General features: G+C 56.3%; 103 protein-coding genes and 1 riboswitch. Of the genes, 52 read left to right on the forward strand and 51 right to left on the reverse strand.

Annotation, left to right across the window (positions count from 1 at the left end; translation table 11 throughout):
- Positions 1–99 precede the first annotated feature (99 nt).
- Complete coding sequence (gene mobB, locus V7Q49_RS19790) at positions 100–606, reverse strand: molybdopterin-guanine dinucleotide biosynthesis protein MobB (RefSeq protein ID WP_333854650.1); 507 nt, start codon at positions 604–606, stop codon at positions 100–102.
- On the reverse strand, positions 603–1,187 hold the full coding sequence (gene mobA / locus V7Q49_RS19795; protein WP_333854652.1) for a molybdenum cofactor guanylyltransferase MobA: 585 nt from the start codon (positions 1,185–1,187) through the stop codon (positions 603–605). Before mobA ends, mobB begins: the two co-directional genes overlap by 4 nt.
- Positions 1,188–1,255: 68 nt before the next feature.
- On the opposite strand from mobA, the gene V7Q49_RS19800 reads away from it, so the two are divergent.
- The 3 genes from V7Q49_RS19800 to dsbA all read left to right on the forward strand — a co-directional run bounded on the left by V7Q49_RS19800 (position 1,256) and on the right by dsbA (position 3,238).
- Positions 1,256–1,525 carry a YihD family protein gene (locus V7Q49_RS19800; protein WP_106995726.1) on the forward strand — a complete coding sequence of 90 codons (270 nt, stop codon included), beginning with the start codon at positions 1,256–1,258 and terminating at the stop codon, positions 1,523–1,525.
- Between the two features lie 75 nt (positions 1,526–1,600).
- Positions 1,601–2,587: a serine/threonine protein kinase gene (locus tag V7Q49_RS19805; protein WP_333854654.1), complete on the forward strand. Its 987-nt coding sequence runs from the start codon at positions 1,601–1,603 to the stop codon at positions 2,585–2,587.
- A 27-nt stretch (positions 2,588–2,614) separates the two neighbouring features.
- Entirely contained in the window at positions 2,615–3,238 is a 624-nt protein-coding gene (gene dsbA / locus V7Q49_RS19810) for a thiol:disulfide interchange protein DsbA (RefSeq protein WP_333854655.1), read from the forward strand.
- 15 nt (positions 3,239–3,253) lie between these two features.
- Here dsbA and V7Q49_RS19815 read toward each other — a convergent pair whose 3' ends face one another.
- Positions 3,254–4,162: an acyltransferase gene (locus V7Q49_RS19815; RefSeq protein WP_333854656.1), complete on the reverse strand. Its 909-nt coding sequence runs from the start codon at positions 4,160–4,162 to the stop codon at positions 3,254–3,256.
- A gap of 436 nt (positions 4,163–4,598) precedes the next feature.
- Here V7Q49_RS19815 and polA point away from each other — a divergent pair, with 436 nt between their 5' ends.
- On the forward strand, positions 4,599–7,391 hold the full coding sequence (polA, locus tag V7Q49_RS19820) for a DNA polymerase I (protein ID WP_333854657.1): 2,793 nt from the start codon (positions 4,599–4,601) through the stop codon (positions 7,389–7,391).
- A gap of 165 nt (positions 7,392–7,556) precedes the next feature.
- A complete protein-coding gene (locus tag V7Q49_RS23585) occupies positions 7,557–7,604 on the forward strand; it encodes a spot 42 RNA, inhibition of DNA synthesis (protein ID WP_071892919.1) in 48 nt (15 codons plus the stop codon).
- A 99-nt stretch (positions 7,605–7,703) separates the two neighbouring features.
- On the opposite strand, the gene yihA is transcribed toward V7Q49_RS23585, so the two are convergent.
- Positions 7,704–8,330 carry a ribosome biogenesis GTP-binding protein YihA/YsxC gene (gene yihA, locus V7Q49_RS19825; protein WP_333854658.1) on the reverse strand — a complete coding sequence of 209 codons (627 nt, stop codon included), beginning with the start codon at positions 8,328–8,330 and terminating at the stop codon, positions 7,704–7,706.
- A gap of 581 nt (positions 8,331–8,911) precedes the next feature.
- Here yihA and yihI point away from each other — a divergent pair.
- Positions 8,912–9,427 (forward strand): Der GTPase-activating protein YihI, encoded by a 516-nt coding sequence (gene yihI / locus V7Q49_RS19835; protein WP_333854659.1) that lies wholly within the window; start codon positions 8,912–8,914, stop codon positions 9,425–9,427.
- A 188-nt stretch (positions 9,428–9,615) separates the two neighbouring features.
- A complete protein-coding gene (gene hemN, locus V7Q49_RS19840; protein ID WP_333854660.1) occupies positions 9,616–10,989 on the forward strand; it encodes an oxygen-independent coproporphyrinogen III oxidase in 1,374 nt (457 codons plus the stop codon).
- Between the two features lie 100 nt (positions 10,990–11,089).
- On the opposite strand, the gene V7Q49_RS19845 is transcribed toward hemN, so the two are convergent.
- The 4 genes from V7Q49_RS19845 to glnA form a co-directional block, all read right to left on the reverse strand.
- A complete protein-coding gene (locus tag V7Q49_RS19845; protein ID WP_333854661.1) occupies positions 11,090–11,200 on the reverse strand; it encodes a YshB family small membrane protein in 111 nt (36 codons plus the stop codon).
- Between the two features lie 110 nt (positions 11,201–11,310).
- Positions 11,311–12,723: a nitrogen regulation protein NR(I) gene (gene glnG, locus V7Q49_RS19850; protein WP_032615423.1), complete on the reverse strand. Its 1,413-nt coding sequence runs from the start codon at positions 12,721–12,723 to the stop codon at positions 11,311–11,313.
- Positions 12,724–12,734: 11 nt separating this feature from the next.
- Positions 12,735–13,784, reverse strand: a complete 1,050-nt coding sequence (gene glnL, locus V7Q49_RS19855; protein ID WP_142487613.1) for a nitrogen regulation protein NR(II) — start codon at positions 13,782–13,784, stop codon at positions 12,735–12,737.
- Positions 13,785–13,972: 188 nt separating this feature from the next.
- Positions 13,973–15,382 (reverse strand): glutamate--ammonia ligase, encoded by a 1,410-nt coding sequence (gene glnA / locus V7Q49_RS19860; RefSeq protein ID WP_333854662.1) that lies wholly within the window; start codon positions 15,380–15,382, stop codon positions 13,973–13,975.
- A gap of 389 nt (positions 15,383–15,771) precedes the next feature.
- Between glnA and typA the strand changes: the two genes are divergently transcribed.
- Positions 15,772–17,595, forward strand: coding sequence for a ribosome-dependent GTPase TypA (gene typA, locus V7Q49_RS19865; RefSeq protein ID WP_333854663.1), 1,824 nt, complete (start codon positions 15,772–15,774; stop codon positions 17,593–17,595).
- Positions 17,596–17,650: 55 nt separating this feature from the next.
- Here typA and V7Q49_RS19870 read toward each other — a convergent pair whose 3' ends face one another.
- Positions 17,651–20,539 carry an autotransporter outer membrane beta-barrel domain-containing protein gene (locus V7Q49_RS19870; RefSeq protein WP_333854664.1) on the reverse strand — a complete coding sequence of 963 codons (2,889 nt, stop codon included), beginning with the start codon at positions 20,537–20,539 and terminating at the stop codon, positions 17,651–17,653.
- A 70-nt stretch (positions 20,540–20,609) separates the two neighbouring features.
- Entirely contained in the window at positions 20,610–21,227 is a 618-nt protein-coding gene (locus V7Q49_RS19875; protein ID WP_333854665.1) for a helix-turn-helix transcriptional regulator, read from the reverse strand.
- Positions 21,228–21,775: 548 nt separating this feature from the next.
- Here V7Q49_RS19875 and V7Q49_RS19880 point away from each other — a divergent pair.
- The 6 genes from V7Q49_RS19880 (at position 21,776) to fabY (ending at position 25,969) form a co-directional block, all read left to right on the forward strand.
- The gene (locus tag V7Q49_RS19880) at positions 21,776–22,519 is read left to right on the forward strand and encodes a winged helix-turn-helix domain-containing protein (RefSeq protein ID WP_333854666.1); all 744 of its coding nucleotides are present in this window, start codon (positions 21,776–21,778) and stop codon (positions 22,517–22,519) included.
- Positions 22,516–22,986, forward strand: coding sequence for a hypothetical protein (locus V7Q49_RS19885; protein ID WP_333854667.1), 471 nt, complete (start codon positions 22,516–22,518; stop codon positions 22,984–22,986). Before V7Q49_RS19880 ends, V7Q49_RS19885 begins: the two co-directional genes overlap by 4 nt.
- An 88-nt stretch (positions 22,987–23,074) precedes the next feature.
- Entirely contained in the window at positions 23,075–23,674 is a 600-nt protein-coding gene (gene yihX, locus V7Q49_RS19890; RefSeq protein ID WP_333854668.1) for a glucose-1-phosphatase, read from the forward strand.
- Positions 23,668–24,549, forward strand: coding sequence for a virulence factor BrkB family protein (locus V7Q49_RS19895; protein ID WP_333854669.1), 882 nt, complete (start codon positions 23,668–23,670; stop codon positions 24,547–24,549). Before yihX ends, V7Q49_RS19895 begins: the two co-directional genes overlap by 7 nt.
- Entirely contained in the window at positions 24,546–24,983 is a 438-nt protein-coding gene (gene dtd, locus V7Q49_RS19900; RefSeq protein WP_333854670.1) for a D-aminoacyl-tRNA deacylase, read from the forward strand. Before V7Q49_RS19895 ends, dtd begins: the two co-directional genes overlap by 4 nt.
- A 44-nt stretch (positions 24,984–25,027) precedes the next feature.
- Positions 25,028–25,969: a fatty acid biosynthesis protein FabY gene (gene fabY, locus V7Q49_RS19905; protein ID WP_333854671.1), complete on the forward strand. Its 942-nt coding sequence runs from the start codon at positions 25,028–25,030 to the stop codon at positions 25,967–25,969.
- Between the two features lie 35 nt (positions 25,970–26,004).
- On the opposite strand, the gene V7Q49_RS19910 is transcribed toward fabY, so the two are convergent.
- Complete coding sequence (locus V7Q49_RS19910; RefSeq protein ID WP_333854672.1) at positions 26,005–26,937, reverse strand: alpha/beta hydrolase; 933 nt, start codon at positions 26,935–26,937, stop codon at positions 26,005–26,007.
- Between the two features lie 229 nt (positions 26,938–27,166).
- Between V7Q49_RS19910 and V7Q49_RS19915 the strand changes: the two genes are divergently transcribed.
- Positions 27,167–27,478: a type II toxin-antitoxin system RelE/ParE family toxin gene (locus V7Q49_RS19915; RefSeq protein WP_333854673.1), complete on the forward strand. Its 312-nt coding sequence runs from the start codon at positions 27,167–27,169 to the stop codon at positions 27,476–27,478.
- Positions 27,479–27,769, forward strand: a complete 291-nt coding sequence (gene nadS, locus V7Q49_RS19920; RefSeq protein ID WP_333854674.1) for a NadS family protein — start codon at positions 27,479–27,481, stop codon at positions 27,767–27,769.
- Positions 27,770–27,808: 39 nt separating this feature from the next.
- Here the strand turns inward: nadS and fdhE are convergent, their stop codons facing one another.
- Genes fdhE through fdnG form a run of 4 tightly spaced genes read right to left on the reverse strand, consistent with a single transcriptional unit; the run spans position 27,809 to position 33,332 of the window.
- Positions 27,809–28,738 (reverse strand): formate dehydrogenase accessory protein FdhE, encoded by a 930-nt coding sequence (gene fdhE, locus V7Q49_RS19925; RefSeq protein WP_142487602.1) that lies wholly within the window; start codon positions 28,736–28,738, stop codon positions 27,809–27,811.
- Positions 28,735–29,370 carry a formate dehydrogenase cytochrome b556 subunit gene (fdoI, locus tag V7Q49_RS19930; RefSeq protein WP_333854675.1) on the reverse strand — a complete coding sequence of 212 codons (636 nt, stop codon included), beginning with the start codon at positions 29,368–29,370 and terminating at the stop codon, positions 28,735–28,737. The genes fdhE and fdoI overlap by 4 nt, the downstream gene beginning before the upstream one ends.
- Positions 29,367–30,269, reverse strand: a complete 903-nt coding sequence (fdxH, locus tag V7Q49_RS19935; RefSeq protein ID WP_306684612.1) for a formate dehydrogenase subunit beta — start codon at positions 30,267–30,269, stop codon at positions 29,367–29,369. The genes fdoI and fdxH overlap by 4 nt, the downstream gene beginning before the upstream one ends.
- A gap of 12 nt (positions 30,270–30,281) precedes the next feature.
- Positions 30,282–33,332 (reverse strand): formate dehydrogenase-N subunit alpha, encoded by a 3,051-nt coding sequence (gene fdnG, locus V7Q49_RS19940; RefSeq protein ID WP_333854734.1) that lies wholly within the window; start codon positions 33,330–33,332, stop codon positions 30,282–30,284.
- A gap of 402 nt (positions 33,333–33,734) precedes the next feature.
- On the opposite strand from fdnG, the gene fdhD reads away from it, so the two are divergent.
- Positions 33,735–34,571 carry a formate dehydrogenase accessory sulfurtransferase FdhD gene (fdhD, locus tag V7Q49_RS19945; protein WP_333854676.1) on the forward strand — a complete coding sequence of 279 codons (837 nt, stop codon included), beginning with the start codon at positions 33,735–33,737 and terminating at the stop codon, positions 34,569–34,571.
- 114 nt (positions 34,572–34,685) lie between these two features.
- A complete protein-coding gene (locus V7Q49_RS19950) occupies positions 34,686–34,898 on the forward strand; it encodes a YdgH/BhsA/McbA-like domain containing protein (protein ID WP_039032167.1) in 213 nt (70 codons plus the stop codon).
- A 41-nt stretch (positions 34,899–34,939) separates the two neighbouring features.
- Here V7Q49_RS19950 and V7Q49_RS19955 read toward each other — a convergent pair whose 3' ends face one another.
- Positions 34,940–35,263, reverse strand: coding sequence for an AzlD domain-containing protein (locus V7Q49_RS19955; RefSeq protein WP_103825275.1), 324 nt, complete (start codon positions 35,261–35,263; stop codon positions 34,940–34,942).
- Positions 35,263–35,922, reverse strand: coding sequence for an AzlC family ABC transporter permease (locus V7Q49_RS19960; RefSeq protein ID WP_333854677.1), 660 nt, complete (start codon positions 35,920–35,922; stop codon positions 35,263–35,265). The genes V7Q49_RS19955 and V7Q49_RS19960 overlap by 1 nt, the downstream gene beginning before the upstream one ends.
- Positions 35,923–36,024: 102 nt before the next feature.
- Between V7Q49_RS19960 and V7Q49_RS19965 the strand changes: the two genes are divergently transcribed.
- From V7Q49_RS19965 to V7Q49_RS19980, 4 genes are all read left to right on the forward strand, one after another.
- The gene (locus V7Q49_RS19965) at positions 36,025–36,573 is read left to right on the forward strand and encodes a helix-turn-helix domain-containing protein (RefSeq protein ID WP_333854678.1); all 549 of its coding nucleotides are present in this window, start codon (positions 36,025–36,027) and stop codon (positions 36,571–36,573) included.
- A 21-nt stretch (positions 36,574–36,594) separates the two neighbouring features.
- Complete coding sequence (locus V7Q49_RS19970) at positions 36,595–37,590, forward strand: substrate-binding domain-containing protein (protein WP_333854679.1); 996 nt, start codon at positions 36,595–36,597, stop codon at positions 37,588–37,590.
- A 104-nt stretch (positions 37,591–37,694) separates the two neighbouring features.
- On the forward strand, positions 37,695–39,818 hold the full coding sequence (locus tag V7Q49_RS19975) for an alpha-galactosidase (RefSeq protein WP_333854680.1): 2,124 nt from the start codon (positions 37,695–37,697) through the stop codon (positions 39,816–39,818).
- Positions 39,819–39,862: 44 nt separating this feature from the next.
- On the forward strand, positions 39,863–41,137 hold the full coding sequence (locus tag V7Q49_RS19980; RefSeq protein ID WP_333854681.1) for an MFS transporter: 1,275 nt from the start codon (positions 39,863–39,865) through the stop codon (positions 41,135–41,137).
- On the opposite strand, the gene rhaM is transcribed toward V7Q49_RS19980, so the two are convergent.
- The 9 genes from rhaM to rhaB all read right to left on the reverse strand — a co-directional run bounded on the left by rhaM (position 41,125) and on the right by rhaB (position 51,091).
- The gene (rhaM, locus tag V7Q49_RS19985) at positions 41,125–41,439 is read right to left on the reverse strand and encodes an L-rhamnose mutarotase (RefSeq protein WP_333854682.1); all 315 of its coding nucleotides are present in this window, start codon (positions 41,437–41,439) and stop codon (positions 41,125–41,127) included. The genes V7Q49_RS19980 and rhaM overlap by 13 nt on opposite strands.
- Complete coding sequence (fucO, locus tag V7Q49_RS19990; RefSeq protein WP_333854683.1) at positions 41,436–42,584, reverse strand: lactaldehyde reductase; 1,149 nt, start codon at positions 42,582–42,584, stop codon at positions 41,436–41,438. Before fucO ends, rhaM begins: the two co-directional genes overlap by 4 nt.
- Positions 42,585–42,719: 135 nt before the next feature.
- A complete protein-coding gene (locus V7Q49_RS19995) occupies positions 42,720–43,724 on the reverse strand; it encodes an ABC transporter permease (protein WP_333854684.1) in 1,005 nt (334 codons plus the stop codon).
- Positions 43,721–44,725 (reverse strand): ABC transporter permease, encoded by a 1,005-nt coding sequence (locus tag V7Q49_RS20000; RefSeq protein WP_333854685.1) that lies wholly within the window; start codon positions 44,723–44,725, stop codon positions 43,721–43,723. The genes V7Q49_RS19995 and V7Q49_RS20000 overlap by 4 nt, the downstream gene beginning before the upstream one ends.
- Positions 44,725–46,227: a sugar ABC transporter ATP-binding protein gene (locus V7Q49_RS20005; RefSeq protein ID WP_333854686.1), complete on the reverse strand. Its 1,503-nt coding sequence runs from the start codon at positions 46,225–46,227 to the stop codon at positions 44,725–44,727. Before V7Q49_RS20005 ends, V7Q49_RS20000 begins: the two co-directional genes overlap by 1 nt.
- Positions 46,228–46,344: 117 nt before the next feature.
- Entirely contained in the window at positions 46,345–47,331 is a 987-nt protein-coding gene (gene rhaS, locus V7Q49_RS20010) for a rhamnose ABC transporter substrate-binding protein (RefSeq protein WP_032615332.1), read from the reverse strand.
- 84 nt (positions 47,332–47,415) lie between these two features.
- The gene (gene rhaD / locus V7Q49_RS20015) at positions 47,416–48,246 is read right to left on the reverse strand and encodes a rhamnulose-1-phosphate aldolase (protein WP_333854687.1); all 831 of its coding nucleotides are present in this window, start codon (positions 48,244–48,246) and stop codon (positions 47,416–47,418) included.
- A 119-nt stretch (positions 48,247–48,365) separates the two neighbouring features.
- Complete coding sequence (gene rhaA / locus V7Q49_RS20020; RefSeq protein ID WP_333854688.1) at positions 48,366–49,625, reverse strand: L-rhamnose isomerase; 1,260 nt, start codon at positions 49,623–49,625, stop codon at positions 48,366–48,368.
- Positions 49,622–51,091 (reverse strand): rhamnulokinase, encoded by a 1,470-nt coding sequence (gene rhaB / locus V7Q49_RS20025; RefSeq protein WP_333854689.1) that lies wholly within the window; start codon positions 51,089–51,091, stop codon positions 49,622–49,624. Before rhaB ends, rhaA begins: the two co-directional genes overlap by 4 nt.
- Positions 51,092–51,390: 299 nt before the next feature.
- Between rhaB and rhaS (V7Q49_RS20030) the strand changes: the two genes are divergently transcribed.
- Together rhaS (V7Q49_RS20030) and rhaR are read left to right on the forward strand one after the other, a co-directional pair.
- On the forward strand, positions 51,391–52,227 hold the full coding sequence (gene rhaS / locus V7Q49_RS20030; protein ID WP_333854690.1) for an HTH-type transcriptional activator RhaS: 837 nt from the start codon (positions 51,391–51,393) through the stop codon (positions 52,225–52,227).
- A 73-nt stretch (positions 52,228–52,300) separates the two neighbouring features.
- Positions 52,301–53,149, forward strand: coding sequence for an HTH-type transcriptional activator RhaR (rhaR, locus tag V7Q49_RS20035; RefSeq protein ID WP_333854691.1), 849 nt, complete (start codon positions 52,301–52,303; stop codon positions 53,147–53,149).
- Here the strand turns inward: rhaR and rhaT are convergent, their stop codons facing one another.
- Positions 53,150–54,184, reverse strand: coding sequence for an L-rhamnose/proton symporter RhaT (gene rhaT, locus V7Q49_RS20040; protein ID WP_333854692.1), 1,035 nt, complete (start codon positions 54,182–54,184; stop codon positions 53,150–53,152).
- Between the two features lie 288 nt (positions 54,185–54,472).
- Between rhaT and sodA the strand changes: the two genes are divergently transcribed.
- Both sodA and yiiM read left to right on the forward strand, forming a co-directional pair.
- Positions 54,473–55,093 (forward strand): superoxide dismutase [Mn], encoded by a 621-nt coding sequence (sodA, locus tag V7Q49_RS20045; protein WP_333854693.1) that lies wholly within the window; start codon positions 54,473–54,475, stop codon positions 55,091–55,093.
- 76 nt (positions 55,094–55,169) lie between these two features.
- Positions 55,170–55,844 carry a 6-hydroxyaminopurine reductase gene (gene yiiM / locus V7Q49_RS20050; protein ID WP_333854694.1) on the forward strand — a complete coding sequence of 225 codons (675 nt, stop codon included), beginning with the start codon at positions 55,170–55,172 and terminating at the stop codon, positions 55,842–55,844.
- Between the two features lie 35 nt (positions 55,845–55,879).
- Here the strand turns inward: yiiM and cpxA are convergent, their stop codons facing one another.
- Together cpxA and cpxR are read right to left on the reverse strand one after the other, a co-directional pair.
- Positions 55,880–57,253, reverse strand: coding sequence for an envelope stress sensor histidine kinase CpxA (gene cpxA / locus V7Q49_RS20055; protein WP_333854695.1), 1,374 nt, complete (start codon positions 57,251–57,253; stop codon positions 55,880–55,882).
- Positions 57,250–57,948: an envelope stress response regulator transcription factor CpxR gene (gene cpxR, locus V7Q49_RS20060; RefSeq protein ID WP_106995771.1), complete on the reverse strand. Its 699-nt coding sequence runs from the start codon at positions 57,946–57,948 to the stop codon at positions 57,250–57,252. Before cpxR ends, cpxA begins: the two co-directional genes overlap by 4 nt.
- A 150-nt stretch (positions 57,949–58,098) precedes the next feature.
- On the opposite strand from cpxR, the gene cpxP reads away from it, so the two are divergent.
- From cpxP to V7Q49_RS20090, 6 genes are all read left to right on the forward strand, one after another.
- A complete protein-coding gene (cpxP, locus tag V7Q49_RS20065; protein ID WP_333854696.1) occupies positions 58,099–58,599 on the forward strand; it encodes a cell-envelope stress modulator CpxP in 501 nt (166 codons plus the stop codon).
- Positions 58,600–58,751: 152 nt separating this feature from the next.
- Entirely contained in the window at positions 58,752–59,657 is a 906-nt protein-coding gene (gene fieF, locus V7Q49_RS20070; protein WP_333854697.1) for a CDF family cation-efflux transporter FieF, read from the forward strand.
- Between the two features lie 174 nt (positions 59,658–59,831).
- Positions 59,832–60,794, forward strand: a complete 963-nt coding sequence (gene pfkA / locus V7Q49_RS20075; RefSeq protein WP_333854698.1) for a 6-phosphofructokinase — start codon at positions 59,832–59,834, stop codon at positions 60,792–60,794.
- Positions 60,795–61,064: 270 nt separating this feature from the next.
- Complete coding sequence (locus V7Q49_RS20080; protein ID WP_333854699.1) at positions 61,065–62,054, forward strand: sulfate ABC transporter substrate-binding protein; 990 nt, start codon at positions 61,065–61,067, stop codon at positions 62,052–62,054.
- A gap of 106 nt (positions 62,055–62,160) precedes the next feature.
- The gene (locus tag V7Q49_RS20085) at positions 62,161–62,904 is read left to right on the forward strand and encodes a CDP-diacylglycerol diphosphatase (RefSeq protein ID WP_333854700.1); all 744 of its coding nucleotides are present in this window, start codon (positions 62,161–62,163) and stop codon (positions 62,902–62,904) included.
- Between the two features lie 73 nt (positions 62,905–62,977).
- Positions 62,978–64,282: an SLC13 family permease gene (locus V7Q49_RS20090; RefSeq protein ID WP_333854701.1), complete on the forward strand. Its 1,305-nt coding sequence runs from the start codon at positions 62,978–62,980 to the stop codon at positions 64,280–64,282.
- Positions 64,283–64,362: 80 nt separating this feature from the next.
- Here V7Q49_RS20090 and tpiA read toward each other — a convergent pair whose 3' ends face one another.
- Both tpiA and V7Q49_RS20100 read right to left on the reverse strand, forming a co-directional pair.
- Positions 64,363–65,130, reverse strand: coding sequence for a triose-phosphate isomerase (gene tpiA / locus V7Q49_RS20095; protein WP_032615300.1), 768 nt, complete (start codon positions 65,128–65,130; stop codon positions 64,363–64,365).
- 110 nt (positions 65,131–65,240) lie between these two features.
- Positions 65,241–65,837 (reverse strand): YiiQ family protein, encoded by a 597-nt coding sequence (locus V7Q49_RS20100; protein WP_333854702.1) that lies wholly within the window; start codon positions 65,835–65,837, stop codon positions 65,241–65,243.
- A gap of 113 nt (positions 65,838–65,950) precedes the next feature.
- On the opposite strand from V7Q49_RS20100, the gene V7Q49_RS20105 reads away from it, so the two are divergent.
- On the forward strand, positions 65,951–66,370 hold the full coding sequence (locus tag V7Q49_RS20105; RefSeq protein WP_333854703.1) for a DUF805 domain-containing protein: 420 nt from the start codon (positions 65,951–65,953) through the stop codon (positions 66,368–66,370).
- Here V7Q49_RS20105 and fpr read toward each other — a convergent pair whose 3' ends face one another.
- The 4 genes from fpr to V7Q49_RS20125 all read right to left on the reverse strand — a co-directional run bounded on the left by fpr (position 66,371) and on the right by V7Q49_RS20125 (position 70,728).
- Positions 66,371–67,117 (reverse strand): ferredoxin--NADP(+) reductase, encoded by a 747-nt coding sequence (gene fpr, locus V7Q49_RS20110; protein WP_333854704.1) that lies wholly within the window; start codon positions 67,115–67,117, stop codon positions 66,371–66,373. It abuts the gene before it with no gap.
- Positions 67,118–67,213: 96 nt separating this feature from the next.
- A complete protein-coding gene (gene glpX, locus V7Q49_RS20115) occupies positions 67,214–68,224 on the reverse strand; it encodes a class II fructose-bisphosphatase (protein WP_333854705.1) in 1,011 nt (336 codons plus the stop codon).
- Positions 68,225–68,349: 125 nt separating this feature from the next.
- The gene (gene glpK / locus V7Q49_RS20120; protein ID WP_333854706.1) at positions 68,350–69,861 is read right to left on the reverse strand and encodes a glycerol kinase GlpK; all 1,512 of its coding nucleotides are present in this window, start codon (positions 69,859–69,861) and stop codon (positions 68,350–68,352) included.
- A gap of 21 nt (positions 69,862–69,882) precedes the next feature.
- Entirely contained in the window at positions 69,883–70,728 is an 846-nt protein-coding gene (locus V7Q49_RS20125; protein ID WP_333854707.1) for an MIP/aquaporin family protein, read from the reverse strand.
- Positions 70,729–71,130: 402 nt separating this feature from the next.
- Here V7Q49_RS20125 and zapB point away from each other — a divergent pair, with 402 nt between their 5' ends.
- Positions 71,131–71,370, forward strand: a complete 240-nt coding sequence (gene zapB, locus V7Q49_RS20130) for a septal ring assembly protein ZapB (protein WP_039032130.1) — start codon at positions 71,131–71,133, stop codon at positions 71,368–71,370.
- A gap of 107 nt (positions 71,371–71,477) precedes the next feature.
- On the opposite strand, the gene rraA is transcribed toward zapB, so the two are convergent.
- The 7 genes from rraA to priA all read right to left on the reverse strand — a co-directional run bounded on the left by rraA (position 71,478) and on the right by priA (position 79,443).
- Complete coding sequence (gene rraA / locus V7Q49_RS20135) at positions 71,478–71,963, reverse strand: ribonuclease E activity regulator RraA (RefSeq protein ID WP_333854708.1); 486 nt, start codon at positions 71,961–71,963, stop codon at positions 71,478–71,480.
- A 92-nt stretch (positions 71,964–72,055) separates the two neighbouring features.
- Complete coding sequence (gene menA, locus V7Q49_RS20140) at positions 72,056–72,976, reverse strand: 1,4-dihydroxy-2-naphthoate polyprenyltransferase (RefSeq protein ID WP_333854709.1); 921 nt, start codon at positions 72,974–72,976, stop codon at positions 72,056–72,058.
- A 69-nt stretch (positions 72,977–73,045) separates the two neighbouring features.
- Positions 73,046–74,377 carry an HslU--HslV peptidase ATPase subunit gene (hslU, locus tag V7Q49_RS20145; RefSeq protein ID WP_333854710.1) on the reverse strand — a complete coding sequence of 444 codons (1,332 nt, stop codon included), beginning with the start codon at positions 74,375–74,377 and terminating at the stop codon, positions 73,046–73,048.
- A gap of 9 nt (positions 74,378–74,386) precedes the next feature.
- The gene (hslV, locus tag V7Q49_RS20150) at positions 74,387–74,917 is read right to left on the reverse strand and encodes an ATP-dependent protease subunit HslV (protein WP_032615282.1); all 531 of its coding nucleotides are present in this window, start codon (positions 74,915–74,917) and stop codon (positions 74,387–74,389) included.
- Between the two features lie 94 nt (positions 74,918–75,011).
- Positions 75,012–75,995: a cell division protein FtsN gene (ftsN, locus tag V7Q49_RS20155; protein WP_333854711.1), complete on the reverse strand. Its 984-nt coding sequence runs from the start codon at positions 75,993–75,995 to the stop codon at positions 75,012–75,014.
- 93 nt (positions 75,996–76,088) lie between these two features.
- Positions 76,089–77,114 (reverse strand): DNA-binding transcriptional regulator CytR, encoded by a 1,026-nt coding sequence (gene cytR, locus V7Q49_RS20160; RefSeq protein WP_333854712.1) that lies wholly within the window; start codon positions 77,112–77,114, stop codon positions 76,089–76,091.
- Positions 77,115–77,247: 133 nt separating this feature from the next.
- Positions 77,248–79,443, reverse strand: coding sequence for a primosomal protein N' (priA, locus tag V7Q49_RS20165; protein WP_333854713.1), 2,196 nt, complete (start codon positions 79,441–79,443; stop codon positions 77,248–77,250).
- Between the two features lie 202 nt (positions 79,444–79,645).
- On the opposite strand from priA, the gene rpmE reads away from it, so the two are divergent.
- Positions 79,646–79,861 carry a 50S ribosomal protein L31 gene (gene rpmE / locus V7Q49_RS20170; RefSeq protein ID WP_333854714.1) on the forward strand — a complete coding sequence of 72 codons (216 nt, stop codon included), beginning with the start codon at positions 79,646–79,648 and terminating at the stop codon, positions 79,859–79,861.
- Between the two features lie 51 nt (positions 79,862–79,912).
- Here rpmE and metJ read toward each other — a convergent pair whose 3' ends face one another.
- The gene (gene metJ / locus V7Q49_RS20175) at positions 79,913–80,230 is read right to left on the reverse strand and encodes a met regulon transcriptional regulator MetJ (RefSeq protein WP_007369220.1); all 318 of its coding nucleotides are present in this window, start codon (positions 80,228–80,230) and stop codon (positions 79,913–79,915) included.
- A 278-nt stretch (positions 80,231–80,508) separates the two neighbouring features.
- Here metJ and metB point away from each other — a divergent pair, with 278 nt between their 5' ends.
- From metB to katG, 4 genes are all read left to right on the forward strand, one after another.
- On the forward strand, positions 80,509–81,669 hold the full coding sequence (metB, locus tag V7Q49_RS20180) for a cystathionine gamma-synthase (RefSeq protein WP_333854715.1): 1,161 nt from the start codon (positions 80,509–80,511) through the stop codon (positions 81,667–81,669).
- A 2-nt stretch (positions 81,670–81,671) separates the two neighbouring features.
- The gene (locus V7Q49_RS20185) at positions 81,672–84,104 is read left to right on the forward strand and encodes a bifunctional aspartate kinase/homoserine dehydrogenase II (RefSeq protein WP_333854716.1); all 2,433 of its coding nucleotides are present in this window, start codon (positions 81,672–81,674) and stop codon (positions 84,102–84,104) included.
- A 230-nt stretch (positions 84,105–84,334) separates the two neighbouring features.
- The gene (gene metF, locus V7Q49_RS20190) at positions 84,335–85,225 is read left to right on the forward strand and encodes a methylenetetrahydrofolate reductase (RefSeq protein ID WP_106995794.1); all 891 of its coding nucleotides are present in this window, start codon (positions 84,335–84,337) and stop codon (positions 85,223–85,225) included.
- A gap of 144 nt (positions 85,226–85,369) precedes the next feature.
- Positions 85,370–87,541 carry a catalase/peroxidase HPI gene (gene katG, locus V7Q49_RS20195; RefSeq protein WP_333854717.1) on the forward strand — a complete coding sequence of 724 codons (2,172 nt, stop codon included), beginning with the start codon at positions 85,370–85,372 and terminating at the stop codon, positions 87,539–87,541.
- A 117-nt stretch (positions 87,542–87,658) separates the two neighbouring features.
- Here katG and gldA read toward each other — a convergent pair whose 3' ends face one another.
- From gldA to ptsP, 3 genes are read right to left on the reverse strand one after another with little or no spacing between them, the layout of a single operon-like run.
- Positions 87,659–88,762, reverse strand: coding sequence for a bifunctional L-1,2-propanediol dehydrogenase/glycerol dehydrogenase (gene gldA, locus V7Q49_RS20200; protein ID WP_333854718.1), 1,104 nt, complete (start codon positions 88,760–88,762; stop codon positions 87,659–87,661).
- A gap of 12 nt (positions 88,763–88,774) precedes the next feature.
- Positions 88,775–89,437 (reverse strand): fructose-6-phosphate aldolase, encoded by a 663-nt coding sequence (gene fsa, locus V7Q49_RS20205; protein ID WP_333854719.1) that lies wholly within the window; start codon positions 89,435–89,437, stop codon positions 88,775–88,777.
- A 14-nt stretch (positions 89,438–89,451) separates the two neighbouring features.
- Entirely contained in the window at positions 89,452–91,953 is a 2,502-nt protein-coding gene (ptsP, locus tag V7Q49_RS20210) for a phosphoenolpyruvate--protein phosphotransferase (protein WP_333854720.1), read from the reverse strand.
- 314 nt (positions 91,954–92,267) lie between these two features.
- Here ptsP and V7Q49_RS20215 point away from each other — a divergent pair, with 314 nt between their 5' ends.
- From V7Q49_RS20215 to V7Q49_RS20235, 5 genes are read left to right on the forward strand one after another with little or no spacing between them, the layout of a single operon-like run.
- Complete coding sequence (locus tag V7Q49_RS20215) at positions 92,268–93,347, forward strand: PTS fructose transporter subunit EIIC (RefSeq protein ID WP_333854721.1); 1,080 nt, start codon at positions 92,268–92,270, stop codon at positions 93,345–93,347.
- A gap of 14 nt (positions 93,348–93,361) precedes the next feature.
- The gene (locus V7Q49_RS20220) at positions 93,362–93,682 is read left to right on the forward strand and encodes a PTS fructose-like transporter subunit IIB (RefSeq protein ID WP_333854722.1); all 321 of its coding nucleotides are present in this window, start codon (positions 93,362–93,364) and stop codon (positions 93,680–93,682) included.
- A gap of 51 nt (positions 93,683–93,733) precedes the next feature.
- A complete protein-coding gene (locus tag V7Q49_RS20225; RefSeq protein ID WP_333854723.1) occupies positions 93,734–96,031 on the forward strand; it encodes a formate C-acetyltransferase in 2,298 nt (765 codons plus the stop codon).
- Positions 95,997–96,872, forward strand: coding sequence for a [formate-C-acetyltransferase]-activating enzyme (locus V7Q49_RS20230; RefSeq protein ID WP_333854724.1), 876 nt, complete (start codon positions 95,997–95,999; stop codon positions 96,870–96,872). The genes V7Q49_RS20225 and V7Q49_RS20230 overlap by 35 nt, the downstream gene beginning before the upstream one ends.
- A 14-nt stretch (positions 96,873–96,886) precedes the next feature.
- On the forward strand, positions 96,887–97,231 hold the full coding sequence (locus V7Q49_RS20235; RefSeq protein ID WP_442913084.1) for a PTS fructose-like transporter subunit IIB: 345 nt from the start codon (positions 96,887–96,889) through the stop codon (positions 97,229–97,231).
- On the opposite strand, the gene V7Q49_RS20240 is transcribed toward V7Q49_RS20235, so the two are convergent.
- From V7Q49_RS20240 to argE, 3 genes are all read right to left on the reverse strand, one after another.
- A complete protein-coding gene (locus tag V7Q49_RS20240; RefSeq protein ID WP_333854725.1) occupies positions 97,218–98,066 on the reverse strand; it encodes a helix-turn-helix transcriptional regulator in 849 nt (282 codons plus the stop codon). The two genes, V7Q49_RS20235 and V7Q49_RS20240, sit on opposite strands and share 14 nt — an antisense overlap.
- A 94-nt stretch (positions 98,067–98,160) precedes the next feature.
- Complete coding sequence (gene ppc, locus V7Q49_RS20245) at positions 98,161–100,812, reverse strand: phosphoenolpyruvate carboxylase (RefSeq protein ID WP_333854726.1); 2,652 nt, start codon at positions 100,810–100,812, stop codon at positions 98,161–98,163.
- 247 nt (positions 100,813–101,059) lie between these two features.
- Complete coding sequence (argE, locus tag V7Q49_RS20250; RefSeq protein ID WP_333854727.1) at positions 101,060–102,211, reverse strand: acetylornithine deacetylase; 1,152 nt, start codon at positions 102,209–102,211, stop codon at positions 101,060–101,062.
- A gap of 88 nt (positions 102,212–102,299) precedes the next feature.
- Here argE and argC point away from each other — a divergent pair, with 88 nt between their 5' ends.
- The 4 genes from argC (at position 102,300) to oxyR (ending at position 106,781) form a co-directional block, all read left to right on the forward strand.
- The gene (gene argC, locus V7Q49_RS20255; RefSeq protein ID WP_333854728.1) at positions 102,300–103,304 is read left to right on the forward strand and encodes an N-acetyl-gamma-glutamyl-phosphate reductase; all 1,005 of its coding nucleotides are present in this window, start codon (positions 102,300–102,302) and stop codon (positions 103,302–103,304) included.
- A gap of 6 nt (positions 103,305–103,310) precedes the next feature.
- Positions 103,311–104,087 carry an acetylglutamate kinase gene (gene argB, locus V7Q49_RS20260; RefSeq protein WP_333854729.1) on the forward strand — a complete coding sequence of 259 codons (777 nt, stop codon included), beginning with the start codon at positions 103,311–103,313 and terminating at the stop codon, positions 104,085–104,087.
- A gap of 77 nt (positions 104,088–104,164) precedes the next feature.
- Entirely contained in the window at positions 104,165–105,538 is a 1,374-nt protein-coding gene (argH, locus tag V7Q49_RS20265; RefSeq protein WP_333854730.1) for an argininosuccinate lyase, read from the forward strand.
- A 325-nt stretch (positions 105,539–105,863) separates the two neighbouring features.
- On the forward strand, positions 105,864–106,781 hold the full coding sequence (oxyR, locus tag V7Q49_RS20270) for a DNA-binding transcriptional regulator OxyR (RefSeq protein WP_142487549.1): 918 nt from the start codon (positions 105,864–105,866) through the stop codon (positions 106,779–106,781).
- Here the strand turns inward: oxyR and sthA are convergent.
- A complete protein-coding gene (sthA, locus tag V7Q49_RS20275) occupies positions 106,764–108,164 on the reverse strand; it encodes a Si-specific NAD(P)(+) transhydrogenase (RefSeq protein WP_142487548.1) in 1,401 nt (466 codons plus the stop codon). The two genes, oxyR and sthA, sit on opposite strands and share 18 nt — an antisense overlap.
- Before the next feature lie 196 nt (positions 108,165–108,360).
- On the opposite strand from sthA, the gene fabR reads away from it, so the two are divergent.
- Together fabR and V7Q49_RS20285 are read left to right on the forward strand one after the other, a co-directional pair.
- A complete protein-coding gene (gene fabR, locus V7Q49_RS20280) occupies positions 108,361–108,999 on the forward strand; it encodes an HTH-type transcriptional repressor FabR (protein WP_032615233.1) in 639 nt (212 codons plus the stop codon).
- 10 nt (positions 109,000–109,009) lie between these two features.
- Positions 109,010–109,369, forward strand: a complete 360-nt coding sequence (locus tag V7Q49_RS20285) for a YijD family membrane protein (protein WP_032615232.1) — start codon at positions 109,010–109,012, stop codon at positions 109,367–109,369.
- A 45-nt stretch (positions 109,370–109,414) separates the two neighbouring features.
- On the opposite strand, the gene trmA is transcribed toward V7Q49_RS20285, so the two are convergent.
- Entirely contained in the window at positions 109,415–110,515 is a 1,101-nt protein-coding gene (trmA, locus tag V7Q49_RS20290) for a tRNA (uridine(54)-C5)-methyltransferase TrmA (protein ID WP_333854731.1), read from the reverse strand.
- 104 nt (positions 110,516–110,619) lie between these two features.
- Positions 110,620–110,918, forward strand: a riboswitch (cobalamin riboswitch).
- Positions 110,919–110,984: 66 nt separating this feature from the next.
- Here trmA and btuB point away from each other — a divergent pair.
- Together btuB and murI are read left to right on the forward strand one after the other, a co-directional pair.
- Positions 110,985–112,832, forward strand: coding sequence for a TonB-dependent vitamin B12 receptor BtuB (gene btuB, locus V7Q49_RS20295; protein WP_333854732.1), 1,848 nt, complete (start codon positions 110,985–110,987; stop codon positions 112,830–112,832).
- Positions 112,777–113,628: a glutamate racemase gene (murI, locus tag V7Q49_RS20300; protein ID WP_333854733.1), complete on the forward strand. Its 852-nt coding sequence runs from the start codon at positions 112,777–112,779 to the stop codon at positions 113,626–113,628. The genes btuB and murI overlap by 56 nt, the downstream gene beginning before the upstream one ends.
- Positions 113,629–113,733: the final 105 nt, after the last annotated feature.

The raw sequence follows: 113,733 nt of genomic DNA on the forward strand, positions 1-113,733 counted from the left end.
TGCCAGGCATCAAACAAGTAAAAAGGCCATCCGCAAGGATGGCCTTTTTGCGTTGTGCCTTAAAAAAACGGGCGGCGCTGCGCTTGCCCGGCCTACACGCTACAATGTCTTCATCCATTGCAGGATAAAATCCACGATCGCCTCGTTATTATTGATATCCAACACCGGTATCTGAAGCGACAGTGGAATGTCACTCGCCACCGCGATGATATGCTCATCAAGCGTTAACTCATTAATGTCATGTCCGGCACCGCTTCTGAACAGCAGGATCTTTGCCACCGGCTCATGCTTAAACCCTTCTACCAGAACCAGATCCAGCTTCGAATGATCCATCCGGCTGATGAGATAGGCCAGATCGATCTCCTCTTCGTCGGGGGTTTCAGTCATTAAGGCCCATCGCTGACTACTGGCGACGAGGGTTTGTGCCGCACCCGCTTTGCGAAGCTCATAGCTATCCTTCCCTGGCGTATCAACATCCATGTTGTGGTGGGTATGTTTGATCAGCCCCGGGCGCACACCTCTGGCACAAAGTGCCGGAATGATGGCCTTTAATAGGGTGGTTTTCCCCGTACCGCTCCAGGCGGCAATGGCTAATACCGGTATCATTTGTGCCTCGGGGCTGTCTGCATCTCTTCGAGGGTGTTCATATTAATAAACGCCTGTTTCATATCACTAAAATCAACGTGATGCCCGCTAGCCTGCCGCATAAAGACCATTACCCGTCGCTCGCCTGCGGCTAAATAGTCCTGTAGTTTTGGCATCAACTGGCGGTGCATTAATGCAATGGTGGGATGATCGCGATCGCCATCGTGCGCCCAGACTACAGGGGCCATACCTCTGTTTTTCACCAGCCGCTCAACCAGACAATTCGGGATAAAGGGAGTATCGCAAGGGCAGAAAAGGAACCACTCCGCGTCGCACTGCTGCATGACTGAAAGCATGCCCGCCAGCGGCCCAGGGTAACCAGTCAGGAGATCCGCGTAAACGGGATACCCGCTTTCCTGATAAGTGGCGATATGACGGTTGGCACTGACGGCGAGCGTGTCGACCTGCTTATGCAGCGTTCGCGCAACGTGCTGCCATAACGGCAGGCCGTCCAGTTCCTGCAAACCTTTATCTTTTCCACCCATGCGGGACGCTTTGCCTCCGGCTAATACCACCCCGGTGATGCTGCTTATCTGGCTCAACAATATCGCCTCTTTTCTTGTGGGATTGACCCTGCTAACGTGTCACTCTAAATGAAAGGAGTATTACCATGAAATGTAAACGTCTGAACGAAGTTATTGAACTCCTCCAGCCAGCCTGGCAGAAAGAGCCAGAACTCAACCTGATGCAATTCTTACAGAAACTGGCGCAGGAGTCAGGTTATGACGGTGAGCTGACCGACCTTTCTGATGACATCCTGATCTATCACCTGAAAATGCGTGATTCAGGCAAAGATGCGGTGATCCCGGGTATTCAGAAAGATTACGAAGAAGATTTCAAAACCGCACTGCTGCGCGCGCGTGGCGTAATTAAAGAGTAAAACCTTGTAAGAGGCACCACCGTAAACGCCGTTAAATGATATCCTCAATCATTCGTATAATTTCCGGATGATCGGATGAACGACCAGGCTTTTACTTTCCAGACCTTACACCCGGATACCATTATGGATGCGCTGTTTGAACAGGGCATCCGGGTGGACTCAGGCCTGACTCCTTTAAACAGCTATGAGAACCGTGTCTATCAGTTTCAGGACGAGGATCGCCGGCGCTTTGTGGTGAAATTTTATCGCCCGCAGCGCTGGTCAGCTGAACAAATTCAGGAAGAGCATCAGTTCGCTCTCGACCTGGTGGCCGATGATGTTCCCGTCGCCGCTCCTCTCAAATTCAATAATCAGTCCCTGCTGTCGCACCAGGGTTTTTATTTTGCTGTCTTCCCAAGCCTCGGTGGCCGGCAATTTGAAGCGGATAATATCGATCAGATGGAGTGGGTTGCCCGTTATTTAGGCCGCATTCATCAGACGGGGCAGAAAAGCGCATTTACCGCGCGCCCTGGCATCGGCATTCAGGAATACTTGCTGGAACCACGTCAGGTATTTGAGACCTCCACGCTCATCCCTTCAGGGCTGAAGGCGCAATTCCTTGCCGCAACGGATAACTTAATTAATGCCATCATACCGCGCTGGGATAACAATGTAGCAACGCTGCGTCTGCACGGCGATTGCCATGCCGGAAATATCCTCTGGCGCGATGGGCCGTTATTTGTCGATCTCGATGATGCGCGAATGGGACCTGCCGTTCAGGATCTTTGGATGCTGCTGAATGGCGATAAAGCCGAGCAGCGGATGCAGCTCGAGACGATTATCGAGGCCTATGAAGAATTCAGCTCTTTTGATTCAGACGAAATTGCATTAATCGAACCTTTACGCGCCATGCGTTTTGTTTATTATCTTGCATGGTTAATCAGGCGTTGGGACGACCCCGCTTTTCCCAGAAACTTCCCGTGGCTTACCGGGGAAGATTACTGGCGTAACCAGATATCCACATTTATTGAACAGGTAAAGGTTCTCCAGGAACCCCCTTTGCAATTAACGCCAATGTATTAATCGAACACACCCAGGAGAGAGTTGATTATGAAAAAAATATGGCTGGCGCTGGCAGGTATGATTCTGGCTTTTAGCGCATCGGCTGCACAGTTTACCGATGGCAAGCAGTATATTACCCTCGAAAAACCGGTTGCCGGAGAACCTCAGGTTCTGGAGTTCTTCTCATTCTACTGCCCGCACTGCTATGAGTTCGAGCAGGTTCTGCACGTTTCCGATAGCGTGAAGAAAAAGCTGCCAGAAGGCACCAAAATGACCAAGTATCACGTTGAGTTCCTTGGCCCATTGGGCAAAGACCTGACGCAGGCATGGGCCGTTGCGATGGCGCTGGGTGTGGAAGACAAAATTACTGCGCCGATGTTTGAAGCGGTTCAGAAAACCCAGACCGTCCAGACCACTGCCGATATCCGTAAAGTATTTGTTGATGCCGGTGTTAAAGGTGAAGAATACGACGCAGCCTGGAATAGCTTTGTCGTGAAATCTCTGGTGGCGCAGCAGGAAAAAGCGGCTGCCGATCTGGAGCTGCGCGGCGTGCCAGCCATGTATGTTAACGGCAAATATCAGCTGAATATGCAGGGCATGGATACCAGCAGCATGGACATCTTCGTCCAGCAATATGCCGATACCGTGAAGTATCTGGTTGAGCAGAAGTAATAAAGAAAACGCCGGTCAATGACCGGCGTTGTTGTATTCCGCTTTAATGTTGTTTATCAGCGCGTCTTTCTCACTCCATAGGGTATTCAACCAGAGCTGAAAACGCCGCTTAAAGTTCTTATCGCTGACATAATCCCCATGTAATTCTTCCGCCACAGGCACCAGATTAATACGCACTACGATCCGGGTTAACTTGCCGCTGAGCATATCGTAAAACGGCGTCTTATCATTTTCGGGATAGCAGAGCGTCACATCCAGTAACTTATCGAACTGCTGGCCCAGCACGTTAAGCGCCATGGCGATTCCGGCCGCTTTAGGCGGCAGCAGGTTGGCATACGGCGAGCGAGTTTGCTGCTGCTTCTCGTTGGTAAAGCGAGAGCCTTCAACAAAATTGACGATCGTCGTAGGGTGCGCGCGAAACTTCTCGCACGAGCGGCGGGTTGTTTCAACATCTTTGCCGCGGCGCTCAGGATGGCGAATCAGATAGCTGCGCGAATAGCGTTTCATGAAAGGCATATCCAGCGCCCAGCAGGCCAGACCAATAAAGGGCACCCAGGCGAGCTGCTGCTTAAGAAAATATTTGTTCATCGGGATATGTTTGCGGAACAGCACGCATAACACCACGATATCGGCCCAGCTGTGGTGGTTGCAGATGAGCAAATACCAGTTTTTCTTGTTAAGCCCTTCCAGACCCTGAACATCCCACTTCAGATGCGGGTTAAGGCGCAGAAGCACCGCAAGGCCTTCACACCAGCAGTACATCATGAAGTTGCAGAAAGCAGAGACTGCACGCCAGACGATGGGGATCGGTAAGAGCAGTTTAATGATTCCGGCGATGATGATCGGCACAGAACAGGCGATGGTGACCAGAATAGTTAATGCGATACTTAACAAAAGTATGATCGCAGCCAGCAGTCTCGACATGATGAGTGTTTTCAGGTAGTTAGCTATAATTAGCGCCTGATAAACAGACACCGGGCGCTGATCTTACCAGAAAACGCTCTAAGGATGGCGCTTTTACCCGGCGGGAATTCTGATTTGCATGCTTGTTGGAGAAAAATTCTGTGGCGCGGATCCTGCGTGGCTTATATCCACATGGAGTAAAATGTCATCAATCAGAAATATGAGATCGCGATCAAATAATAATATATTGATTAATAAGAATAAATATTTTATCAGCGGTCGTTGGATAGCACATTTAGTCCAGGGCGCAGAAAATATTCACAAACTTATCCACAGAATTTATTTGCGAGCGATCCTCAGGATCGCAAAATCTTTGGCTGTATTGGCCGCGAAAAACTGATGTTTTCATCCTTCTGTGGCATCCTTTATCCATAAATTACTCAAAGGCACGGACATTATGGTTCAGATCCCCGAAAACCCGCTTATTCTCGTCGACGGTTCGTCTTACCTCTATCGGGCGTATCATGCATTTCCTCCGCTGACTAACAGCGCGGGAGAACCTACGGGCGCAATGTATGGCGTGCTGAACATGCTGCGTAGCTTGATCCTGCAGTATCAGCCGAGCCACGCCGCCGTGGTTTTCGATGCGAAAGGCAAAACTTTCCGGGATGAGCTGTTTGAACATTACAAATCTCATCGCCCGCCGATGCCGGACGATCTGCGCGCGCAGATTGAGCCGCTGCACAAGATGGTGAAAGCGATGGGTCTGCCTTTAATGGCCGTCTCGGGCGTAGAAGCGGACGATGTGATCGGTACGCTGGCGCGGGAAGCCGAGAAGCTGGGCCGTCCGGTATTGATCAGTACCGGTGATAAAGACATGGCGCAGTTGGTTACGCCGGGGATCACCCTGATTAACACCATGACCAATACTATCCTCGGGCCGGAAGAGGTGGTGACCAAGTATGGCGTGCCGCCGGAACTGATCATCGACTTCCTCGCCCTGATGGGCGACTCCTCCGATAACATTCCGGGCGTGCCGGGCGTGGGCGAGAAGACGGCCCAGGCACTGCTGCAGGGGCTGGGTGGGCTGGATACGCTGTATAGCGAGCAGGACAAAATTGCCGGGTTAACCTTCCGCGGCGCCAAAACCATGGCCGCCAAACTCGAGCAAAACAAAGAGGTGGCGTACCTCTCCTATCAGCTGGCAACCATTAAAACCGACGTTGAACTGGATCTGACCTGCGAACAGCTGGAAGTGCAGCAACCTGCCGCCGAAGAGCTATTGGGCCTGTTTAAGCAGTATGAATTCAAACGCTGGATAACCGATCTCGAAGCGGGGAAATGGCTGCAGGCGAAAGGGGCGAAACCGGCCACTAAGCCAAAAGAGACGCTGGTGATTGATGCAGAAGAGGAGCCGGAAGAAGAAGCCAGCGTCCTCTCTTCTGAACATTACGAAACCATCCTCGATGAAGCACAGCTGTTGGGCTGGATTGAAAAATTAAAGCAGGCGCCGGTGTTCGCTTTTGATACCGAAACCGACAGCCTCGATAATGTCTCCGCCAATATGGTGGGTCTCTCCTTTGCCACTGAGCCTGGTGTTGCCGCCTATGTGCCGGTCGCCCACGACTATCTGGATGCGCCTGACCAGATCGCCCGCGAACGCGTACTCGAACTCCTCAAGCCGATCCTCGAAGACGAAAAAGCGCTCAAGGTAGGGCAAAACCTGAAATTCGACCGCGGCATCCTGCAGAACTACGGCATTGAGCTGCGGGGGATCGCTTTTGATACCATGCTGGAGTCCTATATCCTCGACAGCGTCGCCGGTCGTCACGATATGGATTCACTCTCTGATCGCTGGCTGAAGCACAAAACCGTCACCTTTGAAGAGATCGCGGGTAAGGGTAAGAACCAGCTGACGTTTAACCAGATCGCGCTGGAAGAGGCGGGACACTACGCGGCAGAAGATGCCGACGTCACGCTGCAACTGCATTTAAAAATGTGGCCGAAGCTGCAAAAACACGCCGGGCCGCTGAACGTGTTCCAGAATATCGAGATGCCGCTGGTGCCGGTTCTGTCCCGGATTGAGCGCAACGGCGTGAAGATCGACCCGGCTGTGCTGCATAAGCACTCGGAAGAGATCGCGTTGCGCCTGAACGAACTTGAGCAAAAAGCGCATGAGATCGCCGGCGAGCCGTTTAATCTCTCGTCCACCAAGCAGCTACAGACCATCCTGTTTGAAAAGCAGGGCATTAAGCCGCTGAAGAAGACCCCGGGCGGCGCGCCGTCCACCTCGGAAGAGGTGCTGGAGGAACTGGCGCTGGACTATCCATTGCCGAAAGTGATTTTGCAATACCGCGGGCTGGCAAAGCTGAAATCGACCTACACCGATAAGCTGCCGCTGATGATCAACCCGAAAACGGGCCGCGTGCATACCTCTTATCATCAGGCGGTGGCGGCTACCGGGCGACTGTCCTCTACCGATCCTAACCTGCAAAATATTCCGGTGCGTAATGAAGAGGGGCGTCGTATCCGTCAGGCGTTTATTGCGCCGCAGGACTACGTTATTGTCTCTGCCGACTACTCACAGATTGAACTGCGTATTATGGCGCACCTGTCCCGCGATAAAGGCCTGTTGACCGCTTTTGCGGAAGGTCAGGATATCCACCGGGCCACGGCTGCTGAAGTGTTTGGTATGTCGCTGGAGAGCGTGACCGGAGAGCAGCGCCGCAGCGCAAAAGCGATCAACTTTGGCCTCATCTATGGTATGAGCGCCTTCGGCCTCTCCCGTCAGCTCAATATCCCGCGTAAAGAGTCGCAGAAGTACATGGATCTCTATTTCGAACGCTATCCGGGCGTGCTGCAGTACATGGAGAACACCCGTGCCCAGGCGAAAGAAAAAGGCTATGTCGAAACGCTGGAAGGGCGTCGCCTCTATCTGCCGGATATCAAATCCAGCAATGCAGCCCGCCGCGCCGGTGCCGAGCGCGCAGCCATCAACGCCCCGATGCAAGGGACAGCGGCGGATATCATTAAACGTGCCATGATCGCCGTTGATGACTGGCTGGAGAAAGAGCAACCGCGGGTTCGTATGATCATGCAGGTGCACGATGAACTGGTGTTCGAAGTGCATAAAGACGATCTGGAATCCGTCTCGAAAAAGATCCATGAATTGATGGAAAACAGCGTGAAACTGGATGTGCCGTTGCTGGTGGAAGTGGGCAGCGGAGAAAACTGGGATCAGGCTCACTAACGCTTTCTGGGATATGAACAGTTTCTGTAAGTAAGCAACATATCTATGAACGTTTTGTGATGATCATTAGAATTCCCTATGTAAAGAATGAAAAAAAACTACAAAAAGTGCTTTGTCTATAGTCTAAAAAAGGGTAGAGTTATTCGCGTAGGGTACAGAGGTAAGATGTTCTATCTTTCAGACCTTTTACTTCACGTAATCGGATTTGGCTGAATATTTTAGCCGCCCCAGTCAGTAATGACTGGGGCGTTTTTTATTGCGGCAAAGAAAAATTCAGCGCAAAAAAAAGCGCGGACATCGCCGCGCTTATTATCACTCTTCCGCTTCTGTCGCAGGCTCCAGCTCGCTGTACCAGCGATCCAGCTTCTCACGCAGTTTATCCACGCCGAGTTTCTTCAGTGAAGAGAAAGCTTCAACCTGGATATCGCCGTTGAACGCCAGCACCGCTTCACGCACCATATTCACCTGCGCTTTACGCGCGCCGCTTGCCAGCTTGTCGGCTTTGGTCAGCAGCACCAGCACCTCGATCCCGCTTTCGACGGCCCAGTGGATCATCTGCTGATCGAGATCTTTAAGCGGATGGCGAATATCCATCAGCACCACCAGACCCTTCAGGCACAGGCGTTTTTCCAGGTATTCGCCCAGGGCGCGCTGCCACTTGATTTTCATCTCTTCGGGAACTTCGGCGTAGCCATAGCCCGGCAGGTCAACCAGGCGTTTGCCTGGGGCAACTTCAAACAGGTTAATCAGCTGGGTACGGCCAGGCGTTTTAGAGATACGGGCCAGGCTTTTCTGATTGGTCAGGGTATTCAGAGCGCTGGATTTCCCCGCGTTGGACCGGCCAGCAAATGCCACTTCAAGACCCGTATCGGCGGGTAAATGGCGAATATCAGGCGCACTGAGCACAAAATGCGTCTGGTGATAATTCAGGTTGGTCACGTGGTTGTCTCCAGAAATTCGTAACGTTGGGGGGATTATACCTGAACAGAGAGAAAAGGCTTTTCCCATCGGCGACCCGGCTGTAAGTAAAAACCCTGGAGTTTGTAAGAGATCTGCCCTTTTTACTATGGGAGATTTAAGAAAAGTCGCAGAGCGTTAAAAAATCAAAATCATTAAAATCAAATCATTAACGCTTAGTCTTAATCTGAAAGTCGTATAGCTACGGTGCTTGTGGGTTGTAGGTTTAGCCGGACAAGGTAAAGTAGCGTTCAACGGCGAGGATGCCGACAGGAAGCGGACTTAAGGATAAGGGTCAGGAGCGCCAGGAGGCGAAGACAAAGGATAGTCAGGAAGACGCACGCCTGGAGGCGTTGAAAAGGGAAACGGAACATATCACGGACGGTACCTGCTAACGGAAAAACAGGGTTAGTTGTCAGCAAACAGGGATTGTCAGACCCATAACGGGTTGTGAGTCAGGAAAAAAGGCGACAGATTGCTCTGTCGCCTTTTTTCTTTGCTTGCTTTCTGCTAGATTTCGCCGCAATTCTATACTCAAGAAAACGACGTTAAGACAATACACCATGAAAAAACCGACCTCCGCTGCAGGCGATAAACGTCCAGCAAAAGCACGCCGCAAAACGCGCGAAGAACTGAATCAGGAAGCGCGCGATCGCAAACGCGATAAAAAGCATCGTGGCCATGCTGCGGGCAGCCGCGCGAGTGGCGGTGCATCATCAGGCGCGTCTGCGAAAAATAAGCAGCAGAAAGATCCACGTATCGGCAGTAAAACACCTGTTCCATTAGGCGTGACCGATGCCCCGGTCACCAGGCAGCACAAACCCAAGAGCGAGAAACCTATGCTTTCACCGCAGGCTGAGCTGGATTTGCTGGAGAATGATGAGCGCCTGGACGCGCTGCTGGAACGTCTTGAAGAGGGTGAAACCCTGAATGCTGAAGAGCAGTCATGGGTGGATGCCAAACTGGACCGCATCGATGAACTGATGCAGAAGCTTGGCCTCTCTTACGACGATGAAGAGGAAGAGGAAGAAGAAGAGAAGCAGGAAGACATGATGCGCCTGCTGAAAGGTGGAAACTAACATTTGCACCCGGCAGGCTTTATCGTCCTGCTTATAACCCTTCCGGTTATATGTTATCTGGTGTGGTTATTCGTTAAACTACGGCGGTTGTCGCGGCGACAGAAGTGGCTGCGCACCCGATTCGTGGCCCGCACAGGGGCCAGAACGGGCCGCCGTATACGAACGCGACACCAACGGAAGGAGTGAACATGTCTGTACCAACCATCGACTGGGATCTGGCTCTGATCCAAAAATATAACTATTCCGGGCCGCGTTATACCTCTTATCCAACCGCGCTGGAGTTTTCCGACGCCTTCGGTGATAGCCATTTTCAGCAGGCGGTTGCGCGTTACCCTGACCGTCCGCTCTCTCTGTATGTTCACATCCCGTTCTGCCATAAGCTCTGTTACTTCTGCGGCTGCAATAAAATTGTGACCCGCCAGCAGCACAAAGCGGATCAGTATCTGGATGCGCTTGAGCAGGAGATCCTGCATCGCGCGCCGCAGTTTACCGGTCGCCATGTCAGCCAGCTTCACTGGGGCGGCGGTACACCGACCTATCTGAATAAAGCGCAAATCAGCCGCCTGATGAACCTGTTGCGGGATAACTTCCGCTTCGATGCGGATGCGGAAATCTCGATCGAGGTCGATCCGCGCGAAATTGAGCTGGATGTACTGGATCACTTACGCACGGAAGGATTCAACCGCCTGAGTATGGGCGTGCAGGACTTCAACAAAGAGGTCCAGCGCCTGGTCAACCGCGAGCAGGATGAAGAGTTCATCTTCGCTCTGCTGAATCACGCGCGGGAGATTGGCTTCACTTCAACCAATATCGATCTCATTTATGGCCTGCCAAAGCAGACGCCCGAAAGCTTTGCCTTCACGCTGAAGCGCGTGGCGGAGCTTAATCCCGATCGCCTGAGCGTCTTCAACTATGCGCATCTGCCGACGTTGTTTGCTGCCCAACGTAAAATTAAGGATGCCGACCTGCCTTCTGCCCAGCAAAAGCTGGATATCCTGCAGGAAACCATCACCTCTCTGACCGAGACCGGCTACCAGTTTATCGGCATGGATCACTTTGCCCGCCCGGATGACGAGCTGGCCATTGCGCAGCGCGAGGGTGTTCTGCATCGTAACTTCCAGGGTTACACCACCCAGGGCGATACGGATCTGCTGGGGATGGGCGTTTCGGCCATCAGCATGATTGGCGACTGCTATGCGCAGAACCAGAAAGAGCTAAAGCACTATTATCAGCAGGTGGATGAAACCGGCAACGCCCTGTGGCGCGGTATTGCCTTAACCCGCGACGACTGCATCCGCCGGGACGTGATAAAAGCGCTGATCTGCAACTTCCGCCTCGACTATAGCGATGTTGAAGCGCAGTGGGGTTTGCAGTTTAGCGACTACTTTGCTGAAGATATGAAGCTGCTGGCGCCGCTGGCGAAAGATGGGCTGGTGGATGTCACGGAGAGGGAGATTGAGGTCACGCCGAAAGGGCGTCTGTTGATTCGTAATATCTGCATGTGCTTTGACGCCTACCTGCGTCAGAAAGCGCGCCTGCAGCAGTTCTCGCGGGTGATTTAAACTGCAATGCCGGGTGGCGGCTTCGCCTTACCCGGCCTACAAAAGTGCGAAATGTAGGCCGGGTAAGCGAAGCGCCACCCGGCTTTTCATCGCCAACTCGCTAGCTAAACAACCCAACCAGCGCCGCACACAGCACCGCTGCAACTGCCGTTTGCGGCGTATGGCTTTCGACTGCCCCGCCAGACAACATAGTGAAGATTGATTCCAGCATGATGATCCCCCCGTTTTCCCGGGCAAGATGATACTCAACTCATCGGAACAGTAAAGCGCAAAATAACGCCAGTTTGCGCCAGGCTAACTCTCTTTACACAGCAGAAAATATCACTCCATTCCCAGCTCTTTTAACTTACGCGTCAGGGTATTGCGACCCCAGCCGAGCAGGCGTGCTGCCTCCTGTTTATGGCCCTGGGTATGGCGCAGCGCGGTGGTGAGCAGGGTGCGTTCCATCTCGGGCTGTGCCTCGGAGAGGAGATTTTGATGACCGGAACGCAGGGCGCGATCGGCCCATTGCGCCAGCAGCGTGGCCCAGCTGTCGGGCAGGGACTGGCCGGTGCTGCTTTCAGGAACATGGGTTTCGAAAAGCTCCGGCGGAAGATCCTGAATCAGCACCTCCTGGCCTGCTGCCATCACCGTTAACCAGCGGCAGGTATTTTCCAGCTGACGCACGTTGCCCGGCCAGGCCAGACGCGTCAGCGCGGCTTCGGTTTCCGGATGCAGCAGTTTGGCTTCCACTCCCAGCTCGCGGGCCGCATCCTGCAGGAAATGACGTGCCAGACGCGGGATATCTTCCCGGCGCTCGCGCAGCGGCGGCAGGTGAACGCGGATGACGTTCAGGCGGTGGAATAAATCCTCACGGAATTTCCCCTCCTGGACGCGCAGCTCGAGGTTCTGGTGGGTGGCGGCAATAATGCGCACATCGACTTTGACCGGCGCATAGCCGCCCACGCGGTAGAACTGACCGTCCGCCAGCACGCGCAGCAGCCGCGTCTGGACGTCGAGCGGCATATCCCCGATCTCATCCAGAAACAGCGTCCCGCCGTCGGCCTGCTCAAAGCGGCCCTGACGAATGGTGTTAGCGCCGGTAAAGGCCCCTTTTTCGTGACCAAACAGCTCGGACTCAATCAAATCCTTGGGGATCGCCGCCATATTCAGGGCGATAAACGGGGCTTTAGCACGCGGGCTGTGGCGATGCAGGGCATGCGCAACCAGCTCTTTCCCGGTACCCGATTCGCCGTTAATCAGCACGCTGATGGAGGAGCGTGACAGGCGGCCAATGATGCGAAACACATCCTGCATCGCCGGCGCTTCGCCAATGATATCGGTGGTAGGACCGAATACCGGGGCGTTACGCGGCTGCTGCTGTTCCTGATAGTGGCTGATGGCTCGTTCAACCAGCGCCACCGCTTCGTCAATATCGAAGGGTTTTGGCAGATAATCGAACGCACCCTGCTGGTAGGCGCTGACCGCCGCATCCAGGTCGGAGTGCGCGGTCATTATGATGACCGGCAGCATCGGGTGGCGCTGCTTAATCTGTTTTAACAGCGCGAGCCCGTCCATCCCCGGCATACGGATATCGGACAGCAGCACGTCCGGGGTTTTGGTGGTGAGTGCATCCAGCACGTCGGCCCCACTTTCAAAAGCGGTGCAGCTTAATCCTGCTCCGGTAAGCGCACGTTCAAGCACCCAGCGGATGGAGCTATCGTCATCAACTACCCAGACTATCCCTCGTTGCATAACCTAACCCTCTATTTCCTGATTGGCAGGTAAACCGAAAACTCGGTATGACCCGGCCAACTGGTAAATTCAATTTTGCCGGAGTGCTGATCTATCAAATTACGGGCAATCGATAAGCCGAGCCCGGTCCCGCCTTCACGGCCGCTGACCATCGGGTAAAACAGCGTGTCCTGTAAATGGGAGGGGATGCCCGGGCCGTTATCTTCCACGTCGATGCGGGCCGCCAGACGGTAGCGCGTCCCGTGCAGGGTGAGCTGAAACGCGGTGCGGGTACGCAGAATAATTTCTCCGCCATCCGCCCCTAATGCCTGCAGGGCATTGCGCACGATGTTCAGCAGCACCTGTTCAATCTGGTCGGGATCGTGCGGCAGTTCCGGCAGACTCGGATCGTAATCCCGAATCAGCCTGACGTTGTCCGGCAACTCCATCGACACCAGTTTGACGACGCGCTCAGCCACCTTGTGGATGCTTTCGGTGACGTGCATCCCGGGCTGCTGTGGGCCTAGCAGGCGATCCACCAGATTGCGCAGGCGATCGGCCTGTTCAATGATGACGTTGGTATATTCCGCCAGCGCCGGATCGGGCAGAGCTTTGGTTAACAGTTGCGCCGCGCCGCGCAGGCCGCCGAGCGGGTTTTTAATCTCATGGGCGAGACCGCGCACCAGGTCGCGGGCTGCAATCTGCTGGGCATGCTGGAGCTGCTCCTGGCTCAGGCGACGCTGATTATCCATCGGTGCCATCTCCAGCAGGATCAGGCCTTCCGGCAGCCGCTGCGCGGTCAGGGAGAGAATATGCGAGCGTCCGTCGATCACCAGCGTGACTTCATTATCGGTAAAGCCTTGTCCTGCCTGCAGGCTCTCCTGCATCAGGCCGATATTCAGAGAAAAATAACTCAACAGCTCGGGTAGCGGCGCGCCAAACAGTTTGCGCGAACTCTGGGCAAGCAGCTGCTGGGCCGCAGGATTGGCGTAATGCACCGCCAGATCGTCGTCGACCAGTAAAATGCTGTTGATAAGAGAATTGAGGATCTGCCCAGCATCGGGCAGCGTGCCAGTTGCCATTCAGCAGTCTCCTGGAGTTGTTTGCACTATTTTAGTGCAGTATAGCGTTTCTGGTTTTAAAAGCGCGTGAGATCAGCGTGTTGGCGGAGAAAAAAGCCCATCCGAAGATGGGCTGAAAAGTTTCCACGGCAACAAAAAAAACGGCTATCAATCTCGCGCGGAAAAAGCCGCGCGACAGGGATTGAAGATTAAACGCTGTAGTACAGTTCGAACTCAACCGGGTGTGGCGTCATGCGAACACGGTCGTTCTCTTCGATACGCAGCGCGATGTAAGCGTCGATCGCTTCATCAGTGAACACGCCGCCAGCAGTCAGGAACTCACGGTCTGCATCCAGCGCGTTCAGTGCTTCTTCCAGAGAACCTGCAACCTGTGGGATCTCTTTCGCTTCTTCTGGCGGCAGGTCATACAGGTTTTTGTCCATGGCTTCGCCCGGGTGGATCTTGTTCTTGATACCGTCAAGACCCGCCATCAGCAGCGCTGCGAAGCACAGGTATGGGTTAGCCGCTGGATCCGGGAAGCGCACTTCGATACGACGTGCTTTCGGAGACGCAACCACCGGGATACGGATAGAAGCAGAACGGTTACGGGCAGAGTACGCCAGCATTACTGGTGCTTCGTAGCCTGGGACCAGACGCTTGTAGGAGTTGGTGGTTGGGTTCGCCAGGGCGTTGATCGCTTTAGCGTGTTTGATAACACCACCGATGTAGTGCAGCGCCTGCTCGGACAGACCGGCATATTTGTCGCCAGAGAACAGGTTAGTCCCGTTTTTGGACAGAGACATGTGGCAGTGCATACCGGAACCGTTGTCACCAAACATTGGTTTTGGCATAAAGGTCGCGGTTTTACCGAAACGGTGCGCAACGTTGTGAACAACGTATTTGTAGATCTGAATTTCGTCCGCTTTCTTGGTCATGGTGTTGAAACGGGTGGCGATTTCGTTCTGGCCAGCAGTCGCAACTTCATGGTGGTGTGCTTCAACAACCAGGCCCATCTCTTCCATGATCAGACACATGGTAGAACGGATGTCCTGTGAAGAGTCGACCGGTGGAACCGGGAAGTAACCGCCTTTAACAGCAGGACGGTGACCTTTGTTACCGCCTTCGTATTTGGTGGAGGAGTTCCATGCGCCTTCGATATCATCGATAGCAACGTGGGAACCGGAAGTGGTCGCACCAAAACGGATGTCGTCGAACAGGAAGAACTCTGGCTCTGGCCCGAACAGAACGGTGTCTGCGATGCCGGTGGAGCGCAGGTACTCTTCAGCGCGTTTAGCGATAGAGCGCGGGTCGCGGTCGTAGCCCTGCAGGGTGCCTGGCTCGAGGATATCGCAACGGATGATCAGGGTAGACTCTTCGAAGAACGGGTCAATGAGCGCAGTGGATGCGTCTGGCATCAGCACCATGTCGGATTCGTTGATACCTTTCCAGCCACCAATCGAGGAGCCGTCAAACATTTTGCCTTCTTCAAAGAATTCGGCATTCACCTGATGAGCAGGAATAGTGACGTGCTGTTCTTTGCCTTTGGTATCGGTGAAGCGCAGATCAACAAACTTCACTTCATGTTCGTTCAGCATCGTCAAAACGTGTTCAGCGGACATACTTAACTCTCCAGATTGGTCATTGTCGTCGTGGTAACGAGGTCTTCAAATTCTGTGTAAGGCAGGCGATGTTGCCTTTGGTTGCCGTATTTTTTATAAAGCGAAATCTGTGCCAACTTTTAAAACACCCCAAAAAGGCGCTATCATGCGCACCATAGTGCAAAAGGGCTGCACCACGATGGTTTTGTTGCACCAGTATAGTGCTTCAATGTGAACATTGAGCACCATATTGGTGCAATTTACGTTAAAGTGCCCTTTTACCGCTCCGTGAAAGCGATCACAAAGCATCTCTGCGATACTTGTTTGCGGGGGATGTTTGTGATCCTGTTTTGTAGTGCGCTTAATCCGTGTACAATAACGCGCTATTTCTAAATGCCTGAGGCAAAGTTGTGATCGAAAATCTGCGTAATATCGCCATCATCGCGCACGTTGACCATGGTAAAACTACCCTGGTTGATAAGCTGCTGCAGCAATCCGGTACGTTCGATGCACGTGCCGAAACTCAAGAACGCGTGATGGACTCCAACGATTTGGAGAAAGAGCGTGGGATTACCATCCTCGCTAAAAACACCGCTATCAAATGGAATGACTACCGTATCAACATCGTTGATACCCCGGGGCACGCCGACTTCGGTGGTGAAGTTGAACGTGTAATGTCCATGGTCGATTCCGTGCTGCTGGTCGTTGACGCAATGGATGGCCCAATGCCGCAGACGCGCTTCGTAACCAAGAAGGCATTTGCCCATGGTCTGAAGCCAATCGTGGTTATCAACAAAGTTGACCGCCCTGGCGCGCGTCCTGACTGGGTTGTTGATCAGGTCTTCGACCTGTTCGTTAACCTCGACGCAACCGACGAGCAGCTGGACTTCCCTATCGTTTACGCTTCTGCGCTGAACGGTATCGCGGGTCTGGACCACGAAGACATGGCTGAAGACATGACCCCGCTGTACCAGGCGATTGTTGACCGTGTTCCTGCGCCGAACGTTGACGTTGAAGGCACTCTGCAGATGCAGATCTCTCAGCTCGACTACAACAACTATGTTGGCGTTATCGGCATTGGTCGTATCAAGCGCGGTAAAGTGAAGCCTAACCAGCAGGTCACTATCATCGATAGCGAAGGCAAAACCCGTAACGGTAAAGTCGGTAAAGTACTGACTCACCTGGGCCTTGAGCGTATCGAGAGCGACATTGCTGAAGCTGGCGACATCATCGCGATCACCGGTCTGGGCGAGCTGAACATCTCCGACACCATTTGCGATACGCAAGCGGTTGAAGCGCTGCCAGCCCTGTCTGTTGATGAACCGACCGTAACCATGTTCTTCAACGTCAACACCTCTCCGTTCTGTGGTAAAGAAGGTAAGTTCGTTACCTCTCGTCAGATCCTTGACCGCCTGAACAAAGAGCTGGTGCACAACGTTGCGCTGCGCGTTGAAGAAACCCCGGATGCGGATGCGTTCCGTGTATCGGGTCGTGGTGAGCTGCACCTGTCTGTTCTGATCGAGAACATGCGTCGTGAAGGTTTCGAGATGGCGGTTTCCCGTCCGAAAGTAATCTTCCGCGAAATCGACGGCCGTAAACAAGAGCCGTTCGAAAACGTAACGCTGGACGTCGAAGAGCAACACCAGGGTTCTGTCATGCAGGCACTGGGTGAGCGTAAAGGCGACCTGAAAAACATGAATCCAGATGGCAAAGGCCGCGTACGTCTCGACTACGTGATCCCAAGCCGTGGCCTGATCGGCTTCCGTTCAGAGTTCATGACCATGACTTCTGGTACCGGTCTGCTGTACTCCACCTTCAGCCACTACGACGACGTTCGTCCGGGCGAAGTTGGCCAGCGTAACAACGGCGTTCTGATCTCCAACGGTCAGGGTAAAGCGGTTGCGTTCGCCCTGTTCAGCCTGCAGGACCGCGGTAAGCTGTTCCTGGGTCACGGTGCAGAAGTTTACGAAGGCCAGATCATCGGTATTCACAGCCGTTCTAACGACCTGACTGTAAACTGCCTGACCGGTAAGAAACTGACCAACATGCGTGCGTCCGGTACTGACGAAGCAACGGTTCTGGTTCCACCAGTGAAGATGACTCTGGAGCAGGCTCTGGAATTCATCGATGACGACGAGCTGGTAGAAGTGACGCCTACTTCTATCCGTATCCGTAAACGTCACCTGACTGAGAACGATCGTAAACGCGCCATGCGCGGCCCGAAAGAAGATTAATACGGTCTTCTATTCGTAGTAAAAAAAAGCCGCTGATTTCAGCGGCTTTTTGTCATTATTTGAAGCTGTATTTCACCCCCAGCATGCCCTGGGTATCGCTGTAGCCTTTATCGCCTATCTGCTGAGCCACGTTACCCCAGACGCTAAGCTGCGGCGTAATCTGTCCCTCAACACCCGTTTTGAGTTCACCGATATTGCGCGTACCGCGCATTTCATTGCTGACATCATCCATGCGAATGCGTGTGGTCTGGGTATTGTGGATCCAGTTCGCCTCAATAAACGGCTGGAAGGTACGGGATTTACCGTCGTCAATTGCGTTATGCCCGCGGATATAAGCCTTCACGCCAAGACGGGTCATCAGGTTGCCATTGGTTTCGTCTTTCACCCGCGTGCCGTTGCGTTCGCGATGGTCGTCAGCCTGCACATCCATCCACACCACCTGCGCTTTTGGCTGGAGCCAGTAGCTGTTGCGGCCGCTTTCGCCTACCTTGAAGCTATATCCCGCTTCGACAGAGGCGGTTACGCCACTTGAGCGATAATTCTCAGTGGCCTGCTCCTGCCCCATCACCTTGTTATCGAACCAGTTATAGAGCATCCAGCTATCAACGTAGGTGCCACTTTTATCCGCTTCGTTTGCGTACCAGGTGCCGTACAGGCCCAGGCTGTAGCCATTAACGTCGCCACGCGAGTGGTATCCGGTCAGGCTGGAAACGCTCCGGCTCTGACTGTTGCCGTAGCCCGCCATCAGGCCAAGATGCCAGCGATCCAGACCGTCGGAACTCCATTGCGCCACATCTCCTCCTATCTGGAGCACGTAGCGATTGGCTATGGTTTTTAACTGGCCGCTGCCGTCTTTAAAACGCGTGTGGCCGCCGACGTTACGCATCCACAGGCTTGTCACTTTTTGTTCACCCGTGAGGATGTCGGTGTACTGCGTTTCACCCAGACGATCGTGCAGGCGGGTCATAAAGAGCGTATTTGCCGCATAGCTGTTCGCCTGATAGCTGCCAAATTCCGGGCGATACTGGTGCTCGCTTTTCGGCGGCACAGCGGGCGGTACCGGTTCCTGCGGCGGAACAGCCGGATCAACCGGTGGGTCTACGGGGTCGACCGGTGGGTCTACAGGATCGACCGGCGGATCTACCGGGTCAACGGGCGGGTCAACAGGGTCGACAGGTGGATCCACGGGTTCAACCAGGCTGGTCAGGAACCAGTTTTTCCCTTTTTGCACCACGTTATAGTCATAACCCCCCGCCACGATACGGCTGGCCTTCTCAAACGTCCCATCAGAGTTGCCGCCAACGCTAATAATCTCAATCCCTTCTACGGTTTGCGCGCCGGTACCGCCAATGTTATTCACTTCAATCCCGGTATGACCGGAAGTATTTCCTTCGACGATCAGTTTGTCCGTTTCAGAGGTATCGTCAAACAGCACGGTATTGAAAACCAGCTTGCCGCCGTTGCCGATGTAATCATCGCTGATGGTCAGGGTTTGCCACGCTGCATCTTCGGGATGCTGGAAATTAATCGTGCCGCCCGCATTCAGCGTCAGGCTGGTCAGCGTGGAGCTGTCTCGCATATTCCACACGGCATCATTCATCGTAAGTGCGATGGTGCCACTGCCTGCAGCATTGCTCTCAATGAAGGAGGCCCCGTTCCACTGTGAGTTGTCATCCATTGTCAGCGTAATAGTGCTGTTTTGTGCCGGAAGCGTGCTGGTGGCCGCGATGCCTCCTGCGGAGAGAATATCGCCGTTGAGGATGAATTTACCGCCAGCGGATGCATCAATAACCCCACCATTACCCGCGTTCATGACATAGCTGCCGCTGTCGCGCTGGCCTGCGGTGGTAATCTTTGCGCCACCCGCCAGCGTTATCACCCCGCGTGACCAGGCGTAGAGCCCGTGCGGGGCCTGCGCGGAGCTGCTTGTTTTAGCGCTGCTGTTTACCGCAATAGTGAGGTTATCGCCAAGATTCACCGCACCGGTGTAGGCATAGACGCCATGCGCGCTGGCACCGTTGGTGACGATTGTGGCGCCTTCATCCAGGGCGATCGTTGACGAGCCGGTAGAATAAACCCCGGACGCACTGCCTGCATCGGTGGTAAGGGTCGCATTTTTTCCCAGCTCTATTTTTGAGGCTGAACCCGCATACAGGCCGTAGGCCGATGCGCCGAACGTTTCGATGGTTGCTTCATCACCCAGACGGACATATGAGCCGCTCTGGTTGGTGCGGATCCCCTCGGCGTAGGTGCCACGCGTAACAATATGCGCACGATCGCCGACGATAACGTTATTTTTGGCCTTCGACGCGTCATTCAGTGCATAGGCGCTAATCCCGCGGCCGGTGCTGCCGGTGGTTTCGATATAGAGGTCGTCACCTACATAAATATTGGCGGAGCCGAGAGATCCCTGGCTGAAGGAGCTATACCCGGCATTAATGCCGTCGCCGCTTTGGCCATTAACGTAAATGTGGGTGCGATCGCCGGTAATGATAAACACCGGATTGTCCGGCGTGTTCATACCATGGGTACGAATGCCGTCGACATCTTTACCATTATTGGCGGCCACTTTTGACTGGGTGCGAATAGTCAGATCATCACCAAATATTACGCCCGGGCTGCCGGTCGTGGCGTTCTGAATAACGGTTATGGAATGCTCAAAGGCTTCCATCCCTGGCCCTTCGAGCGTGATCCCATCTCCGTAGATCGGGATATTACCCGGGCTGTACTGATAGACATAGTTAGGATCGGTAGTATTTTTGCTAAAGTTCGCATTTGCCGTTGCCGGTATTAGAGCCTGTATATCTGCAGGTAAATCCGTTACCGCTCCGGAGGAAGGTAAATTAGCAAAATCTATTACCGCAGCATTCACCGTGAATAACGCTGACGATAACGCCAGCGAAATCGCAACAGCGACAGGTGAGTGTTTCATTAAATATGGCATAACTGCCCCTTTCTTTCAGGCGTAGAACATCCTCCACATCATTAAATGTGGGTGTGTTAAGGAATTGAAATTACAAAATAGAAACGAGAATTTTATGAATGCGGGTACCTAACTTCCTCTCTAATCGTATTTTATGAACATAAATTTTTTTTACATCAATACTGTTTGTTTCTATAATCCCCTGGAGGCATACTCCTGCCATAAATCGGTTTAGCAACATGAATTCGATAGCATTCAAGCTATTTCCTCGTCTGCTGTTTAAACGTCTTCCGGAGAAAATATTCTTTATTTTTTCCTGTAATACAACGTCATTATCATCCGAATAAATAATTCCCTTTATTTCACTGCGGTGAGTAAATAAATAATTAGCCAGCGCCTCCAGTTTGCGGTCAGTGATAATAACGATGTTCATGTTAGTTATCGACAGACGCTCAATCCATTGCGGATTTGCAAGTATGCGAAGGTGGTACATCGAAAAATCTACAAAAATAAAACCACGGGATAAGTGATTCTTGTTTCTTCGCAATATCTTATCTGCTACTGCAATCTCCAAAAAATGATTACCCATCGGCCAAACCGCGAACGAGGCGCTGTCACAGTATTGTGATCGTACTGTCTTATCTGGAAATAACTGACAGGACAATTCACAGCTTATACAGCGGACAATCTTTTGCGACGATGTTATCATCCAGTCCACTCCTGTCTTATTTTCATGGTCAATATTTCACTGCCGTTCAAATGTGTCAATCTTGAAACATATATGGCGGTCCGGTCTTGTTTGTGAAAAAATGCGCCCGGGAAAATAAATTCCTGGTGGCATCTATTTTTATAGACCCTAGCTATAGCGAAAGAACATCAGTTGACCGAAGTATTCCAGGAATATTCGTCAATCCGTTAAGATTATTCGGCAAAAAAAATCCCGAAAGAATATTTTCGAAATAGCACTAATAGCTAAAAATTTGTTTCTTCAATCAGCCGTAACGTCCGTCTATTCCCTGGTGGTGACTCAATATAAGTAGTTAGCCTGGCGAAGTGTAATAAAATCTCATTATGTCGTTTTAGATGAGATAAACCTAAGAAAAATGCCGGGTAAAAACTTGAAAAATAATGTTTTGTTTTTAATCTTAGATAAGGTGGTGTCGCGGCTTAATCTTCTCTGGCCTATACTGTTGTTAAATATACGTATGTATTTTGAGTGTGTAGGGTTAAATATTGTTATTGCAGAGGAAAGGAAAATTGTATCTCATTAACAAGCTGGTCGAATATGACTCAGAAAACAAAACCCTAGTGAATCATATTACCGGGCGTACGGTACAATTGCAGCTTCCTGCCAATCTCTGTTTTCTGTACCTCGTTACCCATCCTGGCGAAATTATTTCACAAAATCAGTTAATGGTGGTGGGATGGGGTGAGCGCAATGACGTTACCACACCGAATACTTTTTATCAGGCCATTTTGACATTGCGTAATGCACTGGCTGAGGTGGGGTTACCGCGTGATACGGTAAAAACCATTTCGCGCCGCGGGCTGATGCTTTCCGAAACAACACAGGTTGAAATATTTATCCCATCCTCTGAGCCGGTAATCGTGCATAAAGACACGGCAATAGTCGATGGCATCACAACGCAGAGGCCAACCTGGCTGATAATAACCACCGTTGCGCTTTTACTGATCGTGCTTATCAACGGGGCGGTGCTATATAAACATCGCCTGACCATGCCGTTTAACAACTATATTCCACTTTCAACGAGCACCCGAATCGGCACCTGCCAACTTTTCTATGCACCCAACGAGCATATGCAGGACCATTACTTGCGCTTGTTAAACAATTACCCCGGCCTGTGTGCCGAAAAACGATACGTTTTTCTCACCGGCTATAGTAAAACGGAGCGAATCGCGGCGTTTGTCTGTAATAACGATGCGCGACGGGATACGGCAGCGTTTTGTACCACTCATTATTTTTGGGCGCATGAACAATGATAAAGTTCCGCAACCGTATTATTTTGCTGGTGGCATTTCTGGGGGCTGTCGTTACCAGCGGCTGGCTAGCGTATTCGCATTTGTCGAGTACGCCGATACGTTGTACGGGAAATGTGGAATGGACGATTGGCAAAAACCGATTCGTTGGCACGGTTTCCTGGCAAATGCAGCATCGGGAAGGGGCCACTATCATTAACGGTAAATTATTTGGCCATGCGGTTTCTGAAGTAAACCGTACCATCTATTTCCATTACAGCGATCATCAGAACTCGCGCGTTTTAAATAACGTTCGTATTGTTAAAACCTTTGCCGATAAGGCGGATGAGGCTGATATCAATGCAACGTTGCCGGGCTTCTATCGCACGCCGGGAAGAGAGCTAAGCCTGATGATTGATGAGTATCGGGGAGCCTGGCTTTTTGCTGCATCAAACGTCCCCTCGCTTTACTGTCGTAAAAACACGCCGTAAAAATCGATCGCACACCTTAGACTGCGCGCATAGTCAAATCTCTTTATTCCCGCTACAGTTACTTTTCCACGGCGAGCAGGAGATAAACATGCTCTATATCTTTGATTTAGGAAACGTAATCGTCGATATCGACTTCAATCGTGTGCTGGGAACATGGAGTGATTTCAGCCGCGTTCCGCTGGCAACGCTTAAGCAGAGTTTTACCATGGGCGACGCCTTCCATCAGCACGAGCGTGGCGAGATTTCGGATGAACAATTTGCCGAAAAGCTCTGCCATGAGATGGATCTTCCCCTCAGTTACGAACAATTTTCCCACGGCTGGCAGGCGATCTTTGTCGGTATTCGTCCCGAGGTGATTGCCATCATGCACAAGCTGCGCGAGCAGGGGCATCGGGTGGTGGTCCTGTCCAACACCAACCGGCTGCATACTACCTTCTGGCCGGATGAATATCCGGAAGTGAAAGCGGCTGCGGATAAGATCTACCTCTCCCAGGAGATGGGGATGCGTAAACCGGAAGCGCGGATCTACCAGGCCGTTTTGCAGGCCGAAGGATTCTCTGCCGCCGACGCCATCTTTTTTGACGATAACGTCGATAATATAGAGGGAGCTAACCAGTTGGGTATCACGTCAATTCTGGTGACCGGAAAACAGACGATACCCGACTACTTTGCGAAGCAGTTATGCTAAAAACCGTTCATCAAAAAGCCAGCCACCACACCCGACCGCTGCGTGCGTGGCTAAAACTCCTCTGGCACCGCATCGATGAGGACAACATGACCACGCTGGCAGGCAACCTCGCCTATGTGTCGTTGTTGTCCCTGGTGCCGCTGGTTGCAGTCATCTTTGCGCTTTTCGCCGCTTTTCCGATGTTTTCGGATGTCAGCCTGCAGCTCCGCCATTTTGTCTTTGCCAACTTCATGCCTGCTACCGGGGATGTGATTCAGAATTACATCGAGCAGTTTGTCGCCAACTCCAGCAAGATGACAGCGGTTGGGGCATGCGGGCTTATCGTCACCGCACTGTTGTTGATGTATGCCATTGATAGCGCGCTTAACACCATCTGGCGCAGCACCCGCGCACGTCCTAAAGTTTATTCGTTTGCGGTGTACTGGATGATCCTGACCCTGGGGCCGTTACTGGCCGGCGCCAGCCTCGCGATCAGCTCTTATCTGCTCTCGTTACGCTGGGCCAGCGATCTCAACAGCGTGATTGACGACGTGCTGCGCATCTTCCCGCTGCTCTTGTCCTGGCTCGCTTTCTGGTTGCTCTACAGCGTTGTGCCTACCACGCGTGTGCCTAACCGGGATGCGATGGTAGGCGCGCTGGTGGCAGCTCTGCTTTTCGAGTTGGGCAAGAAAGGTTTCGCGCTTTACATCACCATGTTCCCCTCCTACCAGCTGATTTATGGCGTGCTGGCGGTGATCCCCATTTTGTTCCTCTGGGTTTACTGGACGTGGTGTATCGTCTTGCTTGGCGCGGAAATTACTGTCACTCTCGGGGTATACCGCGAGCTAAAAAAAGCAGCAGAAGCCGAAAAACGACGAGAAACAGACCAACCATGATTGCATTAATCCAGCGCGTAACCCGTGCCAGCGTCACCGTGGAGGGAGAGGTGACGGGCGAAATTGGCCAGGGACTTTTAGTCTTGTTAGGTGTCGAAAGGGATGACGACGAGCAGAAAGCCAACCGCTTATGCGAGCGCGTGTTGGGTTACCGTATCTTCAGCGATGCAGAAGGCAAAATGAACCTCAACGTCCAGCAGGCGGGCGGCAGTGTACTGGTGGTGTCGCAGTTTACGCTGGCAGCTGATACCGAGCGCGGCATGCGCCCGGGCTTCTCGAAAGGGGCGGCGCCGGATCGGGCAGAAGCATTATATGAATACTTTGTTGACCGTTGTCGTCAGCAAGAGATGCATACACAGACCGGACGATTCGCTGCAGATATGCAGGTCTCGCTGGTAAATGATGGCCCCGTCACGTTCTGGCTCCAGGTATGAGTGAGCTGACGGTATGGCCGCGGGTAACAAGAGAGAGTACAGCTATGTATCACCTTCGAGTACCGCAAACGGAAGAAGAGTTAGCGCTTTACTACCAGTTCCGCTGGGAGATGCTGCGTAAGCCATTGCATCAGCCGAAAGGGTCGGAGCGCGACGCCTGGGACGCCATGGCGCATCACCAGATGGTGATGGATGAAGAAGGCAACCTTGTGGCCGTAGGAAGGCTGTATATCAATGCCGATAATGAGGCCTCCATTCGCTTTATGGCGGTACACCCCAACGTACAGGACAAAGGCCTCGGCACGCTGATGGCGATGACGCTGGAGTCCGTTGCTCGCCAGGAGGGCGTAAAGCGCGTCACCTGTAGCGCACGTGAAGATGCGGTAGAGTTCTTTGCCAAGCTGGGGTTTATTAACCAGGGCGAAATCACCACCCCGCAAACCACCCCAATTCGTCACTTTTTGATGATCAAACCCATCGCTTCGCTGGATGATATTCTGCACCGCGCCGACTGGTGCGGCCAGCTGCAGCAGGCCTGGTACCAGCACATCCCATTGAGCGAAAAGATGGGGGTACGCATTCAGCAGTACACCGGGCAAAAATTTATCACCACCATGCCGGAGATCGGCAATCAGAATCCGCACCACACCCTGTTTGCCGGCAGCCTGTTTTCGCTGGCGACGCTTACCGGCTGGGGGCTTATCTGGCTGATGCTGCGCGAGCGCCATCTGGGCGGCACCATTATTCTGGCCGATGCCCATATCCGTTACAGCCGTCCCATCACCGGCAAGCCGAGCGCGGTAGCGGATTTAGGCTCGCTGAGCGGCGACCTCGACCGCCTGGCCCGCGGCCGCAAAGCCCGCGTGCAGATGCTGGTGGAGCTGTTCGGGGACGAGACCTCTGGCGCGGTGTTTGAAGGTACCTATATCGTGCTGCCCGCGAAGCCGTTTGGCGCCTATGAAGAGGGTGGGAACGAGGAAGAGTAAAAATGCAGGGGCGTTACCCGCGTTGCGCTCCCGCTTTACTCTTTTGAACAGGGCCCTGCCACAGCACCCGCTCGCCATGCAACATCACGCATAACATCCCTCGCCGCCTGGCTTATGCCACCAAGCTGAAAGAAACCGTGAATGACGCCGGACCAGCGCTGGCAGGTGCAGTTCACGCTCTGTTCGGTCATGCGGTGATACAAGGCTTCGCCTTCGTCACATAAAGGATCGTACTCGGCGGTGATGATATGGATTCGCGGCAGTCCATGAAAGTCATCCCGCCATAATGGGCTGACATCAGGATGCTGGCGTTCGGTATGGGGAAGGTACATGTCGTATCCGCTGAGGAGCGTATCGCGGGTAATAACATAATCCAGTCCATTGCGGGTGTAGCTTTCAAAATACGCCGTTGCGTCGAGCATAGGATAGATAAGGATCAGCTGCGCGGGTTGCCACAGACCTGTGGCCTTGAGTCGTAGCGCCGTGACCAGCGCCAGATGGCCTCCTGCGCTGTCTCCGCAAAGGGTGATGCGGTTTTTATCCACCCCAAGCGTATTTGCATACTTCCAGACCAGATTCGCGCCTCGTTCAGCATCGTCATGCGCGGCAGGGAAGGTGAATTCTGGAGCAAGTCTGTACTGAACGGCAATCACCCGGCAGTTGCCGTAATACGCCAGCTGACGCAGCTGGTTATCGTGAGTATCAAAACCGCCACTGACAAAACACCCGCCATGATAGTAGATAACGGTGGGCAGCGTTTCAGGTGCGTTGAGCGGAGAGACGATCCGAAACGTTATTCCGTCGAGTTCCTGCGTGGCTACATGCACGCGTATTTCCTTCTCCCCGGCCAGCACCGTACTGGCAACATAGCCTGCCCTCCGTTCATCAATATTCTGGCTGAGCGGCGAGGGCCGCCCTGCGGCGATAAAGTCCTGAACCAGCTTATCAATACCCTTTTCCAGTGCCATCGTTTAATCCTTGGGTCTGTATGGATATACAGCGTTATAGCCTGGTTTTCTGCAGAATAAAACAGCGGATTTGGGTGGGGATAGGAATCTGGAAAGCGACTCGCAGAAACGAAATGTACTGAGCGGAACGAGTGGATTTGTCCACTTCATCTCAATAACGTAACAGGAGAGGAGTACGTCATTGACGTACATTTAACTTTCGATACTATAAGCCAATGGCGTATATTTTATGCTATTCATTGAAACGGATATCTTCACCGAAGACGTCAAAAAATTACTGGATGACGACGAGTACCATAAACTGCAGGTCTTTCTGGCAATGCAGCCGGAATATGGCGATTTGATTCAGAACGCGGGAGGCTTACGCAAGATTCGCTGGCTTGCCGGAGGTAAGGGAAAGCGTAGTGGTGTAAGAGTCATTTATTTTCATCGCTCGCGTGAAAATGAAATTCGATTGCTGCTCATCTATCGCAAAGGGATCAAAGATGACCTGTCAGCAAACGAGAAGGCCGTACTGAAAATGATTATTGAGAGGTGGTAAATGGATAAGGCGCTATTTGAGCGGTTAACCCAAAGCGTGGCTCAGATGAACGAAATTGCCGGGGGCAAACGCGAGCCATCGCGCACCTTTCAAATCGATGCCATGAAAATTAAAGAAATCCGTCAGGCGTCAGGGCTGTCGCAAAGTAAATTCGCGAATCTAATCTCGGTCAGTGTTGATACGCTACGCAACTGGGAGCAAGGCAGACGTTCACCTACAGGCCCGGCTAAGGCGCTACTTCGTGCTATTGCCAACGATCCACAGCATGTTATTCCTGCGCTATCCCAGTAATTTAGCCCGGCAGCAAAACCTACCGGGCTAAAAGAGAGATTACTCCCCTTCACCCGGGAACAGGAACGGGTTGATAGAGCTGCGGGCAAAGCCCTCCTGCTCCATTTTGGCGTCCAGTATCAGCGTGGCGAGATCGTCAGCGACGGCTTCCACTTTCGGGTCTTTTTCCTGGTACAGAATCTTCAGGTAGGTGCCGCAGTCGCCGCAGCTTTCGGCTTTCACCGCGGACTGCTCGTTCTCCAGCGACCAGTAGTGCAGATCGCGGGTCTGCTCGCAGTTGCTGCATTTGATGCGCACCACGTGCCACTCGGTTTCGCACAGGTTGCAGTGCAGGTAGCGCAGCCCCTGTGTGGTCCCGATTTGCACCATGCTGGAGACCGGCATCGAACCGCACACCGGGCAGAACTGGCGTGCTTCACCGTATTCGGCACGGGCTTTACCTGGGATCAGGCTGGCCATTTGCGCCCAGTAGAGCGACAGGGCGGCCCAGATAAACGGCGCTTTATCGCTGCTGACCGAGGCAAAATCAGAGGCAAACAGCGCGCTCGCCATCTGCTCCAGCTCCTGCTCGGAGGCCTTCTCGAGATTCTCGATCACCGCCAGCGCAGGGCCGCTCATCTCGGGCTTCAGTTCCGCAATCAGCGAATGCAGCAGTTTGTGCCAGTGCTTGTCGCGCGGCAGCACGTGGATATCCAGCGGCGGCTTGCCCTGAACGTTCGCCTCTTTAATGCGCGCGGTCAGATCCATTTGCAGCGGGTGGTCGTACAGCACCACTTCCTGAGCATGGGCGATCAGCCCGGCAAAGCGCAGATAGTCGCCAAGCGGGTTGTTCTCTGCCAGCTCACGCAGGCGTTCCGCACGGCGGTTGTAGAGGTTTTTCAGTCTGGGGAACAGTAGCGGCGGAATCACTTCCGCCGTGCGTTTCTCGCTCGAACCCAGCTCATCTTGCGGGATTATGCGAATACTCATTCAGATGACTTTTCCTGTTTCTGGCGGACTTCACGGTACCAGCGCGGGTGATGTTTCTTCGCCCACGTCTTAGTAACCCAGCCTTCCACCATCGCGGTAATGGTGCCTTTCACCCAGAGGGCGGCGTAGATATGCACCATGATAACCACAATTAACGCCACTGCGGCAAATGAATGCAGCATTAACGCAAATCGGATCACCGGGATTGAGAAAGCAGGCGCAAAGTACGGACGCCAGATGATCACGCCACTTGCCAGCAACAGGACCAGGAAGATAATCGCCGCCCAGAATACGCATTTCTGGCCGAAGTTATAGCGTCCGGTATCACCCACTTCCTCGTTGACGACGATCTTACGAATATTCTTCGCCCAAAAGATATCATCCCGATTGATTAGGTTATGGTGCCAGTAGCGGAAAAACATGATGATGAACGAGGCGAACATCACCACCCCGACGAACGGGTGCAGGATGCGCGCCAGCTGCGGCGTACCGAGGATCTGCATCAGCCAGTTAAAGGAGGGGAAGAAGAACCCCAGCCCGCTTATCGCCGCCAGCATGAAGCAGAAGGCGGTGACCCAGTGGTTGATACGTTCCGGCGCCGTGTAGCGCACGATGGTGTCACGTCTTTTCATTTGCGCACCTCGTCTTTCTCTTCATGCAGGTTGTCGTCTTCCTCTTCCGCGCGGTTCGGACCGACGCCGACGTAGTGGAAGATGCTCGCGGCAAAGGTCGCGGCAAAACCGACGGCGGCCAGTGGTTTCCAGATGCCTTTCCAGAATTTCACCGTAGCGCTGATCTCCGGGTTCTCCGGCAGGCCGTGATACAGATTCGGCTTGTCGGCGTGGTGCAGCACGTACATCACGTGCGTACCGCCAACCCCGGCCGGATCGTACAGGCCCGCATTGTCGTAACCACGGGTTTTCAGCTCGCCCACGCGCTCTGCCGCCAGCGTTTTCATATCCTCTTTAGAGCCAAAGTGGATAGCACCGGTTGGACAGGTTTTTACGCAGGCTGGCTCCTGGCCGACATTCACACGGTCTACGCACAGCGTACATTTGTAGACGCGGTTGTCTTCCGGGTTGAGGCGCGGTACGTCGAACGGGCAGCCCGCGATGCAGTAGCCGCAGCCAATGCACTGCTCTGACTGGAAGTCGACGATGCCGTTGGCGTACTGAATGATCGCCCCTTCAGACGGGCAGGCCTTCAGGCAGCCCGGATCCGCACAGTGCATACAGCCATCTTTGCGGATCAGCCACTCCAGTTTGTCGTTCTGCTCCACTTCCGAGAAGCGCATCACCGTCCAGGATTTGGCGGTCAGATCGGCGGGGTTGTCATACACCCCGACGTTGTGACCCACTTCATCACGGATGTCGTTCCACTCAGAACAGGCCACCTGACAGGCTTTACAGCCGATACAGGTGGTCACGTCGATAAGCTTCGCCACTTCCTGCTGGTGGTCCCGCGCCTGTGGCGCGGGGGTGAAACTGTTAGTCGCGGAACGACGGATAATGTCTTGCGATTGATAAGCCATAAGTCGTCTCCGTTACACCTTTTCCACGTTCACGAGGAAGGCCTTAAACTCCGGCGTCTGCGTATTCGCATCACCGACGAACGGCGTCAGGGTGTTAGCAATAAACCCTTTCTTCGCCACGCCTTCATAACCCCAGTGAATCGGAATACCGATGGTATCCACTTCCTGACCGTGAACGTTCAGCGTGCGAATACGCTTGGTCACCACCGCTTTGGCTTTGATATAGCCACGGTTGGAGGAGACTTTAACGGTATCGCCGTGGGCGATGCCGAGCTTGTTCGCCAGCTTCTCGCCGATCTCCACAAACTGTTCCGGCTGCGCGATGGCATTAAGCAGCGCGTGCTTGGTCCAGTAGTGGAAGTGCTCGGTCAGACGGTAGGTGGTACCCACGTACGGGAACTTGTCTTTTTTACCCAGCGCGTCGAAATCGCCCTTAAAGATACGGGCTGCCGGGTTAGAGACCACGTTCGGGTGCAGCGGGTTGGTGCCCAGCGGCGTTTCAAACGGCTCGTAGTGTTCCGGGAACGGACCTTCCGCCATCTTATCGATCGCGAACAGACGTCCCATCCCTTCAGGCTGCATGATAAACGGCCCGACATCGCTGCCCGGAGGCGCGGTGCTGTAGTCCGGAATATCCACGCCGCCCCATTTTGCGCCGTCCCATTTCAGCAGCTGACGCTTCGGATCCCACGGCTTGCCCTGCGGGTCAGCGGAGGCACGGTTATAGAGAATACGGCGGTTGAGCGGCCATGCCCATGCCCAGCCCAGCGTATTGCCGAGACCCGACGGGTCAGCGTTATCGCGGTTGGCCATCTGGTTGCCTTTCGGCGTCCAGCTCCCGGCAAAGATCCAGCAGCCGCTGGAGGTGGTACCGTCATCGCGCAGATGCGCGAAGGTGCTGAGCTGATCGCCTTTCTTCGCCAGCACGGTGCCGGTGGCCGGGTCGATAACATCCGCCAGCGCCTTACCGTTGCTCTCCATCGCCACTTCTTCCGGGGATGGGTTCTCCGGCGTCAGGTAGTTCCAGGTCATGTTCAGCACCTGTTCCGGATTCGCACCGCCCTCTGCCGCGTACATCTTACGCAGGCGTAAGAAGATACCGGCCAGGATCTCGCCGTCGTTCATGGCGATACCCGGGGCGTCCGCGCCTTTCCAGTGCCACTGCAGCCAGCGGCCGGAGTTGACGATAGAACCGTTCTCTTCCGCGAAGCAGGTGGACGGCAGACGGAACACTTCGGTCTGAATCGTCGACGGATCGACGTCGTTCGACTCACCGTGGTTCTGCCAGAAGGTCGAGGTCTCGGTATTGAGCGGGTCAATGGTGACCAGGAACTTCAGCTTCGACAGCGACGCCACAACCTTGTTCTTGTTCGGGAACGACGCCACCGGGTTAAAGCCCTGGCACAGATAGCCGTTGACCTGGCCCTGATTCATCATCTCGAAGTACTGCAGAACGTCGTAGCCCTTGTCCCACTTCGGCAGCCAGTCAAAGCCCCAGCTGTTTTCAGCCGTCGCTTTATCACCATAGAAGGCCTTCATCATCGAGACGAAGAACTTCGGATAGTTGCCCCAGTAGTTCACCTGGCCTTCGAGCAGCGGCTTAGGCGTGCTGGCCGTCAGGTAGGTTTGCAGGTCGGTCTGTTTTTCGCTTGGCAGGTTCATATAACCCGGCAGGCTTTGCGACAGCAGGCCGAGGTCGGTCAGACCCTGAATGTTGGAGTGACCGCGCAGGGCGTTCACGCCGCCACCAGCCATCCCCATGTTGCCGAGCAGCAGCTGCACCATCGCCATAGTACGGATGTTCTGCGCGCCGACGGAGTGCTGTGTCCAGCCGAGGGCATACAGGAACGAGGCGGTTTTATCGTGTGCGCTGGTTTCAGCGATCATCTCGCACACCTTCAGGAAGTCGGCTTTCGGCGTCCCACAGATGTTTTCGACCACGTCCGGCGTATAGCGGGAAACGTGCTCTTTCAGCAGGTTCCACACGCAGCGCGGGTGTTGCAGGGTGGTGTCGCGCTTCGCAAAGCCTTTCTCATCCAGCTCGTAGTTCCAGCTGGTTTTATCGTACTTGCGTTTTTCGGCGTCGTAACCGCTGAACAGGCCATCGTCGAAGCTGTAGTCCTCACGCACAATCAGACTGGCGTTGGTATAGGCTTCGGTGTATTCGCGGTTATATTTTTCGTTGGTCAGCAGGTACAGCAGTACGCCTGACAGGAAAGTGATGTCAGTACCTGAACGAATAGGGGTGTAGAAATCCGCCACTGACGCTGTACGCGTGAAGCGGGGATCGATCACAATCAGTTTCGCACCGTTGTGGATTTTGGCTTCCATCGCCCAGCGGAACCCGACAGGGTGCGCTTCAGCGGCGTTACCGCCCATCACCACGATAAGGTTGGCGTTCTTGATGTCGACCCAGTGGTTGGTCATCGCACCGCGACCAAATGTTGGAGCAAGACTTGCTACCGTTGGTCCGTGTCAGACACGCGCCTGGTTGTCGACCGCGAGCATACCGAGTGCACGCGTGAATTTCTGGGTTAAATAGCCGGTTTCGTTACTGGAGGCAGACGCACACAGCATCCCGGTGGAGAGCCAGCGGTTAACGGTGGTGCCTTCGGCGTTCTGCGCGATGTAGTTGGCATCGCGGTCTTCTTTCATCAGCTTAGCAATGCGATCGAACGCTTCTTCCCAGCCAATTTGCTGCCATTTGTCGGAGCCTGGCGCGCGATACTCAGGGAACTTCAGGCGACTGTCTGAGTGGATGAAGTCCACCAGACCTGCCCCTTTCGGGCAGAGCGCACCGCGGTTGACCGGATGATCCGGGTCACCTTCGATATGGAAAATAGATGCTTTGGCGTTTTTTGCACCGTCACCGAGGCTATACATCAACAGCCCACAGCCGACAGAGCAGTACGTACAGGTGTTACGGGTTTCGCGGGTGCGCAGCAGTTTGTACTGCCGAGTTTCCGCCAGCGCTACGCCGGGCGCAAAGCCCAGTGCCGCCGCCGTGGTGCCTGCCATACCGCCAGCGCAGATCTTAAAGAACTGCCTTCTGCTGACCTGCATGGTCACTCCTTGTTTCGACATTGCTACCCTTCACTCCTCGCGCCTGCGCGCGAATTATTGGGGGTAATTATTGTTTTACTTCACGGCTGTTTTTTGACCGCAAAGTTGAAAATTTGCGTTAAACCCTCATTTCCACGAGGGGTATGTCAGAATACCACAATGTCGGTACGCTTGTTCCAACGGCGTTAAAACAAAGTGAACGTATTATCACGGTGATGATTATAAAATGTGATATTGATCACATGGTGCCCCAAAACTGTTACAAACCTGTTTCTCCGTCGGGTTTGACTCTCCGGTAAAGTTGCGCGGACAGGGCGGTAAAAATTGATCCATACTATGCGCCAGGCCGGAAAAGTATGGTGCAATAGCAGGCCTCCCCCGTGGTTGCTCAGGATATTCGTTGTGTTGAAACAAAATAGTGATACCCGCATTACGTCGCTGCCTGTCGGCGTGGCAGAGCGCCGGGTACACAGACCCCCTCAGATTAGCCTCCCGACTCCCGATTTCCTGGCGGAAGAGGTGCCCGTCGCGCTGGTTTATAACGGTATTTCCCACGTGGTGATGATGGCCTCGCCGAAAGATCTGGAGCTGTTCGCCATCGGGTTTTCGCTGTCTGAAGGCATCATTGAGCACCCGCGTGAGATCTACGGCATGGAGGTGATATCCGTTTGCAATGGTCTCGAAGTACAGATTGAACTCTCCAGCCGCCGCTTTATGGGATTAAAAGAACGTCGGCGGGCGCTGGCGGGGCGCACCGGCTGTGGCGTCTGCGGCGTGGAGCAGCTTAACGATATCGGCAAGCCCGTGGTGCCGCTGCCCTTCACCCAGCGCTTTAACCTGGCCCATCTCGATCGGGCGCTGGCGCATCTCAACGACGTGCAGCCCATCGGGCAGCTGAGCGGATGTACCCATGCCGCCGCCTGGGTATTACCGAACGGCGAGATTGCCGGCGGGCATGAGGACGTCGGACGCCATGTGGCGCTGGATAAACTGCTGGGCAGGCGCGCAGGAGAGAATGGGACGTGGCAACAGGGGGCTGCGCTGGTCTCCAGCCGGGCCAGCTACGAGATGGTGCAAAAGGCGGCGATGTGCGGGGTCGAGATCCTGTTTGCGGTCTCCGCAGCGACCACCCTGGCGGTGGAGGTCGCCGAGCGCTGCAACCTGACGCTGGTGGGGTTCTGCAAGCCAGGAAGAGCGACGGTTTATACCCATCCGAAACGTCTGATAATTGATCAATAATTTTGAATAATGAGAGCAAATCCTTCCGCTATCAGTTGTCGGTGATGAGGCCTATTATTTATCACATCAAGGCACAGCGCCTTACACCAACAACTCATCGCAAGGATTTATATCATGAAAAGCATCAAAACTTTTGTCGCAGTAATCGCTCTGGCTACCTCTTTCGGTTCTTTCGCTGCTCAGTCTGTTACCGCCTCTGCCAGCACCATTGATGGCGCAGAAGCCAAAATCGCGGCTCAGGCTCAGCAGGCAGGCGCATCCTCTTACACCATTACCCAGGCTTTCACCGGTAACCGTGTACACATGACCGCTGAGCTGAACAAATAAGAGCAAAGTATCTGTCGAAAGAGCGCCCCCGGGGCGCTTTTTTAGTTTATGCCTGCCAGGCGTAACAACGCCGTCACCACCGCCGCGGCGACGATCACGAAAATCAACGGCACCTTGCGCCAGGCGAGGAATACCGCAAAGGCCACGCCCAGCACCCGCGCCATCCCGGCAAAATGTTCTCCTTCATAGAAGGTGGTCGCCAGCGCCACTGAAAACAACAATACCGTTGCCGCATCCGACAGCAGCGCCTGGGAGCGTTCAGACAGCGCTAACCGGCTGCCCAGTTTCGCCCCGCCAAGACGCATCAGGTAGGTGCCCGCCGACAGCAGGGCGATGCCGAGAATAAAGACGGTCATGTTTTCCATTATTTCTTCCTCGTCGCGAGGCCAAGCAGGGAGAGCAAGACCGGCAGGCCCACCGGCGCAAAGGGCACCGCGGCCAGCGATAGCGCCGCGCCGCTACAGGCGCGGATAAGTGTGGTGCGGTTCTTAAAGGCCGGCACGACCAACGCCAGTAAAATAGCCGGGAATACCGCGTCCAGCCCGATGGTTTCCGGGGCGGGCAGCAGTTTGCCGACCATTGCTCCCAGCAGGGTGCCCAGCGGCCAGATAATGGCTACCCCCAGGCCGCAGAGCCAGTAGGCGGCTTTACGCTGTTCGGGCGTTTTTTGCGACAGGCCAAACACCACGCTTTCGTCATTCATAATGTGGCAGCCGAGGAAGCTGGCACCGCGTTTACCGACCAGCTCGCGCACCGTCACGCCGAAAGGAACGTGGCGGGCGTTTACCAGCAGCCCGGCCGCCGCTGCGGCAAGGGGATTGCCCCCGCTGGCGACAATACCGATAAACATAAATTCTGAGGCACCCGCCAGCACAGAAATGGAGAGCACAAACGGCACCCACAGCGGGAAGCCATACGCCATCGCCAGCGAGCCGTAGGACATCCCGACGACGCCCACCGCCAGACACACGAGAATAATCGCCTTGATGGTGTCGCCTTTGAGACATGAGAAAGCGTTTTTCATACAGTTTTAGCCATATCGAACGAGTATCCATTATAATGAACGCATCACATTCGTTTATCAAGATGAACGATTCGTTCGATTTATAGAACAAGAGAACGTTTTATGACGCAGCCAATCAGCGTAATCGCCAAAAGTCTGGTGCGGGAGCGCATGCGGACCGGGCTTTCACTGGCGGAAATCGCCCGCCGGGCCGGGATCGCCAAATCCACCCTCTCCCAGCTGGAGTCCGGCAACGGTAACCCCAGTCTCGAGACCCTGTGGTCGCTCTGCGTGGCGCTGGATATTCCCTTTGCCCGTTTGCTCGAACCGCAGCAGCCCACCACCCAGGTGCTCCGCCTTGGGGAAGGGACCAAAGTGGTTGCTGAGCAGGCTAACTTTGAGGCTATTTTACTGGCGGCCTGTCCGCCAGGGGCGCGACGCGATATCTATATCCTGATGGCGCAGCCCGGGGCCGACCGTATTTCCCATCCGCACCCGCCGGGTTCGGTTGAGCATATTATCGTCATGAAGGGGAGGGCGCTGGTTGGCCTCACCGAAGCACCGGAAGCGCTCGGGGTGGGGGATTATATTTGTTATCCTGCCGACCAGCCGCACATCTTTAAAGCCCTTGAGCCCGATACCTATGCGCTCATGGTGGCGGAACAAAACTAATACCCAAAGACACGGATAATCATGTCGCTTAAAGCCATTGCTAAAGAACTGGGACTGTCGGTAACGACGGTGAGCCGCGCCCTCAACGGCTATTTTGACGTTTCCAGCGAGACGCGCGCCCGCGTGGAAGCCGAAGCGCAGCGCCGCGGCTATCGGCCGAATACCTTTGCCCGCCGTCTGAAGATGGGCAAGATCGACGCCGTAGGGCTGGTCTTCCCGGTGCATCCCGTTCCGCTCAACAACAGCGTTTTTATGGACATGGTCGGCGAAATTAGCCACGAGTTAGCGCAACATGAGATCGATCTGCTGCTGATTGCCGATGACGACCTGGCCGACAAGCACAGCTACATGCGCATGGTGCAGAGCCGTCGCGTGGATGCTTTGATCGTGGCGCATACCCTCGATAACGATCCGCGTCTCGAACAGCTACAGGCCGCCGGGTTCCCCTTCCTGGCGCTCGGCCGCAGCCATTTGCCGAAGCCGTATGCCTGGTTCGACTTTGATAACTATGCGGGCACCTGGACCGCCACCCGGCGGTTGATCGAACGCGGTCATCAGCGCATCGCGCTGTTGGGTGAGAGCAACAATCAGGCGTTTATCACCCAGCGCCGTCAGGGCTATCTCGATGCCCTGAAAGAGGCGGGGCTCTCCAGCGAATGGCTGCGCACCATGCCGCCTTCACGCCGTGCAGGCTATACCACCACTCAAGAGTTGCTGGCGCTGGAGGTCCCCCCCACGGCGATCGTCACCGACTGCAACACCCACGGCGACGGTGCCGCGATGGCGCTGGCGCAGATGGGGCGTTTAACCGGCGAGAACGCCGTGTCGCTGGTGGTCTACGATGGCCTGCCGCAGGACAGCATTGTTGATATCGACGTGGCGGCGGTGATCCAGTCCACCCGCCAGGGCGTGGGCAAACAGATTGCCGACATGGTGCTACAGCTCATTAACGGCGACGACATCAGCCAGCTTCAGGTGCTGTGGCAGCCGGAATTCTCCCCAGGCCAGACGGCATAAATTTCCCCAATTTCTAAACCCGATCACAAATCCGAAACGTTTTGGTTTGTATCCGAAACGTTTCGGATCAACAATCAGGATATCCCGATGACAGGAGATGTCCGATGCAAGAGGCAGTTTTACGACTCACAAGCGAAACGGTCGATGTGGTGATCAAAACCCATCCATTCGCCGAAATTGTTTACTGGGGGCAGCACCTTCGCCACTTTTCGCCGCAGGATGCGGCCACGCTCTCCCGCCCGATCGCCAACGGCAGACTGGACGTTGACTCGCCGGTCACGCTGATGGCCGAGCTTGCTCACGGACTATTCGGCGCGCCGGGCATTGAGGGCCATCGTCAGGGGCTGGATGGTTCGCCGCGGTTCCGTACCGTCGCGGTAGCGCAGCAGGGACAAACCCTGACCCTCACCGCCGAAGATGACACCGCCGGACTGCGTCTCACCAGCGAGATCGCCCTCGATGACAGCGGCGTGCTGGCGGTGCGCCACGGCCTGACCAACCTCAAAAGCCAGCCGTGGCAGGTTGAGCGCCTGGCCGTCACCCTGCCGCTGGCGGAGCGTGCCCGCGAAGTGATGGCGTTTCATGGCCGCTGGATCCGCGAATTCCAGCCGCATCGCCTGCTGCTGGAGCACGACAGCTTCGTGATCGAAAACCGCCGGGGCCGCAGCTCCCACGAGCATTTCCCGGCCCTGATTAGCGGCACGCCGGGCTTCAGTGAAATGCACGGCGACGTCTGGGGCGTGCATCTGGGCTGGAGCGGCAACCATCGCCTGCGCGCGGAGGCCAAAACCGATGGCCGTCGCTACCTGCAGGCCGAAGCGCTCTACTTTCCGGGAGAAATGGCGCTGGAGGAGGGCGAAATCCTCTGGACGCCACATCTCTACGCCAGCTACTCCAGCCAGGGGCTGAACGGCATGAGCCAGCAGTTCCACCGCTATCTGCGCAGCAACATCATCCGCTTCCCGGAGAACAAACCGCGCCCGGTGCATCTCAACACCTGGGAGGGGATCTACTTTAACCACGATCCTGACTACATCATGCGGATGGCAGACGAAGCGGCCTCGCTGGGAGTGGAGCGCTTTATCATTGACGATGGCTGGTTTAAAGGACGCAACGACGACCATGCCGCGCTGGGGGACTGGTATCTCGACGAGCAGAAATACCCCAACGGCTTAACGCCGGTGATCAACCACGTCAAAAGCCTCGGGATGGAGTTCGGTATCTGGGTCGAGCCGGAGATGATCAACCCAAACTCCGATCTGTATCGCGCCCACCCGGACTGGGTATTGGCCTTACCGGGTTATGAGCAGGCCACCGGCCGCCATCAGTGGGTGCTGAACCTCAATATTCCTGCCGCCTTCAACTACCTGCTGGAGCGCATGAGCTGGCTGCTGGGTGAACACGCGGTGGATTATGTGAAGTGGGACATGAACCGCGAGCTAGTGCAGCCGGGCCATAACGGCAGGGCCGCTGCCGACGCCCAGACCCGTCAGTTCTACCGCCTGCTGGACACTCTGGGCGAGCGCTTCCCGCACGTAGAGTTTGAATCCTGTTCCTCCGGCGGCGGGCGTATCGATTATGAAGTGCTGACCCGCTGTCATCGCTTCTGGGCGTCGGATAACAACGACGCGCTGGAACGTAATACTATCCAGCGTGGCATGAGCTACTTCTTCCCGCCGGAGGTGATGGGCGCGCATATCGGTCATCATAAATGCCATGCCACTTTCCGCCAGCACAGCATCGCTTTCCGGGGTCTGACGGCGCTGTTCGGCCATATGGGGCTGGAGCTGGATCCGCTCGCCGTGGATGAGCAGGAGCGCGAAGGCTATCGGCACTATGCGGCCCTGCATAAGCAGTGGCGGGAGGTGATCCATCGCGGCACCCAGTGGCGGGTGGATATGCCCGACCGCACCACGCTGGCGCAGGGGATTGTGAGTCAGGATCAGAGCCAGGGGCTGTTTATTGTCAGCCAGCTTCAGATGCCGGATTACACCCTGATGATGCCGCTGCGCATGCCGGGGCTGGCGGCCAACGCGCAGTACCGCATCACGCTGCTCGACCACCCCAACATCCGCCTGACCGGGGAGGGGGGGCACACCATGCGCAAGCTGCCGGCGTGGATGGAGACCCCGCAAACGGTGAGCGGCGAATGGCTGATGCAGGCGGGGCTTGCTCTGCCGGTGCTGGATCCGGAAACCGCCATTCTGATTGGCGTTGAACGCGTATAAGGGCAATGGGCCGGGCAACCGGCCCTGAGTTGAGGATAAAAATAATGAACACGACTGCCTGTACCCACAAAGACAACCCGAACTTCTGGATCTTCGGTTCGTTTTTCTTTCTCTACTTCTTCATCATGGCCACCTGCTTTCCGTTCCTGCCGATCTGGCTGTCGGATATCATCGGCCTGAATAAAACCCATACCGGGATCGTCTTCTCCTGTATCTCGCTGTTTGCCATCTCGTTCCAGCCGGTGTTGGGGATAGTGTCGGACAAGCTGGGGCTGAAAAAACACCTGCTGTGGATCATCGCGGTCCTGCTGTTTCTCTTCGCCCCCTTTTTCCTCTACGTCTTCGCGCCGCTGCTGAAAACCAACATCTGGCTCGGCGCGCTGAGCGGCGGGATCTATATCGGCTTCGTCTTCTCGGCGGGGTCGGGCGCGATTGAGGCCTATATTGAGCGCGTGAGCCGCAACAGCTTCTTTGAGTACGGCAAGGCGCGCATGTTTGGCTGTCTCGGCTGGGGGCTGTGCGCCTCGACGGGCGGGATCCTGTTCGGCATCGACCCCTCCTATGTGTTCTGGATGGGCTCCGCGGCGGCGCTGGTGCTGATGGTGCTGCTGGTGGTCGCCAAACCGAAGCCCAACCAGACTGCCCAGGTGATGAACGCCCTCGGCGCTAACCAGCCGCAGATCACCGCCAGAACCGTCATTAACCTGTTCCGCCAGCGCAAAATGTGGATGTTCATTTTGTACGTGATTGGCGTGGCCTGCGTGTACGACGTCTTCGATCAGCAGTTCGCCACCTTCTTTAAAACCTTCTTCGCCACGCCGGAGGAGGGCACACGGGCGTTTGGCTTTGCGACCACCGCCGGGGAGATCTGCAACGCCATCATCATGTTCTGCTCGCCGTGGATCATTAACCGTATCGGCGCGAAAAATACGCTGCTGATTGCCGGGGTGATTATGGCGACGCGCATTATTGGTTCGTCCTTTGCGACGACCGCCGTGGAAGTGGTGGCCCTGAAGATGCTCCACGCGCTGGAGGTGCCGTTCCTGCTGGTGGGCGCATTCAAGTACATTACGGGGGTGTTCGATACCCGCCTCTCCGCGACCATCTACCTGATTGGCTTCAACTTTGCCAAGCAGCTGGCGGCGATTTTCCTCTCTGCCTTTGCCGGGAATATGTATGACCGGATCGGCTTCCAGGAGACGTATCTGATGCTGGGCTGTTTTGTGCTGGCGGTGACGGTGCTGTCGGCGTTTACGTTGAGCAACAGGCGGGAGATTGCTGCCGCGAGCGCGGCAGCGTTGACCCATCAGGCCAGGTAAAATACCTCTTGCAGCCCGGCACTCACCGGGCTGTTGTCCGGGTTAGACGGCATCACTTCCCCCATATATTTCCACCAGCGCTGGCAGACATCGGTGTTTGCCACCGCGTTCCAGCGCTCCTCCGATTCGATCTCCACCGTGGCGAACAGCAGGTTGCGGGCTTTATCCAGATAAATGGCGTAGTGGTGGGCGCCGTGGTCTTTCAGCACCGCTTCCAGCTCGGGCCAGATCGGATTGTGGCGACGTTCATACTCCTCGTGTGCGTCAGGGTTCACCTGCATCACAAAGGCTTTGCGGATCATAATGCCTCCAGATAGAGTTCGCGCACCTCGTCGCGGCTGGCGCTGCGCGGGTTGCAGGGGGCGCACGGGTCGGCGAGGGCTTTATCGAGCCAGCCTTCGATGTCGGCTTTGGTCACGCCGAGCTTGCTGAAGCCGGACGGGATCCCAACGCGGGTGCTCAGGTCACGAATCGCCTGAATGGCCGCCATGCTGGCCGCTTCGTCGCTCATTTCGCGGGTATCGACGCCCATCGCCTGCGCCACGCGGGCAAAGCGCGCCACGGCGTTCGGGCGGTTAAAGTTTTCGATGATCGGCAGCAGGATGGCGTTGCACACGCCGTGCGGCAGGTTGTGCGTGGCTCCCGGCTGGTGGGCCAGGGCGTGCACCAGCCCGAGCCCGGCGCTGTTAAAGGCCATCCCGGCCAGGTACTGTCCGAAAGCCATCTGCTCGCGCGCCTCCAGGTTATGCCCGTTGTCCACCGCTTCCGGCAGCCACAGGTTAATCAGGCGAATGGCCTCCAGCGCGTTGGCGTCGGTCAGCGGATGGGCACCCACGGAGACATAGGCTTCGATGGCGTGCGTCAGGGCGTCCATCCCGGTGGCAGCGGTGACGGAGGCCGGAATGTCGAGCATCACGCTGGCGTCATCCACGGCGATATCCGGGATGATGTTCGGGTCGATGATCACCTCTTTAACCTGACGCGCGGAGTCGATAATCACCGCATTGCTGGTCATCTCTGCCGCCGTACCTGCGGTGGTGTTGATCGCCACCAGCGGCACGCCGGCGTTGGTCACCTTGCCAACGCCGGAATAGGCGGTGGACGGACCCGGGTTGGCGGTGAGGATTTTAATCGCTTTCGCGGTGTCGATCGGGCTGCCGCCGCCGAAGGCAATAATGTAATCGCACTGCGCGTCCTGGTACGCGGCATAGCCCTGTTGCACCAGCGCCTCGGTCGGGTTAGGGAACACCGCGTCGAACAGATGATAAGACATCTGCTGCGCGTCGAGGGTGGTAAACAGGCTGTCGAGCAGGCCCATTTTCACCAGCTGGCCATCGGTGACAATCAACGCGGTGCCCCACTGTTTGTTTGCCACCAGCTTAACCATATCGCCAATTGCGCCTGCGCCGTGCAGGCTGATTTTCGGAAGCGCCAACATAAAGCTCATGATAATTCTCCTTAATGATGATTTTGGGTAATCCGTTCCCCTCACCCCGGCCCTCTCCCCATAGGGGAGAGGGTGAAAGGCCGCACCGAGCAGTCCCCTCTCCCCTATGGGGAGTGGGTTAGGGTGAGGGGTAATTTAAATCCGTCTTCGCTGCATAATCCGGCGGGTGATGATCGGCAGGGAGATCACCACAATCAGCATCGCGCCGATAATCACTGACATCACGATGCCCGGCACGTTGAGCAGGCTCAGGCCGAAGGTGACCAGCCCCATCAGGAAGGCGGCGATAATCACGCCCACCATGCTGCCGGAACCGCCGAGAATATTGACTCCGCCGAGCACCGCCATGGTCACCACCGCCAGCTCCCAGCCCATCGCAATGGTCGGGCGGGTACTGCCCAGACGCGAGGTGAGCAGCACCGAGGCCAGTCCGGCCATCAGCCCCACCAGGGCAAACAGAATCAGGTTGTGACGCTTCACGTTGATGCCGGAGTACCAGGCCCCGATCGGGTTATTGCCGATGGCGTAGGTGCGACGCCCGAAGTTGGTCTTGTGCAGCACGAAGGCAAACACGGCCGCCAGCACGATAAACAGCGCGAACTCAAACGACAGCGCGCCCCAGACGTAGCCCTGACCAAACCAGGCGAAGCTCTCCGGGTACGCGTTCAGCGCCTGGTCGCCCAGCAGAATGTAGGTGATGCCGCGATAGAGGCTCATGGTGCCGATGGTGATCACAATCGACGACAGGTTAAAGCGGGTCACCAGCAGGCCGTTGAACAATCCGCACAGCAGGCCAACCCCTAAGCCCACGCAGACCAGCAGCGGCGTATCCAGCCCGGCCGCTGCGCAAAAGCCCATCACCGTAGAACTCAGGGCGATGGTGGAGGCCACCGACAGGTCAATTTCCCGGGCGATGATCAGCATCGCCATCGGCAGCACGATGATCGCCTTCTCGGTGAAGTTGAACGTCGCATCGGACAGATTCCAGATATCGAGGAAGTACGGCGAGGCCAGGGCGTTACCGACAAACACCGCCAGGGTGACCGCCAGCAGAAAACCTTCCCAGCACAGCAGGCGCTGGAAAATGCCCGTCGGGGCCGGGCTGTTTTTGATCTCTTCAGACGTCATTACTTTACTCATGATCTTACCGCCTGTTTCTGACGTGCCAGCGCCGCATCGCGCAGGATCAGCCGTCCTTTGCGTTTGTTGCCGCGTTCATTGAGCAGCACCGCAATCACGATTACCGTCCCGGAAATCGCCATCTGCCAGAACGGCGACACGCCGATGACCGGCAGGGCGTTGTTGATCACCCCGAGGAACAGCGCTCCGCACAGGCAACCTAACACCCGGCCGGTACCGCCCATGGTGCTGATGCCGCCGATCACGCAGGCGGCTACCACCTGCAGCTCAAAGCCGTTTGCCACATCGACATAGGCCACCGCAAAGCGGGAGATCCACAGATAGCCGCAGAACCCGGCCAGCGCCCCGGAGAGGCAGAAGCTGACGAACTGCATTTTGCCGGCGTTGATCCCGGTGTAGTACGCCGCCGTGGCGTTACCGCCCGCGGTGTAGAGCGCCCGCCCGGTGCGGCTGTAGCGCAGGAAATAGCCCACCAGCAGCAGGGCGGCAATGGCGTACCAGCTCAGCACCGGCAGGCCCAGCACCGACGCCCGCGGCAGGCCGAGGAAATCGGCGCCCATCTGATTGGAGTTGACCCAGCCGCCGCCGGAGAGCAAAAAGATAATCCCGCGGTAGATGCTCATGGTGCCCAGCGTCACCACAATCGCCGGGATGCCCATCTTCCACACCAGCAGGCCGTTGATGATCCCCATCAGCAGGCCGAGCGCGGTCGCCAGGATCAGCAGCGCCCAGACCGGCACATCGGGATGATGGAAGTTAATCAGGGCGACAATCATTCCGGTCAGCGCCAGGTTGGCCGCCATCGACAGGTCGATGCCTTTGGTGAGCAGGACCATCATCTGCCCGAGGGCGAGAATGACCAGAATTGAGGTGTCGTTAAACATCTCCACCAGGTTGCCCGGCGCGATAAACGACGGGACGCGGGCACCGATGGCGACAACCATCAGCACGATCACCGCCGCCAGCAGCGCCTCGCGGTGTTTAAGCAGCTGTTGCACCATTATGCGGCCTCCTGTCTGGCACCGCTGGCGGCGCTGACGATGGTTTCAGCCGTCGCGCCCCCCGCCTGATATTCCGCCACCATTAATCCTTCATGCATGACGATAATCCTGTCGGACATGCCCATCACTTCCGGCAGTTCGGAGGAGACCATGATCACCGCCAGCCCCTGACCGACCAGCTCGGACATAAACTGGTGCACCGCCGCTTTGGAGCCGATATCGATCCCCTTGGTCGGTTCATCCAGGATAATCACGTCCGGGTGGGTCGCCAGCCATTTGCCGATCACCACTTTCTGCTGGTTGCCGCCGGAGAGGGTTTCCACCGCCTGCTTCCAGCTAAAGGCTTTCACCTGCAGGCGTTTAGCGTATTCATCCGCCAGCTGCCACTCGCGATCGTCATTCAGCACCCCACTGGCGTTGAGCTTGCTGAGCTGCGGCAGGCTGATGTTCTGCGCAATCGACAGCTCGATAATCGCCCCCTGCTTCTGGCGCTCTTCCGGCACGCAGACGATACCGGCTTTGATAGCGTCCGCCGGCTGGCGGAAATGCTGCGCTTTGCCGTTTAGCACGATGCTGCCGGAGGAGGGACGCGAGACGCCCGAAAGTGCCTGCATCAGCTCGGTACGCCCGGCACCCACCAGCCCGTAGAAGCCAAGGATCTCGCCTTTGCGCAGGGTAAAGGAGATATTGGCGAACTCGGTGGGGTGGCAGAGATCCCGCACCTCCAGCACGGTGTCGCCTTTTTCGCACGCCACTTTCGGGAAGGTCTGGGTAATGGCGCGGCCCACCATCATTGCCACCATCCGCTCTTCGGTGATGTCGTTGATGGCCCCGGCACCGACAAACACCCCGTCGCGCAGAATGGTATAGTGATCCGCCAGCTCAAAAATCTCGTCGAACTTGTGGGAAATAAACAGGATCGCTTTCCCCTCCTGCTTCAGGCGTTCGACAATCTGATAGAACTCCAGAATTTCATGCTGCGACAGGGCGGCGGTGGGTTCATCGAGGATCACCACCTGGGCGTCAAACGACAGCGCCCGGGCAATCGCCACCATATGCCGCTGGGCGATGCTCAGGGTTTTCAGCGTTGCACGCGGGTCGATCTGCACCTCCAGACGGGTGAGGATCGCCTGCGCCCGGCGGTGCATCTCCGGCCAGTCGAGTTTTTTGAAAAGGCCTTTATAGAGGTATTGCCCGACAAAAATGTTTTCGGTGACCGACAGCTCATCGAACAGCACGGTCTCCTGATGAATCGCGGTAATACCCACCTTATGCGCCGAGTCGGGAGTCGGCAGCTGAATGGGAATGGCTTTGTAGAGGATCTCGCCCTCGTCGGGCTGGTAGATGCCGGTCATCACTTTGACCAGCGTCGATTTGCCCGCGCCGTTTTCACCGATCAGGGCGGTGACTTTGCCGGGCCAGAGTTCAAGCTGCACGTTCTCAAGGGCGCGCACACCGGGGAAGACCTTGGTGATGCCGTTGAGCGCCAGTAATGGGGTCATGATAGTTCTCCAGAAATTCCATTACCCCTCACCCCAACCCCTCCCCCCATAGGGGCGAGGGGCTCGATTGGTCCCCTCTCCCCTTTGGGGAGAGGGTTAGGGTGAGGGGTGAAGCTGTTAGAAGATTTTCGAGAACTTATCAATGTTGCTGGCATCGTAAACAAACGGCTCAGCCATCGCGCCGCTGCCGTCGGCATCCAGCTTCACTTTTCCCAGTTTGCCCATGCTGGCTTCCTCTTTGGTCGCCGTACCTTTCACCAGGTCATCCGCTAAGTAGGTCGCGGCATACCCGAGGTCGATCGGGTTCCAGATGGCGAAGCTCTTGCTGGCACCGGATTTCACCGCGCCCGCCATTTCAGACGGCAGACCCAGGCCGGTCACGTACACTTTGCCGATCTTGCCCTGATCTTTCACCGCCTGCGCCGCCGCCACGATGCCCACCGACGACGGAGAGACGATCACTTTAAGATCCGGGTAGGTTTTCAGCAGGCCGACCGCTTCGCGGTAGCTCTTATCCGACAGATCGTCGCCATAGGCCACGGTCACCAGATTGACGGACGGGTACTGCGGCAGCACCTTTTTCATCTCGGCAATCCAGGTGTTCTGGTTGGTGGAGGTTGGAGTCGCGCTTAACACCGCCACGTCGCCCTTCTCCACGTTCAGCGCTTTCAGCGCTTCGGCCGCCAGCTTGACGTTCGTCTCGCCAATCAGCGCGTTATTGGAAGGGTTAAGGTGGATCTGACGACCGGCTTTCGCCACGCCGGAATCCCATGACACCACTTTGATCCCGCGCTGCATCGCTTTTTTCAGCACCGGCACCACGGCATCAGGATCGTTGGCGGAGATGGCGATCGCATCCACCCCCTGGGCGATCAACCCGTTCAGCACTTCGATCTGGGCTTCGGCGGTGGTGGTGGTCGGGCCGGTATAGATCACTTTGACATCACCTAACTCTTTGGCTGCCTCCTGGGCACCCACGTTTGCCGCTTCGAAGAAGCCATTACCTAAGGATTTCGCCACCAGGGCGATTTTTACTTCCGCTAAAGCAGAACCGGACAACGCCAGGGCGGCAACGGTGAGGATCAAGCTTGTCTTTATTTTCATTGCTTTTACTCCACTTAATAAGGTGATTTTTGTAGGGATTGCAGGTGTAGTTCGCCCCGTCTCAATGAGCGGGGCGCGATGTTCTTATTTGTACAAATCTAACGCCGACTGCATCGGATTAACGCCAAAGCGTTTGCCCAGCGCAATCAGCTCTTCCCGGGTGATGGTCTGCTTCATGCCACCCATTGAATAAACCTTTACCAGTACTTCGGCAGACTTCTCGGCGGTGTCGATCAGACCAAAGGTTTCATCGAGCGTCGGGCCGCTGCCGAACACGCCGTGGAACGGCCACAGCACCAGCGAGTGTTTTTGCATCTCAATCGCCGTGGCCGTGCCGATTTCATCAGTACCTGGCACCATCCACGGCAGAATGCCCACGCCATCCGGGAACACCACCAGACACTCGGTACTGCCTTCCCACAGCTGGCGGGTGATGACGTCGGTGTTGTTTTCCAGCACGAAGGTCAGGGCGATAAGGTTGGTGGCGTGGCAGTGCATGATCACGCGATCTTTCCCGTTGGTGGCCTTGATACGCTCGCAGTGGGAGAGGAAGTGGGCCGGCAGCTCAGAGGTTGGTACCGCTTCGTCAGTCAGCCCCCAAAGAATGTGGTAGCCCGCGCCGTCGCTGTCCACTTTTACCACCCCTAAATTGGCGGTGGGATCGAGCTGCACGTTGCGGAAGAACTTGCCGGAACCAGTGACGATAAACGGCGTGTTGGCGAGCAGCGGCATCGGCTGGCTGAGGGCGATATAGCGCGGCTTCTGATGGAAGTCGGCGGCAAAGGGTTCAATATCCGCGTCATCCAGGCGCAGCGTCAGGTTGCCGCCGTTGCGCTCGTCCCAGCCTTTCAGCCAGGCGTCGGAGGTGGCTTTAATCATGCCCTGGACGAACCAGGATTGAGTGATGGTCTGCATAGTCTTTCATTTCCTGTTAAATCGGGGCGGGGTTTCCCCTCACCCTAACCCTCTCCCCAAAGGGGCGAGGGGATGGTTTGCTCCCTCTCCCTCAGGGAGAGGGCAGGGTGAGGGTTGTCTTACCCGCGTTGACTCAAAATCTCTTTCTCATACGCCCGCACGTTATCCAGCCACTGGCTGCCCGCCGGGGCGTCGTGACGCTGGCAGTACATCTCCCATACCGCCTGCCACGGCAGTGATTTTTGCTCTTCGAGCAGCGCCAGACGCGCGGTGTAATCGCCTGCGGCTTCCAGCGCCCGCAGCTCGGCGGTAGGTTCCAGCAGGGCGCGCAGCAGGGCTTTCTTCATATTGCGGGTGCCGATAACCCAGGCCGCGATGCGGTTGATGGAGGCATCGAAGAAGTCGAGGCCGATATGCACCCGGTCAAACAGGTCATGGCGGATAATCTCGCTGGCGATGGCCTGGGTTTCGTCATCCAGCAGCACCACGTGGTCGCTGTCCCAGCGCACCGGACGGCTGACGTGCAGCAGCAGGTGCGGCACGTACAGCATCGCGGCGGAAATTTTGTCAGAGATCACCTCGGTAGGATGGAAGTGACCCGCATCCAGGCACAGCGCGGTCTGGCGGCTGGTGGCGTAACCCATGTAGAACTCGTTGGAGCCGACGGTGTAGCTCTCGGCGCCAATGCCGAACAGCTTGCTTTCCACGGCGTCGATGTGGTGCGCCGGGTTCAGCTTTTCGCTAATCACTTCATCCAGCGCTGCCAGCAGGCGCTGACGCGGGGCGAGGCGGTCGACGGTAATGTCTTTCATGCCGTCCGGGATCCAGATGTTCATTACCGACGGGGTGCCGAGCTGCTCGCCAAAGTACGCAGACACGCGGCGGCTGGCCTTCACGTGGTCGATCCAGAACTGACGGATTTCGTCATCGGCGTGGGCAAGGGTAAAGCCGTCGGCGCTCAGCGGATGCGAGAAGCAGGAGGGGTTAAAATCCAGCCCCAGCTTGTTGGTTTTCGCCCACTCGACCCAGTTCTTAAAATGTTCCGGCTTGATGGCGTTGCGATCGACGGGGGTGTCGGATTCCAGATAGATGGCGTGCAGGTTCAGGCGTTTTGGCCCGGGGATCAGGCTCAGGGCCAGCTCCAGATCGGCCCGCAGTTCAGTCGCGTTACGCGCCTTGCCCGGATAGTTACCGGTGGCCTGGATCCCGCCGGTCAGCGAACCGCCCGGGTTCTCAAAACCGGCGACGTCATCGCCCTGCCAGCAGTGCATAGAGACGGGCAGACGGTCGAGCTGGCGCAGTGCCTCTTCGACATCCACGCCCACGGCGGCAAAACGCTGTTTCGCCAGGTCCCAGGCTTGTTCAAGTTGAGTGGTCATGCGCAAAGCTCCTTAGTCAGTCGTTTTTGCTGAAACTGCACCCGATAGCGGGCAATTTCATGGCAGGGATTGGGGGTGAACGTGGTCAGGCGGTAGTTCGCCGCAATCGCCGAGCGGATTTCATCCACGCTTGTCAGCTCATCCAGCGTCATCAGCTGAATGCCGATATTGCCGAGCGTGGAGGCCTCAACCGGGCCCGCCACAACGGTAATTCCGCAGGCATCGGCACAAAGCTGGTTGAGCAGCGCGTTCTGGCAACCGCCGCCGACGATATGCAGCTGGCTGAACGGTTTACCGCGCAGGTCGGCCAGCTCGCTCAGGATGTCGGCATACAGCAGGGCAAGGCTGTCGAAAATGCAGCGCGCCAGTTCGGCCGGACGGGAGGGTACCGGCTGGCCAGCCTCGAAGCAGGCGGCCTGGATTTCGGCACTCATGTGCGGCGGGTTGATAAAACGGTCGTCGTTTGGGTTGATCAGGAAAGTGCAGGCCGCCAGCTTTTCGGTTTCCGCGATAAGCGCAGGCAGGTCGGTGATGTTCTGCTCTTTCAGCACCCGCTGGAGCAGCCACAAACCCATAATGTTTTTCAGTACCCGGTAGCGGCCTTCCGCACCGCCTTCATTGGTGATATTTGCGGCCAGGGCGGCGTCGCTGGTGTACGGGGTTTTGCTCTCAAAGCCCATCAGGGACCAGGTGCCGGATGAGAGATAGGCCGCGTCTTTATCCGCAAGAGGAGAGGCGATTACCGCGCTGGCGGTATCGTGGCTTGCCACCGCAACGACCGGAATGTGATTGCCCTGCGGGCAAACCCACTGACCGATCACATTACCCGGGTGGGTCGGCGTGCCAAACCAGGAAGGCGAGGCGCCGGTCCAGTTCAGCAGGTTTTCATCCCAGTTATCGGAGTTGATGTTCACCAGTTGGGTGGTGGTGGCGTTGGTATATTCCCAGTTTAGATTGCCGGTCAGGCGGTAGCTGAAATAGTCCGGGATCAGCAGCGCGTGCGCCACGTTGGCGACCAGCTCCGGCTGCTGCTCAACCAACGCACGCAGCTGGTAGAGCGTATTAAAGGGCAGAAATTGAATGCCGCTGCGCCCGTAAATGGTGTCTTTGCCCAGTTGGGCAATGGCATGCGCCATCACGCCGTCGGTACGGTTATCACGATATGAGACAGGCAGGCCAACGCGCTCGCCGTGGCTGTCCAGCAGCACGTAATCCACGCCCCAGGTATCAATGCCAATGCTGTCGATGAGAATGCCGTCATTGCAGACGTTGGTCAGCCCGGTGCGGATCTCGGCTTCCAGGCCATCAATATCCCAGGCGTCAAAGCCCTCCTGCTTTTGCAGGCAGTTAGCAAAACGGTGCATTTCACGAAGTGAAAGCGTGCGCTGGTTACAGTCCCAGGTAGCCAACATAACGCGGCCGCTGGATGCGCCTAAATCGACTGCCACACAATGGCGAAAAGTCATGGTCGGGTCCTTCTCTAAGTCATTAGCGATGAGTGTAAGAAAGGGAAGAAAAAGCCACCTTCTCGCCACTGACAGACGAAATCCGGGGCTGGCAAGAAAGCAAAGATGAACGTGAGGAAGTTCACAGTTTCCAGTAATGGCGGGGATTGTGGGCAGTGTGACGCTTACCGCATTTCCTGATCTTTCAGCCCGTTTCTTAAAAAACGAACAGGTTTTGCGAGGTTTGCTGCCGAAAATTTAAGGTGAGCCCGAAGGGCCTTAATTACTATTTTGAGAACATTTCTCATTGGTGGGCCGTTATGACCGTACTACACAGCGTGGATTTTTTTCCTTCGGGTGGTTCGCCTGTCGCAATTGAGCCACGGCTCCCTCAGGCTGCGTTTCCAGAGCATCATCATGATTTTCATGAAATCGTGATCGTTGAACACGGGACGGGTATTCATGTATTTAACGGCCAGCCGTACACCATCAGCGGCGGCACGGTGTGCTTCGTGCGCGATCACGACAGGCATTTGTATGAACATACCGACAACCTGTGCCTGACCAATGTGCTCTACCGCTCCCCGGACGCGTTCCAGTTTCTCTCCGGGCTGAACCAGCTGCTGCCGCAGGAGAAGGACGGGCACTATCCTTCGCACTGGCGGGTGAATCAGTCCACGCTCCAGCAGGTGCGTCAGCTGGTGAGCCAGATGGAGAAAAGCGAGGACGGGCAGGAAACGCACGCCATTGCCACCCGCGAGCTGTTGTTTATGCAGCTGCTGGTGCTGCTGCGCCGGGGTAGCCTGGTAGAAGGGCTGGAAAATAACGACGCGCGGCTGACCCAACTGATGGCGTGGCTGGAAGATCACTTTGCCGAGGATGTCTGCTGGGAAACGCTGGCGGATGATTTTTCGCTGTCGCTGCGCACCCTCCATCGCCAGCTCAAACAACACACCGGGCTCACGCCGCAGCGTTATCTCAATCGCCTGCGGTTAATCAAAGCCCGTCACCTGCTGCGCCATACCGACGAAAGCGTCACGGATATCGCCTATCGCTGTGGTTTCGGAGACAGTAACCACTTTTCGACGCTGTTTCGCCGCGAATTCAGCTGGTCGCCGCGCGATATTCGCCAGGGTAAAGACGCGTCGCTTCAGTAACGCGAAGGGAGTCACCGTTTTGTTGCCGCAAAAAGGCTAATAATGTCAGGTTATTCGCCGTTGAGGTTGTGGTGTGGCTGCTCAGTTAATCCTTCGCAAAGATGATTTTTTTGCCTCCCCTGCACAAGCCGTTGCGGTGGCCGATCGCTATCCGCAAAACGTCTTTGCAGAGCATACCCATGAGTTCTGCGAGCTGGTGCTGGTGTGGCGAGGCAACGGTTTGCATGTTCTCAACGATCGGCCTTACCGCATCACCCGCGGGGACCTGTTTTACATCCGCGCCGAAGATAAGCATTCCTACGCCTCGGTAAACGACCTGGTGTTGCAGAATGTCATTTACTGCCCGGACAGACTTAAGCTCAACGTCGACTGGGCTGCCAACATTCCCGGTTTTCATGATACGAAGGGCGTGCCGCACTGGCGCTTAAGCAGCAACGGTATGACTCAGGTGCGGCAGGTCATCTCCCAACTTGAGCTGGAGAGTCAGAAGAGCGATCCCGTGGCTAACCAGATGGCGGAGCTGCTGTTCGCCCAACTGGTGATGACGCTGAAGCGCCATCGTTACGCTACCGATAATCCCTCCGCTACCACGCAGGAAGCGTTGCTGGATAAACTGATTACCACCCTGGCCGGCAGCCTGAACAAAAGCTTCGTGCTGGAGAAATTCTGCGAACAGGAGCAGTGCAGCGAGCGCGCGCTGCGCCAGCAGTTCCGTACCCAGACCGGGATGACGGTAAACCACTATCTGCGCCAGCTGCGTATCTGCCACGCCCAGTATCTGCTGCAGCATACGGAGCTGATGGTCAGTGAGGTGGCGATGCGCTGTGGCTTTGAGGACAGTAACTACTTTTCGGTGGTGTTTAATCGCGAGGTGGGGATGACGCCGGTTCAGTGGCGCCATCGTAGTCGAAAGGCCGCGTAATCAGTTTGCCATGCCGAGGCCGACAATGTTGGCCGCGATAATAATTACCACACAGCCCAGGCTCAGCACGCCTACCGGACGACGCCCGGCGTTGTTCCACTCTTTCAGCACCAGCCCAACCAGGCCGCCGCAGAGCACGTAGAAGCTCATGTGCAGCATCCAGCTCATGTAGTCATACTGCGCCGGGATACTGGCGTGGCCCCAGGCGTAGAAGAAGAACTGCAGATACCACATCAGGCCGCCGAGCGCCGAGAGCAGCACGTTGGTGATGATGAGCGATTTTGCCTGCGAGAAGTCGGCTTTTACCGACAGGTTCTTCACTTTTGCCAGACGAACAAAGCAGAACCCGAGGTTAACCAGCGCGCCGCCGCCCATGATCACCACATAGCTTGGCAGCGCGACGTACAGCGGGTCGACGCCCAGCGCAGCAGCGGCTTCATGCATTGGTTTGGCGGCATTCATCGCAAATGACATTCCGGCCGAGAAAATGCCGCACATCACTGCCAGCACCAGACCTTTCTTCAGATTGAAGTCTTCAGCCTTGATGCCCATTTTGCGCTCTTTGAGCTGCCCGGCGCGGGTGACAATCCCCACCCCGATCACGGCGACCAGCACGCCCAGCAGCGTCATGCGCCCGCCTTCGGTGTTGATCAGCACGTCGAAGTTGCCGTTGAGGATCGGCGTCATCAGGGTGCCGACAATCAGCGTAATGCCAATCGCGATACCGATGCCCATCGACATACCGAGGTAGCGCATGGTGAGGCCGTAATTGATGTTACCGATGCCCCACATTGCGCCAAACAGAAATACCGGGAGCAGCGTGGAGGCGTTGAAGGAGGTGAAGTAGCCCCAGAAATCGGGCAGCAGCATGGCGCTAATGGTCCAGGGCAAAATCAGCCACGACACCGTACCGCCAACGGACCACATGGTTTCCCATGACCAGTGTTTCACCTTTTTAAACGGGGCATAGAAACAGGCTGCACTGGCTGCACCTATCAAATGCCAGAAAATACCCATCGTAATCGCATGATTCATTTTTACATCCTCATCGTTTTTATAGCCGGTGGCTTCCCGCCGACTTGATGAGTGTAAAAACCAGGCGGTTTAGGAACCTTCAGGAGGTTGCCGCACTTTTGTTTTGAATGGCAATCAGCACGTTAACCGCGTGAGCAGACTCACAATTCCTTCATTTCTCAAAAACCGAATAACCTTATTAAAACTACGGCATTGATAAACATTTTCAATATCATTTAATTAACTATAATGAACCAACTGCTTACGCGGCATTAACACGTTTGCCGCCCGACAATAATGGAGATGATTATGAGCTATACCCTGCCATCCCTGCCGTACGCTTACGACGCCCTTGAGCCGCATTTCGACAAGCAGACGATGGAAATCCATCACACTAAACACCACCAGACCTACGTGAACAACGCCAACGCGGCGCTGGAAAGCCTGCCAGAGTTCGCTAACCTGCCTGCTGAAGAGCTGATCACCAAACTGGATCAACTGCCAGCTGACAAGAAAACCGTTCTGCGTAACAACGCCGGCGGCCATGCTAACCACAGCTTCTTCTGGAAAGGCCTGAAAACCGGTACCACCCTGCAGGGCGACCTGAAATCCGCTATCGAGCGCGACTTCGGCTCCGTTGAGAACTTCAAAGCTGAGTTTGAAAAAGCCGCTGCTACCCGTTTCGGCTCTGGCTGGGCGTGGCTGGTACTGAAAGGCGACAAACTGGCTGTGGTTTCTACCGCTAACCAGGACTCCCCGCTGATGGGTGAAGCTATCTCTGGCGCATCCGGCTTCCCAATTGTGGGCCTGGACGTGTGGGAACACGCTTACTACCTGAAATTCCAGAACCGTCGCCCGGACTACATCAAAGCCTTCTGGGACGTGGTGAACTGGGACGAAGCAGCAGCACGTTTCGCCGCTAAAAAATAAGGTTGCAAAGCCGCCTGTGAGAAGCGAGTCTGATGACTCGCTTTTTTTATATCCACAATCTGCGTAAGGAGTCGCGATGCACTATCCCGTTAACGTATTTACCGGAAAAGTAAAGGATTACGAAGGCAGTCGCCCGAGCGCGATTGCTAAACTGCAGGTTGACGGCGAGCTCTCCCTCACCGAAAAGGGGCTGGTGGGCGATGAGCAGGCGGAGAAAAAAATCCACGGCGGGCCGGAGCGCGCGCTGTGTCACTATCCGCGCGAGCATTATCAGTACTGGGCGAACGAATATCCCGCCCAGGCCGGGCTTTTTGTCGCGCCGGCGTTTGGTGAAAATCTGTCAACCGAGGGGCTGACGGAGAAGAACGTCTTTATCGGGGATATCTTTCGCTGGGGCGACGCCCTGATCCAGGTGACCCAGCCGCGTTCGCCGTGCTTCAAACTCAACTTCCACTTCGGCATTAACGACATGGCCACGCAGATGCAGAACGCCGCGAAAACCGGCTGGCTGTATCGCGTGGTGTTGGCAGGGCAGGTGTCGGCGGATGCGCCGCTGGAGCTGGCCTCGCGCCTGAGCGAGGTGTCAGTGTATGACGCCTGTGCGATTGCCTGGCATATGCCGTTTGACGACGAACAGTATCATCGCCTGCTATCGGCGGCAGGGTTATCCACCAGTTGGACCCGAACCATGCAGAAGCGGCGAATTAGCAACAGGATCGAAGATAATTCGCGGAGATTATGGGGTAAGTAGGCCGGGTAAGGCGAAGCCGCCACCCGGCACATTAGCTACGATCGTTTATAAAGCGGCAGCCACAGCGTTAACCTTAACCCACCCAGCGGGCTGTCGTCCGCCTTCACCCAGCCGCGATGCTGCTGAATAGCGGTCTCGACAATCGCCAGACCCAGCCCGGTGCCGCCAGATTCCCGGTCACGCGCCTCGTCGGTACGATAGAACGGACGGAAAATCTGCTCGCGATCTTCCGGGCTCACGCCAGGACCATCGTCATCGACGTTAATGGTGATGCCGTCTTTATCCACCGAGAACGCCACCTCGATTTTGGTATGTGAGTAGCGCAGGGCGTTACGCACGATATTCTCCAGCGCGCTCTCCAGCGTGTTGGGGTTACCGTACAGCGGCCACGGACCCGGCGGGAAGTTAACGGTGAAGGATTTCCCCATCTGCTCCGCTTCGAATGCCGCGTTATCCAGCACCTCATGCCACAGATGGTTGGCTTTCACCGTTTCGCTGACCAGCGCGTTTTTCTGCTGATTGCGGGACATCACCAGCAGGTCGTTGATCATGCTGTCCAGACGATGGGCTTCCGTTTCGATACGCTCCAGCTCTTTGCTCTCTCCGCTGCGGCGGCGCAGCAGGGCGGTGCCCAGCTGCAGACGCGTCAGCGGGGTGCGCAGTTCGTGGGAGATATCAGAGAGCAGACGCTGCTGGGTGGTCATCATCCGCTCCAGCGCTGTCACCATCTGGTTGAAGCTGGCACCCGCCGCCAGGAACTCCTGCGGCCCGGCTTCCAGTTCCGGATGCTGCCGCAGGTTGCCCTGCGCCACTTCATCTGCGGCATTTTTCAACTTACGCGCCGGTTTCGCCAGGCTCCACGCCAGCCATAACAGCAGCGGTGAACTCACCAGCATGGTGACAATCAGCAGCAGCAGCGGGCGGTCAAACAGCAGGTTGATAAAGTCGGACTGGGAACTGCTCGCCGGACGAATCAGATAGAGCTGGTAATTATCTTCCCCGTCATTGACGGAAAAAGGCCCCACCATCTCTACCCGACCATATTTTTTCTTTTGCGGATGATCGGCGTTATCCGCCTGGCCAATGAAGTTGCGGATAATCTGCATTTCATTGCGATCTGCCCCGATCACGCGGCCTTCGCTGGTGACCAGCAGCAGGCGTTGCCCCGGGGGTGCCCATTTTTCGATAGCGCGAAATAGCCTGCGCCACCACATCAAATCATTGGGCGGATCGATGGCCAGCTCGGCTTCTACGTGCTGCTCGATCATCACACCCTGACGTTGCTCGCTATCAAGGAGCTCCGTCATCTGGCGTGAGTCGAGTTTGGGTAACATCAAAACCAGCATTAACACCAGTGCCAGCGTCAGCCAGAAGATGGCAAAGATGCGGGCGGTTAAGCTGCCTATCATGAAGCGGACACCATCAGGTAGCCGCGTCCACGCAGGGTTTTAAACCACGGGTGACCATCCTTGCGCTCCGGTAACTTGCGGCGCAGGTTGGAGATGTGCATATCAATCGCACGGTCGAACGGGGTCAGGCGTTTACCCAGCACTTCCTGGCTCAGATGTTCACGCGATACCACCTGGCCCAGATGCTGCGCCAGCAGATAAAGCAGGGTGAATTCGGTGCCGGTCAGCTCCAGCGCCTGGCCGTCAAAGCTGGCTTCCTGGCGGCCTGGATTAAGGCTCAGGGAGTCCACTTCAAGGGTTGGCGAACCGTTGTCGGTGTTCTGCTGCTGCTCGCTCCAGTGCGAACGGCGCAGGATCGCCCGAATACGCGCCACCAGTTCACGGTCGTTAAAGGGTTTAGGCAGATAGTCATCGGCACCCAGCTCAAGGCCAAGTACGCGATCGAGTTCGCTGCCGCGCGCGGTCAGCATAATTACTGGGGTCTGGTGTGTCTGGCGCAGCTCTTTAAGGGTGTCGATACCGTTCTTCTTCGGCATCATGACGTCGAGCAAAAGCAAGTCAATGCTATCGTCAAGTTGACTCAGCGCCTGCTCCCCGTCATGGGCCACCGACACGTCAAAGCCTTCCATGTCGAGCAACTCCTTTAAAAGGGATGTCAGCTCTCGGTCATCATCAACTAACAGGATTTTATTCATTGTTTAAATACCTCCGAGGCAGAAATTACGTCATCAAGGCTCTCTAATCCATGACTTTACGTTGTTTTACACCCCCTGACGCATGTTTGCAGCCTGAATCGTAGACTGTCTCTCGTTGAATCGCGACACGAAAGATTTTGGGAGTAAGTGATGCGCATAGTTACCGCTGCCGTCATGGCCTCAACGCTGGCGTTTAGTGCATTTAGCCAGGCTGCTGGAGCTATCACCGGCGATAACCGCTCCTCAGTGGAGGGCATAGCGCAGCACAGCGGCCAGGGCCATATGTTCGACGGCATAAGTTTAACCGAACATCAGCGTCAACAGATGCGAGATCTGATGCAGCGGGCTCGTCATGACCAGCCCCCTGTTAATGTTAGTGAAATGGAGACAATGCACCGCCTTGTCACCGCAGAAAATTTTGACGAAAACGCTGTACGCGCTCAGGCAGACAAAATGGCGCAGGAGCAGGTTGCCAGACAGGTTGAAATGGCCAAGGTCCGCAACCAGATGTTCCACCTGTTAACGCCTGAGCAGCAAGCGGTTTTGAACCAGAAACACCAGCAACGTATGGATCAGTTGCGTGAGGTTGCACGGATGCAGAAGAACGCTGAATCGACGCTTTTTAGTAGCAATACCCGTAGTAACCAGTAGACCCTGTTTTCCTTGCCATAGACACCATCCCTGTCTTCCCCCTCATGATGAGGGGGTTTTTTTGCCCATCATACAAACGTCGTAACCGTTTATTCATCTTATTGCCTCCTCTGCATCCGTTATACTAGCGGCATAGCATGACAGGAGTGTTTATGAATCAATCCTATGGACGGCTGGTAAGCCGGGCCGCAATCGCTGCGACGATCATGGCGTCGTGTCTGTTAGTGATTAAAATTTTCGCATGGTGGTATACCGGCTCAGTCAGTATTCTGGCGGCGCTGGTCGATTCGCTGGTGGATATCGCCGCCTCGCTCACTAACCTGTTGGTCGTGCGCTACTCGCTACAGCCAGCGGATGAAGAGCATACCTTCGGTCACGGCAAAGCGGAGTCGCTGGCGGCGCTGGCGCAAAGCATGTTTATTTCCGGTTCGGCGCTGTTCCTCTTTTTGACCGGCATTCAGCATCTCTTTACCCCGTCGCCGATGAAAGATCCCGGCGTGGGCGTCGTCGTCACGGTTATTGCACTTATTAGCACAATGATTCTGGTAACGTTCCAGCGCTGGGTAGTGCGTAAAACGCAAAGTCAGGCGGTACGGGCCGATATGCTTCATTATCAGTCTGATGTTATGATGAACGGCGCGATCCTGATTGCGCTCGGTTTGGCCTGGTATGGCTGGCACCGGGCCGATGCGCTGTTTGCGTTAGGGATTGGCTTTTATATTTTATACAGTGCGTTGCGCATGGGTTACGATGCGGTGCAATCGCTTCTCGATCGCGCATTGCCAGACGCAGAACGGCATGAAATCTTCGAAATTGTGACCTCCTGGCCAGGCGTCAGCGGCGCTCACGATCTTCGCACGCGGCAGTCAGGGCCGACCCGCTTTATTCAGATTCATTTAGAAATGGAAGATAACCTGCCGCTGGTTCAGGCACACGTGGTGGCTGAGCAGGTTGAGCAGGCGATTTTGCAGCGTTTCCCGGGGTCAGATGTCATTATTCACCAGGATCCCTGCTCAGTCGTACCTAAGCCAGGCAATGGACATTTTGAGCTTTCGTAATTCGTTGTAAAAAAGTGAACCAGGCCAGCATTTTGTGGAAAAATAACCGCCATATGGCCTGACCTGAATCAATTCAGCTGGAAGTGATTGATATACTATTTGCAGTATTCGTTGGTCGTCAGAAGTCTTCCGGCAACAGATTTCATTTTTGCATTCCTAAGTTCAGAGGTAGTCATGATTAAGAAAATCGGTGTGTTGACAAGCGGCGGTGATGCGCCCGGCATGAACGCGGCAATTCGTGGTGTAGTTCGTGCTGCGTTGACGGAAGGTCTGGAAGTTTTTGGTATCTATGACGGTTATCTGGGCCTGTATGAAGATCGCATGGTGCAGCTCGACCGCTACAGTGTGTCCGACATGATTAACCGCGGCGGTACCTTCCTGGGTTCCGCACGTTTCCCGGAATTCCGCGACGAGCGTATCCGTGAAGTGGCTATCGAGAACATGAAGAAACGCGGCCTGGACGCGCTGGTGGTTATCGGTGGTGACGGTTCCTATATGGGTGCAAAACGCCTGACCGAAATGGGCTTCCCGTGCATCGGCCTGCCTGGCACCATCGACAACGATATCAAAGGCACCGACTACACCATCGGTTTCTTCACTGCTCTGGGCACCGTGGTTGAAGCGATTGACCGTCTGCGCGACACTTCTTCTTCTCACCAGCGTATCTCCATCGTTGAAGTGATGGGCCGCTACTGTGGCGATCTGACCCTGGCGGCGGCGATTGCTGGCGGCTGTGAGTTTATCGTGGTGCCGGAAGTGGAATTCAGCCGTGAAGACCTGGTTAACGAGATCAAAGCCGGGATCGCGAAAGGTAAAAAACACGCCATCGTGGCCATCACCGAGCACATCTGTGACGTTGACGAGCTGGCGAAGTACATCGAAACCGAAACCAAACGCGAGACCCGCGCCACCGTTCTCGGCCACATCCAGCGCGGCGGCTCCCCGGGTCCTTACGACCGTATCCTGGCCTCCCGTATGGGTGCATACGCGATTGAACTGCTGCAGCAGGGCTTCGGCGGTCGTTGCGTCGGCATTCAGAACGAAAAACTGGTTCACCATGACATCATCGACGCTATCGAAAACATGAAGCGTCCGTTCAAAGGTGACTGGCTGGACTGCGCCAAAAAACTGTACTAATCAGTATTTTTTCCGGGTGGCGGCCTACAAGATTTTCGCGGTCTGATGCCCTCACCCCAACCCTCTCCCACGGGAGAGGGAGAAAACACGAAAAACGGTAACTCAGGTTACCGTTTTGCTTTTACCTTGAAGCCGCCACCCGGCTTTTTCACGCCTGCCGCCCATTTTTTTATTCCGCACGGTTATAGCCAATCTTTTTTTATTCTTTAATCATTGGAGTCCTTTCTGGCACGCTGCATTCATCAAACACAACATTAAGAGAGTGGGACGATGAACAATTGGGGCGTAGGCTTAACTTTATTGCTGGCATCGACCAGCGTTCTGGCAAAGGATATCCAGTTACTGAACGTGTCTTACGATCCGACACGTGAACTGTACGAGCAGTACAACAAAGCGTTCGCCGCACACTGGAAACAGGAAACCGGCGATAACGTGGTGGTCCGTCAGTCGCACGGCGGCTCCGGTAAGCAAGCCACCTCGGTCATTAACGGTATCGAAGCCGATGTTGTGACCCTGGCGCTGGCCTACGACGTTGACGCTATCGCGGAACGCGGTCGTATCGATAAAAACTGGATCAAACGTCTGCCAGACAACTCTGCCCCATACACCTCCACCATCGTTTTCCTGGTGCGTAAAGGCAACCCGAAACAGATCCACGACTGGAACGACCTGATTAAGCCGGGCGTTTCCGTGATTACCCCGAACCCAAAAAGCTCTGGCGGCGCTCGCTGGAACTACCTGGCAGCCTGGGGCTACGCCCTGCACCACAACAATGGCGACCAGGCTAAAGCCCAGGAATTCGTGAAGTCGCTGTTTAAAAACGTTGAAGTACTGGACTCCGGCGCGCGCGGCGCGACCAATACCTTCGTTGAACGCGGTATTGGCGATGTGCTGATTGCGTGGGAAAACGAAGCGCTGCTGGCGACCAACGAGCTGGGTAAAGATAAGTTTGAAATCGTGACCCCAAGCGAGTCGATTCTGGCTGAGCCAACCGTCTCTGTGGTCGATAAAGTAGCGGAGAAGAAAGGCACCCAGGCCGTGGCGGAAGCCTATCTGAAGTATCTTTATACCCCGGAAGGCCAGGAGATCGCCGCGAAGAATTTCTACCGTCCACGTGATGCGGCGGTAGCGAAGAAGTATGAGAACGAATTCCCGAAACTGAAGCTGTTCACTATCGATGAAGAGTTCGGCGGCTGGACCAAAGCGCAGAAAGATCACTTCTCGAACGGCGGTACCTTCGATCAGATCAACAAACGTTAATCATCCATAGCGTTTAAAAAGCCCGGCAGAATCATACTGCCGGGCTTTTTTGTTTGTCATCAAAGTGCGTTACGCTTTGGGTTCAAGCGGATACAGGGAACGCGTTGTGAAAAAAATCATTGTGCTGGTACTGATTGTCATCGCGCTCGCCGCGGGTGGCTGGTTGTGGATGAAGTCAGGTAATCCAAACGCATTGCGGCATATCGTTCTCGACCAGTGTGTGCCTAATCAGCTGCAAAACCGTAACCCGGCACCCTGTGCGCAGGTGAAGAGGGATGCGGGCTATGTGGTGTTTAAAGATCGCAATGGCCCTCTGCAATATCTGCTGATGCCAACGTATCGCATCAACGGCACCGAAAGCCCGCTGCTGACTGAGGCCTATACGCCGAATTTCTTCTGGCTGGCGTGGCAGTCGCGCAACTTTATGAGCATGAAGCGGGGTAGTAAAGTGCCTGACAGCGCAATTTCACTGACCATCAACTCCCCGACGGGCCGTACGCAAAATCACTTTCATATCCATATCTCCTGCCTGCGCCCGGACGTGCGCGAGAAGCTCAATGCGCATCAGGGGCAAATCAGCACCCAATGGCTGCCATTCCCCGGTGGGCTGGAGGGGCACGAGTATCTGGCGCGTCGGGTGACGGAAGCGGAGCTGGTAAAACGCAGCCCGTTTATGATGCTGGCAGAAGAGCTGCCGGAAGCGCGCGATCATATGGGGCGCTTTGCGCTGGCGATGGCGCAGCAGGCGGACGGCGCGTTTGTACTGCTGGCGACCGAGCGCAATCTGCTGACGTTTAACCTCGCCTCCGCTGAGGAATTGCAGGATCATCAATGCGATATCCTGAAATGACCCCACCATAAATAGCGTTTACTCCCGCTGCCTGCCGCCGTAGACTTGCTGAAAAATTCTACAGGAGACAGGCATGTCGCTCTGGTTCACTCACCCGCTGTTTCTGCCCTCGCTGATTATCCTCGTCACCATCATCCTGTGGGCGACCTCGCTGCTGCCGGAATTCCTCACCGCGCTGCTGTTCTTTACCGCGGCGATGATTGCCAAAATTGCGCCGCCGGAGGTGATTTTCGGCGGTTTTGCCTCATCGGCATTCTGGTTGGTGTTCAGCGGGTTTGTGCTGGGGGTGGCGATCCGCAAAACCGGGCTGGCGGACAGGGCGGCGCGGGCGCTGTCGTCCAGGCTGACCGACTCCTGGCCGCTGATGGTGGCCAGCGTCGTGCTGCTCACCTATGCGCTGGCGTTTGTGATGCCCTCCAACATGGGGCGCATCGCGCTGCTGATGCCGATTGTGGCGGCGATGGCGAAACGGGCGGGCATTGCCGACGGCTCCCGGGCGTGGTTTGGTCTGGCGCTGGCGGTGGGGTTTGGCACTTTCCAGCTGTCGGCCACCATTCTCCCGGCCAACGTACCCAATCTGGTGATGAGCGGGGCGGCGGAAGGGTCGTACGGTATTCATCTCAACTACGTTCCGTACCTGCTGCTGCATACCCCGGTGCTGGGCATTCTCAAGGGCTTAATTCTGATCGGCCTGATCTGCTGGCTGTTCCCCGGTGCCCCTAAACCGGCGAAGGATCTGACTCCACCGACACCCATGGGCCGCGACGAAAAGCGCCTCGCCTGGCTGCTGGCGGTGGTGCTGGTGATGTGGGTGACGGAGAGCTGGCACGGTATCGGCCCGGCATGGACCGGGCTTGCGGCATCGATTGTGGTGATGCTGCCGCGGATGGGGTTTATCACCGGAGATGAGTTCTCGGCCGGAGTGAACATGCGCACCTGTATTTACGTGGCGGGCATTCTCGGGCTGGCGATCACCGTGACGCAGACCGGGATCGGCAGCGCCGTGGGCGAGGCGCTGATGCAAATAATGCCGCTGGATGCTGACGCGCCGTTCACCAGTTTCCTGGCGCTAACCGGCATCACCACCGCGCTGAACTTCATCATGACCGCTAACGGCGTACCGGCGCTGTACACCACCCTGGCGCAAAGCTTCTCGGATGCCACCGGCTTCCCGTTATTGTCAGTAATTATGATTCAGGTGCTGGGGTACTCCACGCCGCTGCTGCCGTATCAGGCGTCACCGATTGTGGTGGCGATGGGCTTAGGAAAGGTGCCTGCAAAGGCGGGGATACTGCTCTGTCTGGCGCTGGCGGTGGCAACCTATCTGGTGCTGCTGCCGCTGGATTATCTGTGGTTTAGTCTCCTGGGACGGCTGTAAAAAAGCCCGGTGGCGCTGGCGCTTACCGGGCCTACAGAACCGTAGGGCGGGTTAGCGAAGCGCCACCCGCCGCAAAGCAATTACGCCTGTTTAGCTGCTTCTGCTGCTTTAACGATTACCGCGAAAGCGTCTGCTTTCAGGGATGCGCCGCCAACCAGCGCGCCGTCGATGTCCGGCTGGGTGAACAGCTCAGCGGCGTTCGCTGCGTTTACGGAACCGCCGTACTGGATGATCACTTGCTCAGCCACTTTCGCGTCTGCTTTAGCAATGTGGTCACGGATGAATTTGTGAACCGCCTGAGCCTGAGCTGGGGTGGCAGATTTGCCGGTACCGATCGCCCATACTGGCTCGTAAGCAATGACTGCGCCTTCGAATGCTGCCGCGCCCTGAGTGGTCAGCACTGCGTCGATCTGACGTGCGCACACTTCTTCGGTTTTGCCTGCTTCGTTTTCGGCTTCGGTTTCACCGATACACAGAACCGGGATCAGACCCTGCTCTTTCAGCACGGCGAATTTCTTAGCGATGAACTCGTCGGACTCTTTGTGATAGGTACGACGCTCAGAGTGGCCGATGATGATGTATTTCGCGCCGATATCTTTCAGCATTTCAGCGGAGGTTTCACCGGTGAACGCGCCAGACAGGTTAACGTCAACGTTCTGCGCACCCAGAACGATGTGGCTGCCGTCAGCGGCGTGTTTAGCCATATCCAGGTACATGTCCGGCGGAGCGATCGCAACAGCACAGCCAGTCACGCCAGCCAGCTCTTTACGCAGGTTAGCTACCAGCTCGTTTACCATGTGGCGGCTGCCGTTCAGTTTCCAGTTACCCATCACTAAAGGATGTCGCATTTCAATTCTCCACGCTCAAGAGCGAATTAAGGAATATGGCCACCCGGCTGGGCAGCATGGTCTGTGAATCAGTATAGAGATTTTCCCTCGAAAGGCTTTGCTTTTTGTCATTAATTCGACCCACCGAGGCTCTCAGATAACGCCAGCTTAATCGGTTCAACAGCGAAGGTCAGCCCCTTTTCGCCGTTATCTGCCACCACATAGCGAACCGCGCCTTCCGTTTCGGCGTAGTACCGTTTGTTTTTACCGGCAGCCAGCAGCTTTTGCAGCTTTTGCTGGCTTTGTGATTTGGTTAACGCCGGGGTGAACGCCCGTAAAATCGCGCTCATATACTCCAGCGCTTTGGCTTTGGCGGCTTTTTGCTCCGGCCCCTGAATCGGCAGCCAGGTGATCTGCATGCTCTTGATTTTGAGCGTTCCGCGCTCCAGCGCCGTTGAGGCGTACAGATTCTCATTAATCTTGCTGGCGGCACGGGTCAGGTTGGGGGTATCGCGGGCGCTGTCAATGGCGCGAAACTCATTCAGCGACAGGGTAGGGTTATCGCGGTTGAAGGCTTCGCGGAACAGGCTAATGGATTGATCAAACGACGGCGCACCCGGCATCACATACGGGGCGGTAGCCGGTGCGGATGTCTCGGCAGCGTGCAGAGAAACACTCGCGCACGACAGTGTTAAACCCAGCCAAATAAGGTGAAACCACATCTTCATCAATAAAGTCTCTGAATGTTACTGTCACGATTAAAACGATATCTGGCTGGCTTGTCAAAAGGATGCGTCTCCAGGGTAAACTACGCTCCGCAATGATTTTAAGGAACCCCGACATGACCATACAGCAGTGGTTGTTTTCATTCAAAGGGCGTATTGGACGCCGTGATTTCTGGATCTGGATTGGCATATGGATTGTTGCCATGCTGGGTCTGTTTATTTTTGCGAATAACGCGTGGCTGAACACCCAGACGGCGGCATTCGCGCTGGTTTCGCTGCTGTGGCCGACCGCGGCGGTGTTAGTGAAACGTCTGCACGACCGTGGCCGCTCGGGGCTGTGGGCGTTGCTGGTGGTGCTGGCGTGGATGCTGCTGGCAGGCAACTGGTCGATGCTGCCTTCCATGCTGCCGTGGGCGGTTGGCAGGCTGATCCCCACCATTATTTTTGTGATGATTATTGTCGACCTGGGCGCATTCGTCGGCACCCAGGGCGAGAATAAATACGGTAAAGATACGCTCGACGTAAAGTACCGCTAGTTACCAGTAGTGTTCTGCAGTCATATGGCCCGGACGACGGCGTAAATGCTTGGTCATCTGCCGGGTCTCTTTCAGCAGCTGTTGGGTATCGCGCACCATCTGCGGGTTGCCGCACAGCATCACGTGGCTGGTCTCTGCCGTCATCGGCAGGCCAACGGCAGCTTCCAGTTCACCGTTTTCAATCAGCGCCGGCACGCGGCCGGTCAGTGAACCCGCCACCGTTTCACGACTCACCACCGTCTGAATTTTCACTTTCCCTTCATAGCGTTTCTGCAGTTCCAGCATCTGCGGCAGGTAGCTCAGGTCAGCGGCATAGCGCGCGGCATGTACCAGCACGATATTTTTAAAACGTTCCAGGTCTTTCCCGTATTGCAGGATCGACAGGTACGGGCCGATGGCGGTACCGGTCGCCAGCATCCACAGGGTATCGCAGTCCGGGACTTCCTCCAGCACGAAGAAACCTGCGGCTTCGCTGACGATCTGGACCTCATCGCCGGGTTTGAGGGCCGCCAGGCGCGGGCTGAGTTTGCCATCAGGAACGGTGACAAGATAGAACTCGAGATCCGGGTTATCCGGCGCGTTGACATAGGAGTAGGCGCGCTGCACGCGTTCACCGTCGATTTCCAGCCCCAGCTTGGCAAATTGCCCGGCCGTGAAGGGATGGATGGGCGCATTGACGGTGAGACTAAATAGCGCATCGGTCCAGAACTCTACCTTTTTGACTTTACCTGTTACCCAGTCTGCCATGATGTTCTCCTGTACTGATCCCGGGATCTATCTTCCTTTCCTGAGAGGGAGATTTCCAGCCCGTGCGGGCCGGAAAGCTCAATTGATCAAACGGTTTTACAGAATGTGGGTCTGCACGTCCGGATCTTTGCGGTCGAGATAGTGAATCGACTGGATGCGGCGAATGGTGCGTGATTTACCGCGGATCAGCAGCGTTTCGGTGGTGGCCATATTGCCTTTGCGGGTGATGCCGTCCAGCAGATCGCCTTTAGTGATGCCGGTGGCGGAGAAGATGACGTTATCGTTGCGCGCCATATCATCCAGACGCAGCACGGTATTGGCCTCGATACCCATCGCGGCGCAGCGGGCCAGCTCCTGTTCACCGATACGGCGGTTCTCTTCGCTGTCGCCTTTCACTTCATGGCGGGCCAGCAGACGACCCTGCATATCGCCGTCGAGGGCGCGGATCACTGCGGCAGAAACCACCCCTTCCGGTGCACCGCCGATGCCATAGAGCACGTCGACTTCGCTGTCCGGCATGCAGGTGAGGATGGAGGCCGCCACGTCGCCATCCGGGATGGCAAAGACGCGCACGCCCAGCTGCTGCATATGGGCGATGGTGGTATCGTGACGCGGTTTTGCCAGGATGGTGACCGTCAGTTCGCTCAGCGGCTTATTGAGCGCGGCGGCGATGTTGCGCAGGTTGTCCGCCAGCGGCAGGTTGAGGTCTATAACCCCTTTGGCGCCCGGCCCGACAATCAGCTTCTCCATATACATATCCGGCGCGTTGAGGAAGGTGCCTTTGTCGCCCACGGCCAGTACGGCCAGAGCATTGGCCTGCCCCATGGCGGTCATGCGGGTGCCCTCAATCGGGTCGACGGCGATATCCACCGCGTCGCCATGGCCGGTCCCGACTTTCTCGCCGATAAACAGCATCGGTGCTTCGTCGATTTCGCCTTCGCCAATCACGATATTGCCGTCGATATTGACCTGGTTAAGCATAATGCGCATGGCATGGACGGCTGCACCGTCGGCAATGTTTTTGTCGCCACGGCCAAGCCATTTGTAGCCCGCCAGGGCGGCGGCTTCGGTCACGCGGGAGAATTCGATAGCAAGTTCACGTTTCATGGGGTACTCGTGCGGTCAAAAGGAATTGCACGAAGTTTATCACAGAGTGGGGAAGGTGCGGGCTGGAGGCCCGCGAGGGTGTTGCAGTTCCCTCTCCCCAAAGGGGAGAGGGTTAGGGGCAAGTATTACGACTCGTCGTGATCTTCCCACGCCAGGGCGCGTTTCACGGCTTTCTTCCAGCCGCTGTAGCGGAAGTTGCGCTCGGTGGTTTCGATGCCCGGGCGGAATTCGCGTTCGATGACCGCTTTCTCCTGCAGCTCGTCCAGGTTCTGCCAGAAGCCAACCGCCAGACCGGCAAGATAAGCAGCACCCAGCGCCGTTACCTCACGCACTTCCGGGCGTTCCACGCGGGTGCCGAGGATGTCGGACTGGAACTGCATCAGGAAGTTATTCGCCACCGCACCGCCGTCCACGCGCAGGGCGTGGAGACGAATACCGGAATCGGCCTGCATCGCTTCCAGCACGTCACGGGTCTGATAGGCAATCGACTCCAGCGTGGCGCGAATAATGTGGTTAGAGTTTACCCCACGCGTCAGGCCGAAAATCGCTCCGCGAGCATACGGGTCCCAGTACGGTGCACCCAGACCGGTAAAGGCCGGTACCACGTACACCCCGTTGGTATCTTTCACCTTGGTGGCGAAATACTCCGAGTCGAAGGCGTCGCTGATAAGCTTCATCTCATCGCGTAGCCACTGGATAGAGGCCCCGGCCATAAACACCGCGCCTTCGAGGGCGTAATTCACCTCGCCGCGCGGGCCGCAGGCGATGGTGGTCAGCAGACCATGCTCTGATTTCACCGCCTTCTCACCGGTATTCATCAGCATGAAGCAGCCGGTACCGTAGGTGTTTTTCGCCATCCCTTCTTTTACGCACAGCTGGCCAAACAGCGCCGCCTGCTGGTCACCGGCGATCCCGGCAATCGGAATACGGGTGCCGCCTTTACCGCCGATGTTGGTCTGGCCATACACTTCGGACGACTTACGCACCTGCGGCAGCATAGCGCGCGGGATGTCCAGCGCGTCCAGCATTTTGTCATCCCAGTCCAGCTCGTGGATGTTGAACAGCATGGTACGCGAGGCGTTGGTGTAATCGGTCACGTGGACGCGCCCCTGGGTCATCTTCCAGATAAGCCAGGTGTCTACGGTGCCGAACAGCAGTTCGCCGCGTTTGGCACGCTCGCGGGAGCCTTCGACGTGGTCGAGGATCCATTTTACCTTGGTGCCGGAGAAGTAGGGGTCCACCACCAGGCCGGTGGCGCTACGCACGTACTCTTCCATGCCATCGCGCTTGAGCTTCTCGCAAATATCCGCGGTGCGGCGGCACTGCCAGACGATGGCGTTATAAATCGGTTTACCGGTTTCGCGTTCCCAGACGATGGCCGTTTCACGCTGGTTGGTGATGCCGATGGCTGCAATCTCGTCGGAACTGATATCGGCTTTCGCCAGCACTTCAACCAGCGTCGAGCTTTGCGACGCCCAGATCTCCATCGGGTCGTGTTCAACCCAGCCTGGCTTAGGATAGATTTGCTCGAATTCGCGCTGTGACACGCTGACGATGTTCGCGTCATGATCCATAACGACAGCGCGGGAGCTGGTCGTGCCCTGGTCGAGCGCAACGATATATTTTTTGTCGGTCATAGTGGTGGTCCCGTAGTCAGATTACAGCGAAGCGTTTTGTTGTGTAGCAGAGGTGGCGTCCTTCTCCTCTGTGACACAGGTGTCGCACGGCAGGTGGCGGCCAATCAGCTTACGATAGCCGAATGCGCCCAGCGCAGCACCTACAATGGGGCCGAACAGCGGCACCAGGAAGTAAGGAATATCTTTGCCGCCGGTGAAGGCAACGTCGCCCCAGCCAGCGAAGAAGGCAAACGTCTTGGGCCCCAGATCACGCGCCGGGTTCATGGCGAAGCCCGTCAGCGGCCCCATAGATGCGCCGATCACCGCAATCAGCAGGCCAATCAGCAGCGGTGCCAGCGGCCCGCGCGGAATGCCGTTGCCGTCATCGCCCAGCGCCATGATGACGCCCATCAGAATAGCGGTAATCACCATTTCCACCGCGAAGGCCTGCACGAAGTTAATGTGCGGGTTCGGATAGGTGGAGAAGATACCCGCCAGCTCGAGGCTCTCGGTGCTGCCACGCACCATCTGGTGCGTCTGTTCGAAGTCGATAAACAAATTGTAATAGAGCCCATAAACTAATGCTGCTGCGCAAAAGGCACCGGCAAACTGCGCCACAATGAAGGGCACAACCTTGCGTTTATCAAAGCAGGCAAACAGCCACAGCGCGATGGTCACCGCAGGGTTAAGATGGGCACCTGAAACACCCGCCGTCAGGTAGATGGCCATCGCCACGCCCAGACCCCAGATCACGCTGATCTCCCACTGACCGAAGCTGGCGCCCGCTACTTTTAGCGCCGCTACGCATCCTACGCCAAAGAAAATCAACAACCCAGTACCCAGGAACTCTGCGATGCACTGGCCTTTCAAGGTTGATGTTTCACTCATAATCGGATCCTGACAGAAAATTAATGGTTATTGTCATCGCGCCGATCGTCACGATCGCCACGATGTCCTGTAGACACAGTGTTAATTTATCGTTAACGAGCAAAAACGAGAAATATCGAAATTAAAATGTGTGTGCCGTGTCAACAAAATGAGCGATAACGCGCCATGAAGTGTGCGTTAGCGTTTATACACCAGGGTGGGCTGAAGCATTCCATTAACTAAAGTGTTAACAATTTAGGGGTATATGATGCGAACGCACCAGGAGGAGACTGAAAAGTGTTGCAAACCGCAATCTGCGCGGTCTGCCGCTGGACAGGGAGGGCGGGGCTCCATACAATCGACACCAGGTGTTGTGCGCGTTTACGTCAAGCGTCGCCTTGCAAATTCAGGAGAGGTAGGATTATGTCGTTAGAAGTGTTTGAGAAACTGGAATCGAAAGTACAGCAGGCGATTGATACCATCACCCTGCTGCAGATGGAAATCGAAGAGCTGAAAGAAAAAAATAACGCGCTGTCGCAGGAAATTCAGACTGCTCAGCACGGTCGCGAAGAGCTGGAGCGTGAAAACCACCATCTGCGCGAACAGCAGAACGGCTGGCAGGATCGTCTGCATGCCCTGCTGGGACGTATGGAAGAAGTGTGATTTTCTTTCGACATAAAAAAGCATCCTGAGGATGCTTTTTTTGTTTCTGCAAAACGCAGAGTAGAATTTGTAGGCCGGGTAAGGCGAAGCCGTCACCCGGCTTTTTATTACTCGATATCCAGCGGATCTTCAGACAGGATAATGCCGGTGTTATCGGCATACAGATGGTCGCCAGAGAAGAACGTTACCCCGCCGAAATTGACGCGCACGTCGCTTTCGCCAATGCCTTCACCTGCGGCACCCACCGGAATGGCGGCAATCGCCTGAATGCCGATGTCCAGCTCTTCGAGGTCATCCACCTGACGCACTGCGCCATACACGACAATGCCTTCCCACTCGTTTTGCGTGGCGAGACGGGCAAGTTCTGCATCGATTAATGCGCGACGCACGGAGCCGCCGCCGTCGATCAGCAGAATGCGACCACGGCCGTTCTGTTCGAACAGATCGTACAGCAACCCGTTGTCCTCAAAACACTTCACCGTGATGATCTGTCCGCCAAACGACGACCGTCCTCCAAAGTTGGAAAACAGCGGTTCTACGACGTTGATATCTTCCTGGTAGATGTCACAAAGCTCAGAGGTATCGTATTTCATAGGCTTAAGGTTCAGTTGCTGCGAGTGATTTCAGTATATCGCGCGAAATGCATTGTTGGCAAAATCATCAATTGTTAATTGATATTTGTCAGCTAACTTAGCGTCTGGCTAAGCACAATCCCAATCACGAACAACAGGTTAGTCAGCAATGCCCCTTTTACCGTGCGTTCCAGCATCGGCGGCATCGCCGAGGCGCTCTGCTCGCGGATAACGAATCGCGCCTGTTTGACCAGCAGCGGCGTGGCGAGCACAAACAGCCAGCCCCAGATACTGTGCAGAGAAAGCAGGTTAAACAGCGCCAGACAGAGCAGGGCGCCCATCAGCAGACAGGCATGGTAGCGGCGCGCATTCACCGGCCCCAGACGAACTGCCAGGGTGTTTTTGCCGTTCAGCCGATCGCTGTCGATATCGCGCAGGTTGTTGATATTGAGCACCGCCGTCGCCAGCATGCCGCAGGCGGTAGCCGGCAGGAACAGGGCAGGGATCAGGGTATGCGCCTGCAGATACCAGCTGCCCATCACGCTCAGCCAGCCGAAGAACACCAGCACCGAAATATCACCCAGCCCGATGTAGCCGTAAGGACGGGTGCCGACGGTATAGGTGATCGCTGCGACAATCGCCAGCAGACCGAGCACGAGGAAGCCAACCGCATCCGCCGGGGTTTTACAGGCCACCAGCACCAGCGCAATCCCGGAGAGACAAATCAGCACGACGGTGATAATCAATGCCCGCTTCATCTGCGCCTGGGTGATCACCCCTTTCTGCATCCCGCGCAAGGGGCCGATACGGTCGGGCTTATCGCTGCCCTTCACGGCATCGCCATAGTCGTTAGCGAGGTTAGAGAGGATTTGCAGGAGCCCGGCGGTGATCAGCGCCAGCGCGGCCACCAGAGGGTCGAAATGTCCCTGCCACCACGCCAGGGCCGTACCCACCACAATGGCGGCGAAGGCGAGAGGAAGGGTTTTAGGACGCAGGCTTTCCAGCCAGGCACGCGTACGGCTGATTTTAGTCATAGGATGTTTAGCCAATAAAAATGGGGCTTTTCAGCCCCATCATCAGTGATGAAAATGCAATGACCGCGATTATAAGATAAAACGGCTCAGATCTTCATCTGCTACTAAAGCATCAAGGTGCTTACTCACATAGTCGGCATCGATGATAATGCTTTGACCATTCAGGTCGCTCGCATCATAAGAGATGTCTTCCATCAGGCGTTCCAGCACGGTATGCAGGCGACGCGCACCGATGTTTTCGGTGGTTTCGTTAACCTGCCATGCCGCCTGGGCGATACGCTTGATACCGTCCTCGGTGAACTCAATGTTCACGCCTTCGGTCGCCATCAGCGCTTTGTACTGCACGGTGACAGAGGCGTTCGGCTCGGTCAGGATGCGCTCGAAGTCTTCGGTAGTCAGCGCCTGCAGCTCAACGCGGATCGGCAGACGACCCTGCAGCTCCGGGATCAGATCTGACGGCTTGGCCACCTGGAACGCGCCAGAAGCGATAAACAGGATATGGTCAGTTTTCACCATGCCGTGCTTGGTGGAGACGGTGCAGCCTTCGACCAGCGGCAGCAGGTCGCGCTGTACGCCTTCACGGGAGACATCCGGGCCGTTGGACTCACCGCGCTTACAGATTTTATCGATCTCATCGATAAACACGATACCGTGCTGTTCAACCGCGTCGATGGCGTCCTGCTTCAGCTCTTCCGGGTTCACCAGTTTGGCCGCTTCTTCTTCAATCAGCAGCTTCATCGCGTCTTTGATTTTTAGCTTACGCGGCTTCTGCTTCTGCCCGCCCAGGTTCTGGAACATGGACTGCAGCTGACTGGTCATCTCTTCCATGCCTGGAGGTGACATGATTTCCACGCCCATCGGCGCGGCGGCGAGATCGATCTCAATCTCTTTATCATCCAGCTGGCCTTCACGCAGTTTTTTGCGGAATGCCTGGCGTGCCGCAGACGGCTCAGTCGGTTGTTCTGCCTGGCCCCAGTTATTTTTCGCCGGTGGGATCAGCACATCCAGGATGCGCTCTTCCGCCATCTCTTCGGCGCGATAGCGGTTTTTCTCGATGGACTGGACGCGCACCATTTTAATTGCGGAATCGGTCAGATCGCGGATGATAGAGTCCACTTCTTTCCCGACATAGCCCACTTCGGTGAACTTGGTCGCTTCAACCTTGATAAAAGGCGCGTTCGCCAGCTTGGCCAGACGACGGGCGATTTCGGTTTTACCGACACCGGTTGGGCCGATCATCAGAATGTTTTTTGGCGTCACTTCATGGCGCAGCACTTCATCCAGCTGCATACGACGCCAGCGGTTACGCAGGGCGATGGCCACGGAACGCTTGGCGTTATCCTGGCCAATAATGTGTTTGTTCAGTTCGCTGACAATTTCGCGTGGGGTCATTTCAGACATGAGAAATCCTTACGCCTTAGACGGCAATTCTTCGATGGTGTGGAAGTGGTTGGTGTAGATGCAGATATCACCTGCAATATCCAACGCTTTCACAGCGATATCGCGCGCGCCCAGGTCGGAGTTCTCCAACAGCGCGCGGGCGGCGGCCTGGGCGTACGGGCCGCCGGAACCGATAGCAATCAGGTCGTTTTCTGGCTGTACCACGTCACCGTTACCGGTGATGATCAGCGAGGCATTTTCATCGGCTACCGCCAGCAGCGCTTCGAGCTTGCGCAGCATGCGGTCGGTACGCCAGTCTTTTGCCAGCTCAACGGCGGCTTTCACCAGATGGCCCTGATGCATTTCCAGTTTGCGTTCAAACAGTTCAAACAGCGTGAAGGCGTCAGCAGTACCGCCTGCAAAACCGGCGATCACTTTGTCGTTATACAGACGACGCACTTTCTTCACGTTGCCTTTCATGACGGTATTACCCAGCGTGGCCTGGCCATCACCGGCAATCACCACCTGGCCGTTACGGCGTACACTTACTATTGTTGTCACGAGCAGACCCCCTGGTTACAGAATCGGGAAACAGAAGCCCTGAGCCTGTGCTCAGGGCTGAATAGAATGATAGATGGGGGGGATTTTGGGGGTTTCAACCCCCGGAAGCGAGTCGAATGCAGTTTGTGTGACCCGCCATCTTCAGACGAGAGAGGGTGCCATCGGCATTGTCTTTACCTTTCACCGGGCCAATCACCACGCGATTCCAGCCGTTATTGGTGGTGATGCGTGAATCAAAGCCTTCGAAAGCCAGCTGCGCACGCACGGTTTCTGCCTGCTCTGCGCCTTTAAAGGAGCCGCACTGCACCATCCAGCGGCGCTCGTCTTTCTTCTCAGCCGTCTGCTTTGGCGCCTCGGTCTCTTTGCTGATCGGCGCAGCCTGCTGCGTTTTGGGTGCCTGAGCGGTGGTATGTGCCGGGGTTTGCAGCAGATCCTGATATGGCTGGTTTTGCTTAGACGGCTGTGATTTAGGCTGCTGAACCGGCTGCGTCTGCGCGACCTTAGGCTGCTGATACGGCTGTTCCGTTACGCGCGGCTGCGCTTTCGGCTGCTGTACCGTCTGGCTCTGCGCCCACTGCTGTTGTTGCTGAATTTGTTGCTGCGCCTGGCGTTGACGCTGCAGCGTTTGCTGGCGTTGCGCTGCCGTCTGCTCATTCCACGGCACTTCGTTAAGCTGGGTAGGCTGCTGGCGCATATCTGCCTGCATCTGAGCCAGCAGCTGACGCTGTTCGTTGGTTAACTGGGTAGGATCCACCACTTCGCCACCGGCAGAAGGTTCTGTCGGCGCACGGACGCCCGGCTGACGGCTTTCCAGCTCTTTAATATAGCGCCAGCGCTCTTCCGGTTTCGGGGGGAGGCCATTGCCGACAACTTTATTGCCCTGCAGCGCTTCTGCTTCTTCTTTTTTATGGTGCGTAATGAACCAGAGGCCGCCGATGAATGCCACCAGTACCGCCGCCGCAATCGCGACCATGGCAGGCGAGACCGCAGGCATGCTGCGTTGCGGTTTCCGTGAGCTACTCTTTTTGCGTCGCGAAGGTGCCGGCTGGCCGCGACGTACATAATCTCGTTGTGCCACTATCGTTTCGCTGTATTTATTCGTTTGTCAGCCCGTCATGTTACTTAAGCGACGGGCCTTTGACCAGATGAGGAAGTCTGAAAGGCGGCGGCTTTACGTTAGCGCCTGGGTTGAGCCCCGTACGATCAATTCGCAGTCCAGTAAACGGGAGCCGCTGCTGACCGTCTGGCCGTTCAGTTGATCCAGCAATAACAGCATCGCTTCCCGGCCAATTTCATAGCGGGGCTGCGCCACGGTCGTGAGCGGTGGGTCGCAAAACTCAGACAGTGAAATGTTATCGAAGCCAATGATGGAGAGATCTTTCGGCACGTTCAGGCCGCGACGTTTGGCATACGAAAGTGCGCCCAGCGCCATCACGTCGCTGTGGCAGAACACCGCGGTCGGCGGCTGGGGCAGCGAGAGCAGTTTTTCCAGCGCCAGCCCGCCTGCGGCATAGGTAAAATCGCCCCGGGCAATGTAGTGCGGATCCACCGTCGCCCCGGTGCGGCGCAGCGCCTGAACGTAACCCTGCAGGCGATAATGACACAGCGGCATCTCTTCCGGGCCGGCGATACAGCCGATGCGTTTATGACCCAAATCCTGTAGATAATTCACGGCGTTGAAGGCAGCGGTGAGGTTATCGATGTGAACGGTAGGCAGTTCCAGCTCAGGGGCGAACTCGTTGGCCATCACCATCGGCGGCAGGTTGCGCTGCTCTTCAATGCTGGCATCGAAGGGCAGGCGTGAGCCGAGCAGCAGCATGCCGTCGATCTGCTTGGTAATAATCAGATCGATGAAGGTTTTTTCCTGCTGGTTCTGGTGGGCGCAGTCGCCGATCAGCACCAGGTAGCCCTGGGCCGCGGCGGTCACTTCGATGCCGCGGATGATTTCACTGAAAAAGGGATCGCAGATGTCGGGCACAATGACCAGGATAGTGCGGGATTCGTTACGTTTGACGTTACGTCCCATCGCCTGAGGCAGATAACCGACCTCCAGCGCAGCCTGCTCAACACGATTGCGTGTGGTCTGAGAGACTTTATCGGGATTCATTAAGGCTCGGGATACCGTTGCCGTTGAGACTTTTGCTTTCAGGGCAACATCTTTCATGGTCGCCGAGGCAACCTCTTTCCTGGACTTCAACCTCTTCTCCTCGCCGGCGTATCACCGCTCTTCTGACTGAATCAGTTTTATCAGATTGCGAATGGAAGCGGTTACAGAATTTTCATAAAAAGTGTGAGGCATGTTGAATTTTTCGATCCGCCTCCCACCATTTTTAGCTTTCGATGGGATCGACGTCCAGCACCCACTTCACTTTGCGCGCTTCCGGCAGCGTGTTAATTAACGCCAGGGTGCCGCTGACGATATGCTGCAGGCGGATCCGCGACGGGTGTTGCAGCAGGATTTGCCAGCGGTAACGCCCGCCGCGTTTCGGAGCCAGCGCCGGAACCGGGCCTAAAATCCACAGCTGATTATCGACCAGCGGGCTGGCCTGCAGCAGGTTGCGCAGCTGCTGGAGGAACAGCGGCGCCTGCTGGTTGTTGTGATCCTCGGCGCGGATAATCACATGGCTGGTCCAGGGCGGTAATTGCAGGGTCTGGCGCTCGGCCAGGGCCTGTTCGGCAAAGGCGTCGTAGCCTTTATGCAGCAGGGTTTGCAGCAGCGGGTGCTCGGGATGGTGGGTTTGCAGCACCACTTCGCCCTGCTTGCCGGCACGCCCGGCGCGGCCTGCCACCTGGGTATAGAGCTGGGCAAAACGCTCTGCGGAACGGAAATCCGCCGAGAACAGCGCCCCGTCAACGTCCAGCAGCGCTACCAGGGTCACGTCCGGGAAGTGATGCCCTTTTGCCAGCATCTGGGTGCCAATCAGGATACGCGCCCCGCCGCGATGCACTTCTGCCAGCTGCTGCTCAAGCGCCCCTTTGCGGCTGGTGGTGTCGCGATCGATCCGCGAGATGGCCACGCCCGGGAAGAAAGGCGTTAGCGCCTGTTCCAGCTGCTCGGTGCCCAGCCCGACCGGCACCATATGCGTCGAGCCGCAGGACGGACACTGACGCGGGATCGGGCGCTGGCTGTCGCAGTGGTGACAGCGCAGGTGATGCTGGGCCTGATGCAGGGTGTAGTAGTGATCGCAGCGCGGACATTCGGCTATCCAGCCGCAGTCATGGCACAGCAGCGCCGGGGCAAAGCCGCGACGGTTAAGGAACAGGATCACCTGGTTGTTGGCCTGCAGATGCTGACGCATGCGGGTAATTAACGCCGGAGCTAATCCCGCCTGCACCTGCTGGCCTTTCAGATCGAGAACATGCTGCACGGCAGGGCGCGCATTCCCCGCCCGGCGCGTCAGGCGCAGCATGTGGTATTTGCGCTGGCGCACGTTATGCAGCGTCTCCAGCGCAGGGGTGGCGGAGCCAAGGATGATCGGGATCTGCTCGCTGTGGGCGCGGTACACCGCCAGATCGCGGGCGTGATAGCGCCAGCCTTCCTGCTGTTTATAGGAGCTGTCGTGCTCTTCGTCGATGACGATCACGCCCAGATTGTTAAACGGCGTGAACAGCGACGAGCGAGTGCCAATCACGATCGCCGCTTCGCCATTTCTGGCTTTCAGCCAGGCGCTGAGGCGTTCGCTGTCGTTTAAACCGGAGTGCAGCACCTCGACCGGAGCGTTAAACCGCTCACGAAAACGGGCGATGGTCTGCGGGGTCAGACCGATTTCCGGCACCATCACCAGGGCCTGCTTGCCCTGGGCCAGCACGTTTTCCAGCACGCTCAAATAGACTTCGGTCTTACCGGAGCCGGTGACGCCCGCCAGCAGCCAGGCCGAGAAGCGATCGGAGGCGCTGTGGATCGCCCCGACGGCGGTGGCCTGTTCGGTATTGAGACGCAGGCGGTCGCCCGCCACGCTAAAGCCGTCGCGCCAGTCGATCAGCGCGGGGGCTTCGCAGGCCAGCTCGCTCAGCCCTTTTTTACGTAAGCTTTGCAGCGCCGCGTCGTTAAAATCGAGGCTCTCGACCTGATGACGCCAGATCCTGCCCTGGCGTAACGCCGCCAGCGCCTGCTGCTGTTTCGGGGAGCGTTTCAGGCTGTTGATATCCACCGCCTGGCCCTGCTCGGTGGCAAACCAGTACCACATCGGCGCATGGCTGGCGCTTTTGCCCTGACGCAGCAGAATGGGCAGGGCGTGGAACAGCACGTCGCCAATCGGATGGTGATAGTAGTCTGCGGCCCACAGCAGCAGGCGCCAGACGCTATTCGAGAACACCGGCTCGTCGTCCAGTACGTCCACGATGCTTTTCAATTCACTGAGGGGCAGCTCGCTTTGCTCGCTGACTGAGACCACAATACCTACCCGCTGCTGTTTGCCAAAGGGCACCGTCACGCGACAGCCCGCTTTGGCCTGCATACTGTCCGGCAGCAGGTAATCAAAGGTACGGGGAAGCGGAACGGGCAGGGCAACGTGAGCAACGGGCATCGAATCTTCCTGACTTGAAAAGTGGCGCGTTAGTATACACATTAGTGAAAGACGGCGTGCGGATCAGTTTGCATACCCTGGTTAAATTCTGTATGATTCGCCGCCTTTGGTGCACTTTGCATCAAAGAACTTACATTCAACATCGCGTGGTGTCTGGCGTTAGGGCTGGAAGAGCGACGCGGCCTTAACTGAGGTTCTCCCCATGAAAAAAGATATTCATCCTAAATACGATTTCATTACTGCAAACTGCTCTTGCGGTAACTCTATCCAGATCCGCTCTACCGTGGGCCACGATCTGAACCTGGACGTGTGCGGCCAGTGCCACCCGTTCTACACTGGTAAGCAGCGTGACGTTGCAACCGGTGGCCGTGTTGACCGCTTCAACAAGCGTTTCAGCATCCCGGGCTCTTCTAAGTAAGATGCATCCCGAAAAAAAAGCGCCGCAAGGCGCTTTTTTTATCTCTGCAAATCAGTATTCCCACGTATCCGGGTCGATACCCAGCTCACGCATGATCACCTTCGCCTCTTCCGGAATTTCGTCACTACGCTCTTTGCGCAGGTCTTCATCGTTTGGCAACGGTTGACCGGTAAACGCGTGCAGGAACGCTTCGCACAGCAGTTCGCTGTTGGTAGCGTGACGCAGGTTATTCACCTGACGACGCGTGCGTTCATCGGTGAGGATCTTTAACACCTTCAGAGGAATGGAAACCGTAATTTTTTTTACTTGTTCACTCTTCTTACCGTGCTCAGCGTATGGGCTGATATATTCGCCGCTCCATTCAGCCATGAGATACCTTTAATCCTCTCAGTCATTAATATGAGGCCGACACCGCAGCGGTTCGCAGGGTTTCGCGCCATAATCTTGCGTAGTTTACCGTAGAGACGCCACCGTGACACGGATATTGCCTCTGGGTTATGCGCTAAAGCATGTAATTTTAACGGCTATTTGCGTATTGCTCAATCTATACGCAAAGAAGTTTAGATGTCCAGATGTATTGACGTCCATATAATCAATGTTTACTCTGGTGCCTGACTTTTCATCCATTAAGCCAGGAAGCCTTCACCATGACGCGTAAACAGGCCACCATCGCAGTGCGTAGCGGATTGAATGATGACGAACAGTACGGCTGCGTTGTCCCGCCGATTCATCTCTCCAGTACTTATAACTTCACCGGATTTAATGAACCACGCGCCCATGACTACTCGCGCCGTGGCAACCCGACGCGTGATGTCACCCAGCGTGCGCTGGCGGAACTGGAAGGCGGCGCAGGCGCGGTGATGACCAATACCGGCATGTCGGCTATCCACCTGGTGACTACGGTGTTCCTGAAACCTGGCGATCTGCTGGTGGCTCCGCACGACTGCTACGGCGGTAGCTACCGTCTGTTCGACAGCCTGGCGAAGCGCGGTTGCTACCGCGTGCTGTTTGTCGATCAGGGTGATGAGCAGGCGCTGAAACAGGCGCTGGCAGAGAAACCGAAGCTGGTTTTAATCGAGAGTCCAAGCAACCCGCTGCTGCGCGTGGTGGATATTGCGAAAATTTGTCAGCTTTCGAGGGATGCGGGAGCGATAAGTGTAGTGGATAATACCTTCCTCAGTCCGGCCTTGCAGAACCCGCTGGCGCTGGGAGCGGATCTGGTATTGCATTCATGCACCAAATATCTGAACGGTCACTCGGACGTCGTGGCCGGGGTGGTGATTGCCAAAGATCCGGCGCTTGTCACCGAACTGGCATGGTGGGCGAATAACATCGGCGTCACCGGCAGTGCATTTGACAGCTACCTGCTGCTGCGCGGGCTGCGTACCCTGTCGCCGCGTATGGACGTGGCGCAGCGTAACGCCCAGGCGATTGTCGATTTCCTGAAGACCCAGCCACTGGTGAAAAAGCTCTATCACCCGTCGCTGCCGGAGAATCAGGGACACGAGATTGCGGCGCGTCAACAAAAGGGTTTTGGCGCGATGTTAAGTTTCGAACTGGATGGCGATGAGCAGACGCTGCGTCGCTTCCTGAGCGGGTTGTCACTGTTTACGCTGGCGGAATCGTTAGGGGGAGTCGAAAGCTTAATCTCCCACGCCGCAACAATGACGCACGCAGGCATGGCGCCAGAAGCGCGTGCCGCCGCCGGGATTTCTGAGACTCTGTTGCGTATCTCAACCGGTATTGAAGATTGTGAAGATTTAATTGCCGATCTGGAAAATGGCTTCCGGGTCGCAGCCAAGGGGTAATCATGAGTGTGATAGCGCAGGCAGGGGCGAAGGGTCGCCAGCTGCACAAGTTTGGTGGTAGTAGTCTTGCTGATGTGAAATGTTACCTGCGGGTCGCGGGGATCATGGCAGAGTATTCGATGCCGGGGGACATGATGGTTGTCTCCGCGGCGGGCAGCACCACCAACCAGTTGATTAGCTGGCTGAAGTTAAGCCAGACCGATCGTCTCTCTGCGCATCAGGTTCAACAAGCGTTACGCCGTTACCAGAGTGAACTGATCGCTGGTTTGTTGCCTGCCGAGGTGGCCGACGGCCTGATTAGCACGTTTATTCACGATCTGGAGCGGCTGGCCGGTTTACTCGACAGCGGCGTCACCGACGCCGTGTACGCCGAAGTGGTGGGCCACGGCGAAGTGTGGTCTGCCCGTCTGATGGCCGCCGTCCTGCAACAGCAGGGCCTGGAAGCGGCCTGGCTCGACGCGCGTGATTTCCTGCGTGCCGAGCGTGGCGCTCAGCCGCAGGTGGATGAAGGCCTCTCTTATCCGCTGCTCCAGCAGCTGCTGGTGCAGCATCCGAATAAACGTATTGTCGTCACCGGCTTTATCAGCCGCAGCAACGCGGGTGAAACCGTGCTGCTGGGGCGTAACGGCTCCGACTACTCCGCCACGCAGATCGGTGCCCTTGCGGGCGTATCACGCGTGACCATTTGGAGCGACGTGGCCGGTGTCTACAGCGCCGACCCGCGCAAGGTGAAAGATGCGTGCCTGCTGCCGCTGCTGCGTCTCGACGAAGCCAGCGAGCTGGCCCGTCTGGCGGCACCGGTGCTGCACGCCCGTACCCTGCAGCCGGTTTCCGGCAGCGATATCGACCTGCAGCTGCGCTGTAGCTACACGCCGGATCAGGGCTCGACCCGTATCGAACGCGTGCTGGCCTCCGGCACGGGAGCACGCATCGTCACCAGCCATGACGATATCTGTCTGATCGAATTCCTCGTTCCGGCCGGACATGATTTCAAACAGACGCATAAAGAGATTGATCTGATCCTGAAGCGCGCCCAGATCCGCCCGCTGGCGGTGGGGGTGCATACTGACCGCCACCTGCTGCAGTTCTGCTACACCGCAGAAGTAGCCGACAGCGCGCTGAAAATTCTCGATGAAGCGGGCCTGCCGGGCGAGCTTCGTCTGCGCCAGGGGTTGGCGCTGATTGCGATGGTGGGGGCGGGCGTCACCCGTAACCCGCTGCACTGCCACCGCTTCTGGCAGCAGCTGAAAGGCCAGCCGGTAGAGTTTACCTGGCAGTCGGAAGAGGGCATCAGCCTGGTCGCGGTGATGCGTACCGGGCCAACCGAAAGCCTTATCCAGGGCCTGCACCAGTCGCTGTTCCGCGCCGAAAAACGTATCGGCCTGGTGCTATTCGGGAAAGGTAACATCGGCTCCCGCTGGCTGGAGCTGTTTGCCCGTGAGCAGACCACGCTCTCGGCGCGAACCGGCTTTGAATTCGTGCTGGCGGGCGTAGTGGACAGCCGCCGCAGCCTGCTCAGCTATGAAGGGCTGGACGCCAGCCGCGCGCTGGCCTTCTTTAATGACGAAGCCATTGAGCAGGATGAAGAGTCGCTGTTCCTGTGGATGCGCGCTCATCCGTACGATGACCTGGTGGTGCTGGATGTGACCGCCAGCGAGCAGCTGGCCGATCAGTATCTCGATTTCGCCAGTCACGGTTTCCACGTCATCAGCGCCAACAAACTGGCGGGCGCCAGCAATACCCGCAACTATCGTCAGATCCACGACGCCTTTGAAAAGACGGGCCGTCACTGGCTGTACAACGCCACTGTCGGTGCCGGTTTGCCGGTTAACCACACCGTGCGCGATCTGATCGAAAGCGGCGACAGCATTCTTGCGATCAGCGGTATCTTCTCCGGCACCCTGTCGTGGCTGTTCCTGCAGTTTGATGGCACCGTGCCCTTCACCGACCTGGTGGATCAGGCGTGGCAGCAGGGGCTGACCGAGCCCGACCCGCGCGTTGACCTCTCCGGTAAAGACGTGATGCGTAAGCTGGTAATTGTGGCGCGTGAAGCGGGCTACGACATCGAGCCGAATCAGGTGCGCGTGGAGTCGCTGGTGCCGACAGGCTGCGAAGAGGGGTCTGTCGATCACTTCTTCGAGAACGGTGAGGCCCTGAACGAGCAGATGCTACAGCGCCTGGAAGCGGCCCGCGAAATGGGTCTGGTTCTGCGCTATGTGGCGCGTTTTGATGCCAATGGCAAAGCGCGCGTCGGGGTTGAGGCCGTTCGTCCGGAGCATCCGCTGGCAGCGCTGCTGCCGTGCGATAACGTCTTCGCCATCGAAAGCCGCTGGTACCGCGATAACCCGCTGGTGATCCGCGGTCCGGGCGCGGGCCGTGACGTCACCGCCGGGGCGATCCAGTCAGATATCAACCGTCTGGCGCAGCTGCTGTAGTCCTTATGTTTTCTCCCTCTCCCTGTGGGAGAGGGCCGGGGTGAGGGCATTAGCGTGCACTCACCCCAACCGCCATGAACTTTTTTCACCTTCCCTGAGCATTCCTCACCGTTAATGATGATATTTTCAGTTGACGCCAGTCCGCTTTTCCGTCATTTTTACATCTGGACGTCTAAACGTATAGAAGTTCGAACACAATAAACAATGACACGCGATTGATGAGGTAAGGTATGAGCTTTTTTCACGCCAACCAGCGGGAAGCCCTGAATCAGAGCCTGGCTGAAGTAAACGGCCAGATTAACGTCTCTTTTGAATTTTTCCCGCCGCGCACCAGTGAAATGGAGCAAACCCTGTGGGCCTCTATCGATCGCCTGAGCAGCCTGAAGCCGAAATTTGTCTCGGTGACCTACGGTGCGAACTCCGGCGAGCGCGACCGTACGCACAGCATCATCAAAGGCATTAAGGATCGTACCGGCCTGGAAGCCGCGCCGCATCTGACCTGCATCGACGCTACCCGCGACGAGTTGCGCACCATCGCCCAGGATTACTGGAACAACGGCATCCGCCATATCGTGGCTCTGCGTGGCGACCTGCCGCCGGGCAGCGGTAAGCCCGACATGTACGCGACCGATCTGGTGGCGCTGCTGAAAGAGGTTGGCGACTTCGATATCTCCGTGGCGGCTTATCCGGAAGTGCACCCGGAAGCGAAAAGCGCCCAGGCGGATCTGCTCAACCTGAAACGCAAAGTGGATGCCGGTGCCAACCGCGCCATCACCCAATTCTTCTTTGATGTCGAAAGCTATCTGCGCTTTCGCGACCGCTGCGTCTCCGCCGGTATCGACGTCGAAATCATTCCGGGCATTCTGCCGGTCTCTAACTTCAAGCAGGCGAAGAAATTTGCCGACATGACCAACGTGCGTATCCCGCTGTGGATGGCGAAGATGTACGAAGGGTTGGACGATGACGCCGAAACCCGCAAGCTGGTGGGTGCCAATATCGCCATGGATATGGTGAAGATTTTAAGCCGCGAAGGGGTGAAAGATTTCCATTTCTATACCCTCAACCGCGCCGAAATGAGCTACGCGATCTGCCATACATTGGGCGTTCGCCCGGGTCTGTAAAGGCAAAGCCCTCAATAATACGGGGGCTTTTATATTTCAGGCAGATATCAACGGTATTAACTATCAAATCTGTGGATTGTTTCAATTATCTCTTGTTGCCGGTGGTGTATATCCTAACGATAAAACCATAGAGGGAGCAGAGCGATGAGTACGTCCGACGAGAACCAGAATTCAGGTAAGTGCCCTTTCCATCAGGGCGGTTATGACAAGAGTGCAGGTGCTGGCACCAACAGCCGGGACTGGTGGCCTAAGCAGCTTCGTATCGATCTTCTTAATCAGCATTCCGAACGTTCCAATCCGCTAGGCAAAGACTTCAACTACCGCAAAGAATTCAGCAAACTCGATTACTCCGCCCTGAAAGGCGATCTGAAAGCCCTGCTGACCGATTCCCAGCCGTGGTGGCCTGCAGACTGGGGCAGCTACGCCGGTCTGTTCATCCGTATGGCGTGGCATGGTGCGGGGACCTACCGCTCCGTGGACGGGCGCGGCGGCGCGGGCCGTGGCCAACAGCGTTTCTCTCCACTCAACTCCTGGCCGGATAACGTCAGCCTCGATAAGGCGCGTCGTCTGCTGTGGCCGATCAAGCAAAAGTATGGCCAGAAAATTTCCTGGGCCGACCTGTTTATTCTTGCCGGTAACGTGGCGCTGGAGAATTCCGGCTTCCGTACCTTTGGCTTTGGTGCCGGGCGTGAAGACGTCTGGGAACCGGATCTGGACGTCAACTGGGGTGACGAGAAAGCCTGGCTTGAGCATCGCCATCCGGAAAGTCTGGCGAAAAGCGCCGTTGGCGCTACCGAGATGGGGCTGATCTACGTTAACCCGGAAGGGCCAAACGCCAGCGGTGAACCGCTGTCCGCAGCGGCGGCGATCCGCGCTACCTTCGGCAATATGGGGATGAACGATGAAGAGACCGTCGCGCTGATCGCCGGGGGCCATACGCTGGGTAAAACCCACGGTGCCGGGGAAGCGACCCACGTGGGTATCGATCCGGAAGGCGGCCCGCTTGAAGCTCAGGGCCTGGGCTGGGCCAGCACCCACGGCAGCGGTTTTGGTGCCGATGCTATTACCTCCGGCCTGGAAGTGATCTGGTCCCAGACGCCGACCCAGTGGAGCAACTACTTCTTTGAGAACCTGTATAAATACGACTGGGTGCAAACCCGCAGTCCGGCAGGGGCTATCCAGTTCGAAGCGTCGAATGCGCCGGAAATCATGCCCGATCCTTTCGACCCGTCGAAAAAACGTAAACCGACCATGCTGGTTACCGACCTGACGCTGCGTTTCGATCCGGAGTTCGACAAGATTTCCCGTCGTTTCCTTAACGATCCGCAGGCCTTTAACGAAGCCTTTGCCCGGGCATGGTTCAAACTGACCCACCGTGATATGGGGCCAATTGCACGTTATATCGGGCCGGAAGTGCCGAAAGAAGAGCTGATTTGGCAGGATCCGCTGCCGCAGCCGTTCTTCCACCCGAGCGCGGAAGATATTCAAAGCCTGAAAGCGGATATTGCAGCCTCGGGGCTGTCGGTCAGCGAGCTGGTGTCGGTGGCATGGGCCTCGGCATCTACCTTCCGCGGTGGCGATAAGCGTGGCGGAGCCAACGGCGCACGTCTGGCGCTGGCGCCGCAGCGTAGCTGGGATGTTAACGCCGTGGCCGCGCGCGTGCTGCCGGTGCTGGAAGGCATTTATAAATCGGCGCATAAAGCGTCGCTGGCGGACATTATCGTGCTGGCCGGTGTGGTGGGCGTTGAGCAGGCGGCCAAAGCTGCTGGCGTAAACATCACCGTGCCGTTTACGCCGGGCCGGGTTGACGCGCGCCAGGATCAGACCGATATCGGGATGTTTACGCTGCTGCAGCCGGTTGCCGATGGTTTCCGTAACTACCGGGCGGCGATTGACGTATCAACTACCGAGTCGCTGCTGATTGATAAAGCGCAGCAGCTGACGCTGACCGCGCCAGAGATGACGGTGCTGCTGGGCGGGCTGCGCGTGCTGGGCGCTAACTTTGATGGCGGTAAGAGCGGTGTCTTTACCGACCGCGTAGGCGTACTCAGCACGGACTTTTTCGTCAATCTGCTGGATATGGGCACCCAGTGGAAAGCCACCGACGAGTCCAGTGAGCTGTTTGAAGGCCGCGACCGCGTGAGCGGGGACGTGAAATACCTGGCGAGCCGTGCCGACCTGGTGTTTGGTTCCAACTCCGTGCTGCGCGCCCTGGCGGAAGTGTATGCCAGCAGCGATGCCCACGAGAAGTTCGTGAAGGACTTTGTCGCGGCATGGGTGAAAGTGATGAACCTCGACCGGTTTGATCTGCTGTAAACCAGAAAATCCCCGCTGATGCGGGGATTTTTTTGCCTTTTGCCGGGTAGCGGCTTCGCCTTACCCGGCCTACGGATTTGTAGGCCCGCGCAAGCGCAGCGCCGCCGGGCAGGAAGGCTACTCCCACTCCTGCATAAAACGCTGACCGTACTGGTCGGCAACCACCAGTGCGGCATACACCTGATCCGGCGTTGCACCGCCCGGCATGTTATGGATGGTCTCATCTTTCGCGCACGACGCCGCTGCCACCAGACGCATTTTGGCAGGGATATTGGTGGTGATATCCAGCTGCGCAAGGGTAATGGGCAGCCCGACGCGGTGACATAACGCCGCCACGGTTTCGATCTCTTCCGCCGGGGCATTTTCCAGCACCAGTTGGGTCAGGGTGCCAAACGCCACTTTCTCGCCGTGGTAGTAATGATGGGCATCCGGTATCGCGGTCAGCCCGTTGTGAATGGCGTGCGCCGCTGCCAGCCCACCGCTTTCAAAACCGACGCCGCTGAGATAGGTGTTGGCTTCAATTACCCGCTCAAGGGCCGGGGTCACCACATGCTGCTCTGCTGCCAGCATCGCTTTTTCACCTTCTTCCACCAGCGTGTTGTAGCACAGCTCGGCCAGCGCCAGCGCGGCCTGGGTACATTTGCCGCCCGCCATGGTAGTCGCGCCGCTGCGTGAGCAGGCCCGGGCTTCAAACCAGGTCGCCAGCGCGTCGCCAATCCCGGCAGCCAGCAGGCGCGCAGGTGCGCCAGCCACCACTTTCGTATCCACAATCACCATGTTCGGGTTGTGCGGCAGCATCAGATAGCGATCGAATTCGCCGCTGTCGGTGTAGATAACGGAAAGCGCGCTGCAGGGCGCATCGGTAGAGGCAATGGTTGGCGCGATAGCGACCGGGACGTCCATAAAATGCGCCAGCGCTTTTGCGGTATCCAGCGTCTTACCGCCGCCAATCCCGAGGATCGCCTGGCAATCGGCGCCTTTGGCCAGCTCGTGCAGGCGGTCGATCTCGTTCTGCGAACATTCGCCACCGAAGGGCGCAATTTCGACATACAGCTCTGCCTGTTCGAAGCTTTTACGCAGCGTCTCTTCAGCAAATCCCAGCACAAATTTATCGCCCACCACCAGCCAGCGTGCCGCCAGCGGCTTAAGATAATCGCCGAGTCGGGTCAACACATCGGCACCCTGAATGTACTTACCGGGTGATTGAATAATACGGTCCATAACAGGTCTCCCTTAGAGGTTGAGGCTACCAAACGCGTTTTTCCAGTCCTGCTCAAACTTGTCGATGGCCGACGCTACCGCAGGCGTGTTAAGCATTTGCTGCGCGACATCGGTGGGCAGGGTGATCGCTTCACAGCCGGCGAGCAGGCAGTCCAGGGCCTGACGCGGGGTTTTGAAGCTGGCCGCCAGCACCATGCTCTCTGGCGCGTGCATTTCCAGCAGGCTTTGCAGCTCCTGCACCGTGCGGATCCCGTCGCCGCCCTGGGCATCCACGCGGTTGACGTACGGGGCGATGTATTTCGCACCGGCCAGCGCGGCCAGCAAACCCTGTGCTGCGCTGTAAACCGCGGTGCCGAGGGTGGTGATGCCCTCTTTTTTAAGGGTCTTGATGGCGACCAGGCCTTCTGCGGTAACCGGTACTTTAACCACGATGCCCGGGAAAGTGGCGCTCAGGCGTCGGGCTTCGGCAACCATCCCGTCGGCGTCACGGCTCATGGTCTGTGCAAACAGGGTGCCTTGCGGGCCAAGGATCTTCTGCAGGCGCGGGAGGACCTCCCACACGGATTCACCGCTGGCGGCAATAATGCTTGGATTGGTGGTTACGCCAGCAATGGGAAAGATGCGGGCAAGGCGTTCAACGTCCGCCACATTGGCGGTATCCAGATACAGTTCCATCACTCTTCCTCGTTTTACAGTTCTAATTCATGTTGCAGCAGGGTGGCAATGGCCCCCTCGGAGCTGGCGTTGACCAGCGCGCTGCGGAAATCTTCATGCATAATCCGACGCGCCAGGCGTGAGAAGATGCGCATATGCTGATCGCCTGCAGCATGCTTATTGAGCGTGAGCATAATGATGAATTGAGCTTCTTCATCGCCCCATGGCACCGGGGCGCTTAGCCGGGCGACGCTAATGGTCGACTGTTCTATATGTTCAGATTTGCTGTGCGGGATAGCGAAACTAAAGCCGAGGCCGGTAGAAAATACGGCTTCGCGCGCCCAGAGATCGGCTTCCAGCTTGCGGGGATAGCGGCAGCGTCCGGCAAGCAGGAGGTTGTCAGTCATGCCTTTCAGTACCTCTTCTTTACTGCGCCAGTCAGTATTCAGCGAAATACACGCAGGGGTCACCAGCGGGGTATCCTGTTGATTCATGCGGAACTGCGCCAGCAGATGTTCAACTTCCAACGAGGTGCGGCATTTCATCGCCTGGTTAAGCAGCTGTCGGCAGGCGCGGCTGTCCAGCTGAGCGAGGCGGGATTTGGTGGACGGGATCGCCGGTGAACCCATACTGATTTCATCCAGCCCCAGGCCGACAAGCAGCGGCAATACTGAGCCTTTCGCACCCAGTTCGCCGCACAGACCAATCCATTTTCCCTGACGGTGGACTGCCTGTACTGCGAAATCCAGCGCGCGTAAGAATGCCGGATTAAGACTGTTGTAATGACGAGTGACTTTAGCGTTATCGCGGTCCACGGCCAGCAGATATTGCGTCAGGTCGTTGCTGCCGATACTAAAGAAATCAATCTCTTCGCAGCACTGGTCGATAATGAACATCACTGACGGCACTTCCAACATGATGCCGAGCGGGATTTTTTCATCAAAGGGGATCTGTTCGCCGCGCAGCTGCTGTTTAGCTTCGGCGAGCTTTTCTTTGACCCATAGGATCTCCTCCATCGAGGAGATCATCGGGATCATGATCTTCAGGCTGCCGTGGGCTGAAGCGCGGAGGATCGCCCGCAGTTGGGTCGTGAAGAGTGCGGCGTACTCTTCGTAAATACGTACCGCACGATAGCCCAGGAACGGGTTGTTCTCCGCCGGGATATTCAGATAATCCACCGGCTTATCGCCGCCGATATCCATGGTGCGCACGATAATGCTGCGCTCGCCTGCGCTCTCCAGCGCCTGGCAAAAAATATTGTACAGCTCGTTTTCACCCGGTGCGCTGGCGCGGTCCATATACAGCATTTCGGTGCGGAACAAGCCGATGGCTTCGGCCCCGTTGCCAAAGGCTGTATGGGCTTCAATCGCATGAGCGATGTTGGCAGCCACTTCAATACGCAGGCCGTCAGCGCTTCTTGCTTGCTGATTCAGCCAGATACTCTGCTGCTTGCGCAGCGCCTGCTGAACGCGCTCTTCTTGTTGGTAGTAACGTACAACCGCTTCGCTGGCGTTGACCACTATCGCCCCGGCGTTACCGTCGATAAACACCGGCTGATTGCACCACTGAAGCAGATTCTCGCTTTCAACGCCCACCAGCGTCGGGATATTAAAGGAACGTGCAAGAATTACGGTATGCGAGGTTGTGCCGCCGCTTTTTAGCAGCAGTCCTTTTAGCAGCGTTTTATCGAGCTCAAGAAACTGGCCGGGAGTGAGATCGTCTGCAAGGCAAATGCTTGGCTGCGTCAGTTGGCCTGGTGCCGGAAAGCGCTGCTCGCCGTATATGTGCTGCAACAGCTGATAACATACATCGCGTACATCAAGCACGCGCTCCTGAAGATAGCTGCTGCTGGAACAGGAAAATTCGGCGCAAAAATGGCGGGCGGTTTCAACCACGGCCTGAGCGCAACTTAACCCTTTATTGACGCCTGCCAGAAGATGCTGGCGCAGCGAGGGGTCCGTCGCCAGCGAGCGATGCGCCTCCAGAATGGCGCTGGCGGTACTGTCGCTATCCAGCACGCGCAGCTCAATACTTTTGACCAGCAGCGTCAGGCCATTATCCAGCGCCGACTGCTCCTCTTCCTGAGTGCCCGCAGCAGGTAAATCGGTTAACGCATCGAGATCGAGAGAGTCCAGCCGTCTCAATGTTCCCTGAGCACTGCCGCTGCAGACCGCCAGCGCGCGAAATAGCGTTGGGTTGAGGCGCGTCAGGGATTCAGGAAGCGGGGCGAGATCGGTAGCGATGGCGGCCGTGAGCGGAGCATCACAGTGAGGAAATTCCTCTTTTAGCCACTTTTCAAGATGCTGATGCGCCTCCTGTTCATCTGCGCCAGTGATAATCAGGCGACAAACATCTCCTGCCAGCGTATCGGTGCCAATCAGCGCCAGTGCACTTTTGGCGCTCCCTTTTCGGCCGCTACGCAGGTTGTGCCACTCCATCTGTGACGTAAATGAATTACACAGCGTTTCAACGTGACTTGCTGGACGCGCATGAACGCCATTGGGCAAGTCGCAGGTAAATTCTACCACCAGAGCCATAACCACTCCTGAGAGCATGAGTCATACATGACCACCAGCATACGGGCGTCATGCGGATGCATGCCATGTGACAATTCTGCCAAAAACTGGACAAATGTAATGTCCGAAGGGAAGTGGGATCTCGCTCACAGCTCGCTTTTCATCAGGAGCACGTGAGAGGGGTATGAAATTACGAGGCGGATCGCATTTTTCTGTCTACATTACAAAAATCCAGTAAATGGTGTTTTTATCCACTGTCTGTGTCCTGTCGGATTGCCTATTGTTTGCCACAACATCTTTATGGATTTGGGCCAAACATAGCCCGGGAGCGACCGATGAAAGAACTGGTACAGATTCTTAAAAACACGCGACAGCATCTGATGACAGGGGTGTCGCATATGATCCCCTTTGTCGTGGCGGGCGGTATTTTGCTGGCGATATCAGTAATGCTCTATGGCAAGGGGGCGGTGCCGGATGCCGCGACCGATCCCAATCTGAAGAAACTGTTTGATATTGGCGTTGCCGGGCTCACGCTGATGGTGCCATTCCTGGCCGCCTACATCGGTTACTCCATCGCTGAGCGCGCTGCCCTGGCACCTTGCGCCATTGCCGCGTGGGTTGGCAACAGCTTCGGTGCCGGGTTCTTCGGCGCGATTATTGCCGGGGTTCTGGGCGGTATCGTCGTCTACTACCTGAAAAAGCTGCCCGTAGCGAAAGTTCTGCGCTCCGTCATGCCCATTTTCATCATCCCCATTATCGGCACCTTTATTACTGCAGGCATCATGATGTGGGGGTTGGGTGAGCCTATTGGCGCGCTTACTACCAGCTTAACCCAGTGGCTGCAGGGCATGCAGCAGGGGAGCATCGTTGTACTGGCGGTAATTATGGGGTTGATGCTGGCCTTTGATATGGGCGGGCCCATCAATAAAGTTGCCTATGCCTTCATGCTGATTTGTGTGGCGCAGGGCGTTTATACCGTCGTGGCGATTGCTGCGGTTGGCATCTGTGTGCCACCGCTGGGGTTGGGCCTGGCAACGCTGATTAACCGTAAAAATTTCACCGGCGAAGAACGTGAAGCCGGGAAAGCGGCTCTGGTGATGGGGTGTGTTGGCGTCACCGAAGGGGCGATTCCCTTCGCCGCTGCCGATCCCCTTCGGGTTATTCCCTCCATCATGCTGGGCTCCGTCTGTGGTGCCGTGACGGCGGCCGTGCTTGGGGCACAGTGTTACGCCGGGTGGGGCGGTCTGATAGTGCTGCCGGTTGTGGAAGGCAAACTGGGGTATATCGCGGCGATAGTGGTCGGTGCGGTGGTGACTGCCGTTAGCGTCAATGTGCTGAAGAGTCTGGCGCGTAAGAACACGACCCAGGTCGCGCAAAAAGAGGACGACCTGGATCTGGATTTTGAAATTAACTGAGTGAGGAAGAGAACATGGCCCGAATTGTTGCAGTAACCGCATGTCCGTCTGGCGTAGCGCATACCTACATGGCTGCGGAAGCGCTTGAAAGCGCAGCGAAAGCGAAAGGTTGGGAAGTCAAAGTCGAAACGCAGGGCTCGATTGGTCTGGAAAACGAGCTTACGTCTGCAGAGATAGCGGCAGCGGATATGGTCATTCTGACCAAAGACATCGGCATCAAATTTGAAGAGCGCTTCACCGGAAAGACCATTGTGCGCGTCAACATCAGCGACGCGGTAAAGCGCGCCGAAGCCATTATGAACAAAATTGATACGCATCTGGCGCAAACTGCCTGATCTCCACCCGCCCTGCCGGGCGGGGTTGTTTCACTTTACTGGAATGCCCTCATGACGAACCGTATCCAACGCCTGAAAGACGCGCTGTTTGCTAACCCGCGAGAAATCTCACTCGAACGTGCATTGCTTTACACCGCCAGCCATCAACAAACGGAGGGTGAACCAGTGATGATCCGTCGGGCGAAAGCGACGGCGTATATTCTTGACCACGTGGAAATCGCGATTCGTGATGAGGAGCTGATCGCCGGTAACCGTACGGTAAAACCGCGTGCGGGGATTATGTCACCGGAGATGGATCCCTACTGGCTGTTGAACGAGCTGGAACAGTTCCCTTCTCGTCCGCAGGACCGCTTTGAAATCAGCGAGCAAGATAAGCAAATCTATCGCGAGCGGCTTTATCCCTACTGGGAAAAGCGTTCGATGAAAGACTTCATCAACAGCCAGATAACCGATGAGGTAAAAACCGCCGTCGGTACGCAGATATTCAGCGTTAACCAGACGGATAAAGGCCAGGGGCATATCATCATCGACTACCCACGCTTGTTAAACAATGGGTTGGGCGCACTGGTGGCGCAGATGCATGAATACTGCGCGCGGGATCCTCATAACACGTTCTACCAGGCTGCTCTGTTGCTGCTTGAAGCTTCTCAGCGTCACATTCTGCGCTACGCGCGGCTGGCGGAACAGATGGCGCAAGATTGCCCTACTACCGAGAGGCGCCAGGAGCTACTGACTATCGCCAACATCTCCCGTCATAATGCGCAGCACAAGCCGCAAACCTTCTGGCAGGCGTGTCAGCTGTTCTGGTATATGAACGTTATTTTGCAGTATGAATCAAACGCCAGCTCACTCTCTATTGGCCGCTTTGACCAGTATATGCTGCCGTTCTATCAGGCCTCGCTGACCCAGGGCGAAAACGCGGCCTTTTTGAAGGAACTGCTGGAATCGCTCTGGATAAAATGCAACGACGTGGTGCTGCTACGTTCAACCAGCAGCGCCCGCTATTTCGCCGGGTTCCCGACCGGTTACACCGCACTGTTAGGCGGCTTGACCGAAAATGGCCGCAGCGCGGTGAATGTGCTGTCCTTCCTGTGTCTGGACGCCTACCAGAGCGTTCAGTTACCGCAACCCAATCTCGGTGTGCGCGTCAATGAGCTGATCGACAGACCCTTCCTGCTAAAAACGGCAGAGACTATCCGCCTCGGTACCGGCATCCCACAGATTTTTAACGATGAAGTGGTGGTGCCTGCGTTTCTAAATCGTGGTGTGTCGCTGGAAGACGCCCGGGATTACGCCGTTGTTGGCTGCGTTGAGCTTTCCATTCCGGGTAAAACCTACGGTTTGCACGATATCGCCATGTTTAACCTGCTGAAAGTAATGGAAATCGCCATGCAGGAGAACGAGGGTAATGCCGGGCTGAGCTATGAAGGACTGCTCGAGGATATCCGCAACAAAATAAACTATTACATCGCGCTGATGGTCGAGGGGAGCAATATCTGCGATATCGGCCATCGGGACTGGGCGCCGGTACCGCTGCTCTCCTCCTTTATCAGCGATTGCTTAGAGAAGGGGAAAGAGATCACCGACGGCGGTGCTCGCTACAATTTTTCCGGCGTGCAGGGAATAGGCATCGCCAACCTGAGTGACTCGCTATATGCGCTGAAAGGGATGGTCTTTGAGCAGCAACGCTTAAGCTTTGATGAACTATTAGCAGTACTGAAGGCTAATTTTGCCACCCCGGAGGGTGAAAAAATCCGGGCACGGCTGATCAACCGTTTCGATAAATATGGCAACGACATCGACGATGTTGACAACATCAGCGCGGAATTGCTGCGGCATTACTGCAAAGAGGTCGAAAAATATCGCAATCCGCGCGGTGGACAATTCACCCCTGGCTCGTACACGGTATCGGCGCACGTTCCGTTGGGTGCCGTGGTGGGAGCTACGCCTGATGGCCGTCTGGCAGGTGAGCAGCTTGCCGATGGCGGTCTCTCGCCTATGCTCGGACAGGATATGCAAGGGCCCACAGCGGTGCTGAAATCGGTAAGTAAGCTGGACAATTACCTCCTCTCCAATGGCACCTTGCTCAACGTAAAATTCACTCCGGCGACGCTGGAAGGCGATGCCGGGCTGCAAAAGCTAGCCGATTTCCTGCGCGCGTTTACCCAGCTCAAACTACAGCACGTTCAATTCAACGTGGTGAATGCCGATACGCTGCGCGAAGCCCAGCAGCGCCCACAGGATTTTGCCGGGTTGGTGGTCAGGGTTGCCGGATACAGCGCCTTCTTTGTCGAGTTGTCGAAGGAGATCCAGGATGACATCATCCGCCGCACCGCGCATCAGTTGTGAGGTTATTGATACGCGCGCTGATATCGCGCGCATCTTCAATATCCAGCGTTATTCCCTGAATGACGGGCACGGTATTCGTACAGTGGTTTTTTTTAAAGGATGTCCGCATACCTGCCCGTGGTGTGCCAATCCTGAATCAATGTCGTCAAAAATTGAAACTGTGCGCCGGGAAAGCAAATGTCTGCGCTGTGCCCCCTGCCTGCGTGATGCCGATGAATGCCCTTCAGGGGCCTTTGAGCGAATTGGCCGGGATGTGACGCTGAACGAACTGGAGCGTGAGGTAATGAAAGACGATGTTTTCTTTCGCTCCTCCGGTGGGGGTGTCACTCTTTCAGGCGGTGAAGTTCTGATGCAGGCACCTTTCGCCACGCGTCTGTTGCAGCGTTTGCGACGTTATGGCGTGTCTACCGCAATAGAGACCGCGGGTGATGCGCCGTTGTCGAGGCTGCTACCGCTGGCGCAGCAGTGTGATGAAGTGCTGTTCGACCTGAAAATAATGGAGCCAGAGCAGGCGCGGGCAATCGTGAATATGAATTTGCCCCGCGTGCTGGATAACCTGAGCCGTCTGGTGGCAGAAGGGATTAACGTCATCCCCCGCGTCCCGCTTATCCCGGGTTATACACTGCACCCTGCCAATATCACCCGCGTACTGGAATTTCTGATACCCTCAGGGATACAACAACTGCATTTACTGCCTTTTCATCAATATGGCGAACCAAAGTACCGGTTGCTTGGACATACGTGGACAATGAACCATATCGCCATGCCAGATGCTGATGAGATTGCCGCCGTACGCCTGCTGGCAGAACGGGCAGGGTTCCAGGTTATCGTGGGAGGTTAATGATGGCAGTGATGATGGGACGACAGCTGGTGGCGGTAACGGCCTGTGTCAGCGGCGTGGCGCACACCTATATGGCCGCCGAACGTCTGGAAAAACTTTGTCAGCAAGAGCATTGGGCCATTCGTATTGAAACCCAGGGGGCGTTAGGGATTGAATGCGCGCTGACGGAAGAGGATATACGCTGTGCCGATTTGGCGCTGTTAATCACCGATATCGAGCTGGCTGGCAGCGAACGTTTTAAACAATGCCGCTATGTTAAATGCGGTATTAATGCTTTCCTGCGTGACCCGCAAAAAGTGATGAGCGCGGTGCGAAAGTTATTATCCGCGCCTCAGCACACACAGCTTATTCTGACGTAACGGTCTTGCCGGTCAGCTGGCTGTGATACTGACGACGATACTCTGACGGGGAACGCTCCGTGTTCTTACGAAATAGCCGACAAAAATAGTTACTGTCGACAAATCCGCAGGCATGCGCCACCTCTTTTACTTTGAGATCATAGCCCTTAAGCAGCTGGCGAGCATGCTCAAGCCGGGTATGCGTCAGGTACTCATTAAAACCCACCGCGCCGGTTTTCTGGAAAAGATGTGACAGGTAGTTGGGCGAGATATAAAACGCCTGAGCCACCGATTCCCGTGTAAGCGGCAGGGCATAATGTTCATCAATATGGCCGCGAATAGCATCGAACAGCGCCTGGCTACGCGATGCGGTCTGGATCTGGCTGCCAAGCAGGTCGGTACAGTGGCTCAGCAGGCTGGCGACGATCAGACGCGCGGTCTGCTGCTCCTGAGGCTGCATTTGCATTTCATGCAGCGTTTGCAGCAAGAAGGAACCAATGCGCGGCCCGCGACGTGCGACGTGTTGCTTAGCCAAATTACGGTGCGCTACGCCGTCCCATTGCAGGAGACTAAATCCGAGCTGCTGTTTGCCGAACAGGATGCTCAACGTCGTTGCAGGCTGCTGCCAGCGAGGAAAATTCCAGCCGCCAGCCGGGACATACAGGATGTCGTACTGCTGTAACCCAGGAGCGACACTGTCCTCAACGACGCCCTTCAGGACGATCTCAAGACGTGGAAAATCAACCTGTAACGCCAGAGCAGGGGCCGGAGAAGGGGAGCTGGCAAAATGGACATGACGCAGCAACATTGGGCCGCCGATCAATTCTGCCAGGATTTGGCTGATATCGTATTGCATAGTGAGACTACCGAAATGTGCCGGGTGGCGCTAACGCTTACCCGGCCTACTTATCGTAGGCCCGTGCAAGCGCAGCGCCGCCGGGCATAAAGCCTTAACCGGTGTTACGCATCCCCGCCGCAACGCCCGCGATGGTGACCATCAGCGCTTGTTCCACGCGTGGATCCGGCTCCAGACCCTCTTCTTCCGCTTTACGCGAGCGGTGCAGCAGTTCTGCCTGCAGCACGTTCAGCGGGTCGGTGTAGATGTTACGCAGCTGGATGGACTCGGCAATCCACGGCAGATCGGCCATCAGATGGGAGTCGTTGGCAATATCCAGCACCACTTTGATGTCATCTTCCAGCAGCTCGCGCAGCTCGCTGCCCAGCGCCCACAGCTCCGGTTTCACCAGACGCTGATCGTAGTATTCCGCCAGCCACAGGTCGGCTTTCGAGAACACCATCTCCAGCATGCCGAGGCGGGTTGAGAAGAACGGCCAGTCGCGGCACATCGTTTCCAGTTCGTTCTGTTTGCCATCTTCCACCACTTTTTGCAGGGCGGCACCGGCACCCAGCCAGGCGGGCAGCATCAGGCGGTTCTGCGTCCAGGCGAAGATCCACGGGATAGCACGCAGAGATTCAACCCCGCCGGTCGGGCGACGTTTTGCCGGACGTGAACCCAGCGGCAGTTTACCCAGCTCCTGCTCCGGCGTGGCCGAGCGGAAGTAAGGCACGAAGTCTTTGTTTTCGCGCACATAGCCGCGATACATATCGCAGGAGATATCCGACAGCTCGTCCATGATATGACGCCAGTCGTCTTTTGGCTCCGGCGGCGGCAGCAGGTTCGCTTCCAGAATGGCGCTGGTATAAAGCGACAGGCTGCTTATGGTCACTTCCGGCAGACCGTACTTGAAGCGGATCATCTCGCCCTGTTCGGTGACACGCAGGCCGCCTTTCAGGCTGCCCGGCGGTTGAGAGAGCAGAGCCGCATGAGCAGGGGCACCGCCACGGCCAATCGAGCCGCCGCGACCGTGGAACAGGGTCAGTTCAATCCCGGCTTTTTCACAGGTTTTGATCAGTGCATCCTGGGCCTGATACTGCGCCCATGAGGCGGCCATCACGCCCGCATCTTTTGCGGAGTCGGAATAGCCAATCATGACCATCTGTTTGCCCTGAATAAAGCCGCGATACCAGTCGATATTTAGCAGCTGGGTCATCACGTCGTTGGCGTTATTCAGGTCGTCGAGTGTTTCAAACAGCGGCGCAACCGGCAGGGCGAAGGTGATACCCGCTTCTTTCAGCAGCAGATGAACCGCCAGCACGTCGGACGGGGTTTTCGCCATCGAGATCACATAGGCCGCCACCGATCCTTGCGGCGCATCGACGATCGCTTTGCAGGTGTCGAGCACTTCGCGGGTCTCTTCGCTTGGCGCCCAGCTCCGCGGCAGCAGCGGACGTTTGGAGTTCAGTTCGCGGATCAGGAAGGCCTGTTTGTCGGCTTCTGACCAGCTTTCGTAGTCGCCAATGCCGAGATAGCGGGTCAGTTCGCCCAGCGCCTCGGTGTGGCGGGTGCTCTCCTGACGCACATCGATACGCACCAGCGGTACGCCGAAGCACTTCACGCGGCGCAGGGTATCAAGCAGCTCGCCGTTGGCGATGATGCCCATCCCGCAGGCCTGCAGCGACTGATAACAGGCGTACAGCGGCTCCCACAGCTGCTCGTTCTGGCTCAGCAGACCGGCTGGTTTCGGCAGGCGCTGGCCCTTAAGGCGCGCTTCCAGCCAGGCCTGAGTTGCCAGCAGCTGGCTGCGCAGGTTTTTGAGCAGGAAGCGGTAAGGTTCGGTTGCCCCGGCTTCACCCACCAGCTCAAGCAGCTCTGGCGTGGCTTCGACCATGGACAGCTCTGAAATCAGAATCTGAATGTCTTTCAGGAACAGGTCGGTGGCTTTCCAGCGGCTCAGCAGCAGGACGTGACGGGTGATTTCGGCGGTAACGTTCGGGTTGCCGTCGCGGTCGCCGCCCATCCAGGAGGTGAAGCGCACCGGCACAAAATCCACCGGCAGGCGATAGCCGAGGTTCTCTTCCAGCTGTTCATTCAGCTCACGCAGGTAGTTAGGTACCCCTTCCCACAGGCTGTTTTCCACCACCGCAAAGCCCCACTTGGCTTCATCAACCGGGCTTGGGCGGTGCTTACGAATCTCATCGGTATGCCAGGACTGGGCAATCAGCTGGCGCAGGCGGCGCATCAGCTGGTTACGTTCGTAGTCAGCAATCTCTTTGTTATCCAGCTGCTTGAGGCAGTTGTTCACTTCACCCATTTTGTGGATCAGGGTGCGGCGGGTGATCTCGGTCGGGTGGGCGGTTAACACCAGCTCCAGTGACAGAGACTCGACGGCCTTTTTGATGGTCGCTTCGTTGAGGTCGGGTTGGTCCTTGAGTTTTCTGAGCGTGCGGGCAATCACTTCCGGGTTGCTGGCCCCTTCGCCATTCGGCGAAATGCTGTGGTACTGTTCGGCGGTGTTCGCCAGGTTAAGGAACTGGCTGAAGGCACGGGCAACAGGCAGCAGCTCGTCGTTGGAGAGGTTCTGCAGCGTGGTGAGCAGCTCCTGACGATTGGCTTCGTTACCGGCACGGGAAGATTTAGACAGTTTACGGATTGTTTCAACGCGATCGAGAATGTTCTCGCCCAACGCATCCTTGATGGTATCTCCCAGCACCTTGCCGAGCATACTGACATTACTACGCAACGCGGAATATTGTTCGTTCATAAAAACCCAGTCACCCCATCATTTTTGTTTATGCCCAGCCAGACTTCTAACGGACATTATTTTGTCATCTCCCTTTATAAAGCCACGTAAAACCCCCGTCGTCAATTGCTGCGAAAACGGTTCAGCAAACGAAAAAATGCGGGCAATTTACGAAATTTAATTGGCTTTGCGTCAGATAAGAGATGCTTATGAGAATGTGACGGGGATCATGAGATTTTTCCCCTCTCGTGAGAGAGGGGGACAGTCATTAATGCCAGCAGAAGTGATGCACAACCTGAGTAATTAACTCACGGGTCGGTTTGATAAAGCGCGTTTCAAGGTACTCATCCGGCTGGTGGGCCTGGTTGATGGAGCCCGGTCCAAGGACCAGCGTTGGACACAGAGTCTGAATAAACGGTGCTTCGGTGCAGTAGTTCACCACGTCGGTTTTCTCGCCGAGCAGTTTTTCCACCACTTCGACCAGTTGGTGGTCCGGTGGGCACTCGTAACCCGGGATCGGCGGATGCAGTTCTGAGACCGTCAGGCGGCCCGGCCAGCGTTCGCTCACCGGGGCCAGGGCTTCATTCAGCAGGCCGTCGAGATCGCTCAGCGTCATGCCCGGCAGCGGACGGATATCCATATGCAGTTCGCAGCAGGCGCAGATGCGGTTGGAGGCATCGCCGCCGTGCAGGCTGCCGAGGTTCAGGGTTGGATACGGCACGGTGAACGCGTCGTAGTGATAACGCTCTTTCAGGTCGTCACGCAGGGTCATGATGCGGCCAATGGCATCGTGCATCAGCTCGATAGCGTTTACGCCACGCGCCGGATCGCTGGAGTGGCCGGACTGGCCCAGCACGCGCACCGCCGTGGAGATATGGCCTTTATGCGCACGGATTGGCTGCAACGACGTTGGCTCGCCGATGATGGCGCAATCCGGGCGAATCGAGGTGTTTTCAGAGAAGTAGCGCGCGCCCGCCATGCTGGTCTCTTCATCGGCGGTCGCCAGGATGTAGAGCGGCTTTTTCAACGTTTTTACGTCGACGTCACGCAGCGCATCGAGGATAAAGGCGAAGAAGCCTTTCATGTCGGCGGTGCCCAGCCCGTAGAGCTTGTTATCGTGCTCGGTCAGGGTGAAGGGATCGCGCGTCCAGCGGCCATCGTCAAACGGCACGGTATCGGTGTGTCCCGCCAGCAGCAGCCCGCCCGCACCCTGTCCGGTACTGGCGAGCAGGTTAAATTTATTACGGGTTCCCGGTACCGGCTGAACCTCCACCTTAAACCCGAGATCGCTGAACCACCCCGCCAGCAGATTGATTAAAGTCTCATTACTCTGATCCAGCGCTTCTTCCGTTGCGCTAATGGACGGCGTGGCAATCAGGGCGCGGTAGATCTCGATAAATGGCGGTAAATTCATTTTCATTGTTGACACACCTTAGGTCGTGATAGTATCAATATTCATGCAATAAATGTGAATAAAAATACATTAACGTTGAGCATAAAGGAACCCGATGTTGAATACGCTGATTGTAGGCGCTAGCGGTTATGCGGGCGCAGAGCTTGTAAGCTACGTGAATCGCCATCCTCATATGACCATAACCGCTTTGACTGTCTCAGCGCAAAGCAATGATGCAGGAAAGTTAATTTCCGATTTACATCCGCAACTTAAAGGGATTGTCGATCTGCCGTTGCAGCCAATGTCGGATATCAGCGAGTTTACCGACGGCGTGGACGTGGTGTTTTTAGCCACCGCGCATGAAGTCAGCCACGACCTGGCGCCGCTGTTCCTGGCCGCCGGCTGCGTGGTGTTCGATCTCTCCGGCGCGTTCCGTGTGAACGACGCCGCGTTCTATGAAAAATACTATGGCTTCACCCATCAGCACCCGGATCTGCTTGAAAAAGCGGTGTATGGCCTGGCGGAGTGGAGCGCAGATGCCCTGAAAGAAGCGAATCTGATTGCCGTACCGGGTTGCTACCCGACGGCGGCGCAGCTCTCTCTTAAACCGCTGATCGACGCGGGTCTGCTGGATCTGAACCAGTGGCCGGTGATCAACGCCACCAGCGGCGTGAGCGGCGCAGGGCGCAAAGCGGCGATCTCCAATAGCTTCTGTGAAGTGAGCCTGCAGCCGTATGGCGTGTTCAATCACCGTCATCACCCGGAAATCACCACCCATCTCGGGGCGGAGGTCATCTTTACGCCGCATCTGGGCAGCTTCCCGCGCGGGATCCTCGAAACCATTACCTGCCGCCTGAAACCAGGCGTGACCAAAGACCAGGTAAATGAAGTCTTTACCCAGGCCTATGCGGATAAACCGCTGGTGCGTCTGTATGACAAAGGCGTACCGGCGCTGAAAAACGTGGTCGGCCTGCCGTTCTGCGATATCGGCTTTGCCGTGCAGGGCGAGCACCTGATTGTGGTGGCCGCAGAAGATAACTTACTCAAAGGCGCAGCCGCCCAGGCCATGCAGTGCGCAAATATTCGTTTTGGCTATGCTGAAACGCAGTCTCTTATTTAAGGTGTGATGATGAACCCATTAATTATCAAGCTTGGTGGCGTACTGCTGGACAGCGAAGAGGCGCTGGAGCGTCTGTTTACCGCGCTGGTGAACTATCGCGAATCCCATCAACGCCCGCTGGTGATTGTTCACGGCGGCGGCTGTGTGGTCGATGAGTTAATGAAAGGCCTGAACCTGCCGGTGAAAAAGAAGAACGGCCTGCGCGTCACGCCGGCTGACCAGATCGACATTATTACCGGCGCACTGGCGGGCACCGCTAACAAAACCCTGCTGTCCTGGGCGAAGAAACACCATATCGCCTCCGTTGGCCTCTATCTGGGCGATGGCGACAGCGTAAAAGTGACCCAGCTCGACGAAGAGCTCGGCCACGTTGGGCTGGCGCAGCCGGGTTCGCCGCAGCTGATTAACACGCTGCTGGCAGGCGGTTTCCTGCCGGTGGTCAGCTCTATCGGTGTCACCGAAGAGGGCGCGCTGATGAACGTCAACGCTGACCAGGCGGCGACGGCCCTGGCGGCGACGCTGGGCGCAGACCTGATCCTGCTCTCTGACGTGAGCGGCATTCTGGACGGTAAAGGCCAGCGCATTGCGGAAATGACCGCCGCCAAAGCTGAGCAGCTGATCGAGCAGGGCATTATTACCGACGGCATGATTGTGAAGGTGAATGCGGCGCTGGATGCCGCCCGTACGCTCGGTCGTCCGGTGGATATCGCCTCATGGCGTCACGCGGAGCAACTTCCGGCGCTGTTCAACGGCACGCCGATCGGCACGCGTATTCTGGCTTAATCAATTTATTGTTTTGTAGGCCCGGTAAGCGAAGCGCCACCGGGCAATGAAATTCAAAGATATAAAGGAAGCATGTTATGGCACTTTGGGGTGGGCGTTTTACACAGGCAGCAGATCAACGGTTCAAACAGTTCAACGACTCTTTGCGCTTCGACTACCGCCTGGCCGAACAGGATATCGTCGGCTCTGTGGCCTGGTCCAAAGCGCTGGTCACCGTGGGCGTGCTGACCGCAGACGAACAGCTGCAGCTGGAAGAGGCGCTGAACAACCTGCTGGAAGAGGTGCGTCTGAACCCGCAGCAGATCCTCGAGAGCGACGCTGAAGATATTCACAGCTGGGTGGAGGGCAAGCTGATCGACAAAGTCGGCCAGCTGGGTAAAAAACTGCACACCGGCCGGAGCCGTAACGACCAGGTCGCCACCGACCTGAAGCTGTGGTGTAAAGATACCGTGGTGGAACTGCTGGCGGCGAACCGTCAGCTGCAGAGCGCGCTGGTGGAAACCGCGCAAAACAATCAGGATGCGGTGATGCCGGGTTATACCCACCTGCAGCGCGCGCAGCCTGTTACCTTTGCCCACTGGTCACTGGCCTACGTTGAGATGCTGGCGCGTGACGAGAGCCGTCTGCAGGATACCCTGAAGCGTCTGGACGTGAGCCCGCTGGGCAGCGGCGCGCTGGCCGGCACCGCCTATGAAATCGACCGTGAACAGCTGGCCGGCTGGCTGGGCTTTGCCTCCGCCACCCGTAACAGCCTGGACAGCGTCTCCGACCGTGACCACGTGCTGGAGCTGCTCTCCAATGCCTCTATCGGGATGGTGCACCTGTCGCGCTTTGCTGAAGACCTGATCTTCTTCAACTCTGGCGAAGCCGGTTTTGTAGAGCTGTCTGACCGTGTGACCTCCGGCTCTTCCCTGATGCCGCAGAAGAAAAACCCGGATGCGCTCGAGCTGATCCGCGGCAAGTGTGGCCGCGTACAGGGTGCGCTGACCGGCATGATGATGACCCTGAAAGGGCTGCCGCTGGCCTACAACAAAGATATGCAGGAAGACAAAGAAGGGCTGTTCGACGCGCTCGACACCTGGCTGGACTGTCTGCATATGGCGGCGCTGGTGCTGGACGGCATTCAGGTGAAACGCCCGCGTTGCCAGGAAGCGGCCCAGCAGGGCTATGCGAACTCCACCGAGCTGGCGGATTATCTGGTCGCCAAAGGCGTGCCGTTCCGTGAAGCGCACCATATTGTTGGTGAGGCGGTAGTGGAGGCCATTCGTCAGGGTAAACCGCTGGAAGATTTGCCTCTGACCGACCTGCAGAAATTCAGCAGCGTGATTGGCGAGGATGTCTATCCGATCCTGGCGCTGCAGTCCTGCCTGGACAAGCGTGCAGCGAAAGGCGGCGTGTCGCCGAAGCAGGTGGCGCAGGCGATTGCGGATGCGAAAAACCGCTTGGTTTGATTTGTGCGGGCTGGTGCCCTCACCCCGGCCCTCTCCCACAGGGAGAGGGAGCAACCACTAAAAATGGCAACTTCGGTTGCCATTTTGCTTTTATCCCGGGCTTTTTTTTACGCAAAAAAAAGCGGACCACGGGGTCCGCAAAAGTTCACGTTGGCTTTAGTTGTTCGAGCTTTGAGAGAAACTCGTAAGACGGGACAGGACTTCAAGGGTAATCGGTGCCGCCTCGTCTCTGTGATGCATTATTCAACAGAACGCTTGATAGGGATAATCGTTCGTTGCTATGCTATCTATCGCCATGAACTATCGTGGCGACGGAGGATGAATAATGAATATTCGTGATCTTGAATACCTGGTCGCATTAGCTGAACACCGCCATTTCCGCCGCGCGGCAGATTCCTGCCACGTCAGTCAGCCGACGCTGAGCGGTCAGATCCGCAAGCTGGAAGATGAGCTGGGCGTGATGCTGCTGGAGCGCACCAGTCGTAAAGTGCTGTTCACCCAGGCAGGTCTTCTGCTGGTGGATCAGGCGCGCACCGTGCTGCGCGAGGTCAAAGTGCTCAAGGAAATGGCAAGCCAGCAGGGGGAGACCATGTCCGGCCCGCTGCATATTGGCCTGATCCCAACCGTTGGCCCGTACCTGCTGCCGCAGATCATTCCGATGCTGCATCAGACCTTCCCGAAACTCGAAATGTACCTGCACGAAGCGCAAACCCATCAGCTGCTGGCGCAGTTAGATAGCGGCAAGCTCGACTGCGCCATTCTGGCGCTGGTCAAAGAGAGTGAAGCCTTTATCGAAGTGCCGCTGTTTGATGAGCCGATGATGCTGGCGATCTACGAGGATCACCCGTGGGCGAACCGCGATCGCGTGCCGATGGCCGATCTGGCCGGTGAAAAGCTGCTGATGCTGGAAGATGGTCACTGCCTGCGCGATCAGGCGATGGGCTTCTGCTTCGAAGCGGGTGCCGATGAAGATACCCACTTCCGTGCAACCAGCCTGGAAACGCTGCGCAACATGGTAGCGGCAGGAAGTGGTATTACGCTGTTACCCGCGCTGTCAGTCCCGCCAGAGCGTCGCCGTGACGGGGTGGTCTATCTGCCGTGTATCAAGCCGGAGCCGCGCCGTACCATTGGTCTGGTCTATCGTCCGGGGTCGCCGCTGCGCAGCCGCTATGAGCAGCTGGCAGAGGCCATCCGCAGTTCGATGGATGGCCGTTTCGACAGTGCGTTAAAACAGGCGGTTTAAGCCGTTCAGCGCCGCTACCCGATAGGCTTCTGCCATGGTCGGGTAGTTAAAGGTGGTGTTAACAAAGTATTCGATAGTGTTACCGCCACCTTTTTGCTCCATGATCGCCTGGCCGATGTGAATGATTTCCGCCGCACGCTCACCGAAGCAGTGAATGCCAAGGATCTCTTTCGTTTCGCGATGGAACAGAATCTTCAGCGTACCCACGCTCATCCCGACGATTTGCGCCCGCGCCAGATGTTTAAACTGGGCACGACCCACCTCGTAAGGCACCTTCATGGCCGTCAGCTGCTGCTCGGTTTTCCCGACGGAGCTAATTTCCGGGATGGTGTAAATGCCGGTCGGGATATCTTCAATCAGATGTGCCGTCGCTTCACCTTTCACCAGCGCCTGAGCCGCAATGCGCCCCTGGTCATACGCCGCTGAGGCCAGGCTCGGATAACCAATCACGTCACCCACGGCATAGATATGCGGCAGGGCGGTCTGGTACATGCTGTTGACCTTGAGCTGTCCACGGCTGTCGGTGGTCAGGCCAATATTTTCCAGCGCCAGCGAATCGGTGTTACCGGTACGGCCGTTGGCATACAGCAGGCAGTCGGCTTTCAGCTTTTTGCCGGACTTCAGGTGCATGATCACGCCATCATCGCAGGGTTCGATCTTCTCGTACTCTTCGTTGTGACGAATTACCACGCCGCTGTTCCAGAAGTGATACGAGAGCGAGTCGGACATCTCCTGATCGAGGAACGCCAGCAGACGGTCACGGGTGTTGATCAGGTCAACTTTGACGTTCATGCCGCGGAAGATGGAGGCATATTCACAGCCGATCACCCCGGCGCCGTAGATCAGCACGTGGCGTGGCTCATGGTGCAGGCTCAGAATGGAGTCGCTGTCGTAGACGCGCGGATGGGAGAAATCCACATCGGCCGGACGGTACGGGCGCGAGCCACAGGCAATGACAAATTTTTCGGCAGTGATGGTCTCGACGGAACCGTCATGACACTCCAGCGCCAGCGTATGCTCATCAACGAAATGCGCGCTGCCCTGCAGAATTTCGCAGTGGTTGCGCTCATAAAAACCCTGGCGCATCCGCGTCTGCTGATTAATCACGGTATCGGCGTGATTCAGGATATCGGCAAATGAAGAACGGAGGAGGCGGGAGTGATCGCTGTAAAGAGGGTTCTGGTTGAATTCAATAATGCGGCTGACGGCGTGGCGGAGGGCTTTGGATGGGATAGTGCCCCAGTGGGTACAGCCGCCGCCAACGTTATGGTAGCGCTCAATAACCGCTACTCTGGCTCCTTGCTTAACCAGTCCCATAGCAGCGCCTTCGCCGCCGGGGCCGGAACCAATAACTATTGCGTCGTAATCGTAGGAATGTGACATGGTAAGGCTTACCTGTTCTTATACATAAAAGCAACAGAATAGTAACATCATTGGCGGGATAACCCAATTATCGTTGTGCTCTTTTCGCGTGGTGGAGCACAAACAACAGGGAAACCTTCATTCTGTAAGCCAGGTAAACAGATTAATTTTATTCTCTGGTATAGTGCCAGCGGGCCTTTGGAAGGATTCAACTATCGTGATGGGCGTAAGAGCACAACAAAAAGAGAAAACCCGGCGTTCGCTGGTAGAAGCCGCATTCAGCCAGCTGAGTGCCGAGCGAAGTTTTGCCAGTCTGAGCCTGCGCGAAGTCGCACGCGAAGCCGGGATTGCGCCTACCTCGTTCTACCGTCACTTCCGTGACGTAGATGAACTGGGTCTGACCATGGTGGATGAGAGCGGGCTGATGCTCCGCCAGCTGATGCGCCAGGCGCGCCAGCGTATCGCCAAAGGGGGCAGCGTGATCCGCACCTCCGTTTCCACCTTTATGGAGTTTATCGGCAACAACCCTAACGCGTTTCGTTTACTGTTGCGGGAACGCTCGGGGACCTCGGCCGCGTTTCGTGCCGCCGTGGCGCGTGAGATTCAGCATTTTATTGCGGAACTTGCCGACTATCTTGAACTCGAAAACCATATGCCGCGCGCCTTCACTGAAGCGCAGGCCGAGGCGATGGTGACAATAGTCTTCAGTGCGGGCGCCGAAGCACTGGATGTAAGCGTTGAACAACGCAAGCAACTCGAAGAGCGACTGGTATTGCAACTGCGGATGATCTCTAAAGGAGCGTATTACTGGTATCGCCGTGAACAAGAAAAACTGGCGCATCAATCCGATGAGTGAAAGGTGAGTAATGAAACAGACAGGACAGGATAAAGGAACATTGTTGCTGGCATTGATCGCTGGCTTATCCATTAACGGGACTTTTGCAGCGATTTTTAGCTCCATTGTACCGTTTTCGGTTTTCCCGATGATCTCTCTGGTGCTGACGGTGTACTGTCTGCATCAGCGTTATCAGAATCGCACCATGCCGGTGGGGTTACCGGCATTGTCGGCGGCGTTCTTTGTGCTGGGTGTCCTGCTGTATAGCACCGTAGTGCGTGCAGAGTACCCGGACATTGGTTCTAACTTCCTGCCTGCGGTACTGTCGGTAGCGCTGGTCTTCTGGATTGGCTTTAAAATGCGTAACCGTAAGCAGCAGCTGCCAGAGTAAGATGTTATAGGCCGGGTAAGCGCAGCGCCACCCGGCAATAACGGTTTACCGGGCCGTCAGTAACACCCCGCACTCCATGTGGTGCGTATACGGGAACTGATCGAACAATGCCAGACGTTCAACCTTGTGCGTCTGGCTTAATGTTTCCAGGTTCTTGCATAAGGTTTCCGGGTTGCAGGAGATATACAGAATTCGCGGGTACGCCTGCACCATCTTCTCGGTTTCGCTGTCCAGCCCGCTGCGCGGTGGATCGACAAAAATCGTCTCACACTGGTAGCTCTTCAGATCAATCCCCTGCAGACGGTTAAATTCCCGCACGCCGTTCATCGCCTGAGTAAACTCTTCCGCCGACATGCGAATGATCTGCACATTATCAATGTGGTTCGCCGCGATGTTGTACTGTGCGGAAGCGACCGACGGTTTGGCGATTTCGGTGGCCAGTACGCGATTGAAGTTACGCGCCAGCGCCAGCGAGAAGTTGCCGTTACCGCAGTACAGCTCCAGCAGATCCCCGGTTGAGCCTTCGGTAGCATGCAGCGCCCACTCCAGCATTTGCACGTTCATTGCCGCGTTCGGCTGAGTAAAGCTGTTCTCAACCTGGCGATAAATCATCTCTTTGCCCGCCACCGGCAGGCGTTCGTCGATGAAATCCTGATCCAGCGCGATTTTGGTTTTTGTCGCGCGGCCAATCAGATGCACGTTGATGTTCTGCGCGCGCAGCGCATCACGCAGGGCTTCTGCGGCCTGGCGCCACTCATCATTCAGCGCTTTATGGTACAGCAGGGAGACGATGGCCTGATTGCTTTGGGTGGTCAGGTAGTCAATCTGGAACAGCTTATGGCGCAGCAGCGGATTATTGCGCACGCCGTCCATCATCAGGGTCATCAACTGGTTAATCAGCTCGCTCGCCGCCGGGAAGCTATCCACGCGGATCCGGCTTTTGGTCTGCTGATCGAAAATGATGTGATACAGGTCGTCGCCGTCATGCCAGATGCGGAATTCGGCACGCATACGGTAATGGCTGACTGGGGAGCGGAACACCTCAGGCGCAGGCGCAGCAAAAGGCGTCATCATACTTTGCAGACGGACGACTTTCTCTGCCAGTTGCGCGTCGTACTGTTCTGTCGGGAGGTGTTCGGGGGTCATGATGCTTCCTGATTGATGATGAATTACGCGGGGATTGTAGGGATTGTGCAGGGGATGTCCAGCCTTAATGGTTAACGGCTGTCTGGACATCTATACGTATCTAAATGTAGCATTATGTTTCCGGTCTCTTGTGAGTGAAAAGGGAATCCAGTGCAAATCTGGAGCTGACGCGCAGCGGTAAAGACTGGCGGGATGAGCGCTGTAGACACTGCTTTAAATCCACAAAATCATTCAAGTTGCATCAAGGCGGCAAGCGAGCAAATCCCCAGGAGCATAGAAACTATGTGGCTGGGGTGAGCGAGTGCAGCCAACACAGAGGCAGCTTGAAGGATGACGTGGGCGGGAAGTCTTCATCCACCTAACGCCACCTAGCCCGAAGACCTGCCGGGATCACGTCGCATTTGGTTTCATCATCGCGTGCTATGGGTGAGGCCTGCGGCATCCTTCTTATATTGTGGATGCTTTAACAATGATTAAAAAAGTATCGCTGTTGACGGCGCTTTCCGTCACGGCATTTTCGGGCTGGGCGCAGGATGGCGCAGACTCGTTGGTGGTGACGGCAAACCGTGTTGCACAACCTGCTAATACCGTTCTGGCCCCCAGCTCCGTTGTTACGCGGGAAGATATTGAGCGCTGGCAGGCAAAAAGCGTCGTTGAGGTCATGTCACGCTTACCGGGTGTGGATATTGCCCAGAGCGGCGGCATGGGTGCCAACTCCTCTACCTTTATCCGCGGGACGGAATCCCGCCATGTGCTGGTGCTGATCGACGGCATTCCACTGAATAACGCCGGGATCAGTAACTCACCTGACCTCAGCCAAATCCCCGTTTCGCTCATCCAGCGTGTCGAATACATTCGCGGCCCGCGCTCGGCTCTGTATGGTTCGGATGCAATTGGCGGCGTGATCAACATCATTACGGGTCGCGACAAGCCAGGGGCGGAAATTACCGCCAGCGTCGGCTCGAAAGGGTATCAATCCTATGATGGTGCGTTCCAGCAGGTGCTGGATAAAACCAAAATCACGATGGGCGGTAACTATACCTACACCCGCGGCTTTGATATCGATGCGGCCGATGCGCCACGCCAGCCCGATCGCGACGGCTTTATGAGTAAGTCGCTGTTTGGCTCGGTTGAGCAGCAGATCACCGACAACCTGAGCGGTTTCGTGCGTGGCCTCGGCTATGACAACCGCACCGCGTATGACGGCTATGAGCATTATGACGATAGCTTTATGGTTGATGGACTGCCGGACACCCGTCAGCTTTACAGCCAGAACTGGGACACCGGCCTGCGCTATAACCAGGGGATCTATCAGACGCAGCTGGTAGCCGGTTACGGTCGCAGTAAAGACCAGAACTACGATCCGAGCAAAGGCCGTTATGCTTCGTCCGCTACCATGGATGACGTTAAGCAGTACACCACCCAGTGGATGAACACCGTCACGGTTGGTCACGGCAATATCGGTGCCGGGCTGGACTGGCAGAAGCAAAAAACCCAGGCGGGAACGGGTTATCTGGATAAAGGCTACGAGCAGCGCAACACCGGCGTATTCCTGTCTGCCATGCAGCAGTTCGATAGCGTCACCCTGGAAGCCGCGGCACGTAATGACGATAACTCTAACTTTGGTAACCATAGCACCTGGCAGACCAGCGCCGGCTGGGAGTTTATCGACGGTTACCGGATCATCGGTTCCTACGGCACGGCCTATAAAGCGCCGACCATGAGCCAGATCCACAGTGCGGACTATGGCAACCCGGACCTGAAGCCGGAAGAGAGCAAGCAGTGGGAAGGCGGTTTTGAGGGGCTGACCGGGCCGGTAACCTGGCGTGTATCCGGTTATCGCAACGATATCGACAACCTGATCAGCAGCGACCCGCGTACGTACCGCTATTACAATGTGAATAAAGCGCGTATTAAAGGTATCGAAGCCACGGCGCAGTTTGATACTGGCCAGGTAGGGCATCAGATTTCCTACGACTACGTTGATCCGCGTAATGCCAAAACCAACGAAGTGCTTGCCCGCCGTTCGAAGCAGCAGGTGAAGTACCAGTTGGATACGCAGGTGTGGGATCTCGACTGGAACCTGGCCTACCGCTACCTGGGTACCCGTTATGATGATGATTTCAGCTCATACCCGTCTCGCAGAGTGAAAATGGGCGGTGTAAGCCTGTGGGATCTCGCCGTTTCATATCCTGTCACCTCTCACCTTACAGTTCGTGGTAAAATCGCCAACCTGTTCGATAAAGACTACGAGACAGTTTATGGCTACGAAACTGCAGGACGGGAATACACCTTGTCTGGCAGCTACACCTTCTGACCCACGTCCCACCGTCCTGGTGTTTGACTCCGGTGTCGGTGGGCTTTCAGTCTATGATGAGATTCGGCATCTCCTGCCGGATCTTCATTACATCTATGCATTCGATAACGTGGCTTTTCCGTATGGGGAAAAGAGCGAAGAGTTTATTGTCGAACGCGTCGTTGAGATCGTTACTGCGGTGCAACAGCATTACCCTCTTGCACTGGCGGTGATTGCCTGTAATACGGCGAGTACGGTTTCCCTTCCAGCCTTACGCGAAAAGTTTCCGTTCCCGGTTGTCGGCGTGGTGCCGGCGATTAAACCTGCGGCGCGCCTGACGGCGAATGGCGTGGTGGGACTGCTGGCAACGCGCGGTACGGTTAAGCGTCCTTATACGCGCGAACTGATCGAGCGCTTTGCCAATGAGTGTCAGATCGCGATGTTAGGTTCTGCCGAGCTGGTGGAGATGGCCGAAGCGAAACTGCACGGTCAACCGGTACCACTGGAAGAGCTGCGTCGTATTCTGCGTCCGTGGCTGCGTATGGCGGAGCCGCCAGATACCGTTGTGCTGGGCTGCACGCACTTCCCTTTATTACAGGAGGAGCTGCTTGCCGTACTGCCGGAAGGCACCCGGCTGGTGGATTCGGGCGCGGCTATTGCCCGTCGCACTGCCTGGCTACTTGAACATGAAGCGCCAAATGCAAAATCTGTCGATGCCAACATCGCTTATTGCATGGCCTTGACCGATGAAACTGAGCAACTTTTACCCGTTTTGCAGCGTTACGGCTTCGAAACGCTCGAAAAACTAGCGCTGTAGCACGTTTTTGAGCAAAAAAAAGACGGTTGAAAGATTTTTTTAAATTAGCTCTTGTCACCGCCGGAGAACTCCCTATAATGCGCCTCCACTGACACGGAACAACGG

This window comes from Leclercia sp., assembly GCF_036780805.1.
Lineage (GTDB): Bacteria > Pseudomonadota > Gammaproteobacteria > Enterobacterales > Enterobacteriaceae > Enterobacter.

Coding starts and splice junctions, on each gene's coding strand:
- rraA (WP_333854708.1), bottom strand. CDS start 71,963: ATGAAATACGATACCTCTGAGCTTTGTGACATCTACCAGGAAGATATC.
- V7Q49_RS20240 (WP_333854725.1), bottom strand. CDS start 98,066: ATGCAATACGATATCAGCCAAATCCTGGCAGAATTGATCGGCGGCCCA.
- argE (WP_333854727.1), bottom strand. CDS start 102,211: ATGAAAATGAATTTACCGCCATTTATCGAGATCTACCGCGCCCTGATT.
- V7Q49_RS20235 (WP_442913084.1), top strand. CDS start 96,887: ATGGGACGACAGCTGGTGGCGGTAACGGCCTGTGTCAGCGGCGTGGCG.
- argB (WP_333854729.1), top strand. CDS start 103,311: ATGATGAACCCATTAATTATCAAGCTTGGTGGCGTACTGCTGGACAGC.
- argC (WP_333854728.1), top strand. CDS start 102,300: ATGTTGAATACGCTGATTGTAGGCGCTAGCGGTTATGCGGGCGCAGAG.
- cpxP (WP_333854696.1), top strand. CDS start 58,099: ATGCGCATAGTTACCGCTGCCGTCATGGCCTCAACGCTGGCGTTTAGT.
- V7Q49_RS20080 (WP_333854699.1), top strand. CDS start 61,065: ATGAACAATTGGGGCGTAGGCTTAACTTTATTGCTGGCATCGACCAGC.
- hemN (WP_333854660.1), top strand. CDS start 9,616: ATGTCTGTACCAACCATCGACTGGGATCTGGCTCTGATCCAAAAATAT.
- V7Q49_RS19815 (WP_333854656.1), bottom strand. CDS start 4,162: ATGTCGAGACTGCTGGCTGCGATCATACTTTTGTTAAGTATCGCATTA.
- V7Q49_RS19960 (WP_333854677.1), bottom strand. CDS start 35,922: ATGAAAAACGCTTTCTCATGTCTCAAAGGCGACACCATCAAGGCGATT.
- V7Q49_RS20090 (WP_333854701.1), top strand. CDS start 62,978: ATGTCGCTCTGGTTCACTCACCCGCTGTTTCTGCCCTCGCTGATTATC.
- fieF (WP_333854697.1), top strand. CDS start 58,752: ATGAATCAATCCTATGGACGGCTGGTAAGCCGGGCCGCAATCGCTGCG.
- V7Q49_RS19955 (WP_103825275.1), bottom strand. CDS start 35,263: ATGGAAAACATGACCGTCTTTATTCTCGGCATCGCCCTGCTGTCGGCG.
- glnL (WP_142487613.1), bottom strand. CDS start 13,784: ATGGCAACTGGCACGCTGCCCGATGCTGGGCAGATCCTCAATTCTCTT.
- V7Q49_RS19895 (WP_333854669.1), top strand. CDS start 23,668: ATGCTAAAAACCGTTCATCAAAAAGCCAGCCACCACACCCGACCGCTG.
- fdhE (WP_142487602.1), bottom strand. CDS start 28,738: ATGAGTATTCGCATAATCCCGCAAGATGAGCTGGGTTCGAGCGAGAAA.
- metB (WP_333854715.1), top strand. CDS start 80,509: ATGACGCGTAAACAGGCCACCATCGCAGTGCGTAGCGGATTGAATGAT.
- rhaA (WP_333854688.1), bottom strand. CDS start 49,625: ATGACCACTCAACTTGAACAAGCCTGGGACCTGGCGAAACAGCGTTTT.
- fpr (WP_333854704.1), bottom strand. CDS start 67,117: ATGGCAGACTGGGTAACAGGTAAAGTCAAAAAGGTAGAGTTCTGGACC.
- sthA (WP_142487548.1), bottom strand. CDS start 108,164: ATGTCACATTCCTACGATTACGACGCAATAGTTATTGGTTCCGGCCCC.
- V7Q49_RS20230 (WP_333854724.1), top strand. CDS start 95,997: ATGACATCATCCGCCGCACCGCGCATCAGTTGTGAGGTTATTGATACG.
- glnG (WP_032615423.1), bottom strand. CDS start 12,723: ATGCAACGAGGGATAGTCTGGGTAGTTGATGACGATAGCTCCATCCGC.
- V7Q49_RS19845 (WP_333854661.1), bottom strand. CDS start 11,200: ATGCTGGAATCAATCTTCACTATGTTGTCTGGCGGGGCAGTCGAAAGC.
- V7Q49_RS19950 (WP_039032167.1), top strand. CDS start 34,686: ATGAAAAGCATCAAAACTTTTGTCGCAGTAATCGCTCTGGCTACCTCT.
- rhaS (WP_032615332.1), bottom strand. CDS start 47,331: ATGAAAATAAAGACAAGCTTGATCCTCACCGTTGCCGCCCTGGCGTTG.
- metF (WP_106995794.1), top strand. CDS start 84,335: ATGAGCTTTTTTCACGCCAACCAGCGGGAAGCCCTGAATCAGAGCCTG.
- V7Q49_RS20005 (WP_333854686.1), bottom strand. CDS start 46,227: ATGACCCCATTACTGGCGCTCAACGGCATCACCAAGGTCTTCCCCGGT.
- glnA (WP_333854662.1), bottom strand. CDS start 15,382: ATGTCCGCTGAACACGTTTTGACGATGCTGAACGAACATGAAGTGAAG.
- V7Q49_RS20285 (WP_032615232.1), top strand. CDS start 109,010: ATGAAACAGACAGGACAGGATAAAGGAACATTGTTGCTGGCATTGATC.
- glpK (WP_333854706.1), bottom strand. CDS start 69,861: ATGACCGACAAAAAATATATCGTTGCGCTCGACCAGGGCACGACCAGC.
- fdxH (WP_306684612.1), bottom strand. CDS start 30,269: ATGGCTTATCAATCGCAAGACATTATCCGTCGTTCCGCGACTAACAGT.
- argH (WP_333854730.1), top strand. CDS start 104,165: ATGGCACTTTGGGGTGGGCGTTTTACACAGGCAGCAGATCAACGGTTC.
- fdoI (WP_333854675.1), bottom strand. CDS start 29,370: ATGAAAAGACGTGACACCATCGTGCGCTACACGGCGCCGGAACGTATC.
- dtd (WP_333854670.1), top strand. CDS start 24,546: ATGATTGCATTAATCCAGCGCGTAACCCGTGCCAGCGTCACCGTGGAG.
- dsbA (WP_333854655.1), top strand. CDS start 2,615: ATGAAAAAAATATGGCTGGCGCTGGCAGGTATGATTCTGGCTTTTAGC.
- V7Q49_RS19995 (WP_333854684.1), bottom strand. CDS start 43,724: ATGAGTAAAGTAATGACGTCTGAAGAGATCAAAAACAGCCCGGCCCCG.
- metJ (WP_007369220.1), bottom strand. CDS start 80,230: ATGGCTGAATGGAGCGGCGAATATATCAGCCCATACGCTGAGCACGGT.
- priA (WP_333854713.1), bottom strand. CDS start 79,443: ATGCCCGTTGCTCACGTTGCCCTGCCCGTTCCGCTTCCCCGTACCTTT.
- V7Q49_RS19805 (WP_333854654.1), top strand. CDS start 1,601: ATGAACGACCAGGCTTTTACTTTCCAGACCTTACACCCGGATACCATT.
- V7Q49_RS20225 (WP_333854723.1), top strand. CDS start 93,734: ATGACGAACCGTATCCAACGCCTGAAAGACGCGCTGTTTGCTAACCCG.
- tpiA (WP_032615300.1), bottom strand. CDS start 65,130: ATGCGACATCCTTTAGTGATGGGTAACTGGAAACTGAACGGCAGCCGC.
- yiiM (WP_333854694.1), top strand. CDS start 55,170: ATGCACTATCCCGTTAACGTATTTACCGGAAAAGTAAAGGATTACGAA.
- V7Q49_RS20100 (WP_333854702.1), bottom strand. CDS start 65,837: ATGAAGATGTGGTTTCACCTTATTTGGCTGGGTTTAACACTGTCGTGC.
- yihX (WP_333854668.1), top strand. CDS start 23,075: ATGCTCTATATCTTTGATTTAGGAAACGTAATCGTCGATATCGACTTC.
- V7Q49_RS19875 (WP_333854665.1), bottom strand. CDS start 21,227: ATGATAACATCGTCGCAAAAGATTGTCCGCTGTATAAGCTGTGAATTG.
- mobB (WP_333854650.1), bottom strand. CDS start 606: ATGATACCGGTATTAGCCATTGCCGCCTGGAGCGGTACGGGGAAAACC.
- hslU (WP_333854710.1), bottom strand. CDS start 74,377: ATGTCTGAAATGACCCCACGCGAAATTGTCAGCGAACTGAACAAACAC.
- V7Q49_RS20185 (WP_333854716.1), top strand. CDS start 81,672: ATGAGTGTGATAGCGCAGGCAGGGGCGAAGGGTCGCCAGCTGCACAAG.
- oxyR (WP_142487549.1), top strand. CDS start 105,864: ATGAATATTCGTGATCTTGAATACCTGGTCGCATTAGCTGAACACCGC.
- ptsP (WP_333854720.1), bottom strand. CDS start 91,953: ATGGCTCTGGTGGTAGAATTTACCTGCGACTTGCCCAATGGCGTTCAT.
- V7Q49_RS19910 (WP_333854672.1), bottom strand. CDS start 26,937: ATGGCACTGGAAAAGGGTATTGATAAGCTGGTTCAGGACTTTATCGCC.
- V7Q49_RS20125 (WP_333854707.1), bottom strand. CDS start 70,728: ATGAGTGAAACATCAACCTTGAAAGGCCAGTGCATCGCAGAGTTCCTG.
- fucO (WP_333854683.1), bottom strand. CDS start 42,584: ATGAGCTTTATGTTGGCGCTTCCGAAAATCAGCCTGCACGGCGCAGGC.
- V7Q49_RS20215 (WP_333854721.1), top strand. CDS start 92,268: ATGAAAGAACTGGTACAGATTCTTAAAAACACGCGACAGCATCTGATG.
- V7Q49_RS19915 (WP_333854673.1), top strand. CDS start 27,167: ATGCTATTCATTGAAACGGATATCTTCACCGAAGACGTCAAAAAATTA.
- btuB (WP_333854732.1), top strand. CDS start 110,985: ATGATTAAAAAAGTATCGCTGTTGACGGCGCTTTCCGTCACGGCATTT.
- V7Q49_RS19980 (WP_333854681.1), top strand. CDS start 39,863: ATGAACACGACTGCCTGTACCCACAAAGACAACCCGAACTTCTGGATC.
- trmA (WP_333854731.1), bottom strand. CDS start 110,515: ATGACCCCCGAACACCTCCCGACAGAACAGTACGACGCGCAACTGGCA.
- rhaS (WP_333854690.1), top strand. CDS start 51,391: ATGACCGTACTACACAGCGTGGATTTTTTTCCTTCGGGTGGTTCGCCT.
- fabY (WP_333854671.1), top strand. CDS start 25,028: ATGTATCACCTTCGAGTACCGCAAACGGAAGAAGAGTTAGCGCTTTAC.
- glpX (WP_333854705.1), bottom strand. CDS start 68,224: ATGAAACGTGAACTTGCTATCGAATTCTCCCGCGTGACCGAAGCCGCC.
- rpmE (WP_333854714.1), top strand. CDS start 79,646: ATGAAAAAAGATATTCATCCTAAATACGATTTCATTACTGCAAACTGC.
- rhaB (WP_333854689.1), bottom strand. CDS start 51,091: ATGACTTTTCGCCATTGTGTGGCAGTCGATTTAGGCGCATCCAGCGGC.
- V7Q49_RS19970 (WP_333854679.1), top strand. CDS start 36,595: ATGTCGCTTAAAGCCATTGCTAAAGAACTGGGACTGTCGGTAACGACG.
- zapB (WP_039032130.1), top strand. CDS start 71,131: ATGTCGTTAGAAGTGTTTGAGAAACTGGAATCGAAAGTACAGCAGGCG.
- V7Q49_RS20220 (WP_333854722.1), top strand. CDS start 93,362: ATGGCCCGAATTGTTGCAGTAACCGCATGTCCGTCTGGCGTAGCGCAT.
- ppc (WP_333854726.1), bottom strand. CDS start 100,812: ATGAACGAACAATATTCCGCGTTGCGTAGTAATGTCAGTATGCTCGGC.
- rhaT (WP_333854692.1), bottom strand. CDS start 54,184: ATGAATCATGCGATTACGATGGGTATTTTCTGGCATTTGATAGGTGCA.
- V7Q49_RS19800 (WP_106995726.1), top strand. CDS start 1,256: ATGAAATGTAAACGTCTGAACGAAGTTATTGAACTCCTCCAGCCAGCC.
- cpxA (WP_333854695.1), bottom strand. CDS start 57,253: ATGATAGGCAGCTTAACCGCCCGCATCTTTGCCATCTTCTGGCTGACG.
- menA (WP_333854709.1), bottom strand. CDS start 72,976: ATGACTAAAATCAGCCGTACGCGTGCCTGGCTGGAAAGCCTGCGTCCT.
- V7Q49_RS20000 (WP_333854685.1), bottom strand. CDS start 44,725: ATGGTGCAACAGCTGCTTAAACACCGCGAGGCGCTGCTGGCGGCGGTG.
- rhaD (WP_333854687.1), bottom strand. CDS start 48,246: ATGCAGACCATCACTCAATCCTGGTTCGTCCAGGGCATGATTAAAGCC.
- V7Q49_RS19965 (WP_333854678.1), top strand. CDS start 36,025: ATGACGCAGCCAATCAGCGTAATCGCCAAAAGTCTGGTGCGGGAGCGC.
- V7Q49_RS20105 (WP_333854703.1), top strand. CDS start 65,951: ATGACCATACAGCAGTGGTTGTTTTCATTCAAAGGGCGTATTGGACGC.
- V7Q49_RS19870 (WP_333854664.1), bottom strand. CDS start 20,539: ATGCCATATTTAATGAAACACTCACCTGTCGCTGTTGCGATTTCGCTG.
- sodA (WP_333854693.1), top strand. CDS start 54,473: ATGAGCTATACCCTGCCATCCCTGCCGTACGCTTACGACGCCCTTGAG.
- V7Q49_RS19885 (WP_333854667.1), top strand. CDS start 22,516: ATGATAAAGTTCCGCAACCGTATTATTTTGCTGGTGGCATTTCTGGGG.
- fsa (WP_333854719.1), bottom strand. CDS start 89,437: ATGGAACTGTATCTGGATACCGCCAATGTGGCGGACGTTGAACGCCTT.
- V7Q49_RS19975 (WP_333854680.1), top strand. CDS start 37,695: ATGCAAGAGGCAGTTTTACGACTCACAAGCGAAACGGTCGATGTGGTG.
- polA (WP_333854657.1), top strand. CDS start 4,599: ATGGTTCAGATCCCCGAAAACCCGCTTATTCTCGTCGACGGTTCGTCT.
- rhaM (WP_333854682.1), bottom strand. CDS start 41,439: ATGATCCGCAAAGCCTTTGTGATGCAGGTGAACCCTGACGCACACGAG.
- pfkA (WP_333854698.1), top strand. CDS start 59,832: ATGATTAAGAAAATCGGTGTGTTGACAAGCGGCGGTGATGCGCCCGGC.
- katG (WP_333854717.1), top strand. CDS start 85,370: ATGAGTACGTCCGACGAGAACCAGAATTCAGGTAAGTGCCCTTTCCAT.
- cpxR (WP_106995771.1), bottom strand. CDS start 57,948: ATGAATAAAATCCTGTTAGTTGATGATGACCGAGAGCTGACATCCCTT.
- yihI (WP_333854659.1), top strand. CDS start 8,912: ATGAAAAAACCGACCTCCGCTGCAGGCGATAAACGTCCAGCAAAAGCA.
- nadS (WP_333854674.1), top strand. CDS start 27,479: ATGGATAAGGCGCTATTTGAGCGGTTAACCCAAAGCGTGGCTCAGATG.
- gldA (WP_333854718.1), bottom strand. CDS start 88,762: ATGGACCGTATTATTCAATCACCCGGTAAGTACATTCAGGGTGCCGAT.
- murI (WP_333854733.1), top strand. CDS start 112,777: ATGGCTACGAAACTGCAGGACGGGAATACACCTTGTCTGGCAGCTACA.